The following is a 115,343-nucleotide window of genomic DNA, read 5'->3' as shown; positions in this document are numbered from 1 at the left end:
CTGGGCTGGTCGACCCGCGGCGATGTCGCGGCGGAGATCACCGCGGTGGAAGAAGCCAACGCACCGATCAATGCCAAGCTGGAAGCGGCTGAACTGACCGCCATCGCGGAAGACCCGGAACTGGGTTCCTACGCGGTTTCCGCCGGTTCCGCCGTGTTCAAGACCTGGTGCGCCCAGTGCCACGGCTCCGGTGCGGCTGGCGCCAAGGGCTATCCGAACCTTTTGGACGACGACTGGCTCTGGGGCGGCTCGATGGAGGACATCCACGCAACCATCACCCACGGCATCCGCAACGAGGACAGCGACGAAGCGCGCTATTCCGAGATGCCTGCCTTTGGCCGCGACGAGCTGCTTGAGAAGGAAGAGATCTCTCAGGTGGTCAACTACGTGATGTCGCTGTCGGGTGAGCCGCAGGATGCGTCCAAGGTCGAAGCCGGATCGGTCGTGTTTGCTGACAACTGCGCCTCCTGCCACATGGAAGACGGCACCGGCGACCGCGCGCAGGGCGCGCCGAACCTGGCGGATGCGATCTGGCTGTATGGCGGCGACTACGGCTCGCTGACCGAGACTGTCAGCAACTCGCGCTATGGCGTGATGCCGGCCTGGAACACCCGCCTGACCGAGGCAGAGATCCGCGCGGTCTCCTCCTACGTCCACCAGCTGGGCGGCGGCGAGTAAGCTGGACGCAGGCTTTCAGAAATGCGGAAAGGGCTGCCCATCGGGCGGCCCTTTCCCGTTGTGATGCAACGCCAAGCCAAGAAAAGGAGCGGACGAGGGAGGAAAGCAAGCACGTTTTCAGGAAGGTGCAAAGGCGTCGTTGTTTTGAAAGTCCAGATCGCGGACGAAGCGGACCTTTGCCGCGGGTGCGGCCTAGGCTGATCCGCCCTGTGGCAAGCGAGGGAAGTGGTCTTTGCTAAGTGTACGAACTGCACCAGCGCAGGCCCGAGGAGGGCTAAACAGAAGCCTCGTAATGATGACGATCAAGAGCCTTACTTGAGCCGCAATTATTGTCGCATATTCCTTTGCCTGCTGCGCTTTTTATATGTGAAATTCATGAACAAAATCAGATTGATCTCGGCCGCAGCGATTGCCTTCGCTGCACTTATCTATTTCTCAGGGGATTTTGGTGTGAATGCCGAACTGAGGGCATGCCAGTCTAAGGACAGGCCAGATACCCGGATTGTCGCCATTTGCACTGCGCTGCTGGAGCGCGACGATATCAAAGATGAAGTTCGTGCAAGGGCCTTATTCCGCCGTGCGCTTGCATATGAGCGGGGTGATGATCCAGCTGCCGAACGGGACTATCTGTCAGCACTTGAAATACGTCCCAACTGGGCTGGGCTGCATCTCAATCTCGGTTTGATTTATCAAAAACAGGGAGAGCACAGCAAAGCCCTTCCCTATTTTGACAAGGCATGGGCATTGTATCCAGGCTATGCCCGCCGGACAACTCGTGCCAACACCTATTATGATCTGGGGCGCTATGAGGAGGCATTAGCGGATGCTGATACTGCCCTGACGTTCGATCCAAACAATCTGTGGGCACGGTTGGTTCGCGCGCGCAGCCTTCGGAAAATGGAGAACTATGACGCCGCTGTAGAATCCTATTCTAAGCTGATACTTCTTGACACCGGCAATGCGCGCGCGCGTCGGGAGCGGGCTTGGATTTACTATAAGATGCAAAGGCTAAGTTATCATGCCGAGGTAGATTTAAGGCACGTTTTAGCGCGCGACTCCGACGATTACCGGGCATGGGCGCAGCTTGGATATGTGCTGCTGAGACGTGACCGATATACTGAGGCGGCCGATGCGCTCGAACGCGCCTTGTCGATCAAACCCGGCTATAAATTTGCGCGCCGCGGATTGGATCGCGCAGAAACTGAAGTCGAGGAGCGGCGGCAGAGGAACGCAAGACTAAGCACGCCAGAAGGCCGCACGCTTGCGGGGCCGGCGTTTGGAACGCTTTTGGCTAGAAATTTTGTGAAGGTGGGTGAAACAGCCCGTGCTCTTGCTGAAAATGACGCGGTACTTGCATCGGACCCGGACAATGTATTTGCCCATGCAGGTAAGGCGAGAATTTACTATGACACAGGCAATTATGCGGCTGCTATCGCATCAAACTCTGATTTCTTCGCGGCGGTGGCCACTCAGGAGGATGAAGCGAAGATGTGGGGAGCGATGATTGATCGAATGCATGCTATACGCGGCAATTCACATAACCGTCTCGGCAATGCCGGAGCTGCTTTGGCTGCATGGACAAAAGCCTTGGAAAAAGAGCGGACATTAGATGTCTCCTTGTGGCAGTTGCGCCTGCAATCGGCCGGCTACTACAATGATTGGCCCGATGGAGAGAGCGACAATGCGTTCTTCGACGGATTAGCCGCTTGTGCCATTGACCCTGCCTGTTTGCACTGAGTTCGATACGGGAGCGGCGGTCATCGACATCAGCAAGCTAAACGGCAGATCCGTGGAGGCGGCGGATCTCTGGCTGCAGGAACCTCAGCCCATAGACGTCATTGACTTGCGCTTGCTGGCGCGGGCGGCGTCTGACTTGGCGCTCCACCAGGCGATGCCGCCCCAGAGCACCACATAGAAGATACCTGTGCCCAGCACCAGCTCGCCCGGGAAGGGGCCGATGTCGGCGCGGTCCAGAGCCTGCTGCCAGCTGGTTACGCCCGTGGGGTGCACGGCCAGCTTGCCCGCATAGGCCATCGACTGGATCAGCAGGATCCAGAAGTAGTTGCGCCGGATCCGCCGCCCGATCGCGGTCATCACGCCGACGTGGTACTCAGGCCGCAGGTAGTCGGCGGCCAGCACGTCCTGCCAGTGCTCCTCCAGGTGCAGATCGCCCTCAACCAGCATCGGGGTATAGAAATGAGTCTCCAGCCAGCGGGCGCGGGCACGGAACACGTTGAAATAGCGGTAGCGGCGGGCCTCCAGCATCAGGAAGAAGATGATCAGAACACCCACGAGGATCAGTGGCAGCGGCGAGGCCTCGGGCGAGGAGTAAGAGATCGACAGCGCCACCCCCAGCGTCACCACCGACCAGTTGGTGGTGGTGTCGAGCCGGGTGCGCCAGACCGTGCTGCGGTAGATCTCGCCCCGGTAGAGATGCGCAAGCGCACCGACTTCATCCGCTGACAGCGGTGCGCGGGCCTCCGCTGCCGTCTGTTCGCGCTGTGATGTGTCCATACGACGAGGGTAAGTTTTTTGGCGCGGACGGGCAAATTATTTGCGCCAGTTTGATCCGTATCAAACATCGCAGCTGAAAGCCGGGGTAAAACCGCAGGTGAAAGAGTTTGCTGCTTGGCCAATACCCCTCCTGGGCAGCAAGAAATCCCGCGAGGCCGACGTGCAGGCCAAACGGGCCATGCGCCGGTTTTCCGATCTGTTCGCGCGTTTCCTGGAAAACCGGCGCTTTTTTCTTCTCAAATCTTCTGCGGATTGATGCAGCGGACCTGCCGTGGCCGTCCACGCAGCCATGCGGTGAGTTTGGCCAGCAGGCCCGGCGCGCGCGGCGGTGCCTGATAGGCGCGCGGCAAAGGTTTGGCGGGCGGCAGATCGCGCAGCCGCACGCAGTCCTGGCGGGCAGCAGTCATCATAGAGCGGGCATAGATATCGGTCAGCATGTCACGGCCTCCTGTTTTGGCGTGTGGTCCCGACTCTTGCCTGAATGTGCGATTCCTGCGAGTTAAGAAGAATGTCATTATGTAAGGGTTGATTACATATGGATTGGCTGCACATGCCACCTCTTGCGGCGCTCAGGGCTTTTACTGCCTTTGCTGAGACAGGAAATGTGGTGCAGGCAGGCGCCGCGCTGAATGTCAGCCACGCTGCCATAAGTCAGCAGCTGCGTGCACTGGAGGCGCATCTGGGTGCGCCGCTGTTGGACCGCAGCGGCCGAGCGCTGGCATTGACAGCGGACGGTGCCCATCTGGCCCGGGCGCTGCAACTGGGGTTCGGCGCGATCGAGGCTGCGGTTCAAGAAATTTCCGCTGCCGGCGCGGCGCGGCCGCTGCATGTCACCTGCACGCCGATGTTTGCCGCCCATTGGCTGATGCCGCGGCTTGCGGAATTTCAAGCCAGCCACCCGGAGATCGACCTGGTGCTGGACCCGCGGGGCGAGATTGTGGAGCTGAGGCCGGGCGGAATCGACCTGGCTATCCGCTATGGCGGCGGCGACTGGCCGGGGATGGACTCCCGGATGCTGCTGCAGTCGCCCATGGTGGTGATTGCCGCGGACAGCCTGTTGAGAGGCCGCAAGGTGGCGGCGCCGGAGGATTTGCTGGACCTGCCCTGGCTGGAGGAGCTGGGCACGACGGAGGCCTCGCGCTGGCTGGAATCGCGGGGCGTCACGGACAGCCTGCGCGGTTCCCGGACCCGGTTGCCCGGCAACCTGCTGATGCAGGCGGTGCGCGCAGGGCAGGGGGTCGCGGTCAGTGTCCAGGCGTTCGTCGAAGAGGACCTGCAAGCCGGCCGCCTGTGCGCCTTGTTCACCGAGGGCGAGGACCGGGGGTATCATGTCGTCACCCGCTCAGGCGTGCTCCGCCCGGAAGCCCGCAAGTTCGCTGCATGGCTCAGCCGCCAGGCTGGCGCCTGAAGCTTTTGCGGCTAATGATCCGGCTCATCCGGAACCGTCAACGTCTTTTTCTAAATGCGGAAAGGCCGATAGCTGGGGTGGTGGGAGATCTTGAGTTCCGAGTCTCCTCATCGCTTTTGCCAGCTCACCGCCTGAACCGGGGTAGTATTTGGGGTGAAACGGAGTGAAGCCTGGGGCGGTTTGGTAGCTAACAACGTGCCTCCGGTGCTGCAGCCCCGCTGCCCAAACATCCAAGCGGCTACTTTCCAGCGCTAACATCCCGGCCGATCTCTGACGAGTGCTGGAGGGAGGCGCACTGGTCGCGAGGTCTCCGGAGAGGGGTGCAGGTTTGGGGGCTCTTTCGCTTGCCAGAACTTTTGATGCCCCCTACCGTGCGGAATACCAGAAAGAAAAGTTATTATTATGCTGGAAATCGGTCTGCTTTTTCTCGGGCTATTGGGCTTGGTGGTTGTATTTGGAGTGCCATACTTATTGGTGTCTCACGCGCGGCTAAAGGCGCGGGTAGCAATTTTGGAAGCCCGCCACGCCCGTGAGAAAACTCCCGGGGTAACTAAAGCTGAAGAAGGTGCCGGGATTGCTCAGCCTGTGCCGAACGGTGGAGAAGAAGCAAAGGCAGTAGTAACACCGGACGATGCTTCTAAACCCGCATGGCCAATCCCAGCGGCAACACGTGCCTCGCCTACTGATGAAAAGTCTAGCACGGACACAACAGCCGCCGACACGCCGAATGCAGCACAGGAAGCACCACGCGCCTTCGTTTTCCAAAAAACCACTTTCAAGAACCTGAGCCAGTGGCTGCGAGAGAACTGGGTGCTTGCGGCTGGAGCTGCGTCTCTGGCGTTGGCCGGTATCTTCATGGTTCAGTACGGCGCAGAGCACGGGTTGTTGACCCCTTTCTGGAGGGTGATGGCCGCTTTGGGGTTCGGTACGGCACTAATTGCAGGAGGCGAGGTGATACGCCGCCGCTTCGGCGATGAAGCCGCAGGTAGCGTGCAGTATCTTCCCTCCGCACTTGCGGGAGCGGGCCTGATCGCGCTTTTCTCTGGCATCCTTGCTGCGCGGGCGATGTATGGTTTGCTTGATCCTGGGCCTGCCTTCCTAGCGTTGTGCTTGGTATCAGCCTTGGCACTGGTACTGGGATGGTTTTATGGGCCAATGCTCAGCGCACTTGGAATTATCGGAGCCACTGCAGCGCCTTTCCTGGTTGGCGGTCAATCCGACGCCACATGGGTACTCTACTACTATTTCACCCTGATTGCGGTTGTTGGCTTGGCCGTAGATACGGTCAAACGCTGGGCATGGGTGTCAGTGCTTGCATTGTTTGCAACTTTGTCAGCGAGCCTACTGCTGTTCCTGACAGATGCGGGTGAGCTCCATTTCCTGATTGCAACACTACTGATTGCAGGCGCCTCAATTGTCATTCCGGAGCGTAGTCTGACGCCTCATCATAGCGGTCCTTCCATGCTTGAAATGCGCCGTCTGGTGAATGGGAAGAGGGTTTACCCGGAGTTCACAACCCGTTTGTCCGCCGCAGTTACCTGTGCTGCTACGGCCAGCGCGATACTGGTGGTCCTTGATGCGGCGAAGTCAGAAGAGGTGTATCTTGGCATTTCTGCCCTGATAATCCTTCTGATCGCCACGGTGATTTGGATGCGCCAAGCGCCCGCGCTATTCGACCACGCACTGGTTCCAGGATTGGCCACTCTGGCGGTGCCGGTGATCGAGACAACTTCTTTCGGCCCGCTGTTCCGGGAGTTCCTGGATGGAGCCCAACGCCCACCTGAGACTGCCGCGCCCGCCACCATTTGGATCTTAACTGCAATTGGCGGGTTTGGTTCCGTGCTGGCATTTTTCCGTATGCAGTGGGCTGACGGAACTGGCAAAGAAGGAGACAACACACCGGTTTTTTGGGCTCTGGCAGCGGCTGTATTTGCGCCAATTATGATGCTGGTGCTGGAATTCCTTTGGCAGCCTGCTGCCGTAACCGGCGCGTACCCTTGGGCACTGTCAGCTATTGCGATGGCAACCATGATGACTCTACTGGCTGAGCGAACCGCACGAGGCAGAGACATCGATCAACGTGCTCTGAGAGTAGCTCTGTTTGCGACCGCCGCGCTGACGCTGATCGCTCTGGCATTCTTCTTATTGCTCGCCGAAACCGCCCTGACGCTGGCCTTGGCGGTTATGGTTTTGCTGACAGTACTCATCGACCGGAAGTTCGATCTTCCCGCGCTCGGCTTGTTCACTCAAATTGGTGCGGCGGTCGTCACCTATAGATTGATTATTGATCCAGGGGTTTCGTGGGCAACTGACTTTGAGCTGGTTGAGGAGATCTGGGTAGCCGGTGCACCAATTGCTCAGGTGCTGCTTGCCTACGTTGGCACTCTGATCTTGTTGGCTGGAGCATGGTATGTCTCGCGAAGTGCCAGACCAAAAACGAGGCTGATCCTGGAAAGCACGTTTGCGACGATCGGTGCCGTGTTTCTCAGTGTTATGATCATCCGGATGATTTCGGAACCCGGTGGCAGCGGGCATGCGGAAATCGGGCTTCTGGCAGCTGTCTGGGCTGCCTCCATGTTCAACCAACTGTACCGCATGCAGAGTAGTTCCCGCTTCAGCCATTTTGTTCGGGGCGGTTTGGCAACGGCCTACGGTTTGGCCTTGCTGTTCTTTTTGCTCGGACTGTTTGGGGACGCAAACCCGCTCTTCAATAGCCGCGAACTGATCTCCGGGCCGCCGCTCTTGGATTCGCTTGCGGCAGCATTTTTACCGCTTAGTGGCATCTTCGCAGTGGGGGCCTGGAAAGTGGCGCATTTTGGTCGTCAGGTGAGGACTGCATTTGCTATTTCCTCCAGCTTCCTGGCCGCGTGGTATACAGCCTTGGAAATCAGGCGACTGTGGCGTGGTAACGATCTAACGGTATCGGGCATAACAGACCCCGAGCTATATACTTACACGCTTGCGCTGCTGGTCACCTCGACAGCCATCCTGGCCATTGCGTTCTGGCGCCGTTCAGACACCTTGCGTAAAATCGCTATGGCGGGAGTAGTGCTGACGATAGCTAAGGTGTTCCTGATCGATATGAGCGGACTTTCTGGGCTCATCCGGGTGTTCTCGTTTATGGGGCTGGGGTTGGCCTTGGTCGGGTTGGCATGGATTAACCGCATCATGAAGGCGCAGTGGAACAAGGGGGAACTCGCGGCAGGTGTGAGTGGAAAAGACGATAGCTAGCTGCATATTGAACGCCAAAGTAGGAGGCCCGCTGGATGGCAGGTCTCCAGTGGTGAGCTAGTCAGACCGGTTGGCTTCCAACTCGTACACGATCAACTCGATCTCCACGCCCTTGGACACGGACAGGTTCTCCCATTTGGCCTGAACCTCGCTGCATAGACCGGATAACCGCCCTTCAGCTACCTCAGATGGGGTTAGAAGCTCGCCAGCCAACAAGGGCAGAAAGCGGGGCACTTTAGAGCCTCTGAGGCGCCCAAGCTTCTTGTTTTGCTATGTCAGGAGGCCGATGGCTGGGGTGGTAGGATTCGAACCTACGGTACACGGTACCAAAAACCGCTGCCTTACCACTTGGCTACACCCCATCGGTGAGGCGCTGTCTAAAGTTTGTTGCGGGGGGGTGCAAGAGGGTTTTTGAAAAAAAGTGCAGTTCTTTTTTCCACCTTCGCAGAAATGCAGAAGCGATGCCTTTAGGGGGTACCGGCAGGTGCGGCTGGTTCGGGGTAAAATGAAATATTTTCAGTCGCTTGAGCGATACTTGCGTGCTTTGGGAAGAGGGGCTGCCTGATCGGGCCTAGCCCCGTTTCGGCGGTTTCAGAGTGCTGCGTCCCGTCTATGCAGAGGCCGGTCCTGAAGGGGGCCGGCCTTGGTCAGGCAAAGCACGGATCTCTTGCTGCAGCCAGGGTCAGGAACCCCAGATTGCTTGCTGATGCGCTTCTTCTCCGCTTTCGAAGATATGCGGCTGGACGCCGCGGCTGGCGAGCTCACCCTGCATCTTCAGGCGCATGAAGGCGCTGGTGGTGTAGTGGGCGATCGAAGACGAATACGCCTCCAGAGTCTGACCAACGGAGTTTGCGTAGTCGTCCTGCAGGTCTTCGGCGATGCGGAAGCCGTTCTGGTTCATCACGATGCTGACATCCCGGCCGCTCTTGCCAAAGGCATCTTGCAGCACGCGGTCCAGATCCTCGACATCCTGCCTTTTGCGGACGCTCCAACCTTCGAGGTTGAGGAACATGGTGTGGCGGGCGGCGTCATAGGTGACACGTTCGGAGAGGTTGAGGTTCAGAAGGTCGTTCATCAGTCCCATCGGCTCATCCCGGAAGATGCGCGCGTCCATCAAGGCGACATTTTCGATGATCGGCTTGAACTCCATCTGGTCGAGGATGTCGCGCTGCAGGTCGATGCCGGGGGCGATCTCGATCAGTTCCAGCCCTTTGGGGGTCAGCTGCAGCACACAGCGTTCAGTGACGTAAAGCACCGGCTGCGAACGTTTCGAGGCGTAGGGGCCGGAGAAGGTGATCTGTTCAATCAGGCGCACGAATTTCTTGTTGCGGCCCTCCTGGACGATGCGCAACTGGCCGTCCTCGACCGCGACTGTCAGCCCGCCTGCGGTGAAAGTGCCGGCAAAGACAACCGCACGGGAATTCTGCGAGATATTGATGAAGCCGCCGCAGCCGTTCAGGCGGCCGCCGAAACGGGAGGCGTTGACGCTGCCCTCGGCGTCGCATTCGGCCATGCCGAGGCAGGTGAGGTCGAGCCCGCCGCCGTCGTAGAAATCAAACATCTGGTTCTGATCGATGATGGCGTCGGCATTGGCAGAGGAGCCGAAACTGGAGCCGCCCGCCAGCACGCCGCCGACGGCGCCGGCCTCGGTGGTGAGGGTGATATAGGGGGTGGCTTTTTCCTCGTTGGCCACCGCGGCCACGCCATCGGGCGCACCGACGCCGAGGTTCACGGCGCCGTTGGGCGGCAGCTCAAACGCGGCGCGGCGGGCGATGATCTTGCGCTGGTCCAGCGGCATCTTGGCAATGCCCTCTACCGGCACCCGGATTTCGCCGGAGAGCGCGGGATTGTGCTGCACGCCGTAGTTCATCCGGTGCATCTCCGGGTCGTCAGCGACGCAGACACAGTCCACCAGCAGGCCGGGGATCTTCACATCCTTGGGCTTGATCGAGCCGTCCTCGACGATGCGTTCCACTTGGGCGATCACGATGCCGCCGTTGTTGTGGGCCGCCATCGCCTGGGCCAGGCAGTCCAGCGTCAGCGCCTCGCGCTCCATGCTGATGTTGCCGGAACGGTCGGCGCTGGTGCCGCGGATGAAGGCGACGTCGATCTTGGTCGCCTTGTAGAACAGCCATTCCTCGCCATCGACCTCGTGGTAGCGGACAATGTCCTCCTCGGTCACCTTGTTGACCTTGCCGCCGCCATGGCGTGGGTCGACATAGGTGTGCAGGCCGACCTTGGAGAACAGGCCGGGCTGGCCGGCGGCACAGGCGCGGTAAAGCTGGGAGATCACCCCTTGGGGCAGGTTGTAGCCGCAGATCTTATTCTCCTGCGCAGCCTGGGCGACCTTGGGCATGCGGCCGAAATTGCCGGCGATCACCCGGCGCAAGAGACCATCGTGATGCAGCCGCCCGGTGCCCAGCCCTTTGCTGTCGCCTGCGCCTGCGCACATGATCAGGGTCAGGTCGCGGGGAGCGCCTTCGGCCAGGAAACGTTTTTCCAGCGCCGCGTGCAGCATTTCCGGAATGCAGCTTTGCACAAAGCCGGTGGTGGTCACGACGTCGCCGTCGCGGATCAGCGCCATCGCCTGTTCGGTCGTGGTTGTCTTGTCTTTCATGGCGGCGCTTCCTCCCCAATGCCGGTTGCCCTCCGCGGGGGCTTTGCAGCCGCACGGAAATCTGGTCAGGGATGTTAGGCGGGCGCCGCGGCGCTGCTGTCCTTTGATTGCGTCAGCGGACAGGGGAGTTACGACATTGCGCGGGGCGGTGCGGCGCTGAAGTTTCCGATTGGCGGCAGTGTTTTCCAGATTGGGGCCGCCTGTATACTGCGGCCGGCTGAAACTGGCGGAAAAAGGCTTGCACCCGCTGCTGGCCGCAGGGTTTGCCGAACCCGTAGCTGGGCGCAGTATACAGCGGATTGCCGGCCTTGCGGCAGTGCGGAGCTGCAGCGCCGGTGAGGGCTTTTAAACCGCAGGGCGTGTCAGCGAAGACGTCAGGCTTGTTTGGCGGGAAGTTGGGCTGTGTTCTCTGTCCAGCGGGCGATCTGCTCCAGCAGTTCTTTTTTGCGCACCGGCTTTGACAGGAAACCAGACATTCCGGCGGCGCGGCAGGCCGCTTCGTCCGTGCTCAGCACATTTGCCGTGAGCGCGAGAATGGGGCAGGGCGCGCGCTTGTTCTCCTGCTCCCAGGCGCGCAGGCGCCGGGTGGCTTCCAGCCCGTCCATCACCGGCATTGACATATCCATCAGCACCAAGTCGAAGCCTTGGGCGGCAAATGTGCTGAGCGCCTCCTGGCCATTGCTGCAGATGGTCAGGTTGATGCCAGTAGGTGCCAGCATTTTCTGCAGGACCAGCTGGTTGGTGCGGTTGTCCTCTGCTGCAAGAACCCGCAGGTGGCCGAAACTGTTCCCGGTTAGCTCAGCAGCAGCCGGCTGGCTAGCGGCTGGAAGGAGCGGGCTGTTCAAGGCATCCAGCAAAGTGCGCAGCAGAAGTTTGCCGCGGGCGGGCTTCAAGAGCACGTGCACGGTCTTGCAGCTTTTGAGCACCTGGTAGTCGGCCAGCAATTGACCGCCGGTGCAATACACGATGGGCAGCTCCCGGCAGCCCGGCAGCGCGTGCAGTTCCTGGCAGAAGGCTCTGGCCTGCTCCAGCGGCAGGCTGGTTTCCACCAGTACCAGATCCGGACGGCGCTGCTCTGCCGTCATCGCGGTGATCTGAGCCAGCAGGTCTTGCAGGCTGGAGGGGGCAAGCGTTTCCGCGCCCCAATAGTCAAGCTGGCGCATCCGCACTTCACGGGAGAAGGGCAGATCTGCAACCACCGCCACGCGGGTTCCTACCAGCGGTTGCGTCCGAGGAGCCGCCGGGACTGCGACGGGCAGGGTCAGGCAGACGGTAAAACAAGACCCTTTGCCGACTTCCGAGGCGACATCAATCCGGCCGCCCATTGCCTGTGTCAGCCGCGAGGAAATTGCCAGCCCGAGCCCGGTACCTTCGAACCGCCGCGCGTTGGTGCTTTCGACCTGTTCGAAGGCATGAAAGATCTGGCCCAAGCTGTCCTGAGGGATGCCAACACCGGTATCGCGGACGTCAATGCACAAGGGAATCCTGTGGTTGGAATCGTAGTTGAGGGTGATGCTGATGAATCCGCGCATCGTGAACTTGATGGCGTTACCAACGAGGTTCATCAGGATCTGCCGCACCCGGCCGCTGTCGCCGCGGAACACAGCCGGGGTGCCTTCGGGGATGTCGATGCAGATCTCTACACCTTTGGCCGTGGCGCTGGGAGACATCAGCGCAGCCACGTCATAAATCACGTCGCGCAGGTTGAAGGGCTGCTCCAGCATCTGTGTCTTGCCGGCCTCTAGCTTGGAGAAGTCGAGGATGTCGTTGACAATGCGCAACAGCGCTTCTGAGGAGGTCAGGATAGTGTTGGCGCAGGATTGCTGTTCGGATGTCAGACTGGTCTCGCTGAGCACCTCCGCCATGCCAAGCACGCCGTTGATCGGGGTGCGGATTTCATGGCTCATGGTGGCCAGAAAGCGGGACTTGGTCTCAGTTGCCGCTTCAGCCCTTGCTTTCTCTTGCATCAGCTTGTCGGCGATCCGTTTCTTCTCCTGAAGACTGATTTCAAGAGTGTCGAGTGCGGTGAACATGGCGGCAATCTCGTTGTCGCCGGCCGGTGCCGCAGGCTGTTCGCGGCTGGCGAGCCGCCGCAATTTCTGGGCGGCCAGCTGAACCGCTGCCGAGAAGCTGCGTGCCCTGCGCATGGAAAACATCAAGGCTGCGGCCATAAGCAGAGCGGTTCCGGTCAACCCCAGAACCAGGATGCGGGTCAACGCCTGGTTGGTTTTTGCGACGACCTGTTCCGCATGTTGCGCGGCCATCGACGTTACGATTGCGGCCTGACGGGTTACGTCCTCACTGCTCATGACCAATGCGCTGAGTGTGGGGATTTCCTGTTCGGGTTTGATGCCCAGAAGCACAACAGCCTTTACGCACCAAGCCGACAGGGCCGTGTCCAGCGCCTGGACTTCCGTCCGCAGCGGTGCGGACAGCGGCAGCTTCGTCAGCGCGGCGAGTTCCTTGTTGATTGCCGTCAGGTAGCTCTGAAACTGCCGGGCCACTTCTTCTTGCGGGATCAGCCGGGTCATTGCCAGCACATCCTGAGCATAATCTTCGGCGCCGGTAATGCCCGCTGTGACGCTGCTGATGCGCCGGGTAACTTCCAGCGATGCCTCCAGTGCGGCGTCTTTGCGGGCGGATGCAAAGACGGCCATGCCACCGACCAGAAGCGCCGCGAACAGGGCCGCTCCTGCGATGACCAGTACCGGCAGCACGATGGACCGTTTTATGTTCATGCGTGATGTCCCTCAGCCGTGCGCATCAGTTGGCCGGCAGGATTGGGGTTGGTACATTGGTCCCGGTGTCCGTCAGCGTTGCCAGGAAAGCGATGAGATCCTCGGTGTCACCCTCTTCCAGGAGGAAACCCTCTATGTCTGACGTTCTGGCAATGGCTGTGCTGCCGCCAGCGGCATAATGGCGGATCACTTCTTCCAGGGAAACCAGAGTGCCATCGTGCATAAAGGGCGCCCGCAGCGCGATATTGCGCAGGCCCGGGGTCTTGAAGCGGAAGTTCAGGTCAGGATCCGGCGGAACCAGGCCGCCGCCGCCAAGATCACTGGTCGGCAGGCCGATGTCATACATCTGGTTGTTGGTGAACATCCAGCCGGTGTGGCATGACGCACAATTCGCCTTTCCGGTGAACAGCGCAAAGCCGCGCTTGGCGGCGTCGGATACGGCCGTCTCATCACCTTCCACCCAGCGGTCGAAACTGGCGACGCCGCCGACGATGGTTCTCTGGTACATGGCGAGTGCCGCCAGGACCGTTTCCTTGCGGATACCCTGACCAGGGAACAGGTGGTCGAACCAGATCCTGTAGTCTTCCACGGACGACAGCCGTTGAGTGATGCCGTCGAAGGTTGCATTCATTTTTGCCGGGTTGGTGATCGGTCCGATGGCCTGCTCCTCCAGGCTGCGCGAGCTTCCGTCCCAAAGCAGCGGTGAAATCCAGGCAGCGTTGAGCAGTGTCGGGGCATGGCGCCGCACGGGCGTGTTGGCGGCGCCAATTGGCTTGGGTACCGGCACTTCCCAGCCGAAGGAAGGGTTGTGGCAGCTGGAGCAGCTGATGTTCTGGCCGCCGGACAGGCGCGGGTCAAAGAACAGCATCTTGCCTAGGGTGGCGATCTCGCGGTTATAGGGCGCGTCTTCGGGAAATGGCACCGTTTGCGGGCGCTCGAACGCCTCAAGCCCGGCCGCCTGGGCCAGGCTTTGGAAAGTCCACAAAAGCAGCGGTGCCAGGACGGCAGCTTTCCACCGCATGCAGGACCTCCTCCTCGTTTCCCGTAACCTTGTTAACCGGAAAGCCAGCATCTGAGAAGGCCGTTAAGATATCGTGAGCTGCGCTCTGATTGCTGGGGTTTATGAAGCAGCCGGAGCGGGCTTGCCGGAGACCTTCTTGGGGCCAAGCCGCCGGGTAACAAGCCAGGGGCCAGTTTTTAGCACCATCAGCGCAAACCCTGCGGTCCACAGGCCAGCTGAGAGCGTGATCCCATCCAGGCCCGCGACCAGTTCCTCACTGCCTGTGACCCGTGCCGCAACGGCGCCAAGCAGCAGCATGAACGCAACCGTCAGCGCGGGGCCTGCCACCAGCGGACGGCCACTGTGGCCCATTGTGGCCCGCATCATAACTGCCAGAGTCATGCCGCCTATGGCGCCGATGCTAAGAATATGCGCTGCGACTGCCGGCTCCAGCAGGCCAAAAGGAACGCCGCCTGCGGCGATCAGCCCTGCAGGCACCAGTGCATAGGCCAGGTGCAGCATCAGCAAGAGCGGGTCGGGCAGGGTCGCCAGGCTGCGCCAGCGTGTCAGCCGCACCGCATGCAGCAGGCCGGCTGCCAGCAGCAAGGCACCGGAAAGGACGGCCCAGGGTGCCGCGGTCCAAGCCGCCAGCGCCGCAGCGCCGAAGACCAGTGTAACTGCGTCGAACTGGCTGAAGGTCACTGGCATCTTCGTTGCACCGTGCTTGGCCAGCCAGTTGCGGGTGAAGCTGGGAATGATCCGGCCGCCGATCAGCATGATCAGGAAAATAAGCACCGCAATGCCCAGGCGGCGCGAGACGTCTGCCGCACCTTCGGTCATCGCCTCGATGTGGAAACACGCGTTGGCCACGCCCAGCAGGGTGACCGGCACCAGCACCTTGAGGTTGCGCCAGTTCTCACCGGCGATGATCTCGCGTGCGATCATGGCAACCACCGCCGCCAGGAAGGCGCAATCCAGGACCATCACCCCCAGCGCAGGCAGCTTCAACCAGCCAGCCATCGCCAGCCGCCCCAGCAGCCACAGCCCGGACAGCAGCGCCAGCGGCAACCCGCGCGCAGGCATCCGCCCGGTCCAGTTCGGCACCGCGGTGAACAGGAAACCCGCCACCACCGCCGCGCCATAGCCAAAGATCATTTCGTGAACGTGCCAGTCAGATGGCAGGAACGGGCCGGAATACTCCAGCTCGCCGCGCCAGATCAGCAGCCAGGCGGGGATTGCCAGCAAGGCAAAGATGCAAGCGCCCAGAAAGAACGGCCTGAAGCCAAAGGAAAAAAGAACAGGTCCGGTGTAGTCGGTTCGCGCAGCCATGACGGCCTCCTTGCGTCCGGTCAAAGACAGGCGGGCGGCACTGGTCAGGTGCCGCCCGCCGGTTCAGCGCAAGGGACGCAATCTTTCGCCGAACCCCGTGGATCAACTCCGGCGGGCAGGGAGGAGGGAGGCTCCCCCGTTTCCGGTTTCCCGTTTTTTCCCGCACGGTTGTTTCCTCTGGCTTCACTATGCGATAACGGCGGAGGGACCTCTTTGTCCTTCAGCAAACTTGCGGTGCATTCTTGTCCAAGCTCGACGAAAGCCTCCTGACCGGGCTGCCGCCCTTCAGCCTCCTGGAACGCGGCCAGATCCGCGAGATTCTCGATCAGGCGCTGCCCAAGCGTTATGACGAGGGGGCGGAGATCTTTCACGAGGGCCATGACGCCGAGCGCTTCCACTTGCTGCTGGATGGCTACATCCGGGTGGTGAAGACTACAGAAGGGGGCGAGCAGATTATTGCATTGCATATCTCGCCCGGGCAGCTGTTCGGCATTGCGCCTGCACTGAACCGCGACACCTATCCGGCAACGGCCATTGCAGCTTCGGAATCGCTGGCGCTGTCCTGGCCTGTGCGGTTGTGGGGGGAATTCACAACCAAGTACCCGGGTTTTGCCACCGAGAGCTACAGCACCCTGGGCCAGCGGCTGGGGGAGATGCAGACCCGGATAACCGAACTGGCCACACAAGCGGTGGAACAGCGGGTGGCGGCGGCGCTTTTGCGGATGGTGACCCAGTCGGGCCGCAAGGTAGAGGAAGGGATCGAAATCGCCTTCCCGGTGACCCGCCGCAATATCTCGGAGATGACCGGCACCACGCTGCACACCGTCAGCCGGCTGCTATCGGCCTGGGAAAAGGACGGCATCGTGCATTCCACCCGCAAGCACATTGTGGTCACGGCCCCGCACAGGCTGGTGCTTCTGAGCGGGGCGCAAGGGTAGCACTTTGCGACGCGGCAGCGGCGTGTGCTGCGGTCAGAAGTTATCCCACCCCTGAGCCATCGGCAGATCGTCTTCTGCATAGGCCGTATCGGGCTGCGATGCAGACTGCGCAGGCATTCTTGCCACGGCCGCCGGTTCGGCGCCTTCGCTGCCGTCTTTGAACTTGGAAACCTCCTGGGTGAGGTGGCCCGCGTCATTGGACAGCATCTGGCTTGCGGCAGAGGTCTGTTCGACCATGGCTGCGTTCTGCTGTGTAACCTGATCAAGCTGCGACACACCCTGATTGATCTCTGTCAGCGCGGTTGACTGCTCGGACGCGCCGGTTGCGATATCCTGGATGTGATCTGAGATTGTGGCGACACTCTTGATGATCTGCTGCAGTTCTTCGCCGGACTTGCCAACAAGATCGACACCTGTGGCGACCTGCCGGTTGCTTTCACCGATCAGCTGCTTGATTTCACCCGCGGCGTCCGCAGAGCGCTGGGCCAGCGCGCGCACCTCAGAGGCAACAACCGCAAATCCGCGGCCAGCCTCTCCGGCACGGGCGGCCTCAACGCCGGCGTTCAGAGCCAGAAGATTTGTCTGGAATGCAATGTCGTCGATGACACCAATGATTTTCGAGATTTGCTCAGATGAACTTTCGATCTGCGCCATGGCGTCGATTGCGTTGCTCACGACCTCGCCGCTGCGTTCAGCCGATGTTTTGGCTTCTGAGACGATGCCTTCAACTTTCTGGGCGCCTTCGGCGGAAGCTTTCACTGTTGCCGATAGCTGTTCAATCGCCGCGGCAGTTTCCTCCAGGGTGGCAGCTTGGCTTTCGGTTCGCTGGGAGAGATCCCCGGCAGCTTGCGAGATTTCCTGCGCGGTGCGGCCGACCGCGGAGGATACTTGCTTGACCGTCCTCACAGAAGATCCGAGCTGTTCAAGCGAGTGATTGAATGTCTTTCCAAGGGCGCCGACATCCGGAAGATCGGACACTGCAACCCGGTGGGTCAGATTGCCGCCGCTGAGTTCATGAAGGCCTTCTCCGATTTCATCCAGGGCACGGCGGCGCGCGGTGATGTCAGACGCTACTTTTACAACCCTCACTACCTCGCCGTTTTCCCCTTCGACCGGCGCATAGGTCGCTTGGATCCAGATTGTTTCACCGGACTTTGTTACACGCGGAAACTGGTCCGTGAACACTTTGCCGCTGGCGAGATCCGACCAGAAAGTCTTGTAGTCATTGGATGCGACCAGATCCGGTGCGACAAACATGGAATGGTGTTTTCCCTGGATCTCTTCCAGGGCATATCCCAACGCGCCCAGAAAGTTCTGGTTTGCGGTGATGATCGTGCCGTCCGGGTGGAACTGAATGGTCGCCTGGGTGCGGTCAACCATTCCGGCGATGATTGCAGTGGTATCGTCTTGCGTAGCCGTATCCGGCTTTTTTCTGATAAAAAACACTAGCTTTACTCCAAGGATTGCTGGGTCTCAGTCCTGTGAGTTAATTTTCATATCGCAAAAACAGAATAAAAAAGTTAATGCGCCTCAGCACCGTTCGAGTAATGAGATTGGGGCTGGCGCGGATCCTTCTGGCAGAGAGTCCGCGGCAAGCACCAGAGACTGGCCGAGCGCCTCAATGTGCAGATGCGGTCCGAGGCACTGGAAAGCCTTGCAGCCGGCACCCCGGTCAGGACTGCTTCAAGCCATTGCGGCTCCCCTCAAGTTTTCCCGGAACGCCATCTCCTCCAAGCCGTACTCTTCACACGCATCAATCAACGTGTGGAATGGAGCGATCGGGCAACCGGGACAGAGCATCTTGCGGCGCATGAACTCGCCTGCACAGGCCGGCCAGTGGTGGAACAGTTCTGACAAAGGCAAGTCGGGATCGTCGAAGTCGGGGCGTCGCATGGCGTGTCCTCCTTTTCCTGCATTTTGCGTGCAGCAATGAGGCAAGTCTTTGCGCTTCGACAATATCCGCGGCGGTGCGCGGGTTTAGGCAGAACCCATCCGCAACTGTACTCAGGACCGCGATATGTCAGAGATACTTACCAAGTCGCGGGCCAGGAACGTGTTCTACGGGGGCTCCTTGTTCTTCGTCGTCGTGTTCGTGGCCATGACCGCGCACAGCCACCGCTTCATCGTCAACAAATCCACCGCTGGCATGGAGCTGACCGACGAAGTTCGCCAGGGCAAGCATGTGTGGGAGCGCCACTCCTGCATCAACTGTCACACGCTGCACGGCGAGGGCGCCTATTTTGCCCCCGAAGTGGGCAATGTGATGACCCGCTGGGGTGTGCTGGACGACCCGGAAGGTGCCTATGAAATGCTTGATGGCTGGATGAAATCGCAGCCCTCCGGTGTTGAGGGCCGCCGCCAGATGCCGTTCTTCGACCTGACGGAAGAAGAAACCAAGGCCTTGTCCGAATTCCTGCGCTGGGCGGATCAGACCGACACCCAGAACTGGCCGCCGAACGACGCAGGCTGAGGGGAGAGAAACAATGAAATATCAATCTCAAAAAGTAGCCTATGCCTACTTCATGGTGGCAATGGGCCTGTTTGCCATTCAGGTTCTGGGCGGTCTGCTGGCCGGCTGGATCTATGTCTGGCCCAACACGCTGAGCGAGCTGTTGCCGTTCAACATCGTGCGGATGCTGCACACCAACGCGCTGATCGTCTGGCTGCTGCTGGGCTTCTTCGGCGCAGCCTATTACCTGATCCCCGAGGAATCCGAGCGTGAACTGTTCTCGGTGAAACTCGCCTATATCCAGCTGGCGATTCTGGTGGTCGGTACCCTTGGTGCGGTGGGCTCTTACCTCGTGGGCATCCATGGCGGGCGGGAGTTCCTGGAACAGCCCCTGTGGGTCAAGTTCGGCATCCTGGTCGCGGCGGTGATCTTCCTCGTTAACATCTCCCTCACCGTGCTGGCAGGCCGCAAGACCGCAATCACCAACATTCTGCTGATGGGTCTATGGCTGCTGTCGCTCCTGTGGATCTTTGCCTTCATCAACCCGGACAACCTGTCGCTCGACAAGATGTACTGGTGGTTCGTTGTCCACCTGTGGGTGGAAGCCACCTGGGAACTGGTGATGGCCGCGATCCTCGGCTACCTGATGCTGAAGCTGACCGGCGTTGACCGTGAAGTGGTGGAAAAATGGCTCTATGTCATCGTTGCTTTGGCGCTGTTCTCCGGCATCCTGGGCACCGGCCACCACTTCTTCTGGATCGGCACCCCTGGCTACTGGCAGTGGATCGGCTCGATCTTCTCGACACTGGAAGTGATCCCCTTTTTCGCGATGATGAGCTTTGCCTTCGTCATGGTCTGGAAAGGCCGCAAGAACCACCCGAACAAGGCCGCGCTGCTGTGGTCGCTGGGTGCTTCCACCGTTGCCTTCTTCGGCGCGGGCGTCTGGGGCTTCCTGCACACGCTGCACGGGGTGAACTACTATACCCACGGCACCCAGATCACCGCCGCCCACGGGCACCTTGCCTTCTACGGCGCCTATGTGGCGATGAACCTGGCGATGTTCACCTATGCGATGCCGCAACTGCGCAACCGCGATCCCTATAACCAAGTGTTGAACATGGCCTCCTTCTGGCTGATGACCGGCGGCATGGCCTTCATGACCTTTGTGCTGACCTTTGCCGGTACCATCCAGACCCACCTGCAACGCGTCATCGGCGACTACTACATGGATGTGCAGGACCAGCTCGGCATCTTCTACCTGATGCGTCTCGGCTCTGGCGTGGTGGTGGTCCTGGGGGCGCTGCTGTTCATCTACGCAACCGTCGTGGTCCGCCGCGAAGTCATCAAACCCGGCCCCGCGGCCGTACCGGGAGAGTAAGCCATGAACGCAATGAACATGCCTTCCGTGCCCTTCTACCGTCCCGCAGGCGATGAATGCACCGTCTTCGAGATGGCCCAAGCCAACGGTCTGCCCCTTCTTCTGAAGGGGCCCACCGGCTGCGGCAAGACGCGGTTCGTGGAACATATGGCAGCCCGGCTTGGGCTGCCCCTCCACACCGTTGCCTGCCATGACGACCTGTCGGCTGCCGACCTGATCGGGCGCTACCTGCTGAAGGGCGGGGAAACCGTCTGGGTCGATGGTCCGCTGACCCGCGCGGTGCGCGAGGGCGGCATCTGCTACCTCGATGAGGTGGTCGAAGCCCGCAAGGACGTGGCCGTGGTCTTGCACCCGCTGACCGACGACCGCCGTCGCCTGGTCATCGACCGCACCGGCGAGGAGCTGGCGGCGCCCAAGCCCTTCATGCTGGTGGCCAGCTACAACCCCGGCTACCAGAACATCCTGAAGAAGCTGAAGCCCTCGACCCGGCAGCGCTTCCTGTCAATCGGCTTTGATTTTCCGGAAGCTACTGCCGAGACCGCGGTGGTTGCCTCTGAAAGCGGGCTGGACGAGGGCCGCTCCGCCGCGCTGGTGCGCCTGGCGGGCCATATCCGCAAGCTCTCTGGCATGGACTTGGAGGAAGGTGTCTCTACCCGGCTGCTGATCTATGCTGCTACGCTGATTGCAAAGGGCATGGGCGTGGAGCGCGCGGTGGAGACCGCAATCATCGAACCCCTCAGCGACGAGGCTGATGTGCAGCAGGCGCTGCGCGACCTTGCCGCCAGCGTCTACGGGTGATGCCATGATCCACGCTCTCGACCTTCTGGAACCCGAAGAAACGGTTGGCAACCTGTGGCACGGAATGGCGACACGGATCGGTGCCGCAGAGGATGGGGCCGAGCACACCGTCCGGTTCGAGGACATGCGCGCCAGCGTGGCGGCCTTGTTCCGGGCGCTGGGCGGGGCCGGGGGCGTGGAAATCCAGGTGGCGCCTGCGGTGCTGTCGGACCATCGTCCGGACCGGCTGCGCCGCATCGGCACCCCTCGGGAAATGGTATATACCGCCAGTTTCGACGGCGAGCGCCTGCGCTTGCCGCCGGAAATGTCAGTCTTTCCCAGCCCGGAGTTGAACCGCAAGGCCTACCTGTGGCTGGCCGCAATGGCTGCCTCGATCGAATTGCCGGAACGCAACGAGGACCGCTATCAGGCCGATCAGCTGGAGATCGCTGCCAATGCCCGTGCTGCGGACAAAGTGTTTGCCGCCTGTCCCGGGCTGCGCTCTGCCTATGGCGCGTTCTGTGCCCATACCGCCGAGACCCGCAAACGCAACGGCCTGCCGCGTTCCGAAGCGCGGATCGAGCGCATGGTGCTGGATCAGATCGGCACCGACTGCCGCATTGCCGAGCCCTGCACCTGCACCGCGCCGCGCGGCTACCGGACTTATCAGCCGGTGCCGTTCTGGCTGCGCTTGGCCGTCCCGCAAGCGGGCAGGGGGGCAGCCCCCGCAGCGGACAAAGAAATGAAAACCCCTGGCCTGGCCGTTACTACCCGCAAGACGGCAAAGCGGCAGGACCAGGATCAGACCACCCGCAAGGACAGCTTCATCGTCCACCGGTTCGAGTCTATCCTGTCCTGGGCCGAAAGCCTGAACATCAACCGCATGGTCGATGACGACGACAACGAGAACGCCCAGAAGGCGGCGGAGGACCAGGACAACCTCACCCTCTCGCAGCACATGAAACGCGCGGCCTCGCGGCTGCGGATCTCGCTGGACCTGTCGCCGCAGGATGCCGAGCACGAACGGCTGGCGGGGCAGTTCACCTATCCGGAATGGAACCACCGGCTGGGCAAGCACATGCCTGCCCATACTTGCGTGCTGGAGGCTGAGGGCAACCCCGCAGACAGCTTCCAGCCCGATCCGCGGCTGGTGTCCCGCGTGCGCCGCCAGTTTGCGCCGCTGCACCCGCGCCGGGTGATGCTGCCGCGGCAGCTGGATGGTGACGAGCTGGATCTGGAAGCGGTGGTGAAATCCCATGTCGATCTGGCCTGCGGCCAGCAGGGCAGCGACCGGGTCTGGCAGGCCAGCCGCCCGATGGCCCGCGACCTGAGCGTGGCGGTTCTGATGGACTGCTCCCGCTCTACCGAGGCCACGGTCGGCGACCGCCCGGTGATTGAGACCGCCCGCGAATCTCTGGCAGCCCTGGCCGGCGGTATCGCCACGGCAGGCGATCGGCTGGGCATTTGGGGGTTCTCCTCCCTGCGCCGGGACCGGGTGTTCCTGACCCGCGCCAAAGGTTTTGAGGACCCGATGTCAGAAGCGGTCACCGCCCGCATCGGCGGCTTCAAGCCCGGTCACTATACCCGCCTTGGTGCTGCAATCCGCCATGCCTCTGCCCAGCTGGCAGAAGAAGGTGCTGAACGCCGCCTGCTCTTGGTGCTGACCGATGGTAAGCCAAACGATCTGGATCACTATGAGGGCGTGCATGGCATTGAGGACAGCCGCATGGCGGTGCGCGAGGCGCGCGCCCTGGGCCAGTCAGTGCATGGCGTGGTGATCGACGCCGACGGGCAGGACTGGTTTGCCCGCATCTTCGGGCGCGCAGGCTTCACCCTGCTGCCCGACCCTGACCGGCTGCCGCGCGCGCTGCCGGAAATCTATCAATCCCTGACCATGGAGCACTGAGATGAAGCGTATCCTCGCTCTGGCCCTGCTGGCCCCGTCCAGCGTATTTGCCGCCAGTTTTGAACGGCCGATCCCGCAACCGCAGACCGAAACCGCAGAGTTCTGGTTCCTGATGGGTTCCATCGCGCTGATCGTCAGCTTGGGGTTCGTCCAATACCTGGTGAGCCGACGATGACACCGCGGCCCTCCTGGCGGTTGCTGGCAGCGCTTTACCCGTTCGGGGCGGGGGCGGCGGCCGTCAACATCTTCTTTGCATCGCTGATTGCCAGTTGGATCGGCTGGCAGGTGCTGACCCCGTATGAGTCAGTGGCTTGGGGACTGCTGCTCGGCTTGCCGGCGACTTACATTTTTGCCCGTCACATCGAGCGGCTGAAGCGGCAGGCCGACGGCGGCTAATCCGTCATGGACGCGTAAAGAGGCCCTGCCGAGCAGGGCCTCGCACCATTTAACATCAGGGGAAAAAGCAAGTGGCAAGGCGGCTGGATTAAGGGGGGAGCCGCCTTGCCGCGGGTTCAGCCGGCTGTTGGCAGCAGACCAGCTTCCTCCGCTGCCTTCACCTCAGCCAGATCCGCCTCGCCGTCGGCATTGGCGTCGATGGTTGCAAAGGTTTCCTCTGTCAGGTCGGGAAACGCCGCCTGCAGCTCTTCCAGCGAATAGGTGCCATTGCCGTCGGTATCGGCCTCGGTGATGGATTCCATCGCCGCCAGCGGTGATGCGGCGAGGGCAGCAATCGCGGCAGCGGTCAGTGCGAGATTTTTCATGTGAGACACTCCAATCATGGGTTCGGGTCTTCCTTCGGCCGCGGTGTTCCGCATGCCGTGGCCTAGTGCTAGGCCGGGCCGGTGCTGGCTTCCACGTTCTTGCCGCAGGCAGAGAGTTTCAGGCACCAGGCTGCCGGAAAGGTCTGTTCTGCCCGGCGCATTGCCGCTCTGAATTCCTGCTGGTCCTTTCTCCGCTTATGCTGCTGAGCCCGCCCTGCAGGTTTTCGCCCGTTCAGCCGGGAGTTCTGCAAAAGAAGACGTCATTGCGGCTTTTGCCGAAATCAGCAGAGGCCGGATGCAGAGAGGGCCCGGTGAGTCGCAGAGACAAGGCAAGTTTTACTGCTGCCGCGGAGAACGGGCGCCGCGGGCAGCTTTGCCTGACAGGGGGTAAGACCGGAAGTCAGCTGCCGGACCAGAACCTATTGCGAGGGGACCGCAAATCCGCCGTTCAGGGCGCTGACAGCCAGCTCCGGTGTGCTGTTGCGCGTTGCCATGCGTTCCAGATTGACGATGGTCGACAGCATGATGCGGTCGTGGCTCCAGTCGCTGGGACGTTGCAGCAGCATCGCGGTCGCAAGCACAACCCCGGTCATCGCCAAAGAGACGGCGCCCCAGCCGAGCGAGTTCGGCCCCTGCGGCTGAACGGCCGTCACTGCGATGATACGCCGTTGCAGAGACGCGCCGCGGCGGGTTTCGCGGCGGTCTACCAGGGCCACTGCGGGGCTGCGGCGCATGAACAGCGCCGGGCTGCGTGCGGCATGGGCGCAGGCACGGATCAGGCATTCGCAATAGGAGCGCACATCGAAAGAGGGCCGCGCCATCAGTGCCTGATCGCAGGCAAACTCACGCAGCAGCCGCACCTCGCGCCGCCAAAGGTAGAAGGCGGGGTTCCAGAACAGCAGCGGGCGCAGCATTTCCAGCAGGAACTCGCATTCGATGTCACGCTGGCGGAAGTGCTGCAGCTCATGCGCGATGGTCAAGCGCAGGTCGCACGGGTCATTCAGCAGCTGCGTGGGCAGGACCACATAGCGGCAAAACGGCCCGCGGGTGGAATAGGCCACGCGGATGTCATCGGACACCATCAGTTGCACCCGGCCGATGCGTTTCCAGATAAAGGCACCCGCCAGGTTCTGGCGCAGCCGGAAGACGGAAACCGCAACATGCGCCAGGCAGATCAGTGCTCCGGCGGCAAAGCCGGCGGCAATCATTTGCGCCCAGGCCGGCTGCAGGCTGGTGAGGTCGCGCACCGCATCTTCGCGCAGGCCGAGGGTGGCCTCAAAAGTTCCGGCGCTCATGCTGACATTGCCCTGCAGATACTGGGAAACCAGCATGTCGGAGAAATTCGGCGGATGGGCGATGATGAAACGGGTGAACGCCAGAATCAGCAGCGGCGAAGCCGCGAGCAGCACTGTCATTCCGTTTAAAAGACGCAGCTGCGGCCGGTAGGCGCGCCCCAGCGGACTGCGTGCCAGCGCTTTGCGGGCGGCGAACCACAACAGGGTGCCCGCTAGCAGCAGGATATTCAGATCAATATAGGCATTCAGCAGAACATCAGCGTTCATTATCCCCCAGCCTTTCCTCCAAGAGCGCCCGCATCTCCTCGAGCATCTCGTCGGTCACATCCTCATCATCGACCAGCCGCGCCACCAATGCGGCGGGCGCGCCGTTGAAAAGCTTGCTCGAAAGGTTTTTCAGAGATGTTTTCTGATACTCTGCCTTGGGAACGGCGGGGCGGTAAACCAGGGAGCGGTCCTTGCGCTCGCTGGTGAGAAAGCCCTTCTGTTCCATGATCTTGAGAACCGTGGCCACCGAAGTGTAGGCGCGTTCCTGCATCTTGTTCAGCTCGGCAAGGATATCGCGCACGGTGCCGCCGCCCATGTCCCAGACCACGGTCATGAATTCCAGCTCAACCTCGGTCAGCAGGGAAGTGTCGTGTTTCTTGCGCATCGCCTCGGCAGTCCGGCTCATGTGATCGTTCCAGTCATGCTAGGGGAAGCAGGCTTCCGTGAAAACTATTTTTTTAGAAGATGCGCGGCGGCGGGGCTTTTGTTGTCAAAATGTGCGCTGCCGCGCGAGTCTTCTCAGCAGGTTGCGGGGTGATGGGCCAGTCTTCGGGACGGTGCCTGGCGCATTGGTTCAAGGTTTCGGCTGGGAAGGCCTTGAAGGGCAGGTTTGCCTTCAAGGCCTGTCCCGATTTTGTTTGGGATTGCGGGTCAGACCTTCCAGAAGCAGAAGATGCCCCATGCAATCGACAGCCCCAGCGGCCACCACAGCGGCATCCCCACTAGGCCCAGCCAGGCCAGGAAGATGTAGGAGGTGCCCAATAGGCTGATGAACAGCCGGTCGCCGCGGGTGGTGGTGAGACCCAGCACCCCCTTGCGGGCCGCGCCGCCGGGGTGGCGGATTTCGGCGATGATCAGCACGCCGATGGCACTGAAGATGCCGATGAACAACAGGGCAGTGGGCCAGGTCCAGGCCATCCATGAAAGCATTACACCCTCCCCATCGCGAAACCCTTCGCGATGTAGTTGCGGACAAACCAGATCACGATGGCGCCCGGAATGATTGTCAGAGTTCCCGCAGCCGCCAGAAGACCCAGTTCATAGCCCGCACTGGAGGCGGTCTTGGTCATGGTGGCGGCAATCGGCTTGGCGGCGACGGCGGTCAGGGTTTTCGCCAGCAGCAGCTCCACCCAGGAGAACATGAAGCAGAAGAAGGCTGCCACACCCACGCCCGCCTTGATCGACGGAATGAAGATCGTCGCAAAGAAGCGCGGGAACGAATAGCCGTCGACGAAAGCAGTTTCATCCAGCTCCTTGGGAATGCCGCCCATGAAGCCTTCAAGGATCCACACCGCCAGCGGGATGTTGAACAGGCAGTGCGCCAAGGCAACGGCCAGGTGGGTGTCGAACAGCTCCACTGCGGAATAGAGCTGGAAGAACGGCAGCGCGAACACCGCGGCAGGCGCCATCCGGTTGGTCAGCAGCCAGAAGAACAGCTGCTTGTCGCCCAGGAACCGGTAGCGGCTGAAGGCATAGGCCGCCGGCAGCGCCACCGCGATGGAGATCACCGTGTTGATCGACACGTAGGCGATCGAGTTGATGTAGCCCCAGTACCAGCTGGGATCGGTGAAGATGGTTGCGTAATTGTCCAGCGTGAAAGTCTGCGGGAACAGCGAGAAGCCCGACAGGATTTCATTGGTCGTCTTGAAGCTCATCGCCACCAGCCAATAGATCGGCAGCATCAGGAACAGGATATAGACGATGGGGACGATGGATCGTTTCTGCATCTGGATCCCTCCCTTAGTTCAGATCGTCCTTGGTCATCAGCGTGTAGAACAGCCAGGAGACCAGGAGCGTGATTGCGAAATAGATGAGCGACATGGCCGCAGCGGGGCCGAGGTCGAACTGGCCAAGCGCGATTTTCACTAGGTCGATCGACAAGAGCGTGGTGGAGTTTCCGGGACCGCCGCCTGTCAGCACAAACGGCTCGGTGTAGATGTTGAAGCTGTCCATGAAGCGCAACAGGATAGCGATGGTCAGCACTGTTTTCATCTTGGGTAGCTGGATGAACCGGAACACCGCCCAGTTGGAGGCGCCGTCGATCTTGGCCGCCTGGTAATAGGCGTCGGGGATCGACACCAGGCCGGCATAGCTCAGCAGCACCACCAGCGAGGTCCAGTGCCAGACGTCCATGGTGACGATGGTCACCCAGGCCGCAACCGGATCCTGCGTCATGTCGTAGTTGATACCCAGCACATGGTTCAGGAAATAGCCCAAGAGGCCGATGTCGGGCAGGGTGAAGATGTTCCACATCGCGCCGACCACGTTCCACGGGATCAGCATCGGCAGCGCCATCAGAACCAGGCACACCGGCACCCAGAACCCCTTGCGCGGCATCGACAGAGCAATCGCGATGCCCAGCGGCACCTCGATGATCAGGATCAGGAAAGTGAACAGGAACTGGCGGCCAAGCGCCGCGTGGAAGCGGTCAGAGCGCAGGATCTGCTGGAACCAGTCCAGGCCCTGCCAGAAGAACACGTTGTCGCCAAAGGTCTCCTGCACCGAGTAGTTGACCACCGTCATCATTGGAATGAGCGCGTTGAAGGCGACCAGCGCCAGCACCGGCAGGACAAAGAACCAGGCTTTCTGGTTTTCGGTTTTCATCAGGCTGCTCCTTGTTCGCCGGTGGCATTGGCCGGGGCGGTGGCAAGCCAGCCGTCCACGTAAAGCCGGGTCATGTCCTGGCGGAAGGCCAGGTGCACGGCGCTGCCTTTTTCCGGCGCGGCGCCTTCTGTCACGGCGTTGATGCGGCAGCCGCCAGCCTCGCATTCCACCACCGTGTGGCGGCCGATGTCAGAGACCTTGGTGACGGTGGCGGGCAGGCCGTGGTCCGCCAGCGAGACGAACTCCGGGCGGACGCCGATTTCGGTCTGGCCCTCAGCGGCGCCTTGAATGGGCCCCTCCAGCATGATCTGCTGGCCCGCAAACACGGCCGCACCGTGCTGCAGCTCGCAAGGCAGGATGTTCATCCCGGGCGAGCCGATGAAATGGCCGACAAACGTATGCGCGGGGCGCTCGAACAGCTCCACCGGCGTGCCGATCTGCACCACCTCGCCCAGCTGCATCACCACCACCTGATCGGCGAATGTCAGCGCCTCGGTCTGGTCGTGGGTGACGTAGATCATCGTAGCCTTCACCCGCTGGTGCAGTTCCTTCAGCTTGGAGCGCAGCTTCCACTTCAGGTGCGGGTCGATCACAGTGAGCGGTTCGTCGAACATCACCACGTTGACGTCCTCGCGCACCAGGCCACGGCCCATGGAGATTTTCTGCTTGTTGTCGGGGCTGAGGCCCGCCGCCTTCTGCTCCAGCATGTCGGTCACTTCGAGCATTTCGGCAATCGCCATCACCCGCTGGTGCACCGTGGTCTCGTCCCGGCCGCGGTTGCGCAGCGGAAACGCCAGGTTATCGTAAACCGTCATGGTGTCGTAGATCACCGGGAACTGGAACACCTGGGCGATGTTGCGCTGATCCGGGGGCAGGGCGGTCACGTCGTTGCCGTCGAACAGGATCTGGCCCTCGGACGGCACCAGCAGGCCCGAAATGATGTTCAAGAGGGTGGATTTGCCGCAGCCCGAGGGGCCAAGCAGCGCATAGGCGCCGCCGTCGGTCCAGTCGAGGTCGATTTCCTTCAGCGCGTAATCCGAGTCGGATTTCGGCGTCGAAAGGTAGCTGTGGCGCAGTTTGGAGAGAGTTATTTTAGCCATTGATGCCTCACGCCGCGCGGCTGCCGTCGGGGGCAAAGAAATATGCCTGCGCGGGGTCCATGTAGAAGTCATGCAGCTCACCCACCTGGTAGGGGTGGACGCCGTGGGCCAGCGAGACCCAGCTGCCGGAGCCCATGTCGAAATGGGCAGAGCTTTCAGAGCCGGAGAGTTCGGTCACCTGCACCTGGCCTGACAGCTGCACATCAGCGCCGTTGCGGGGCTGCGGCGACACATGGTGCGGGCGGATCGCGATGGTGTAGGTGCCATCGGCTAGCCCTGCGGCAGCACCTGCCAGCTCCCAGGTGACGCCGGCGCCCAAGCGGGCCATGCTGCCCTGCTTGGTGATCTCGGCGGTGTTGATCGGCGGGTCGGAGAACACCCGCGCCGCATCGACATTGCCGGGGTTGCGGTAGATCTCTGCGGTGGGGCCGAACTGGGTCACCCGGCCGTCGCGCATCAGTGCGGTCTTGCCGCCCAAGAGCAGCGCCTCTTCGGGCTCCGAGGTCGCATAGACCACGACCGCGCCGCGGCCTGCAAACAGTTCTGGCAGCTGGTCGCGCAGCTCCTCGCGCAGTTTGTAGTCGAGGTTGGCCAGCGGCTCATCCAGGAACACCGCGCGGCTTTCCTTGGCAATCGCACGGGCCAGGGCGCAGCGCTGCTGCTGGCCGCCGGACAGCTCATGCGGGCGGCGGTGCAGCATCGGCTTCAGCTGCAGGATCGCCGCGGCTTCCTCGACACGGGCCTCGATTTCCGACTTCGCCATGCCCGCCACCTTCAGCGGCGAGGCGATGTTTTCGAACACCGTCATATGCGGGTAGTTGATGAAGAACTGGTGCACCAGGCTGATGTTACGCTTCTGGGTGCTGAGACGGCTGACATCCTCGCCATCCATCAGCACCTGGCCGCTGGCCATCGGGTCGAGGCCCGCCATCAGTTTAATGAGTGAGGTCTTTCCGGAGCCGGTGGCGCCGAGGAGGACGTTGAAGTGACCGGGCTCCAGCAGCAGGGAAGTTTCCTTGATGTGCTGAATGGCGCCGACGCGCTTGGTCACACCCTTGAGTTCGAGTGCCATCTTGCTTTGACTTTCCGGCAGGCGGCCTGTTTGCGCCCGGGGCAGGGGCGCGCTGGGGTCGTGGGGAAAAAGGCCCCGGATGACGGGAAAGAGTCTCCGGGGCCTGATGCAGCCCGGCCAGATGATGGGGATCGCTGGCCGGACCGGGAGGAGGCCTTAGTTGGTTGCCCAGCGGGCCACCAGCTCGTCATAGTTGACGGTCTGGCCCTGCGGCTTCTCGTTCTCCAGCGGGGCTTTGGCGCCGCCATTGGCGTACCACCACTCCGCGTCTTTCTCTTCGTTCAGGCGCGGGCCGCAGCCGCCATAGACATTCGCCTGCTCGTCTGCACGCTGCATACGGCCCATGGTGATGTCCATTTCCTCGGCCAGCCGGTCCATCGCTTCCTGCGGCGTGAAGGCGCCGGAGTTCACGTCACCGATCTGCTGCCACCAGATCTGGGCCAGCTTCGGGTAATCCGGAACGTTGATGCCGGTCGGCGACCATGCCACGCGGTCAGGCGAGCGGTAGAACTCGACCAGGCCGCCCAGTTTGGGTGCGCGCTCGGTGAAGCTCTCGTGGTTGACGGAAGAGTCGCGGATGAAGGTCAGGCCAACGTGCGATTTCTTCACGTCCACGGTCTTGGACACGACGAACTGGGCATAGAGCCAAGCAGCCTGGGCGCGGTCCAGCGGGGTGGACTTGAGGAAAGTCCAGGAGCCCACGTCCTGATAACCGACCTTTTGGCCTTCTTCCCAGTAGGGGCCGTGCGGGCTGGGCGCCATCCGCCACAGCGGGTTGCCCTCGGCGTCGACGGTGTTGTTGCCTTCGGACTGGGGTTTCACCATGTCGGCGGTGAAGGCTGTGTACCAGAAAATCTGCTGTGCCACGTTGCCTTGGGCCAGTGCCGGCAGCGACTGGTAGAAGTCATAGGACGCTGCGCCCGGAGGCGCGTATTTGCGCAGCCATTCGTCCCACTTGCGGATCGCATAGACCGCTGCCGGACCGTTTGCCGCGCCGCCGCGGGTCACGCTGGCACCTGCCGGGTTGCAGGAGCCTTCTTCCATGCGGATGCCCCATTCGTCGATCGGCACGCCGTTCGGCTCACCCTTGGAGCCGGCACCGGCCATCGACAGCCAGGCATCGGTCATCCGCCAGCCGAGGTCCGGCGCGCGCTTGCCGTAATCCATGTGGCCATAGATCGCGGTGCCGTCGATTTCCTTGACCTGCTCGCTGAAGAACTCGGCGATGTCCTCATATGCGGACCAGTTGACCGGGACACCCAGGTCATAGCCGTATTTTTCCTTGAACGCGGCCTGCAGGTCTTCGCGGTCGAACCAGTCCTTGCGGAACCAGTAGAGGTTCGCGAACTGCTGGTCGGGCAACTGGTACAGGTCGCCGTCCGGGCCAGTGGTGAACTGGGTGCCCATGAAGTCATCCAGGTCGAGGCCGGGGTTGGTCACGTCCTTGAACTCGCCTGCCATCATGTCGGTCAGGTTGTACGCCAGCTGCAGGCGCGAGTGGGTGCCGATCAGGTCGGAGTCATTGACGTAGCCGTCATAGAGGTTCCGCTTGGTCTGCATCTGGGTCTGCACGGCCTGGACGACTTCGCCCTCCCCGAGGATCTGGTGGTTCACCTTGATGCCGGTGATTTCCTCAAACGCTTTGGTCAGCACTTCGGATTCATAGCTATGCGTCGGAATGCCTTCCGACAGCACGTTGATCTCCATGCCTTTGTAAGGTTCAGCGGCCTTGATGAACCACTGCATCTCCGACAGCTGTTCATCCTTGGTCAAAGCCGAAGGCTGGAACTCTTCATCAATCCATTTTTTGGCCGCCATTTCGTCGGCATAGCCAATTGATCCCGCAACCACCGCACAAACGGCTGCTGCGGAAAGAAGATACTTACGCATCTCTTCCTCCCTGAAAGTCTCTTGAGGCCAGTTGCGCGTTGGCTGCACCTGACTGGCATAGAGCTTTCATAGGTTGGATTATGTTGTCAAACTAATTTTTTAGTAATGCATAATATATTGAATATGCTGACTTAAAATAGCCCTTGTTGGGTGTTCACAGGATGCTGCGGCGCGGCATCTGCGGTTGTAACGCAACGGCAATTTCCCCAATGGCGGGATCTGAAAAAACTGTCGCCGCGGCTAAGCTTTGCGTCTAAGGAGGGCGGTATGACGCAAGATACCACATTTGAGATATTCCTGACCGCACCACCCGGGCTGGAACAGGCGCTGCTGGTTGAGGCCAAGGAACTGGGTTTTGCCGCGCCCAAGGCGGTGCCGGGCGGGGTCACGGTGCAGGGAGACTGGAGTGAGGTTTGGCGCGCCAACCTCTCCTTGCGTGGCGCCGCACGGGTGCTGGCAAGGATCGGCGAATTCCGTGCCTTCCACCTGGCCCAGCTCGACAAACGGTCGCGCAAGTTTCCCTGGAGCGAGGTTCTGCGCCCGGATGTGCCGGTGAAGGTGGAGGTTTCCACCAATAAGAAATCCAAGATCTACCACGCCGGCGCCGCCTCCCAGCGGGTGGAGAAGGCGATTGCGGAAACCCTCGGCGCCCCTGTCACCAAGGATGCGGAGCTGACGGTCAAGCTGCGCATTGAGGACAACCTCTGTGTCTTCAGCGTCGATACCTCGGGCGAGGGTCTGCACAAGCGCGGCCACAAATCCGCGGTTGGCAAAGCACCGATGAGGGAAAATCTTGCCGCTCTTTTCTTGCGCGAATGCGGCTTTGGCGGCGCTGAGCCGGTGGTGGACCCGATGTGCGGTTCCGGCACCTTCGTGATCGAGGCCGCCGAGATCGCCAAGGGCCTGCAGCCCGGCCGCAGCCGCAGCTTTGCCTTTGAGCAGCTGGCAACTTTTGACGCGGACGCCTGGGCCGAAATGAAAAAACAAGGCGAGACGCGGGAAACGGAACTGCTGTTCCATGGCTCCGACCGCAATGCGGGCGCCGTGGAGATGGCCGCTGCCAATGCGGAGCGGGCGGGCGTGGCCGATTGCACCCGTTTTGCCCAGGCTGCGGTCAGCGACCTGCAACGCCCGGATGGCCCGCCGGGCCTGGTCATCGTCAACCCGCCCTATGGCGCCCGGATCGGCAACAAGAAACTGCTCTATGCCCTTTACGGCGCGCTGGGGCAGGTGCTGACGGAGCGGTTTTCGGGCTGGCGCGTGGGTATCGTCACCTCGGAAACCAGCCTGGCCAAGGCAACCAATCTGCCGTTCCTTCCGTCCGGCGCACCCGTTGCACATGGCGGCCTGAAAATACGCTTGTTCAAGACAGGTCCGCTGCCCTGATGCGGCCGCCACGGCGGCTCATTTTGTGACGTGTGGTCTCTGTTTCCGGCCCGCTCCCGGCCTGGCTATGCTGCCGGGCGGAACAAAAGGGGAGAACCATGCAGCAGGCCGAAAATTTCCGTGCAGAGAGCCGCGCCCTGGCAGCCATCCTTGAGCACCTGCCAGAAGCAGAGTTCCACCGCGAAACCCAGTTCAAGGGTTGGACCATTGACCATGTGCTGGGGCACCTGCATCTGTTCAACGCAGCGGCAGAGGCCTCGCTGCGGGGCGAGGACGCCTTTGCAGCCTTCATCGCGCCGGTCCTGCGGGACATGCAGGCGGGCCGCTCCATCCTCGAATGCCAGTTTCCCTGGCTGGATGGCCTCAGCGGCCGGGCGCTGTTTGCGGCCTGGCGTGAGGGGGCGGAGCGCTGTGCTGATGCTTTCGCCGCAGCGGAGCCCAAGGCGCGGCTGAAATGGATCGGACCGGACATGAGCGCGCTCAGCTCGGTCACCGCCCGGCAGATGGAGACCTGGGCGCACGGGCAGGAGGTGTTCGACCTCCTGGGGCATGAGCGGCAGGAACAGGATCGCATCCGCAACATCGCGCATCTGGGAGTAGCGACCTATGGCTGGAGCTTCCGCAACCGCGGTCTGGACGTGCCGGAGCCTGCGCCCTTTGTGCAGCTCACCGGGCCGTCGGGGGCGGTTTGGGAATGGAATGCTCCGCAGGATGAGGATTATGTCAAAGGCTCTGCGGTGGAGTTTGCCCAAGTTGTCACTCAGGTGCGGAGTATTTCTGACACAGGATTGGAGGTCTCAGGCACCGCCGCCGAATGCTGGATGCAAATCGCTCAGTGCTTTGCCGGCCCGGCAGAAAATCCGCCGCTGAAGGGAACAAGGTACAGGGCCGGGCAGGCAACGCCACAGGCCGGATGAGGCAGCGACCCCGCAGGCAGGGGGCTTCCATCCGACGCAACCGATAAGTCCGCAGGCTCGGTAGTGCGCCGCTGTGGCCCCCGATCACGCTGTGCTGGAGCAACGGGAAAATTGAGCCTGGCTTAGCTCGCGGTCCAAGCCCTGGTCAGCCCTTCCAGAGTCATGCGCTGCGGATCTGCCACTGTAACGGGCAGCCCCTGGGCATCCAGCGCGGCTGAATAGACCGCCTGAAGCGGCGCATCGGCAAGCAGAGCCACATTCTGACCCAGCCAATAAGGCCGCGAGGCTGCCAGCTCCGCCCCAAGCAGCAGCCCCCAGAGCCTGCCGGATATATCCTCTGCCGGCAGATGCCTCAGCCTGGCCTCTGCCTGGAGCGCTGCCAGCCGTGCCGCCAGCAGTTCCGGCTTGGCGATTCCATCTGCCGCCGCTGCGGTAAGCGCTGCCTTGCCGCAACCGGCATCGGCGTTCAGTGCCATTGGCTGCATCACCGCTGCCGCAATCTGGCCGGTCAGCGCGCCTTGGAAGCTGACGGCCTCCCTGGCGCTGACTTGAACCCAATGGGTGACAGAGCTGCCAGGCAGGCAGACCACCCCGTCCCAATCCGGGTTCAGCTGCAAAAACCCGCGCAGCCGGGCTGCAGCCCCTTGTATGAGACCGCACGGCACGGCCTGGTTCAGTCCCGGCAGGGCATGGACGGTCAGCTCTTCCAGCTCTACCACTGCCAAGCGCACTCCGGCAGGCTCTGCCGGCACGTTCTGCGGCGGCACCAGCCCGCTGCCGCCGAGAACCAAGGGTTGCGCCTCGTTGGATCGGAGCTGCCGCAATCCGGCTGCCAGCGCAGCAGGGCTGGCGTCCTGCAGCCTCTGGACCTGCGCCGGACCTGCGGTTTCACCGGTAACAGTCCAAGCGGTCAGTGTCGTTCCGTCCATATTGGCGGCCAGCCAGCTGGCGCCGCTGCCGGTAGGCTGCGTCATACCCTCATGCCCTCTCTTACTTCTGCGCCGTGCGTTATGGCCATGAAACCAGGATCCGGCAAGTGCGCCGCCTGGCAGAGACGGGCTGCAGGAATGCAAAGGCCCGCAGGATACTTGTGCCTCCAAAGGTTCGCTGCCCCGCGAAATGTTGCTCCGGCGGCTGCGATCAGTCAGCCGCCGTTTTTCCCACTTTTCCGGAAATTGCCGGCCGCACGGCCAATTCTCCATAGGTTGGAAAGTCTATTCATTAAGCTTTGGGGGGCAAAGCTTTTCTAATTGCCAGGCTTTTCGGTGCCGTTTCGAGAAACAAGCGTGCAAGAGCCAGCGCCTTGATTCCGGGAAGTGGCCGCATCTTCGGGAAACAATTGATGAATAATCCCGCAATCGTTTCCCTGTTTTCTAGGGGAGGAGCGTGATTCTGGTCCATTTTTTGGGGAAATGTAAATTTTACACACAATTTTCCAAATATGTCCTAATTAGGGCAGAGTGCAGGTTTGCACCGCCGCCGGTTATTAGACGCGGCCAAATGAAATAGGCGCGGGCGCGTGGGGGCGCGCCCCGTTTCGAACCAGAAAATCAGTAACGGCATTCTGCGGCAATAGGCCTGCGGACTGTCAGTGTGAATTGTGAAAGTCCGCTGTTTCAGGCGGCTGTCCGGCGGTGGGGACTGGCCGGAGTGAGGGGATGTGGAATGAGAGACGCGGCTTCCGGAGGGGCGGCGCTGTCCTTTGCGCGGGTTGAGGTTGAGGCGAGGCGGGTGTCCAAGGCCGTTGCTTTCCTTCGTCCGCTGCAGATGCAACCGGCCAATGTGAACTCTGCTTTGAACAGTTTTGCACCGGCGGGGCAGGCCGTTTGGAGCGCAGAGGGGGGCACAAGCGGCGGTGCCTATTCAACAAGCGGCAAACGGGTCCTTGATCTGCTGCTGGTGCTGGTGAGCCTGCCGGTTACCCTTCCGCTTGTTGCCATGTGTGCAGCGGCGCTGTGGCTTGAGGGCGGGCAGCCGTTTTACACGCAGGCCCGGCTGGGTCGCGGCGGGCGACGATTCCGCATCCTGAAGCTGCGCACTATGGTGTGCGATGCGGACCAGTTGCTGCAGCACTACTTGGCCACGGATCCGGCACTGCGCCGGGAGTGGAATGAGACACAGAAGTTAAAGAATGATCCGCGGATCACCCGCGTCGGCCGTTTCCTGCGCACCACCTCATTGGATGAGGTGCCGCAGCTGTGGAACGTTGCAAAGGGTGACATGAGCCTCGTAGGGCCGCGTCCGATGATGCCGGAACAGCTGCCGCTCTATGGTGATGCGCGTGCGTATTTTGCCTTGCGGCCAGGGATAACCGGCGTCTGGCAGGTGTCCGTCCGCAACGAAGGCAGTTTTGCAACTCGCGCCCGGGCGGATGCGGATTACCGGCGCGGGCTGTCTCTAGGCAGGGACCTGTCGCTGATTTGGCGAACTGCCGCCGTGGTACTGAAGGGGACGGGATATTAACGCTTTTCTGGTATGCTCTGCCTGCGTCCCGCGCGTCGGCATCAGACTGTTCGGCCATTGCAGGGAGCAGGGTTGTGAAGCATTTTGCTGTATCTGGGTCCGTCACCGCGAGCCCGGTGGGTGGTACCCGGATTTTGGAGAAGGATGACGAAGACGGCATGAGCGAGCAAGGGTTCAAACGGTTCCGCCGCCGCCGTGCCCCGGCGGAGGCTGCGCCCGCGGCTTCTGATGCGCCGCGGCAACGCCCCTTGGACGCGCCTGCTTCGTCCGCTTCCGCTCAACTGCCTGCCACGTTGCCGGAGCCTTGGGAGCGGATCCGGCAGGTTCCATTCCAGGACGCAGCGGAACAAAGGGTACGGCTGCCGCTGGTTAGCCGGTTCCGCTCTACGCCTGCTGCCAAATCCTTCGATCTGCTCCGCACGCGGCTTTCGCACACTCTAAGGGCACGCGGCTGGAAGCGGGTTGCGGTGACCTCCCCGGCTTCAGGCTGCGGCAGCACCTTCTCAGCGGTCAACCTCGCGCTCAGCCTGGCCCGGGTTCCCGGCAGCCGCACCGTGCTGATGGATCTGAACTTCCGCCAGCCAGGAATTGCGCGGGCCATGGGAATCCAGGCAACTGCTGATATGGGGGCCTACCTGTCCGGTGCGGTTCAAATGGAAGACCAACTGCTGCGCCCGCTGCCATCGCTGGCCGTCGGGCTGAACAGCGCCAAGGATCAGGATGCCGCCGAGATCCTGCATAGCCGAAGCTGCGGCGCAGCCGTGGATGACTTGATGCTGCGCAGCGGCACTGACACCGCGTTATTCGACCTGCCCCCGGTGCTGGAACATGACGACGCCGCCGCCTTTCTGCCTCAGGTAGACGGGGTGCTGCTGATCTCTGATGGCGCCAGCACAACTGCGGCGCAATTGGCCGCGTGCGAGAAGATGCTTGCCGGCCATACGGAGCTTCTGGGCGTGGTTCTGAACCGCGCGCGCAAGTCTGAAAGCCCGCTGAACTGACCGCTGAAACGCCTTAGTTTCGCCCGGTTGCTATGGTGTAAAACCGGGAATGGCGGCCTTGAGTGCGGCTGGATCGAATTGGAACGGCCGGGATCCCGGCGGCATGAGAGCAGACAGATGGGGCCGATCTACTCACTGGGCGATTTTCTCGACATGGTGCGGCGCAGGCTGTTCACCATCGCCTGCGTGTTTGTATTCGGCTGTTTGGCGTCACTCTGGTTTGCCGCTAGCCAGCAGCATGAATATGAAACGGCGGAAGTGCTACAGATCACCCAGCCGCAGATTGCGGGCGAACTTGCCAAATCCACTGTCGAAGGCTCATCTGCGCGGCGCATGCAGCTGATCGAGCAGCGGCTGATGGCCCGCGGGACATTATTGGAGATTATCGAGAAATTCGGTCTGTATGCGGACCAGGACTCCCTGACCGAACTGCAGAAAGTGGTGCAGTTGCGCACTGCGGTGCAGATCACTGGCGTTGCGGCCGCCCGCGAGGGTTTTGCCGATGATGGCACCATTTCGGTGCTGACCATCACCGCCCGGATGCCCACAGCGGAGCAGGCGCAGCAGGTTGCCAGCGAGTTCGGCCGCCGCACGATTGAGCTCAGCATCTCGACCCGCATTGACCAGGCCCGGGAAACCCTCAGCTTCTTTGTTCAAAAAGAAGCCGCCCTGGCAGATCAGGTCGCCGCACTGGAGGATGAGATCGCCGCCTACCGCAACGCAAACGAAGTGACCCTGCCCGGAACCATCGAATTCCGCAGGGCTGAGATTGCTGCGATGAACGAGGGCCTTCTGGAAATTGCCCGGGAGCGGATCGAGATCCGCCGCGCCGCCGACCGCGCCCAATCGACAGAACGTGCTGCAACTGCCCGCCGCCTTCAGGAAGAGGCTGAACAGCAGCTGGCGACGCTGGACGCGCAAGAAGCGCTGCTGACCCAGCGCAAGGCCGGGCTGGAGGCTTCTTTACAGACCACTCCGGAAGTTGAGCGTCAGCTGGGCGCCTATGACCGTCGGCTGGAGCAGTTGCAGGGCGAGCTGGCACAGATGACCGCCCGCCGTAACGAGGCCGAGGTTGGTTTCCGGCTGGAGACCAGCCATCAGGCAGAGCGTCTGACAGTGATCGAACCGGCGCCGCTGCCGGACTACCCGGTGACCGGCGCCCGCAAGACAAAGGCGCTGATGGGCGCAGCGGCCAGTGCCGTTCTGGCCCTGCTGGCGGCCTTCCTGCAGGAGCTTCGCCACCCGGTTCTGCGGACCGCCGCGCAGATGGAGCGGGAAACCGGCCTAGTGCCCGTGGTTTCCATCCCGGTGATGGACACCCGCCCGCCGCGCCGCAGGCTGTTCCGGCGCAAGTCCTAGACGATATTGGATTTCTGCCCTTGCCGTAAACCTGCAGAGGGCACCGCTTCCGCCCAAGGCTGACCCCATCTTCGGGCAATTATCCAGGTAGGCTTGCAGGCTAGACCTAAGGCATTCCCAGAGCCGCTGCCATCTCAGTGACTTCCGTCCAATGCCAGCTGAGTGCTGCGCCGCCAGCCGCGCTGCTCAGCAGTGCATAACCGGCGTCATGCACAGGATCCCAGACGTGATGCCTGCGCGCCAGCCGCACCAGCACCGGATAGGCTGCCAGCATCGACAGGCCCAGTGCCGCAATTCCGCCTGCCAGCCCGAACCAGGCCACACTGCCTAAGAACAGCGCCGTCTGCAGGCAGGCCCGCGCAGCAGAAAACACAAAGAATCCGCGGCTGTCGCCCGCCGCCAGCGCTGCCTGGTCATAGGTCATGGTGATCACCGCAGGCGCTAGCGCCAGGGCGATCAGCACAATCATCGGCCCGGCCTGTGCATAGCGGTCATCATACAGGATCTGGGCTAGCCAAGGCCCGGCCCAGGCCATAATTAGCAACAAACTGAGAACGCCGCCCGTCAGCCCGCAGCGCAGCTGCCGCTGACGCCGCAGGTTCTCAGGTGCCTCCCGCGCAGGCTTGTCGCGGTAAACAGGGATCATCAGCCGCTGGTTCACTGCATGCCCCAGAAGCATCGGAAAGCTCGCCAGGAAATAGCCGATGTTGTAGATACCCAGCACCTCCAGCGGCACGAACTTGCCCAGGATCGCCCGGTCCCCCTGCGAGGTCAGGAACCAGAAGGCGGTGGACAGGAAGATCCACTTGCCGAAATGAATGAGCTCCCGCGCCGCTGCCTTCTCCCAGCGGAACCGGTTGGCCGCCCCTGGCAGGCCATAATGGCACAGGGCCAGTTTGGCCGCAGCCTGAATGACCCCGCCCAGCACCAGCGCGATCACCGATTGCGTGGCCAGTGCCAGCAGCACCATCGCCGCCAGCCCGATTGCCTGGCCCGCCAGATCCAGCGCCGTGACCCGCCCCGCCAGCAGATGCCGGTGCGCGGTTTCGATCCGGGTCGGGTTGAAGCCGGCGATGGCGAGCCCGGCGCCTGCGATCGGCAGGTAGATCAGCAGTTCCGGCGCGCCATAGAACGCGGCCGCGGGCCAGGCCAGGAGCGCTGTCAGCGCCCACAGGGCAAATCCGCGGATCACCTGAATGGTCCAGGCGGTGTCCAGAAACGCCGGATCGTCGCCGCGCTTGTTCTGGGCAATCGACGGCCCGATGCCCACGTCCGAAAACAGTGACAGACCCACCGTTACCACCGTTACCAGCGCCATCAGGCCAAAGGCCTCGGGAAACAGGATGCGGGTCAGGATCAGGTTCGAGGCCAGCCGCAAGGCCTGGCTGCCGCCATACCCGATCATCAGCCAGGAGGCCGAGCGCAGCACCCGCGCAATCATCCCCTGACCGGCAAAAAGCGAAGCCACCCGCTGCATTCCTGCGAAATCCCCTAAACCCGTATGCTGCAGGCTAGGCGGGCGGGGCAGGGGCGTCAATCTTGCGGGGGCAACGGCAGCCGTGAGATGTTCAAGCGGCTGAAATGCAGCAACAATTTCGGCGCCTGTGCTGCATTCTCCACGCCCTCGGGACAAGCTGCATGCGGCGCTGGGCAAGCCGCCAAACCACCGTTAACCTGCCACGGATACATGCACCAGCCAGGAAGCCGCCGCGTTGAAGATCGCCTATGTCCTGAACACTTACCCGCAGCCCTCGCACAGCTTCATCCGCCGTGAGCTGCAGGCGCTGGAGCAGCAGGACGTGGAGGTATTGCGCCTTGCAATGCGCCCCTCTGATGCCCCTCTGGCCGATCCTGGCGATCAGTCAGAGGCCGCGCGCACCGAATATGTGCTGAAGGCTGGCCCAAGCCGCCTCCTGACGGCGCTGGTGCGGGAGGGACTGGCGGCGCCGCGCCGTTTTTCAAAGGCGCTGGCGCTTGCGCTTCAACTGGCACGCGCCTCGGACAAGGGGGCGCTGCGCCACCTGATCTATCTGGCTGAAGCGGCCCATGTGAAACAGCGCTGCGCGGCGGAAGGCGTGCAGCATATGCACGCGCATTTCGGTACCAACTCGGCGGCGGTGGCGATGCTGGCGCATGTGCTGGGCGGTCCCGCCTACAGTTTCACCGTGCACGGGCCGGAAGAATTCGATGCCCCCCAAGCGCTGTCGCTGAGAGAGAAGATCCGCCGCGCGGCCTTCACCGTTGGGGTCAGCAGTTTCGGAAGGAGCCAGCTGAGCCGCTGGTCGGCGTTTGCAAAGTGGGACAGCCTGAAAGTGGTGCACTGCGGCATCGAACCGGCCCGCTTTGCCAGCCCTTTGCCGTTGCCCGGCGGCACGCTGCGGCTTGCCGCCATCGGACGGTTTGTCGAGCAGAAGGGGCAAATGGTACTGGTCCGGGCCATGGCACAGATAGTGGTGCAGGTCCCGGATGCGCAGCTGGTTCTGATAGGCGACGGGGAAATGCGTCCGGAGCTGGAAACGGCCATTGCCGAACTTGGGCTGCAGCGGAATATCACCCTGACCGGCTGGCTGGCAGAAGACGGTGTGCGGCGGGAACTGGGCCGCGCCCATGCACTGGTGATGCCTTCCTTTGCCGAGGGGCTGCCGATGGTGGTGATGGAGGCAATGGCCGCCGCCCGGCCGGTCATTGCCACCTTTGTTGCGGGCACACCGGAGCTGGTGCAACCGGGCAAAACAGGCTGGCTGATCCCTGCGGGCGATGAAAAGGCGCTGGCAGAGGCGCTTCTGGAGCTGTCGGAAACACCGCAGGAAAGGCGAGCCGAATTGGGCCAGGCCGGCCGCACCAGGGTGCTCGAGCGGCATGACAGCGCCAAGGAAGCCGCCCGCCTGGCCGGACATTTCCGCAAAGCAATCGGGACATAGCAGCGCTTTCCTCCCGCTTGGCGCCTTGCACCGGGCCACGCCCAAGACCTCCAAGGGTGTTCTGGCGTAGCCAGTGCATCCTGCGGGCGCGGGAGTGCTCCGGTCAGCGGCGGGCTGTCAGCAGATCGCTGTCAGCGGCCGCGGGTCCAGCGGGTGCGGGAGGCAAACAGCGGCGTTTTCACCGCCAGCGCAACTGCGGCATAGGCCAGAAACCCGGCCGGATCGCGCAGCAGCAGGCTCAGAACCCTGCTTGTACCAACGCGGGGTGTGTCTTCATTCAGCATCAAATGCGGGTAGGTTTTTGCCACTTCCGCCACACCTGCATTCTGCCGCCGCCGCACTTTCACCAGATTGCGGAACCCCTCCACCATCGGCCAGCTGTAGGTTGCCGCCACCTGCGCGCGCTCCTGCGGGGTGAAGTTCAACCGCGCAAAGATGTCGTCGGCGATGATATCCGGCCAGCCGCCCCAGCGCTGGCGCCCGGCACGGTTCATGGCAAAGATGCCGAACCCCGGCACGCCGCTTGAGAAGAACGGCAGCCGCATCCAGAACCGCGCATAGGCGCGGGTCACCAGGCTGCGGGCCGGGGAAACCCGCGGGCGGCCGCTGGCATAGCCCGGTGCGCCGCTATCCAAGGCCGCTGCGATCTGCGCGATCAGATCCGGTGAGACCTGTACATCGGCATCCAGATAGATCAGGATTTCTCCGCGCGCGAGGGCATCACCGGCATTCAGCGCACCCAGCTTGCCGCCCTCCGGAAGTTCCAGCACCTGAAGCTCCCAGTCCTTTGGCGCAGTGGCCTTGCGGGCCAGCGCTGCGGTCGTATCAGTACATCCATTGGCCAGTACCAGAACCTCCGCTGTCATGCCGGGGGGCAGCGGGGCTGAAGCAAAGACCGACTGCAGACAGGCGCCGATATACATTGCCTCATTGTGGGCCGGGATCAGTACGGAAACCTGCCGTGTCATTTCGCCTGCTCCAGTGCGTCCCAGCGCGGGTTCTGATCGCTCAGGGTGCGCAAGGCGCCCCAGCTGCCCCATTTCCCGGGGGCGCCGACGTCGGCATAAGCGGTGAACAGGCTGCCGCCCAGCGCCTGCCAGCCTGCCAGCAGGTCGCGGTACAGACCGCCCATCTCATCCGTGTAGTTGAAATGGGTGAAAAAGCCGGTCAGCTCCGCGTCGTCTACCATCGGGCCGATACCCACCACATGGCTGCCGCCCTCATACATGATCAGATCCAGCCCGTGTTTTTGCGCGGCACCCGCGTGGTAGGGCAGCACGCGGCCAAGCAGATCCGCCAGCGTGTCGGCGGGATTGCCGGAGATCTGTCCGCCACGCAACTCAGCCCCGGCCCGGACGCTGGCGGCGTCGTATTGATGCCGTCTTGCAAACTGAGCTGCTGCAGTGCCTGTCAGCCCGCGCTCTGCCGCCAGTGCCAGTGCCTGCGCGCGGCTGTCATCGATCCAGGCGCGCACCGTGCCCGAGTGGTCTTCCAGGCCCAGCACGCCGCCGAAATACCCCGTGACTGCATAGGCATCAAAATAGGTAGCAGGTTCCAGCCGCCCGGTCTCTTCAGCCTTCCACAGGGGCGCCGTCAGCACTTGTTCTTCCAGCCCCAGCCAGCCGGTTTGAGACGAAATCACCCTTACCAGCCGTGTGCCGTCTTCGCCGAACACACCGGTCCAGATCTGTGCCACTTCCGCTGCGCGGCCGCCATAGAACTGCATCCACAATCCCTCGCCCCCCCAGCGTGCCCTGGCCTGGCCATCGGCCCAGGCGGCCTGCTGAAACTGCCAGTTCCAGACCTCGTTGGAGTATTCCACATAGGCGCGCAGGCCTGTTTCCAATCCGCTCTCCGCCAGCTGCGCGAAGCGCCGCACATATGTGTCATCTGCCATATGGGGCATGTTGAACCAGGGATCGGCATCCAGCTTATTGGCCAATGCCAGCATCACTTCCGCCGGAACCCCCTTCAGCGCCCAAGTGTAGTCCGACGTCAGCGGCCGGTCTTCCCAGCCGGTCTGCTCCGAGTCATTGGTGGCCATCCAGTCCATGAACCGCAGCGCGGCAAAACCTTCCAGCCGCTCCAGCCACAGGGGATTGAACAGCGCGCCGCTGTCAAACGCTTCCAGATGCTCTTCCCGCACCACGGTGATGTTGCGCACGTACCGGCCGCCGCGGCCCATCCGCTGGATGCGGATCTCCACCGGGCCGGGGCCGGGGGTGTAGTCAAACCGCACCTCGCCTTTGCCATAGCGGACGTTTTCTGCCCTGCCCAGAACCTCAACGATGCCCTCACCTTCGAAGCGCAGGACGTAGCGGCCCGCGAGTGAAACGGCTGTCTCCGGTAGGTCGGTCAGGATCACCGTGCCGATTGAGCTCAGCTCCGGCGGGATCGCGGTGGGCCAGCCCGCCGGATCCAGATAGCCGGCGTCCTTCAGGGTGGCATGATCCACACCGCCCCATTGCCCGGGCAAATGGCCGATCCAGGGGCGGGCGGTTTTAAAATGATCAAGAAACGGCGCCTGGCTGCTCCAGTCGGCAATGCCCGCAAGGTTGATGGCGATGGGCTGGCGGGCGGTGGACGGAGGCGGTGCTGCAGCGGGAGCGGCCTCCAGTACAGAGGCATTCAGCACAGGCACGGGCGGATCCTGCGGCAGCGGCGGCGGATCCGCAGGCAAGGCCGAAGCACGCGCGCGGCCTCCTTGCGCGGCCTCCCAGGCAACGGCTTGCAGGCGGGCGGCCAATTCACTGGGCGGCGCAGGATAGGGCTTCCCCCAGCGATCCGTCAGCCGGTGCGGCAGCCCGGCGGGATCCTTGCCCGTCAGCACCGCATATTGCAGCAGCGCCAGAAAGTAGAAGCCGGTTGCATTGGGGTGAATATCATCGGCAAAGACATCGCGGATACTGGAAAGCCCCGGCACGGTGCCCGCCCTGATCTCATCATCCAGCCGCGCCATCGCCTGGCCTGCAGGCAGCAGTTTCACGGTGCCGCCAGTGGCCGTGTTCACCTCTGCCACCACCGCCTGCCAGCGCGGCAGGTCCTGCTCCAGCCGCATCCGCCAGGGCACTCCGGCCCCCTTGTCAAAGGGCACATCGGTGCCGGAGCCGCTGTCCAGGCTGTGCCAGGTTTCCTGCAAATAGAAGCGCACATCCGGGTTGGCGGCGCGGGCCAGCTCATAAAACTGCGCAACCGCCTGTTCCGTGCCGCTCCATTGCAGATGATTGGCCAGCGGGATCGCCTCCGTCACGATCACCGCATCGGCAGGTGCGCGCAGTCTTTCGCGTGAATCAACGCCTTCGGCGCTGCTGCTGTTCTGCCAATTGTAGCTGAGAGGCGCGCCGTTAATGATCTGCGCTTCGACCCGGGCTTCTGCTTGGGTGTCCAGCAGCTGCTCCAGCATCTGCGGGTTGTCCGGCCCGAACAGCGAATGGCCGATCATCACAACGGAGGTGATCAGCGCCTCCAGCTTCATGCCGGCGCTCCGGCGGCGGCAATGCCGGTGCGGGGCTGGGCGCGCACGGTCTCCCAGACGATCTGCTGCACCCTGGCTGCGGCCGCGGCGCTGTAGGTCTCCGCCGGGCTGCCATCCGCACGGGTCAGCTGATGCGGCAGGCCCATGGGGGGGCGCTGATACAGCACCGCATAGTGGGTCAGGGCCACGACATAAGCGCCCAGATCGTTGATGTGGATCCTGTCCAGTTCCCCTTCAGGCGTGCGGGCAAACAACGCTTCACGTGACACCAGCCCGGGGATTTCCCCGGCCTCCGCTGAACGCGCAACCGCTGCCAGCACCTGACCGCCGGGGATCAGATACACCGGCCGCTGCGGGTTGCGGCTGCTGTCCGTGCCCAGCAGCTGACGTGTCCACAGAGCGTCCAGGTCCCCGTCAATCCGCTGCAGCCAGCCATCCGGATCATCCAGCCGGTGCCAGGTTTCATAGAGATACAGGCGTGTCTGCGGCGAGGCCTGTCGCGCCAGATCAGCCCATTTTCCCAGATGCTTGGCGGCATCGAAATATTTCAGCGCATCGCGCAGCTCGACCATTTCGGTCAGCACAACCGCGCCGTAACCGCCGGACCCGATTGCCTCCTTCGCATCACGGTAGGCAGGCGCTTGATTGGCGGTCTCAAAATCAAGGATCGCCTCGTCCGGCTCCCAATGCGCCCTCAGCGAGGTGCCCGACCCCAGCTGGCTGTTATAGGCGTGCCCGTCAGGCGCCAGCTGCATCAGCATGTGCGGCATGTCCGGCCCGACCAGCGAATGGCCGAGGTGAAACACCTTCAGCGGCCCCTCAGGCGGGGCCAGCGGCGGCGGCACCGGCACGGACCGGCTGCGGGTGGCAAACACCATCAGCCCCAGCGTGGCGGCGGCTGCGCCCGCAGCCAGAAGCCCGCGCCGCCCCATCATCCGCGCCCCCGGATTTCCGCGGTGGTCATGATGAGGCCCGCACCAATGGCAAAGCGCCCGCCCACCGCCTCGCCGCGCTTGAAAGGCGTCCGGTCGGCGGTGAAAAACGCCTGATAGGCGCTTGCGGCCAGATCAAACTCCAGCTCCATCCCGTCAAAGCCGTAAAACGCCTGGCTTATTGTGTACTGCGCCTTATAGGCCGCTTCTTTGGCGGAAAAGATCACCTTGGCCATCTGGCCAGGATTGTCCTGCCGTTTCAGCCAGGCCTGTTCCCGGTCAGAACAGATGGCGGGCAGCAGCTCATTCTTCAGCGGCGTGTCTTCCTCGACGTCGATGCCCAGCCCCTGCACCGCGCCTGACCGTGCCAGCACCGCCATGGCGCAGCTCTTGGTATGGGTGATCGAGCCCACCAGCCCCTCAGGCCAGACCGGCGCCCGGTCGCTGCCGATTTGAACCGGGGCGGAGGGCACGCCCAGCTGCCGCATCGCCTGATGCGCGGCGTCGCGGCCTGCGGCGAACTCCTTGCGCCGTTTTTCAACCGCGTTGGGGGACAGCCCGGCGGCCTCCTCTGCCAGCGGCGCCGGAGGCACACCCAGCGGATCCGCCCCGGCCAGAGCCACATCGGCGGCAAAAAGCGGCCGGACCAGGGCCAGCCGCTCTGCCAGTCTGCTGTTGCCGTCCGTCATCCGGTCCTTGTCCTGCGGTTTGCCCGCATCGCCCGCCGTTTCGACATCATGTCGCTGCGGTCCGGAGCTGCGGCTGCCTCAGGCTGTTGTTCCGTATTTGCCGGGGTCCCTGCAAGCCCTTCGATGTGCGCGGCCAGTCCGGCCAGGGTCGGAAAGCGGAAAATGTCGGTGATCGACAGGGCGCTGGTGCCCAGTTCCTCGCGCAGTTCCCGGTGCGCTTGCACCGCCAGCAGGGAATGGCCGCCAAGGGCAAAGAAGTTGTCCTGCGCACCGATGCCGCTGACCCCCAGAATGCGGCTCCAGACCGTGGCAATCCGGGCTTGCGCCCCTGCGTCCAGCGCCTGTGCCGGGATGGATTCTGCGCGTGCAGGCAGCGGATCCGGCAGTGCCTTGCGGTCGATTTTCTTGTTCGGGGTCAGCGGGAAAGCGTCCAGGGTGATGATATGCGCAGGCACCATGACCTCAGCCAGCCGGGTTGCCAGCGCCTGTTTCAGGGCTTCTCCGGATACAGGTGCAGAAACGGTGACATAGGCAACCAGCTGTTCTGCGCCAGCGTCGCCGCGCGGCACCGCAACGGCGCCTGTAATACCGGGCTGCGCCGTCAGCGCGGCCTCGATCTCCCCCAGCTCAATCCGCTGGCCGCGGATCTTCACCTGATGGTCGGTGCGGCCCAGAAAGACGAGACTGCCCGTTTCGCTCCAGCGCACCAGATCGCCGGTGCGGTAGAGGGGCGTTGCAGCGAACGGTGCCTTTACGAAGCGTTCAGCCGTCAATTCCGGCCGCTGCCAGTAGCCGGCGGTGACTCCCGCGCCGCCGATATACAATTCACCTGGAGTCCCTGCGGGCACAGGCGATTGCTTCCCGTCCAGCACGTAAACCTGTGTATTGGCAATCGGCGTTCCAATCCCTGCTGTCCCTGCAAGGACGGCGCTGATTTTCTCCACCGTCGACCAGATCGTCGTCTCAGTCGGCCCGTACATGTTGTGGATGTTCGCGCGTGTGGCCGCGCGCAGCGCCTGCACCAGATCACCCGGCAGCGCCTCGCCGCCCACCAGCAGATGCTGCAGCTGGCCCAGGCAGGCGCTGGCATCCCCGTCTGCGGCAATCATCCGCGCCATTGATGGCGTGCATTGCATGTGGCTGACGCCATGGCGCACGATCTGTGCCGCCAGCGAGAAATCATCCGCCGCCAGCTCCTGTGGCGCGTTCGACAGGCGAAGCACCTCAGCCAGCGGTTTCAGCCCCTCCAGCACCACATCCGGCGCGATGCCGTAGTCGATCAGGCAGGCGATCTCATCGACGCCGATGCGCTTCAGTTGCTCCACCCGCTGGCAGGCATCCTGGATGGTGCCGAACAACCCGGAGTCCTCGAAATAGCGCTCAAAGGCGAAATCGAGGATGGCTTCCAGTTCCTCCTCCGACAGCATCCCCAGGTCCATCTCGAAGGGATTCTTCACGCCTTCGGGCTTCTTGAAGGCAGGGAAGGCCCAGGCGTATTGCTTGATCAGCCCGGCAGCGGATCGTAGATAATCCTTCATCGGCTCGCGCGCGACGCGGCGTGCTTCCTCGCGGGTGTCGGCCAAATAGCTGTGCAGCATCAGCGTGACCTTGAAATCCGCAGGATCATGGCCGGCCGCGCGCAGGGCGTCATGGTAGATGCGGATCTTGCCCGCCACCTCTTCAATGCTCTGGCCCAGAAGATGGGTCAGCACGTTTGCCCCGATTGACCCCGCCTCGCGCCAGGTTTCCGGGTTGCCCGCTGTCGTCACCCAGACCGGCAATTCCTTGGACACCGGGCGGGGCTGGGTCAGGATGCTGTGCTCCCCGCCGTCCTTGCGGGGAAAGGCCACTTCCTCGCCGCGCCACAGCTTGCGCACGGTTTCGATGGTTTCAAACAGTGCGGGCTTGTTGGCGGGCGGGGTGTTTTCGGGGCGCAGGATGAAGTCATCCGGCTGCCAGCCGGACGCAAAGCCGATGCCCGCACGCCCCGCGGTCAGATTGTCGATCACCGCCCATTCCTCGGCAATCCGCGCGGGGTGGTGCAAGGGCGCGACGCAGGAGCCGGAACGCACACCGATGTTCTGTGTCACCGCAGCAACGGCGGCACCAGTGACGGACGGGTTCGGGTAGGGCCCGCCAAAGGCGTGGAAATGGCGCTCCGGCGTCCAGACCGCATTGAAGCCGTTCCGGTCGGCAAACTTGGCGCCCTCCAGCAGCAGGTGGTATTTCTGTGGCCCCGGCCCGTCGTCATTGCCCCAGTAGAACAGGTTGAAGTCCATCTTGCGGTCGCTGAGGGCCACCGGCCCCTTGGACAGCTCCAGCCGGCTTTCGTCGCTGGACAGCACCAGTTTGAACCCGCGTGAGAGCGTCCAGAACAGCTCAAGCACCGAGATGTCAAAGCTGAGGCTTGTAACCGCCAGCCAGGCATCGCCGGGCTGGTGCGGGATGCGCTGGTCCATACCGGTAAAGAAGTTCGCGACATTGTCGTGGGTGACCATCACCCCTTTGGGCAGGCCAGTGGAGCCGGAGGTGTAGATCAGATAGGCCAGATCGCTGCCGGTGGCTCCGCCATCAGTGCTTTCACCCTGTGTCCCCGCAGGGACGTCTTCTATTTTCAGCACCTGCGCATCCGACGGCGGCAGGCTTGCGGCCAGTGCGCCCTGGGTCACGATCACCTGCGCCCGGCTGTCTGTGATGTAATGCGCGATGCGGTCGGCGGGGTAGGCGGGATCCAGCGGCACATAGGCGCCGCCGGCCTTCATCACCCCAAGCGCGGCAAACACCAGTTCCGGCGCGCGGCGGATGTGGATGCCGACATGCCTCCCCGGTTTTACGCCCTTTTCACGCAAGCGGCCGGCCACTGCATTGGCGCGGATGTTGACCTCAGCGTAGGTGAAGCTCTGGTCCTCGAACACCAGCGCGGTGGCATCCGGGGTCCGGGCGGCCTGCGCCTCGAACGCTGCGTGGATGGTCAGGCCGGTTGGGACGTCCGCAGCGGTCTGGTTCCAGTCCTCCAGCAGCATCTTGCGCTCGGCCTCTGGCAGGATTGGCAGCTCTGCCACGGTTCTGCTGCTGTCCACTGCAATGGCGTTCAAAACCAGGTCCAGCCGCGCGGTGAGCAGATCCGCAGCGTCTGGCGTCAGGGCGGCTGCGTCGCAGTGCAATGCCAGGGCGCCAGCGTTCAGGGAGACCGTGACGGCACAGCCCGCAACTGCCGCATCATCGCCCAGCATCAGGCCGATGGCGGGCTGGGCCTGTGCGGAAATCTCCGGTGCGCGGGCCACCAGATCCTCTGCAAAACCGCCATATTTCCGGGCTGTCTCAATGCCTCGTGCGGTGCGCTCCAGCAGGGCGGCAACACTATCCTGCCGCTGCGCCTGCAATGGCACCCAAGCAGAAATTAGGCCGGGCAGGCCCTCCGCGCCTTCAGCGGAAAGCGCAATATCACCGGTTTCCGCGCCGCTGCTGAGCAGGGCAAAGGCGAGGACGGCTGCGGCGGCTTGCTCTTCGCTCAGACCGACAGGCAGGGCGATGTCCCGGCGGCTGTATTCACTGCTGCAGCGGCCTGAGGCCAGCGGCACCTGTACCGGCTGCATCGCGGCGAGCCGTCGGCGCCAGTGGCTTTCGCCCCCTTGGACCGCAGCAAGACGGGCGGTGAGTGCCCCTGTCTCTGCTGCGGTCAGGGAGGGAACCTTGTCTCCGGCTTTGGTCAGAGTGGATATGTCCAGCGGCTGGCCTGCGGGTGTGGTCAGGCGGGACAGTGTGAGGGCACCGCTGCCGGTTGCGATTTTTATGGTAGACTTGCTGACCTCCAGCACGGTGCCCGGCGCGCCGCTGCCCTCTGCAACTTCCGCAGCACCGGCCAGCACAACGTTTCCGCCAAGGCGCAGCTTGGCGGCGCACAGCGGGTTCCAGTAGCCGCCCGTGTCCAGCGCCCGCACCAGCCGGGCTAGTTCCGTCGCGGGACGGGTGAAATCCAGCATCCCGCCCGCTGCAGGCCGGTCTGACTTCATGAACAGGCGGCGCTGGCTCAGGTCCTGCGGCCGACGGTTCAACTCACCGGTTTCCAGCTGGGAGACGACCTCGCCGAAACTGTCCATCGCCGCGGCGTAGCATTTGGAATTGAGGCTCAAGGCAGTTTCATCCTCAGCCACATCAAACAGCCGCTGGGCCAGGATATCGCCCTCATCCACGCCGCCCTCAATCAGGTGCCAAGTGATGCCGTGCTGCGGCTCGCCATTGATCAGCGCCCAGTTCGGGGTGTTGAGGCCTGCGTAGCGGGGCAGCGGGCCGTCGTGGAAATTAACTGCGCCCTTGGCGGCCTGCGCCAGCACCGCATCCGGGATCACCGTCAGGTTGGCGATCGACAGCAGCCAGTCAAAGCCGCCATTGAGCTCTGCGGGAGTGTTCAGAATGTCCAGCCCCTTGTCCGCGGCCCAGGCGCGAATGTCGGCATCCTGCGATACCACCGGCCGGATCTGGTGGCCGCGGGCCAGCAGCGCGTCGGCGCAGCCGATCAGAAGGGATTCATTGCCAATCAGTGCACAGGTGAATGCGGTCATTTCTGCTCCTTTGCAAGCGGAGAAGGGAGGCGCGTTTCCGAAGTGGGGTGGTGGCGCGGCGCAAACGGCGCGCGCAGGCTGTGCAGGCAGAGATCGCGCAGGAAATGCGGCGGATCGGCCTGCGGCTTGTTCTGGATCAGGCGGCGCAGGCCATAGATCAGGCTGCCGGTGATGCGGGCCAGCGTGGCGGCGGCGGCATAGGCGCGGCCGTGGTTCTTGACGAAGTAATGCAGGCGCGAGTCGAACCAGTAGCGCGGCGTGCGCTGCCAGCCCTTCATGCCGGTCGAGGCGGAGCCGATATGCGCCACTTCGCTGGCGGGCACATAGTGGGTGCGCCAGCCCGCCCGTGCGGCGCGGCGGCAGAGGTCGGTCTCTTCAAAGTAAAGGAAGAAAGTCTCGTCAAAACCGCCAGCGGCCTCAATCGCCTCGCGCCGGATCATCAGGCTGGCGCCGGCAGTCCAGTCGACCTGCACCTCTGCCTGCGGCATCTCCATGGCGACGACCCAGGGTTTCAGCAGCCGGGTGAAGATGCCGGTCCGCACGCTGGCCTCGAATTCGCCCGCGATGGAGGGAAAGCGGAAGGCGGTGCGGTGCGGCGCCCCGTCCGTGCCGCGCACATAAGACCCTGCAAGGCCCGCGCCGGGACGCTCCAGCAGGAAATCGCGAAGGGTGCGGATGGTGTCCCCCTGCACAAAAGCGTCGGAGTTCAGGAGGTAGTAGAACTCTGGTGCGCTGCCGTCCGCGAGGCCGGTGCCGAGGCCGATGTTCATGCCTGCGCCAAAGCCGCCGTTCACCGGCGAGGCGATTACCCGCACCCGGTTGCTGTCCAGCCAGCCGCGTGCCCGGGCAGCCGCCCGGATCTGGTCAAAGGAGCTGTCGCCGGATCCGTTGTCGATGATCAACAGCTCGCCCGGCAGGTCTTCCAGCTCGCACAGCGCCGTTTCAGCGGCCTGCAATGTCATGTCCGGGGTACGGAAATTCAGAAGGATGATGAGGATGCGCTGCTGGGCCATGATGGTTACTCCGCCGCCCGGATGGAGCGGGACGGGCTGGAGGCTGCTGCCCGGTCTGCGGTATCGAGCCGCGTCTTGACGCCGGCTGCCAGCACGCTGACGTTCGGCACCAGCACCATGCTGTCATGGTCGCCCGGCACTTCGTCCACCTCGACGGCGGGCGCCCAGCAGGTCCAGTCGTTGTCGGCGAACACATATTCGCGTTCGCTGCTGACCCAATTGCCGCCCGAGACCTGCCACTTGCGGTCCAAGGGCGGGCGGAACAGGGTGAGCGGGCCATCCCAGGGTTTCAGGCCATAGCTTTCGACTGCCGCACGGAAGGCCAGTTCTATCTTGCGGTTGTTGAATTCGGGCAAAGCGCCGGTTTCCGCCGGTCTGGCGCGGCGTTTTTCAAACTCCCAGGCGATCCGGTTCTTGGCCCATTCACCAAGGTAGCCAACGCCCTTGCCGCGCAGTTCCGCCAGCTTGATCCGCGCCTTGTCCTGCCGGGACAGGGCCGGGCGCACCGGCAGCGGCGTATCCAGCAGGATCAGCGCCGCTGTTTCCTGGCTCAGCTGCTTCAGCTGCTGTGCCATCTCATAGGCGGTGATGCCGCCGCCGGAGAAGCCGCCCAGCAGATAGGGGCCTTCGGGCTGGATCCGGCGGATCTCGTCCAGGCAGCTGCGGGCGGCATCCTCAATCCTGTCATGCGGCGCATCACTGCCTACCAGCCCCTTGGCTTGCAGGCCATAGACCGGGCGGTCCTTGCCCACCAGCAGCGCCAGGTGCCGGAGGTTCAGCACGTTGCCGAACATGCCTGCAACCAGGAAGAAAGGCCGCCGCCCGGTGCCGTCGCCGGGGTGCAGCTGCACCAGGTGGGTGAACTGCGGCTTCTCTTCGGCAGCCTGCGTGCCGCCGCCCGGCTCCTCAGCAACTCCGCCGCCGGTGCGTTCAATGATCCGTTCCGCCAGCGCGGCAACGCTGGGCGCCTCGAACAGAACCGACAGCGGGAATTCCACATCAAAGGCGCGTTTCACCTGCGCAAACAGCCGCACCGCGATCAGGGAGTGGCCGCCGAGGTCAAAGAAACTGTCTTCTATACCGACCTGGCTGACGCCCAGGAGCGAGGCAAACAGCTTTGCCAGCTGCTCTTCCACCGGGTTGCGCGGAGCGACATAGTCGGTGTCGAGCTGCGGCCGGTCAAATGTCTGGGCCTCCGCCTCAGCCGGTGTGCTTTGCTCCGCTTGGGCGATCAGGGCTGGCAAGTCCAGTGAGGAAACCACCACCTGCGGCAAGCCAGCGGTCAGGGCGCGGGCCAGAGCCTCACCGCCTTCCTCTGCCTTGATGCCGTTTGAGATATTCAGCTGCAAGCGGCGCTCCTCGGGCGACAGCGGCTGCGGGCTGCTGGCGGGTTCCAGCCCCAGCTGGGCGGCTGTTGCATCCGCCTCGCCCTGTTCTGCGGCCGCGTCAAAGCCGCCGGCAAGGCGCTGCATCCGGAAACCCTCGATTTCCACAAGCACGGTGCCGTCCGGGCCGGTCAGGGTCACGTCGAAGGCGGCTGAGCCATTGGCATCACTGCTGGCGAGGCGCATGTGGCTGAAGACTTGCTGAGTTAGCGGCGCATAGACCCGGATGGTGCCGTAGGAGACTGGCACCCACAGCGCGGTGCCTTCGTAACCCGGGATCAGCTGCATCGCCCAGCCAGTGGCCAGATCCAGCAGGCCGGGGTGCAGCAGGCAGCCGTCGCCAGCCGCCGCATCCGGCAGCGACAGGGCGGCAATCCCTTCACCGTCCCCCAGCGCTGCGCGGTTCAGCACATGCCAGCGCGGGCCGAAATTCAGATGCGCCTCCTGCGGGGAACGCAGGCGCCTGCGAACAGGCGCCTGCTCCTCCGGGCATCGGGTGAAAATCGTCTTGAGGGGGAGGGGGGCGGGGCGTTCTGCCGCCGCCGTTAAGGCCAGCATTGCCTGACAATTCAAACGGTAACCATTTGTAAACCCCGAGTAAACAAACAGTTCATAACCATTTTCATTAGCTTCTAACTTTACCAGTGCCTCGCGCGGATGGCCTGCTTCTGCAATCAGCGGGCGCAGGAAGTAGAGATCCCGGATCTCGAAAGGATCTTCCACACCAATGGCCGCCAACGCCTCGGCGGCCATTTCGATATAGCCGGTGCCGGGCACCAGCGCGGTGCCATCCTTGGTGCGGTGCTCATCCAGCAGCCAGTCCGCGGTGCTGAAGCCGGGGGTGAAGATGCGGTTGCCCGCGGCATCAAACGCCTGCTGCTGCAGCAACGGCTGCGGGCAGGGCTCGGGCGTGCTGGCGCCGGCGTTTCCATTGCGCCCTGCCATGGCGTCAGCGGCCATGCCGGTATCCGCCCAGACGCCCCAATCCACGGCAATGACCTGCGTGTGACCGCCCGCGCGGTGCTGGGCCCAGGCGTTGAGGTATTCGTTGGCAGCGATGTAATCCACCTGGCCCGCTGGACGGGTCACGGTGGAGGAGGAGGAAAACAGCACCATCAGCTCCAGGCTGCCGTCCGGGAACACAGTATCAAGCGCCCGCAGTCCGCTGACCTTGGGGGCCAGGACCCGGGCGATCTGGTCTTCGTCCTTGGCCAGCAGCGGACCGTCATGGATGACGCCGGCCCCATGGAACACCCCGGTGACGGGGCCAAAGACCGCCTCGGCCTGCTCCCGTGCCGCACGCAGGTCGCCGCTGTTGCAGACGTCGGCAGCGAGCGGCAGCACCGCACCTTTGCCATTCGCCTCCAGCGCCATGACTGCTCGGATGCGCTGGGCGGTGCGGTTGGCCGGGCTGTGGCTGGCCAGATACCGCTCCCAGGTCTCGCGCGGCGGCAGACCGCCGCGGGAGATCAGCGAGACCCTGGCGCCGTAGTTCCGCATCAGGTGGTCCGCAATGGTCAGGCCGATGCCGCCATAGCCGCCGGTGATCAGGTAGTGGCCGCCCTGTTTGAAGGGCGGGGTTTCCGGCTCGGGCAGCGGCTGCGGGCGCCAGCTGAGCTCGAACCGTTTCTCCCCGCGCCAGGCAGCCGAAGTGCTGGCGGGATCGGCCATCAGCTCTTCCAGCAGGCGGGAAGTGATATCGGCCTGCTCGGGATTGCGGCGGGCGAATATGCCTCGCGGCGTCTGCGGCAGTTCGATGTCCACCGCGGCGCAGGTCAGCCCCGGCAGCTCGCGCGGGATCACCCCAAGCGGGCCTGCGATCATGGCCTTTTCCGGGTAGGGCAGCGCCTCATCCCGGACCTGCGCGGCACCGGTGGTAAAGACCGTCAGATGCGCCGGGCCGGGCAGATCGGCATTGCCCAGTTCCTGCGCCAGTGCGGTCAGGGAATGGAATCCCATCTCAAGGTTGCGGTCAAAGAAGGAGGAACCGGGGCGGAAGCTTTCGCCCTCGGTCACCAGCCAGAAATGCGCGATGCGGTCCGGCAGTCGCCCGGCCTCTGCCAGATCCGCAAGCAGGGCGCCATAGGCGGCGCGGCCCTGTTCCGGCGGCAGGATATAGGAGGCGGGTGAAAGCTGCGCATACGTGTCGCCTGCGCGGACACGCACAACGCTGTGGTTTGCAGCCTCCAGCCTTTCGGCAATGCGGGCGGCGTGGCCTGCCTCGTCCTCGAAGATCAGCCAGCTGTGCAGTTCCTGCGCCAGCTCTTGCGCCACATCCAGCGCGCAATCGGCCAGCCGCGGACGCCAGGCCGGGCGGTAGCCCCATTCGCCCAGATCATCGTGACGGGACGGGGCGTCACCCTCGCTCTCAGCGGCTGGTTTCCCCGGCTCGATGAAATAGCGGCTGCGCTGGAATGCATAGCCCGGCAAAGGCAGGCGGTTGCGGCGCGCCTCGCCCCAGATCTGCGGCCAGTCGGCCTCCACCCCGCAGGCCCAGAGCCGACCGATGACGCCGAAAAAATAACTGTCGTCCATCACCTGCTGATCGGGATGGCGCAGCGTGCTGAGCACCTGCCCCTGTTTCACCGCAGGCGACATCTGCGCCAAGGCGCTGAGGGCCTTGCCGGGGCCGACTTCCAGGAACACCCGGTCCGGGGTCTTGGCAAGGGTCTCGATACAATCGGCATAGCGCACGGTATTGCGCAGCTGGCCGACCCAGTAATCAGCGCTGGTGGCCTGTTCCGCGGTCAAGGCAGCCCCGGTGCGGTTCGAAATCACCGGCAGGCCGGGCGCCGACAGGGTCAGATTGCGGATGAAATCGCCATAGTCCTGCAGGATGCCGTCCAGCATCCGCGAGTGGGCGGCGATGTCGATGGGGATGCGCTGGTGTTCGGCCTCGCGGGCGGTCAGCTCTGCCGACAGCCTGTCCAGCGCTTCCTGCGGGCCGGAGACGGCGGTGAGCGAGGGCGCGTTCACGCTGGCGATATCCAGATCATCGCCGATGATGGCCTCAACCTCGGCCAGCGGCAGGGCGATGGACAGCATGCCGCCTGCGGGCACGGTGTCAAACAGCCGCCCGCGCAAGAGGACCAGATCAATGCAGTCCTCAAAGGACATCACACCGGCCAGGCAGGCGGCGGTGTTCTCGCCCATTGAGTGGCCGACCAGCGCGGCGGGCTTCACGCCCCAGCTGATCCACAGCTGCGCCAGCGCGTATTCGACGATCATGATCAGCGGCAGCTGCACCGAGGGCTGCTGCAGCTTGGCGTTGGCCGCATCCTCCTCGCCTGCTTCCGGCAGCCAGATGGCGCGGATATCGTAGTCGAGGCTCTGCTGCAGATGGTCCAGCCCGCGGTCCATCCACTCGGCAAAGACCGGTTCGGTCTCGTATAGATCCCGCGCCATGCCCGCGTATTGCGCGCCGCCGCCGGGGAACATGAACACCACCTCGGGACTGCCGCTGAGGCGGTCGTGGGTAAAGACCTTGCGGGGATCGTTTTCTGAAATCAGGTCAATGGCTTCGGCAGCGGTTTCCGCCACCAGAACCCGCCGCTTGGCAAAGCCGCGGCGGCCCTCCTTGAGGGTAAAGGCCATATCGGCCAGATCAGCCGCGGGATTGGATTTCAAATAGTCCGCAAGGGCCTGGGTGTTGGCGTCCAGCGCCGCCTTGGACTGGCCGGAAACACAAAGGATCTGGAACGGGAAATCGCTTTCTTCCGAGGCCGCGCGTTCCGGGGCCTCTTCCAGAATTAGATGCGCATTGGTGCCGCCCACTCCCAGCGAGTTGATGCCGGCGCGCCGCGGCCCCTTGTGCGGTGTCCACGGGGTGAGGGCGGCGTTCACGCGGAACGGCGAGGTCTCAAAATCAATCGCCGGGTTCGGCGCCTCATACCCAAGCGAAGGCGGAATTTCTTTGTGATGCAGCGCCAGCGCGGTCTTGGTGAGGCTGGCAACGCCCGCCGCGGTGTCCAGATGGCCGATGTTGGTCTTGACCGAGCCGATGCGGCAATAGCCCGTGTCAGTGGTGGTGGCGCGGTAGGCGTCGGTCAGGGCGGAGACTTCGATCGGGTCGCCCAGATAAGTTCCGGTGCCGTGGCATTCCACGTAGTCGATGGTCTCCGCCGGGGTGCCCGCGGCCTCCAGCGCCATTTGCACCGCTGCCGACTGGCCGCCCACCGAGGGGGCCAGATAGCCGGCCTTGTCCGCGCCGTCGTTGTTGATGGCAGAACCCTTGATGACCGCCCAGATGTGATCGCCGTCGGCAATCGCATCCTCCAGCCGCCGGAGCGCCACAGCGCCGGCACCGGAGCCGAAGACCGTGCCTTGCGCCCGGTGGTCGAACGCATGGCAGTGGCCATCCGGACTAAGGATCTCGTTTTCCTTATAAAGGTAGCCGCGGCCCTGCGGCAGCTCGATGGTGACACCGCCCGCCAGCGCCATACCGCACTCGCCTTCGCGCAGGGCCTTGCAGGCGTAATGCACCGCCACCAGTGATGTGGAGCAGGCGGTCTGCACGTTCACCGAAGGGCCATGAAGGTCGAAGACATGGCTCACGCGGGTTGACAGGAAGTCCTTGTCGTTGCCGGTGTGGCGCAGCAGGAACATGCCCACGTCATCGACCAGGCCCGGGTTGGAGCAGATATTGAAGTAGAAATAGCTGCCCATGCCGCAGCCCGCGTAAACACCGATGGGGCCATTGATGCTTTCGGGCGGATGGCCTGCGTTTTCCATCGCCCCCCAGGCCACCTCCAGGAACTTGCGGTGCTGCGGGTCCAGGATCGCGGCTTCCTTGGGGCTGAAGCCGAAGAATTCGGCGTCAAACTCGTCAAATCCCTGCAGCCGGGCCGAGGCGGGCACATAGTTCGGGTCGGCCATGACCGATGCACGCTCGCCGTTTTCCAGCAGCGTTTCGCGGTCCAGCACCTCAATCGATTCAATGCCTGCGCGCAGGTTCTGCCAGAACGCTTCGGCAGATGCGGCGCCCGGCACTGTTACCGACAGCCCGACAATGGCAATGTCACCGGGCCTTGTCTGTTTTGCAGCGCCCCCCGCTGCGGATGTCCCATCCTGCATCGTCAATACCTGACCCCACTAGCCCTTCGCAAACAACCCGGCACGCCGCAGCCAATCCGCTTTGCGAAGATGGCAGGGCCCGCCGGACGGGTTTATTTTCGGGTGCCGGGGTGCTCCCCGGCTGCTGGCCCGGCCTGGCGGCTTGGATCCCCATCTGTTCCGCGGGGCCGGGTGAACTCAAATTTACTTTCGTCAATCCATGCGGCTGTCCTGTGGACGCATTGTGTCAATTTCGGCCGGAAAAACGGAAACATTGCGGCATCACAGGATGCTGCGCCGCTCAGGCCGTCCGGTGTCAGGCATCAGCGCCTGCGTCCCGCCAAATAGCGCGGGCTTCTTTTGGAACAAGCCGGGGTAGAGCAGCCTCTCGGCATAGCCCAGAACGGATCCGGCGCACATCCAGGTGATCGGAATGAGCGTCGCATTCAGCAGCATGTCCACCATGGTGGCCGCCAGGATCAGGGCAATCGGAGCGGCATAGGGCGACACGCTGCCCCGCGGCGCGCGGGCTGCCGCCACAGCCAGCAGCATCAGCGGTGCGGCCAGAAGCCCCATCTCGGCGATGTAACCCAGCCAGCCGAAGGTGCCGAAAACGATGATCCAGCGCCCGTCCGGGATCGACAGGATCTGCCCGGTTTCTTCGTGCCGCACCAGGTTGCGGCCCCAGCCGCCCCAGCCGAACCAGGGCTTCTCCGCGGCACGGGCCAGCATCTGTGCTTCGTTTTCAAAGCGGTAGTTCAGCGAATGCGCCCGCTCGGCGCTGATAGCTCCGGCCTGGGCCACCAGTTCCTCGGTCGGGACCAGCCCGGTGTTGCGCAGCATCGGATAGACCACGGCAATCACAGCCAGCAGCAGGGCCGCACGCAGCTGCCAGCGCAGCGGCGCCAAGGCAACAACCGGCACAAAGGCCAGCGCATAGGCCAGCGAGGCGAGGCTCTTGCACAGCACCAGCACCGCAAACAGGTAACCGGCGGCCAGCAGCAGGCGGATGCGGTCCCCGCCTGCTGCGGTGCGGGCCAGCGCGGTGGCCGCCAGCAGCGCCGACAGCATGAAGAATGCCAGCCACAGCGCATGCGGCAGGAACACGATGGGACGGAAGCCGCCCTGACGTATCATCTGGCTGAAATCATGCTGGAAGAAGCCGTAGATCCAGACGTTGATTTGCGGACTGAAGCGGATTTCGATCAGCGAAGGGACTGTATAGGCTAGGCCGCCAATCATCAGCGCCAGCAGCAGTTCGCGCTGGGCCTCCGGGGTGGACAGATACCGGCGCGCCAGCAGGAAAGGGATCAGCACGATCATCTGGTTGATGACCACAGACCCCAGGTCGCGCCAGCGCAGCCCCGGCAGCTGATCGGTCAGAAAGATGATCGGGTCGGAATTGGCGATCTTGCGGAACAGGATCGGCTCGCCATTGGTCAGCACGGTGGGAATGACCCCGAACACGAACAGCAGCACCAGCGTCCTCACCGCCGGGTGCCGTGGCAGCAGCGGCACCGGTTTGCGCAGCAGAAATACGCACAGCACAAAGGCCATCACCGAGGGGATGGCGAATTTGTCCAAGTCCGGCACCAGCGGCAGGTCGAACTCGGCCAGCGGCGGCAGCAGCAGGTAGCCGGCAATGATGCACCACAGGATGGCCCGCTCCAGCGGCAAGCGCCGGAACAGGATCAGGCTGGCCAGCGGCCAGGCCAGCAGCATCAGATAGGCCAAAGCGTTGGGCAAAGCCCCGTGCTCCCTCAGTTCCCCGGTATTTACATCAAAGTTTACCTGTTGCGGGTCGCGCTGTCGCGCGGATTTGCAACAACGGGTTAACGGGGTGCAGCTTTGCCACGCTGCCAGCGGTTCGGTGCCCGCAAGACTGGCCGGGCGGCGGCGGCGGCGCTATCACGGGGCAAAGCAGACCCGGGGACGCCCATGTTTTTTGAATGCCAAGGCCGCAGGGTTGCGGTGAACACGGCCACGCGGACCGGGCTGGAAGCCGAAATCCGAGCCCGCTTCAAGGCAGGGCAAGGCTTTGCGCTGGCGACAGTGAACCTGGACCACCTGGTCAAGATGGCAGGGTCGGCGGACTTCCTGTCCGCATATCAGGCGCAGGATCTGGTGGTGGCGGACGGGCGCCCCATTGTCTGGCTGTCACATCTTGCCCGCCGCCCGGTGGAGCTGATGCCGGGCTCCGACATGGTGCTGCCGCTGTGCCGCCTGGCGGTTGAGGCCAAGGTGCCGGTGGTGCTGGCGGGCAGCACGGATGAGGCGCTGCAGGATGCCGAAGAGGCGCTGACGGATGCGGTGCCGGGGCTGGAGGTTGCCTGGACTCATGCCCCCTCCGGCTGTTTTGATCCAGAAGGGGAAGAGGCGGATCAGATCCTGCACCGGCTGGATGAAACCGGTCCTTGCCTGTGTTTTCTGGCGCTGGGAGCGCCGAAACAGGAGCAGTTTGCCCAACGCGGCCGCAAGCTGGCGCCCGCAGCTGGTTTTGCCTCTGTCGGGGCCGGTCTGGACTTTCTCGGCGGCCATCAGAAACGCGCCCCGGCCTGGGTCCGCGCGATTGCGATGGAATGGCTGTGGCGGGCGCTGTCCAGTCCGTCGCGGATGGTGCCTCGCTATGCAAAGTGCCTGGCCATTCTGCCGGGGCAGATCCGCACGGCTTGGCGCATTCGGGTGCAATAGGAACTGCTATTTGTACTCCAATATGCCGCGGGCCGAGCCGCGCCAGCGGCGCCAGTAAAACTCCAGCGCGCCTGCGGCCTCGGCGAACTTACCGAGAACCGTGAACAGCGCCTGTTCAAACCTCATGCGGCGTGACAGGCGCAGCACCTGCGCCGGGTAGATGAGCGCAATCATCAGCAACAAGGGATATGCCAGTGCTGCCAGGGCAATACCGGCAGGCAGGGCGGCGCCCCACAGCAGCGCGCGGCGGGTTTCGGCCACCCAGTGCCGCTCCGGCCCGGTGCCATGCAAGGCGGCGCCTTCGGCAAAGGCGTGGCCTGCGCGGCGGCTGCGGTTCCACCATTGGGTGAAGCGCAGCATCTGTGCGTCATGCAGGGTCATCTCAGCCTCCAGCCGCCACACCTGCCAGCCTGCCCGGCGCAGGCGCAGGCACAATTCCGGCTCTTCCCCGGCGATCAGAGCCTCGCGGTAGCCGCCCGCGGTATAGACCGCCGCCACCCGCATCAGTGCGTCGCCGCCGCAGGCTGCGGCCTCTCCTGCAGGCGTGTTCCATTCCGCATCGCAAAGCCGGTTGTAGACGGACGCTTCCGGAAACCGCTCCCGCCGCCGCCCGCAGGCCACTGCTGCCTTGGGGTGTGCTTGCAGGAAATCCGCTGCTTTGGCGATCCAGCCCGGGTCCACCTCGCAGTCGCCGTCCACAAATTGCACAAACTCGACCCCGGTCTGCAGCGCCGCCAAACCGGCATTTCGGGCGCGGGCGGCGGTGAACGGCTGGCTGAGATCCAGATCCACCACCAAGGCGCCCAATTCCCGCGCCGCCGCTGCCGACCCGTCCGTGGAGCCGCTGTCGACATAGACAAGCTGCTGCACCTGGCCTTGCAGCGAACGCAGGCAGCGGATCAGCCGTTCCCCTTCGTTGCGGCCAATGACCACTGCAGCGATGGCGGGGGCGCTCATGCGGCCGCCCCGGCAAGAAACGCCCGGTATCGAGATGACCCGCGCAAGAAACCCTGGTGCTGCAGCCGCGATATCCCGGCGTCCGCGGCCGCGTCGGCGGACCACAGGCTGAGTTCCGGCTGCGCCTGCATTGCGCTGCTGCGCTGGCGGTCCTCGCCGTGTTCTGAGACCGTTTCGGCCTGGATCTGCAAATCCCGGGCCAGACTGTCGCTGGCAAACTTGTAGTGGCGTATCAGACCCTCAATATCGGCCACCCGCACGCCTGCCGAGGCATGCGGATGCACAGCTGCCTGAACGCCCGGCCCATTGAACACCAGCGGGTGCTTGCTGAGGCAGCAGGTCTCGCCAAAGACCTTGCCGCGCACGCCGCCGAACTGCATCTGCGCACCGCCGGGCGGCAAGGCGTTCTGGCGCAGGTAATAGGCAAAGCCCGTGTTGCCGGACATGTAGTCCACCGCCGACACGGTGCTTATGTCAGAAAACCGGAAGCTCTGCACCGCTTCGGAATAAGACAGCGCGCGCGCCGCAGCCAGCGGACCTTCGGGAAACATCTCCAGCATTTCGGCTTGCAGCGCCGTGTACCCATTTTGAGCCAGGTAGCGTGTCAGCCCGCCCAGCCCCACCGCAGCGCTGCCCTCAAAGTCGAACAGTTCATCCATGTCTGCAAACAAGCACCAGCGGTCCCGGCCATAGCGGTCCGCGGCATACGCGCGGAAGGTGTTTTCATATTTCAGCCAGGGCAGGGGGGACTGCAGCACCGCGGTGTCCGGTTCCTGCCGGATGCGGTCAATCGTGCCGTCAGAGGAGCCGTTGTCGAAGAAGACAAACGCCGATACACCCAGCCGCCGGTAGTGGTCAAAAAACACATCCAGGTAATAGGCCCCGTCGCGCACCAGTGCGATCAGCACCACCTGATCAGGCGCGGCAAAGCACCGGGCAGGCCCGTGCAGATGACGCAGCGACGCGCGGAACCTGGCGCGGTGCGCGATACGGCTGGCGCGCCCTGCCAGTTTCTGGGTGAGTGTTTTGCCCACAGCGTCCCCTGATATGCGGTTGCCCGGAATAATGCTGGCAGCTTGCCGGCATATTCCGTCCGCTGCAAGCCCGGCCTGTCAGTAATCCCGCTTGAAAAACAGGCCGACGCCAGTCTCTCCCTCGCTGTCCACCGTGCCCTGAACCGTCAGGCTTTTGGTGACATCCAGATTGATGCTCAGCTCGCTGTCGCCCTGGGTGTTGACGTTGAAATCGGTATAGACGTTCTCCGCCACGTAACCGCCCAGCCCCAGCTGCCCGGTGCCTAGGTTGTCGGTGCCGATATCAACATCTGCCGCGCCGGTGGCTTCGCGCACTTTGCTCTGGGCGCCGCCGCCTCGGCCGCTGAGCGTGAGGGCAGAGCCTGCCAGCCGTGCCAGCGCCAAGGGCGAGATGTCCCCGATATTGTCACCGAACAGCAGCAGCGCCAAAGCCTCTTCGCTAGGTCGCGGCGGATCGGAGGTCACCTTGATCTCCGGCGCATCGACCCGGCCGGAGATTTCAAGCGTTGCGGTGCCCTGCTCCGTGGCAGCGGTGGATTTGAACTCCAGATAGGGCTTCAGATCGCCCAAGAGGGTGATCCGGCCCTCATCCAGTTCCAGCCGCCGTCCGAGGATATCGAAGGTACCGCGGATCAGGCTGATCTGGCCGGAGGGCGAGGGCCGCGCGGTGGTGCCGCGCAGGTGGATCTGGCCGCCCAGTTCTGAGCGCAGCCCGCGGCCGCGGGCAAAGATGCGAGACGGCGCGCTGATCATGATGTCCAGGTCTGTTCTGCCGGAGCCGCCCGCGCTGCTGCTGCCGGTGCCGGTGAGCCCGGCGCGGGCCAGTGTCCGGCGCACGTCGCCCGGTGCACCCACATGGCGGATTGGCGGGATCGGCGCGGAAGACACCGAACCGCCTGCGGTATTCAGATTGATGTTGGTCTCGCCAACGTTGATCTGGCCTGCAATCCGGTTGTTGCCCGCCATGGCTCCGGACATCGCCAGGCTGCCGTTCAGCAGGGATTCATAAGACAGGTGGTCGGTCACCACCACATCGCCGATGGCGATCTGCAGGTTGCCGTTGAACGGCGGCAGCAGCCCGACCGGACCGCTGATCCGCACCGTGCCGCCATCGCGGGGGCGGGCAGAAACCTGCACCTGTGCATTGGAGCGGGCAATGGAGACTGTCGCGTTGATGTCATCCACTCGCTGCGCCGCGGCCGGGATCGCCAGCGAGGCGCCGGGGATGGAGATGGTGCCGCTGACCCCGTCCAGTGCCGGCACGCCGCGTATCGACATGTCGAAGTTCGCAGGCCCTTGCATGAGGTTGGGGGAAATAAAGGGATTGAGGCCTTCCAGCCGCAGGGTGCCCTTGGCGGTAACATCGGCGGTGCCCTTCGCCTCGTTCCAGCTGCCTGAGATGCGGCTGTCGATGCCTGCCGGGCCGCTGGCGGTGCTGTCCACCGTCCAGGTGCCGCCGCGCCGGGTCGCAGTGCCCGCGGCCGCCAGCCGGCCGGGCAGGTCCGGCACCAGCCGCTGCAGCTCTGCCACTACCGCGTCGAACTTCAGATCGGTGCTGCCGTTGCTTTCGGTGAAACGGGCCTCGGTCTCCACGGATATCCCCGCAGGGCCGGCGGCTTGAACAGTCGCCTGCCATTCGCCATTGCGCCGTTCCGCCACACCCTCGGCGCTCAGCTTGCCTGCCAGCTGCGGCACAAAGCGTTCCAGCTCATTCCAGGCGGCAGCAAAGGTGAAATCGGCATCCCCTTCGAGCGTCACCGATCCGTCCAGCTTGGCGCTGGAGGTATGCGGCCCCTTCAGCTCCGCCACGCCGCTGAAGGTGTCGCCGGCGCGGCTGAGGGTGGTGGCCAGCTCCAGCGTGCCTGGCGCCTGCGGCACCAGAACCTCCAGCCGGTTCAGCCTGGCGGTGATATCCAGCTGGCCGGCCTGGTTGTTCAGCGTGCCCTTGGCTGTGGCAGCCAGCGCGCTGCCGGACAGGTCAAACCTGTCTATGGTTATGCCGTCCTCATCCCGTGCCGCCGTCAGAGCGACGGTTGTGGTGCCAGCCAGCAGTTCATCCGCCTGGGCGATGCCCGCAGACAAGTCCTGCGCCTGCACTGAAAGATCGGTGTCAAAACCGCCAGTCAGCGGAATGAAGGATCCCGTGACCACGGCCTGCACCGCGCCGCCCAGAGGGCGGCCTGCCAGCTCGGAAAAACGGCCGAGATCCGCCGCGCCCGCCGCCAGGTCCGCGGTAACATTCAACCCCTCTTCCAGACCGTCAAAGGCCACATCGCCTGCGGCCTGATAATCGCTGCCGCGCAGCTCCATATCCGTGACATGCAGCGCGCCGGGGCCATCGGTGCTCAGGGTGCCTTCAAAGCGGATCTCATTGCCGGTTGCCTTGGCCAGCGCCGGGTCGCGCGGCTGGAACCCGCTGAGGCCGGCCGTCAGCCGGCCCTCCAGCGCAAAGCCGCTGGTCTGATCCAAGGTGCCGCGGCCGACGATCTCAGCCGCATCCACCAGCGCACCCGGGTGGCTCAGTTGATTGAGCACCCCGTCCAGCACCCAGCGGCCTTCGAGTGTTTTCTGCAACAGCAGGTCGGCCTTGGCCAGCGTGGTCTGGCCGTCGCTGGTCGGCAGCGTGACAGCAGCCTGGCCGGCGGGCGGGGTGATCGCGGTCTTCAGGTTGGCGGTGGCCAGCTTGCCGCCGGCATCCAGCGCTGCGGCGCCGGTGATCCGCAGGGCGTTGGTGCGCAGGACCAGCGTATCCAGCGTTACAGCGCCGCTGCCTTCGCGCAGGCCTTTGACGTTCAGGCGCAGGCCGGGGCCGAAGAACGGCCGGTGCACCGGCGGCAGCAGCACGTCGATATTGCCGCCCAGATCGGCGGAAAACCCGATGTCGCGCGGCGTTTCCGGGGCGGCGTCTTCGGGCAGGGGACGGGCTGCCAGCACCACCTGGCCGCCGAGCCGCTCGGTGCCATTGGTGCTGAAGGCGATATCGGCAGCGAAATCCGTGACCGGGCCGCTGCCCTTGGCCGTCAGCTGCAGATCGGGATTGCCCGGCAGGTCCAGCCCGCGAGAAATCAGCCCGCCTGCGGCCTCATCCACCGACAGGTCCAGGGTGATCTGCTGGGTTTCATTGGCATAGGCTGCCTCCAGCCGGATGTGGTCGCCGGGCTTGTCCAGCCGTGCAGCCTCCAGCTTGGTGTCCAGCGCGCCGTCTGCCAGCTTTAGCGCGCCGTCGACCCGCAGAGTGGCTGCGCTGCCCGCCAGATCCTCGCCCAGCTCGATCCGGGCTGCCTTGATCTGGCCCAGCTCGATGGCCACCGGCAGTTCCGGCAGGGCAAAGGGCGTGGTCTCGGCTTCCGGGAGCTCCGGGTCCGGCGGCAGCGCTTCGGGCGCGCGTTCCACCGCGATGCGCTCTGCCGACAGCTCATTGACCGAGAACCGCCCGCGCAACAGGTCCAGCCGGTTCCAGTCCAGAACCGCACCCTCGACGGTCAGCCAGATGCCTTTCTCGTCGGCGACGGTGATCTTCTTGATCTTGGCCTCAGAGGAAAGCGCGCCCTCCAGCCCCGACACGCTGATATAGCGGCTGTCGCCTGACAGGGTGTCCTCCAGGAAATCAACCAGCAGCCCGCCGGCGTCCTCCGTTGTGGTCTCCTGCGCAGCAACCGGCGCCAAGGTCAGGCCCAGTGCGAGCGTATAGCCAAGAACCTGTCTCAAAACGCCTGTCCTATCCCGATATAGAATTGCAGCCCGTCCTCGGACCCGCCGTCCACCGGATAGGCGAGGTCCAGCCGGATCGGGCCGATGCCCGCCACATCATAGCGCACACCGATGCCCGCGCCTGCATGGCGTGCAGAGGAGCCGGAGACGAAACTGTCCGCATCGACAAAGCCCAGGTCGTAGAAACCAACCAGCGAGATCTTGTCTGTGACCTTGCCGCGCACTTCGGCGGACAGGGATGCAAAGCTGCGCCCGCCCGCAGTGCCGCCATTGGCGGGAACGCCCAGCGACTGGTATTCATGCCCGCGCACGGTACCCGCGCCGCCGGAGAAGAACAGCAGGGTAGGAGAGACCTCACTCAGCGAGGGGCCCACCACAGAGCCCAGCTGCAGCCGGCCTGCCAGCACGATCCTGTCGTCAGTGCCCAATCCATAGTAAGCGCGCCCGTCGCCTTTCATCTGCAAACCGGACTTGCTGCCGCCAAAACCGATGAAAGGCGTGGCACTCCCTTGCAGGAAATAGCCCTCGGTGGGGTTCACCCGGCTGTCGCGGGCGTCGTATTCGGCCCGGAACCTTCCCGCCACGTACTTAAAACGGCGCTTGCCGAACACGTCCTCTGCCAGGGTTGAGGACACCCCCAGCGCGGCTTCAGCAAAAAACGTATCCGAGAAGGTCCGCCGCGCACCGATGGCGCCATAGACACGAGTGGCGGTGTAATGCTCTTCGTCCAGCCGCTCCGCCTCCGCCAAGTAGAAGATCAGGTCATCCGGGCCCAGTTTCGCGGGCCGGTCCAGCCGCACCGCGACGCGCCCGTCGATGTCGTTGCTGCTGCCGATGCCGCTGATGCGGGCTTCGATCCGCAGCTTCTCGGCGTTGCCGAACAGGTTGCGGTGCATCCAGCTGCCTGACAGCTCCAGCCCGTCGGATGAGCTGACCTCGGCACCAAATGTCAGGCGGCGGGGCGGCAGGTCCTCAACCTGCGCCACGAAATCGAGGGTGCCGTCCGGGTTCGGCTGTTCCGCTTCGCGCAGGACAACGCTGGAAAACGTGCCGGTGCGCCGCAGCCTTGTGGCAGATTTCGAGATCAGGTCAGGGTGGAATTCTTCTCCCGCCGGGAAGCCTGCAATGCGGCGGATGGCGTCTTCGGTCACGGCGGTGTCACCAGTGATCCGCATCTGCCCGAACCGCAGTTTTGGCCCCGGCGCCAGGCGCAGTTGGGCATCCAGCCGCGCCTGCAGGTGGTTGGCGGTGATGTTCTGCTCCGCCACGTCCGCCTTGGCATGGCCGCTGCGGCGCCAGGCGCGGACGCCTGCAATGGCGGCATCGCGGATCACCGCGGTTCCGGCCGGCTTGCCGGGGGCGAATCCCTCGGGGATCTCCACATCGCTGATTTGCGGGAACGGTACCAACTCGGCCCGGCCAAAGACGAACTGCGGGCCGGGTTTTACGGTGATTTCCACCTTGTTTACGGTTTTCGGAGGGTTCAGCGGCTGGATCTGTGCGGCCTCGCGCCCGTCCAGGCGGATGTTCACAACCGGCGAGAAGTGCCCTGCGTCATAAAGCACCTGCACCAGCGTCCGGTAATCCGACAGCGCGGCTGCCAGCAGTTCCTGCACGTTGGTCTCGCCGCTGGCCGCAACCGAAGCTGACGCGCCGCGCAGCTTTTCCGCAAGGGCCTCGTCCGCCCCGGGGGCTTGCAAGGTTGCTTCGGCCGCATTGCCTGGCAGCGCCGGCAGGGTCAGGAGACTGAAGGCGAGAGCGCGCGCCAGGCAGCGCGGGCGAAAGGGAAAATTCATGTCTGCTCCGGCAGCGGGCGTAAAATTGCCGCCTGACCCCGGCTGAGGCCCAGGCGTTCCAAAGCAAGCCTAGCACGGGAAAATTGAGGGATGGAACCTGCAAAGCGGCGGCAATCCGCCGGTGTCAGGCAACGGCGGATTGCCGCGCATTGGCGGCGGTGTCACGGCAGCAGCTAATCAGCATTGGAAAGCGGAACAGGGTATGTGATAGATTAAACCAGCTCCAGCGGGTATTCCGCCGGAGCTGTCACTGTTTAACAAAGAACAAGAGCAACGTCAGGCGCAGCCACCACTCACAAAGCAGCCAGCCTGACTGGAATGATACCACGCATGATTTTACTGTCTATATAATTGTCAGTTTGATAAAGTTGTGTGGTATCATTTCACCCTTGGCCCTGCCGGGGTGCGGTTTATGAGGATCCGGGAGAGCGGTTTTGGACCGGTTGAGACCAATTTTCGAACTTCGCGACATGCTTCACCAGATGGAGCGTGATTTAGGCCTGGACCGACTGAGCCGGTCAGAGCGGGATGTGCTGCTGGCGGCAAATTCGCTGACAAAGACGCCCGGCGAGGCGGTGCAATCCGAACAGATCCGCAATCACCGGCTGGTCAAGGGGCTGGCCCAGGCCACCTTTCACCGCACACTAAAGTCGCTGCTGGAGCTGGGGCTGATCAAACGGGCCGGCGGCAGCAAGGCCAAACACTATGTGGTGAGTTTCAATCCTGCGGCAAAGTGACGGCGCCGCGCCGATCATACATTCCGCGGATTGCAGGTTTCCCCGCTCCCGTCTAAAGGGGGCGGCATGAGACGAGTTTTTCAGCTGTTTGCTGGCCTTCAAAGTTTTGCGGTGATCACGGCCGCCTATGTTATCTGCCACGGGCTGACCGCCTGGGTGGTGACGCCCGTGCAGGGGGTCTTCCTGCCGGAGATCACGGTTTTTGCCAGTCTGGCCTACCTGCCGCATGGGGTGCGGGTGCTGGCGGTCTGGCTGCTTGGCTGGCGGGCGGTTTTGCCGCTGGCCGCAGGCGCCTTCTTGTCGGAATTGATATTCACCGACGCCGGCGTGCGGCAGGTGATGGAACCGGTGCTGCTGGAGTCCATCGCCGTCGGCGCGGTTGCTGCCTTTGCGGCATTTGAAATTGCCAGGATGTTCGGGTGGAACCTTTACGCGGGCCAGGCGCGGCGGATTGCCTGGACCAGCCTGCTGGCGGTTGGCGCGCTGGCTTCCCTGATCAATTCATCGGGGCAATCGGTGGTGTTTTCCGGCCTGATTTTTCCCGAAGACCAGCTTCCGGTGATGGCGATCTATGCCGCCGGCGACCTGGTCGGTCTTGCCGTCTGCATGCTGGCGCTGACGCTGGTATTCCGCTGGATCCGTCTGACGGGCAAACAGCGCTGCCGGCAGGAATAGCAAAGCCCGCCGGAGGCGGGCTTGCAGTTCGGAGCAGTGGACATGGGGTTTACCCGGCCATCAGCCGCGCCACATCCAGCATCCGGGCGGAAAACCCCCATTCATTGTCATACCAGCCGAACACCCGCACCTGCGCATCCCCGGCCATGCGGGTTTCCGGACCGGCAATCACCAGCGACTCCGGCCGCGCCCGCAAGTCTGAGGACACCAGCGGCATATCCGTCCAGCCCAGCACCTTCGACGCGGCCACACCCTCTCGCAGGGCGGCATCGAACTCTGCCTCGCTCATCGGGGTCTTCAGCTGCGCCACCAGATCAACAGCTGAGACGCTCGCCGTCGGCACCCGCACCGCCGAGCCGCTGACCCGGCCTTTCAGATGCGGCAGCACCTCGTCAATTAGATGCGTTGCGGAAGTGGTGGTCGGCACCATTGACTGCGCACCGCCGCGAGAGCGCGCGAAATCGCCGCGCGGCGCGTCCACCATCGGCTGCGAGTTGGTGTAGCAGTGGATGGTGGTCATATGCGCGGTGTCGATGCCTGCAATGGCATCCAGCAGCTTGACCAGCGGTGTCAGCCCGTTGGTGGTGCAGGAGGCATTGGAGACGATCCGTGCATCGCCCAGGGTCTCCTCGTTTGCTCCCAGCACCACGGTCAGCTCAGCCGCGGGGGAGGGGCCGGAGATCAGCACTTTGGCGGCGCCCGCCTTCAATCCGCGCTCCGCCACATCGGAGGTCCGCGCGATGCCGGTGCATTCCAGCACCAGATCGACACCTGACAGATCCACCTTTGTCAGATCCGGTTCGTGGCTCACCGGAATGGAGCGCCCCATCACCTGCAGCGCGTCATCGCCAAGCTCCACCGGATGGGCAAAAGGGCCAAAGGTGCTGTCGTACTGAAACAGATAGGCGCACATGTCCAAGGGTGCGATATCATTGATCCGCACCACCTCGATGCCGTCTCCGCGCGATGTGGTCAGAATCTGGCGCAGGATGGCGCGGCCGATGCGGCCGAATCCGTTGATAGCAAGTTTCATGCGCAATCTATGGCAGGCGCACTGGCGCCGCTCAATCCGCTGTGCTCGGGAAAATGATCACATTTCCCAAGAGGATGTTTCAGAAAAACGCTGCAAAACCGGGCAAGCGTCAGGCGCATGCCTATTTGCGGCAGGTCACCTGGGCGTAGTAGGTGCCGGTGATGTTGCGCACCATTGTGTCCAGATTGACGCTGCAGCCGGTGGCGGTGCGAATGGCCCTGACCGCCTGGCGCGCGGTCAGCACCGCGGGCGGGCGGAAGGCCAGATGCTCCAGGTTCATCCGGGTGGCGCTGTAGCGGTCCGGGGCGTCCTCCACCGGGGCCACCACCCAGTCGCGGCCCAGCACGGTGACCTGCTTGCCTTCCACGCCCTTGGCCCCTGCAGCCGGGGCCAGCGCGGCACATAGGGCCGCTGCCAATGCAGTCTGTTTCATCATCGAAATGCTCCTGCGGAAATCTCTGGTCTCAGCCTAGCGCAGGGCAGGGGCTTTGCAAGGTGCTGCTTACAGGTGATCCACCGCCTCCGCATGGCGCAGCTCTGCCGCGCACAGCTGCAGCCCGCGCAGCAGCCGCTCGGCATCCGCTTCCGGCTGCTGGCCCCGCGGCGCAGAGCACCCCGCCACGATTGGCGTCTGGCCGGGCCGCGACACAGGCACCGCGTAGCCAGTGATCCCGGACTCGAATTCGCTGTCCGTCAGGCAGTAGCCTTGCTCCCGGGCCTGTGCGACGCGCTCCAGAATGGCAGCGGGATCGGTCAGCGAGGCCTCTGTGTGGCGCGGGAGGTCCGTTTCCGCCAACACCTTGGCGGCCTCTTCCGCCGGCAGCCCGGCCAGCAGCATCCGACCCAGGCTGGTATGCGCCAGCGGAATGTGGGAACCGGCGGTAAAGCCATAGGTGATATGGCCGTGCTCGACAGTCGATTGCGCCAGCAGCAGAACCCGCCCCTGATCCAGCATCGCCAGCGTCACCTCAATCTCCATCTGCTGGGCATGGCGGTTCAGCACCGGCTGCACCCGGCGGCCGAACTGGTTGGCTTGCAGGAACCCGCCCGCCAGTGCCAGGACCCGCGGAGTCAGGGACAGCATCCGCCCGTCCTGGCGCAGATAGCCTGCCTGCACCAGCGTCAGCGCCCCCCTGCGGGCGGTGGCCCGGTCCTGGCCGCTGCGCCGGGCAATCTCGGCCAGTGTCATGCAGGGGGTCTCGGCATCAAACACCGCCAGCACCGCCAGCCCCTTGGCAAAGCTTGACGAAATATTCCTGTCCTGGTCTGCCGCTGTCATCATTTGGCCGTCCCGTTCTGTCCCTGTAGTGCCGCTGCCCGGCCGGGCATTGTGCGGATACTGGCATCAATGTTCGCTTTGCGAACGCTGTCAAGGCGCAAAACCTCCGCAATATCCAGATAGTGCAACGGGTTGCGGCAAAAACGGTTGCCGGGTGGACGGCGAGGCATTTCCGGTGCAATTTCAAACAACTCCGTATGACGAGGCCGCCCATGGCAGAAGATTTCACATCCGGCAAACTGGCCCGCCTGGGGCTGCTGACCCCCGAAGACTGCCGCAAGGCGGCGGAGATCACCTCCCGCGCCCAGTTCGACGGGATCGAAACGGTGCGGGTTCTGTTCCCCGATCAGCACGGGCTGTTGCGCGGCAAGACGGTGATGGCAGAGGCTTTCGCCTCCGTCTTTGACAGCGGCCTCAACGTGCCCGCAACCCTGCTGCTCAAGGATACCTCGCACCGCACCGCCTTTCCGGTTTGGGAGGAGGGCGCGGATCTGGCCGGCCCGATGCAGGGAGCGGGCGACGTGCTGCTGGTGCCGCGCCCGGACACTTGGCGGGCGCTGCCCTGGTCCGGCCATTCCGCCTGGATCTTCTGCACCCCGGTCTATCCGGACGGCCGGCCCATTCCCTTTGCCCCCTGCGGGGTGCTGCAGCGGCAGGTGGAGATGCTGGCCGCGCAGGGCATGGCCGCCACCTTCGGGCTGGAGGTGGAGTTCCACCTCTTCGATCTGGCCGACAAATCCGCCGCCCATACGCAGGCGACCCGCCCCGGTTCCCCGGTGCAAACCCGCAACCTGACGCAAGGGTATCAGTACCTCACCGAAACCCGCTATGGCGAGGTTGAGGGTATCCTGGACCTCTTGCGCCGTAACGCCCAGAAGCTGGGCCTGCAGGTGCGCTCGGTGGAAATCGAAATGGGCCCCAGCCAGGTCGAATTCACCTTTGCCCCCGGCAGCGCCATGGCGCAGGCAGACGCGATGGTGATGTTCCGCACCATGGTCAAGGAGGTCTGCGCCAGCAATGGCCTGCACGCCAGCTTCATGGCCAAGCCGCGGCTGGACAATGCCATGGCCAACGGCTGGCACGTCCACCAGTCGCTGCAGGACCTGGCGACGGGACGCAACCTGTTCATGCCGGAAACTACCGGGATGCTGGCACCGCCCGCCAGCGCCTGGATGGCCGGCCTCTTGAAATACGCGGCTGAGACCTCGCTGTTGATCGCCCCCACAGTGAACAGCTATAAACGCTACCTGCCGTTCCAATTGGCCCCCAGCCGCATCGGCTGGGGCGAGGATAACCGCGGTGCCATGCTGCGGGCGCTGATGCAGCCCCATGACCCCGCCAGCCGGATTGAGAACCGCGCCCCGGACAGCACTGCCAACCCCTATTACGCGCTGGCCGCCCAGATCATCGCAGGCGCTGCCGGCATCCGGGATGGCCTGGAAGCCCCGAAACCCACCCTGTCGCCATACAGCGAAGACGCGGACCGCCTGCCGCGCTCGCTGGGCCAGGCGCTGGAAGGGTTCGCAGGCTCAACCCTGTGCCGCCAGGCGCTGGGCGCGGAGACCGCAGACTACCTGCTGCAGCTCAAGACCTTTGAGTGGGAACGCTACCTGGATACCGTCAGCGAATGGGAGCAGGCGGAGTATTTCAACCTGTTCTGACGCCCCGAAGGGCAGCAAAATCTCAGCCTACGGGTGATTTGCCGTCTTGATCGCCAGCCCCGCCCGTTGATACCGTATACCCGCGTATGCGGGGGCCGTGCCCTTGCCATCCGCGGCGCCATTTCCGGTGGCCAGAGACATTGAAACCCACGCCTCTTCGAAGGAAAACACCCCCATGAAATACACCGAGGAACACGAGTGGCTGCTGCCCGAGGGCGACCTGATCACCGTCGGCATCACCGCCCACGCCGCCGAGCAGCTGGGCGAGGTGGTCTATGTCGAGCTGCCCGAACCGGGCACCGAAGTCTCCAAGGATGACGAGATCGTGGTGATTGAATCGGTCAAGGCCGCCTCCGACATCCTCGCGCCGCTGGACGGTGAGATCGTCGAGGTGAACGAAGCGCTGGCCGACGATCCCGGCAAGGTGAACGAAGACGCCGAGGGTGACGCCTGGTTCTTCAAGATCAAACCGTCGGACCTGTCGCCGATGGACGATTACATGGATGAGGCCGGCTACAAAGATTTTATCGGCTGACCGGGCTGCCCCGCGGCACCGGGCGTGCGCGGGGCAAGCCACTGAAGTTTTGCGTTTTTGGGGCCGGTGGCGCGGAAAACAATGACCCTGGCCCCGGCCGTGCGCATTCTCAACCGGAAGGTTCCGATGGCTTTTCTTCAGCTCCCGATGAAAGGCGCGTGCCTGTGCGGCCAAGTGCAAGTCTGTGTGACCGCACCGCCCCTTCTGACGCTCGCGTGCCACTGCCGCGACTGTCAGAAGCTCTGTGCGAGCGCCTTCTCCTTGACCGCTATGTTTGCGGCAGAGTCTTTTTCTGTCACTGGCAGACTGCTGGCAGGGGGCCTCAGGTCCGGGCGGCGGGAGCATAACTTTTGCCGCGACTGCCTGAATTTTGTGTTTACCCGCATTCAGGGCGCGGAGAGCCGTGTCAATCTGCGTACGGCTCTGTTCGCTGACCTCGCCAGGTTTGAACCCTTTGTCGAACTGATGACAGAGGAGAAGCTGCCGTGGTCAAGTGTGCCTGCCACGCATAGTTATGCCCGGTTCCCGGAAACGGCGGTAGAACTGGAAACCCTGATGGCTGAGTATCTGGATCGCGGCGGCATCTAAGGGCAGCTGCCGTTCAATACCCCCGCTCACGATCCACTTCGTGCAGCAGGTCTTCGCCCGCCTCCAGCCGCTGCAGGTTCTCCACCACGTCTTTCAGCGCATCCCCCAGGTGCCAGCCCGACACATGCGGGGTAAGGGTGACCTTCGGATGCGCCCACAGCGGGCTGTCCGCGGGCAGGGGTTCCTTGCTCACCACATCCAGCACCGCATGGCCGGGCGTGCCCGCGTCCAGCGCCGCCAGCAGGGCCGGTTCATCCACCAGATCGCCGCGGCCTGCGTTGATCAGCACCGCGCCCGGTTTCATCGCTGCCAGCATTTCTGCATTCATCAGCTGCCGGGTGGCGGGGGTGGAGGGCAGGATCGCACAGACATAATCGCATTCGCCCAGCATCTGCGGCAACGCCGCTTCGCCATGGCGGCAGTCCACGCCGTCGATCTCCTTGGGCGAGCGGCTCCAGCCCAGCACCCGGAACCGCAGGTCGCGCATCAGCCGCGCCGTCATGCCGCCGATATGGCCGAGGCCCAGTATGCCCACCGTGGTCTCCTGCGGGCGTTTGGGCGCCAGCGGTTCCCAGCCGCTGCGGGTCTGCGAGGCTGCGTGCGCCCGCATGTTGCGCTGATCACGTAGCACATAGGCCAGGCAGAACTCCGCGATCTCATGCGCAGGTTCCAGCGGTCTCAGCCGGGCGACGCGCACATGCGGAGCCAGGCTGGGGTGCGCCACGATGGTATCCACCCCTGCGCCGAGTTTCTGCACCAGCTTCAGGTTTGGCAAATGCGCGGGCAGATCGCCTTTCAGCGCGGAAACGGCCAGCACCGTGATCTCATCCAGGTTGCCGGGGGCAGAGACGGGCCGGATATCGGCGCCGGGCGCCATCGCCTGCAACTCCTCCACCAGCTGTTCCTCGGTGTACCAGCCGTCGTGGCCGATACTGATCAGCATTGCCATGCGCGTTCCTCCCCGCCGCCGCGTCCCTTTGCGGGACTAAGCCACGGATTGCGCGCAAACGAAAGATGGAAACCGCAGCCTTAGTCCAGCCGCCGCACCAGGATCTGGTTGCCCTCGCCGCGCTTGGTCTCAAACAGTTTCAGCGTGGCAATCAGGTCGCTCAGCTTGCGCTGGCCATAGCTGCGGGTGTCGAAATCAGGAAACGCTGCGGTGATGTACTGGCCGATCTGGCCCAGGGTGAACCATTCGTCCTCCTGTCCGATCGCATCCATCGCCCGCACAACAAGCTTGGTCGGGTCCGCGAGCTCCGATGGCGCGTTGCCGTTGCCCTCTTCCTTCTTGGGCTTGGCCTTCGCCTTTGCAGGCTCTTCCAGCAGGTTCTCCACATAGATGAAGCGCTTGCACGCCTGCACAAAGGCGGCGGGCGTCTTGCGCATTCCCATGCCGAACACATCCACCCCCTGTTCGCGGATACGGCTGGCCAGCCGGGTGAAATCGCTGTCCGAAGAGATCAGCACGAACCCGTCAAAGCGCCCCGAATGCAGGATGTCCATCGCGTCAATCACCAGCGCAATGTCTGAGGCGTTCTTGCCGGTGGTATTGGCAAACTGCTGGTGCGGCACAATCGCCAGCGACGCCAGCTTCTCCTTGTTCCAGCCCTGGGGGCCCCCGCCGGCAAAGTCGCCATAGATGCGCCGGATGCTGGCCTCGCCAAAGGAGGCGATCTCCTCGAACATCGCCTCGGCGTATTTGGCAGAGATATTGTCGGCGTCGATCAGGACGGCCAGGAGCGGCGGTTTGGTTGCTGTTGCCATTCGGGTGCTCTGCCTTTTTGTTTCTGATTGCCGCAGCGGTGCTCAATACCGCCGCAGGGGGCTGCCGGTTTGCCTGTGTTCCGGCAAGTATGAACGGGTGTTGTGGCGATTAAATGGCGGCCTAACGGCCCGCCGGTCAGATGGGTGCTGTCTTGGGGGTGCACAAGCGGTGCACAGGGGGTGTACGGATGTCACCCCCCATTTCCGGGCTCAGGCAAAGGGATCGTCCGGATATCCCACCCGCGCTAGATAGAGGCCGTGGCCCGGGCAGACCGGCCCGCAGGCCGCCCGGTCGCAGGCCTCCAGCGCAGACCTCACATCCTCCGGTTCCCAAGCCCCGGCGCCCACACGTTCCAGGGTGCCGACAAAGCTGCGGACCTGATTGTGCAGGAAGCTGCGGGCGCGTACATGGAAATGGATTTCCGGCCCGGAGAAACCCTGCACGCGTTCCACCCGCAGCTCATCCAGCGTCTTGACCGGGCTCGCCGCCTGGCAGATCGAGGAGCGGAAGGTGGTGAAATCATGGTTTCCAATCAGATGGTTGGCGGCATCCTGCATGGCGTCTGCATCCAGATCGTGGCTGATCTGCCAGACCTGGCCGGCGTCATGGGTGGCTGGTGCGCGGCGGATCAGGATGCGGAACAGATACTGCCGCTCCACGGCTGAGAACCGCGCGTGCCAGTCCCCCTCCACCCGGGCGCAGTCGACGATGGCAACCGGATCGGGTTTCAGGTGGTAATTCAGCGCTTCCGACAGGCGGAACGGGTCCCACTCCTTGGCCATGTCGCAATGCGCAACCTGTCCCAGCCCGTGCACGCCGGTATCTGTGCGCCCGGCCGCAGCGATGGTGTGCTCCCCAGGCTCCAGCCGCGCCAGCGCAGCCTCGATCGCCCCCTGCACCGACGGCAGGTCCTTCTGCCTTTGCCAGCCGGCAAAAGGCTTCCCTTGGTATTCGACTTTCAAAGCAAAACGCGGCATGGCCGGGCAAGTAGCAACAGGGCCGGGCCGGGGCAAGCCCCGTGTGCGCTCTGGTATCCGGGCGGGATGCTGCCTATCTTGTCAGCAGCAAGAACAGAGCAGGATCAGGGCCTTGGTGATAACCTCCCTTGCAGACGGGGTGATGAGCGGGGTGGAGAGCGCCGCCAGCGGCCTTTCCGCGGCGCTGTTCGACCGGCCGATCCGGCTGGGGGTCACCGGGCTGGCGCGTTCCGGCAAGACGGTATTCATCACCTCGCTGGTCGCCAACCTGATGGACCGGGGCCGGATGCTGCAGCTCGGCGCCGCGCGCGAGGGCCGGATCGAGGCCGCCTTCCTGCAGCCCCAGCCCGACGACACCGTGCCGCGGTTCGACTATGAAAACCACCTCGCGGCGCTGACCGGGCCGTCACCCCATTGGCCGGACAGCACAAGGGCGGTTTCCGAGCTGCGTCTCAGCCTGAAGGTGCGGCCCGCCGGCCTCCTGGCAGGCCTGCAGGGGCCGCGCACACTGCATTTGGATATTGTCGACTATCCCGGCGAATGGCTGCTGGATCTGGCTTTGCTGGACAAGACCTACGCCGAGTGGTCTGCAGATGTGCTGTCCCGCATTGCCAGCCGTCCGCAGGCGGACCGCTTCCTGGCAGAGCAATCCAAGGCTGTCCCCGCAGGGACGCATGACGAGCCGCAGGCGCAGGCGCTCGCCGCCGCCTTCACGGAATACCTGACAACCGCCCGCACGGCTGGCTTCTACGACTGCACCCCGGGCCGTTTCCTGCTGCCGGGCGATCTGGAAGGCTCGCCAGTGCTGACCTTCGCCCCGCTGCCACCGGAGGCCAGCGCCCCGCGCGGAAGCCTCTGGCGCGAGATGGAGCGCCGCTACGAGGCCTATAAATCCAAGGTCGTGAAACCGTTCTTCCGCGACCACTTCGCCCGTATCGATCGGCAGGTGGTGCTGGTGGATGCGCTCTCGGCGATCCATTCCGGGCCGCAGGAGGTGGAGGATCTGCGCCATGCGATGACGGATATCCTCAGCGCCTTCAAACCGGGGCGCAATCATTTCCTGACCCGGCTTCTGGGCGGCAAACGGGTGGAGAAAATCCTTTTTGCCGCGACCAAGGCCGACCACCTGCACCATGCCCAGCATCCCCAGATGACCGCTATCATCGAGGCGCTCACGCGCGAGGCGCAGGACCGTGCCCGCTTTGCAGGCGCCGGAACCGCGGCGCTGGCGATGGCCTCCCTGCGCACCACCACGGAAGAAATGCGCCTGCACAATGGCACCGAGCTGCCCTGCGTGCGCGGCACCTTGCTGGAGAGCGGCAAGCAGGCGGCCTTCTACCCCGGCGCTTTGCCGCAGGACCCGGCCCAGCTGCTGACCCCGGCGCGGCAAGGCGCCGAACGCTGGCTGGAGGGCGATTACCAGTCGATGGCTTTTGCGCCCGCACCACTCACCCTGAAACACGGCAGCGGGCCGCCGCATATCCGCCTGGACCGCGCCGCAGACTTCTTGATCGGAGACGCCCTGTGACCCTCTCCCTGCGCCCTGCCACGCCTTTGGATGCCGGAACGGTTGGGGAAATTCTCTACCGGTTTCAGCAGGATACCGCCTGGATGCCCAAGCTTTACTCCTCTGCCGAGGTTATCTTTTTCTGCGGCGTCATGATCGACCGCGGCTGGGTCACAGTGGCAGAGCGGGACGGAGCAATCCTCGGGTTCCTCGCCCGCAAGGAGGAGGAGGTCTGCTCTCTCTACCTTGCTCCGGGCGCCTGCGGGCAGGGCGCCGGCAAGATGCTGCTGGATGCCGCCAAGGCTGCATCCCCGCGGCTCTCCCTGCGCACCTTCACGGCCAACGGCCGTGCGCAGCGGTTCTACCAGCGCGAAGGGTTCACTGAGACCGGGCGGGGCGATGGCCTGAACAACGAGGAAGGCCTGCCCGACATCGCCTATGAATGGCGCACCGCCCCGGAGGCCGCGGCATGAGCAACAAGCCGGTCCTGTTTGATCTGGAGGAAGACGCTGGCGTCCCGTCTGTCACTGAGGCGCCGCCGGTGCCTGATCCCGCACCGCTGGCTGCGCGGCCGAATGCTATGGAGCAGGCGGCCCGCATCGCGGCGCGGCGCCCCTCGCGGCTGGCCCGCTGGTTCTGGGCGCTGCTGGTGGCGGTATTCAGCGCCATGGCCTCCGTCGCGGCCTGGGATTTTGCCGCTGGCCTGATCGCGCGGGTGCCGGTGCTGGGCTGGGCCGTTACCGCTGGTCTGGGGCTGCTCCTGCTGCTGGCGCTGGCGATGGCCTTGCGTGAACTGGCCGCGCTCTCCCGGCTGCGCCGGGTCGATGCCTTGCGCCAGCAGGCAGCGGAGGCCGTGGATCTGACCGCCGCCCGCGCCTTCGCCACCCGGCTGGAGGCTTTCTACAACGGGCGCGAGGATCTCAGCTGGCATCAGGCAAGGCTGGCAGAGCGGCAGGCGGAGGTGATGGACGGCGACGCGCTGCTGCTGCTGGCAGAGGAAGAACTGCTGGTGCCGCTGGACGCCATTGCCTTGCGCGAGGTGGAGGCGGCGGCCCGCCAGGTCGCCACGGTAACGGCACTGGTTCCGATGGCGCTGGCTGACATCCTGACGGCGCTGGTCTCCTCGCTCAGGATGATCCGCCGGGTGGCCGGGATTTATGGCGGCCGGGCGGGGTTCTTCAGCTCCTGGAGGCTGACCCGCGCGGTGCTGGCGCATCTGGCCGCCACCGGCGCAGTGGCCGCAGGCGATGACCTGCTGGAGCCGGTGCTGGGCGGGTCGGTGCTGTCCAAGCTCTCCCGCCGTTTCGGCGAGGGGCTGGTCAACGGTGCCCTGTCCGCCCGCGTTGGCATCGCCGCGATGGAGGTTTGCCGCCCGATGCCGTTCTCCGCGCAGCACAAACCCAGCACCCGCAAGGTGGTGCAGCGGGCGTTGACGGGTTTGTTTTCAAAAGAAAAATAGACGCCGTCAGAACAGTTTCGGGGGCTGGTCCTTGGGCTGGCGCATGGCCACCACGCCGGTGCGGAAACCTTCGCCGATACGGTCCGCCAGGGCGCCCCATTGCAGCGCGGTGCCTTCCGGCAGCTCCGCCCGCAGCACCTGGTGGAACAGGCCCAGCCACAGGGGGAAATGCTCTGCCTTAACGTCGGGGCGGCTTACGTGCACCCGCATCGGATTGCCGCTGTAGCTGCGCTCGCGCAGGATCGCATTGCGCCAGAAGCCCGCGATCTTCTCTTCATGTTCCGGCCAGTCGGTGACATGGGCGGCAAACACCGGCCCCAGCACGTCGTCCGCACGCACCTGCATGTAAAACACGGCAACCACGCGGGAAATCTCCTCCGTGGTGATCTCGAACCGCGCCAGCGGGTTCTGTGTTCCGGTGTCGGTCATTGTCTGCTCCGGCCTGCTTTGGCCTGTAGATAAGTGGAAGCCAAGCCGAGCGGAAGGGCAAAGGCGCATCTGCCGCAATCTGAGCTTGCGGCAGCGCTGGCGCCTGCGGCTGCTGCCGTTATGGTGAGCGGGAGATTTGGCAAAAAGGCATTCATTGATGGCGGAGAGCGCAAAGCGGGTGCTGATTCTGGGCGCCTACGGGTTTATCGGGGCCGAGGTCGTGCGTGCCTTGCGGGCCGCTGGAATTCATGTGACCGGCCTGGGCCGCAGCGCCGCGCAGGCAGCGCGGGTGCTGCCTGGGGTTTCCTTTGTGCAGGGCGACTTGCTGCGGCTGTTGCGGCCTGAGGATTGGGCGCCGCTGCTGCAGGATGCGGACGCCGTGGTCAATTGCGCGGGGGTTCTGCAGGATATGGCGCCGGGCGAGCTGGAGATGGTGCACCACACGGCCATCGCAGCCTTGGGGGCAGCCTGTGTAGAACGGGGTATCGCCGTGGTGCAGATTTCAGCAGCCGGGGCAGGGCCGGATGCCGGGACAGAGTTCATGCGCAGCAAGGGGCGGGGGGATGCAGCCTTGCGGGCCGCTGGCGCACCGCTGCGTATCCTGAAGCCGGGGCTGGTGATCGGGCAAAATGCCTATGGCGGCACCGGTCTGCTGCGGATGCTGGCGGCGGTGCCGCTGGTGCAGCCGGTGGCGCTGGCAGACGCGCCGGTGCAATGCATCGGTATGGCCGATCTTGCCGCAGCGGTTGCTGCGGCGCTGCAGGAAAATCTGCCGCAGGGCACCTATGATCTGGTGGAGGACCAGCCGCATACGCTGGCGGAGGTGCTGGCAGAGACACGGGCGTGGCTGGGGTTTGCCCCGGCGCGCAGGCTGCTGCGCCTGCCGGACTGGCTGCTGCCGCCGGTGGCGCGATATGCCGACGCTTTCGGAAGGCTGGGCTGGCGTTCGCCGCTGCGCACCACCGCAATGGCCGAAATCCAGAGCGGCGTGTGCGGCGATCCCGCACCGTACCGGGCCGCTATGGGGCAGGGGATTGCACCGCTCAAGGCCATCTATCAGCCGCTGCCTTCGGGGCGCGCCCAGCGGCTGGAGGCGCGGCTGGCACTGCTGATGCCGGTCGCCGTCGCGGTGCTGTGCCTGTTCTGGCTGGCCTCGGGTTTGATCGGTCTTTGGCAGCTGGAGGAGGCTGCAACGGTGCTGACGGACTCAGGCTGGGGTAGCCTGCCGGCGAAAGCCAGCGTTGCCTTCTGGTCGCTGGCCGACATCGCCCTGGGACTGGCCATCCTGTGGCGGCCCTGGGCGGCGCGCGCTTGTTTGGGGATGGCAGCGGTCTCGCTGATCTACCTGGCTGCAGCCACCGCTGTCACACCGCACATGTGGGCGGATCCGCTGGGGCCGCTGGTCAAGGTGCTGCCGGGCCTGCTGCTGGCGCTGATCACCCATCAGCTGCTGCAGGAGCGCTGAGGTGGATGCGGACCTGATCCTGCGGTGGCTGCATGTGATTGGCGCCTGCGTGCTGCTGGGAACCGGCGCGGGCATCGCCTTCTTCATGCTGATGGCGCACCGGACACGGGACGCGGCGCTGATTGCCCACACTGCAAGCGTGGTGGTGGTGGCCGACCTCCTGTTCACCGCAACGGCAGTGATTGCCCAGCCTATAACAGGCGGGCTTCTTGCCTGGCGGCTGGGTTGGCCGCTGAGCACCGGCTGGCTGGCGCTGTCGCTGGGGCTTTATGTGCTGACTGGGCTGTTCTGGCTGCCGGTGGTCTGGATCCAGCTGCGGCTGCGCAATCTGGCGCGGGCGGCGGCAGAGACGGGAGGGGCACTGCCCGCCCGTTACCACCGCCTGTTTGCGATCTGGTTTGCCTGCGGCATTCCGGCCTTTGCCGCGGTTCTGGCAATCCTCTGGCTGATGCTGGCCCGCCCGGATCTGGGTGTCTGGCTGGTACGGTGACGCAGGATGGGCGGTTCCGCTCGCTGCCCTCATCAAAATGCGCCGCAACTGCCGCTTTACCCCGCCGCAGCCCCGTCCTATAAGGCGCTTCATGTCCCTATTCGCGGCCATCATTATTCGAATTATATCCCCGGCGCTCTGAAACCATTGAGCCGCCGGGCAAAGGCGCTTGAGCCATCGCGCCGAACCGAATATCCCAATTTCCGACCTTGATCATCCAAAGGACGCCCCCGATGTGCGCCGACACACCCCAGACGCCTGACTATAAAGACACCCTGAATCTGCCGAAAACCGGTTTCCCGATGCGCGCAGGCCTGCCCAAGCGCGAGCCTGCCTGGCTGGAACGCTGGGCCGAGATCGGCGTCTACGACAAACTCCGCGAGAAAGCGGCCGCGGCCAAGGGCGGCGACGCGGAGCGCAAGCCCTTCACCCTGCATGACGGCCCCCCGTACGCCAACGGCCACCTGCATATCGGCCACGCGCTGAACAAGACCATCAAGGACATGATCGTCCGTTCGCACCAGATGATGGGCTTTGACAGCCGTTACGTGCCGGGCTGGGACTGCCATGGCCTGCCGATCGAATGGAAGATCGAGGAGCAGTACCGCAAGAAGGGCAAGAACAAGGATGCGGTGCCGGTTGTCGAATTCCGCCAGGAATGCCGCGCCTTTGCCGACAGCTGGGTCGATATCCAGCGCGAGGAGTTCAAGCGTCTGGGCATCACCGGCAAATGGGATGACCCGTATCTGACCATGAACTACCACGCCGAGGCTGTCATCGCGGACGAGTTCATGAAATTTCTGATGAACGGCACGCTTTATCAGGGCTCGAAGCCGGTGATGTGGTCGCCGGTCGAGAAGACCGCACTGGCGGAGGCGGAGGTCGAGTATCACGATAAGGAAAGCTTCACCATCTGGGTGAAGTTCAAGGTTATTGGTAAGAAAGAAGTTGCATCAACAAACGCTGGCGGTGGAGCGAATGTGACCGTCGCAGGCTACTCTAAAGACGCTACACATCTTTCTGGCGCTCAGGTGGTGATCTGGACCACTACTCCCTGGACCATTCCGTCGAACAAGGCCGTGGTCTATGGTGCGGAGATTGCCTATGGCCTCTATGAGGTCACCGGCACCCCGGATGAATGCTGGGCCGCCGTGGGCGACAAATACATCCTCGCCGACAATCTGGCGGCTGAGGTGTTCAAGCGCGCGCGCCTGAGCGAAGACCAGTATACCCGCGTTGCCGATGTGCCGGTCTCCGATCTGGAAGGCGTTGGCCTGGCCCACCCTCTGCACGGCACCGAAGGCTCCAACGGCGAATGGGACGGCATCCGCGACTTCCGCGCGGCGCCTTTTGTGACCGACACCGAAGGCACCGGCTTTGTCCACTGCGCACCCAGCCACGGTATGGAGGAGTTCGAGCTCTACCGCGACCTTGGAATGCTGGAGCAGATGATCACCTATAACGTGATGGACGACGGCGGTTTCCGCGCCGATCTGCCTTTCTTCGGCGGCACCTACATCCTGAACCGCAAGGGCGGCGAGGGCGATGCCAACAAGAAGATCATCGACAAGCTGGTTGAGGTTGGCGGCCTCTTGGCGCGCGGCAAGATCAAGCACAGCTACCCGCATTCCTGGCGCTCCAAGGCGCCGATCATCTACCGCAACACGCCGCAGTGGTTTGCCTCTGTCGACCGCAAGATGGACGACGGCATGGATGAGATGGGCGATACCATCCGCGAACGTGCCCTGCGCTCGATCGACGAACTGGTGAAGTGGTGGCCGCAAACCGGCCGCAACCGCCTGCATTCGATGATCGAAAGCCGCCCTGACTGGGTGCTGAGCCGCCAGCGCGCCTGGGGCGTGCCGCTCACCTGCTTCACCAAGAAAGGCGCGCTGCCGACCGATGCGGACTTCCTCTTGCGCAATGAAGAGGTGAACAAGCGCATCGTAGCCGAGTTCGACGCGCACGGCGCCGACGTCTGGTACGAGGATGGTTTCAAAGCGCGGGTGCTGGGTAACTCCGTGGACCCGGATGACTACGACCAGGTGTTCGACGTGCTGGACGTGTGGTTCGACAGCGGCTCGACCCATGCCTTTGTGCTGCGCGACCGCGAGGACGGCACCGAGGACGGCATCGCTGATGTCTACATGGAAGGCACCGACCAGCACCGCGGCTGGTTCCACTCCTCGCTGCTGCAGGCCTGCGGCACCAAAGGCCGCGCACCCTACCGCAACGTGGTGACCCACGGCTTCACGCTGGACGAGAAGGGCATGAAGATGTCCAAGTCGCTCGGCAACACCATCGTGCCGGAGGAGGTCGTCAAGCAGTATGGCGCCGATATCCTGCGCCTGTGGGTGGCCCAGACCGATTACACCGCCGACCAGCGGATCGGGCCGGAAATCCTGAAAGGCACCGCCGATAGCTACCGCCGCCTGCGCAACACCATGCGCTTCATGCTGGGCTCCTTGGGTGATTTCAGCGAGGATCAGCGGGTTGACCCGGCAGATATGCCGGAGCTGGAACAGTGGGTGCTGCACCGCCTGGCCGAGCTCGACCACAAGGTCCGCACCGGCTATCAGACCTTTGATTTCCAGGGTGTGTTCTCGGCAGTGTTCAACTTTGCCACCGTGGACCTGTCGGCCTTCTATTTCGACATCCGCAAGGACGCACTTTATTGCGATGGCGACACCCTGAACGCCCGTGCAGCCCGCACCGTGCTGGACATCCTGTTCCACCGCCTGACCACTTGGCTGGCGCCGATCCTGGTCTTCACCATGGAAGAAGTCTGGCTGGAGAAATACCCGGGCGAGGGCAGCTCCGTGCATTTGCAGGACATCCCGGTGACGCCCGCCGACTGGCTGAACGAGCCGCTGGCCGCCAAATGGTCCAAAATCCGCCAGGCCCGCCGGGTGGTGACTGCGGCGCTGGAGGTTCAGCGGACCGACAAGGTAATCGGTGCCTCGCTGGAGGCCTCGCCGGTTGTGCATGTGCGTGACGGTGAAGCGCTGGAGGCGCTGAAGTCGGTGAACTTCGCAGATGTCTGCATCACCTCGGACATCGCGCTGACCAACGATCCGGCCCCGGCGGAAGCCTTCCGGATGCCGGAAGTCGACGGCGTGTCGGTGGTGTTTGAAAAGGCCGACGGCGGAAAATGCCAGCGCTGCTGGAAGATCCTGCCGGATGTCGGCAGCCACGGGCATGAGGGCGTCTGCGGCCGCTGCGACAGCGCACTGGGATAGACCCTGTCTCACCCTTGAATTGCATGCAACGCCCGGCCACAGCGCCGGGCGTTGTCTTTTTACGTTCTTTCTGCGTCATTTTGCACACGCTATCCGAGAAATGCCTTGTGTTCCCTTGCCGCGTTTTCCCCTAGATGTTGACCGGTTTTCCACAATTGGTTAAGAATTCGTTAATTCCATGTAGATTTTTACGTCATTTCAAAAGATGGCATGGGGCAGGGGGCAATTTTCAATGCTGAAGCTGAAAGCGGATGCGCAGCTGGCGGCTGAGCTTGGCAAAGCACGCGGCGCGGCAATCCGGATTGACGGGGTGTCGGCGCCAAAGAATATCAAAATCGGTTTGGTCGCTGCCGGCGCGGGGCCGGTCAAGGCAAAGCCTGCGGCTGGCGGAACGGCAAAAGACGCCAAGGCCGACAGTCCGGTCAGTGCTGTGAAACCTACCTCCGCGAAGCCGGAACCCGCCATGGAACCACAGCAGTTTGCACCATTGCCGGCCGGGAATGAGTCTGCGCTGCCAAAACTGGGCCTCGCCGCTGCGGGGCTGGCGGTTGCATCTGCGATGCTGCTCTACTTCCAGTTCGGCGGCAGTGCGCCAGCAACCGATCAGCCGGTAACGGCTGAGAAAGCCGTGGCAGAGCTTCCTGCAGGGGCCGCGGCAGCAGCGGGTCTGGAAGGCTCTGCTGCCAGCGGCGAGGATGCACTGGTTGCCCGCATCACCGAAGGCACGCTGGCCGCCCTTCGCAGCAAGCAGGCACAGCCCGCCGCGGCAGTTCAGGATGCGCAGGCCGCGCCCGTTGAGGGTTCGGCGCTTTACAAGATGGTGCTGACCGCCGCCGCGCAGGGCCAGTCCGCAGCCTATATCGACCAGCTGGTGAACGGCGCATATGAACGTCAGGAAATCACTGTTCCGGCCAGTCTGATCGGCGCTGACGGGCGGGTGGATACCGCAACGCTGCTGGCGCTGTTCGTCGGCAACTAAGACCCATCGGCTGCGGCGCCAGAAAGGCACTGCCGCGCGGTCAGCAGTACTGCCCGCGGACCTCAATCAACGACAAAACAACAAGCGCCGCCCGCCAATTCAGCGGATCAGGCGCTGCACATTTCCGGGGGGAACCATGAAAACCTTCTTTGCCGCCGCCGCCTTCGGGCTGTCCGGCCTGTTTGCTACCGCCGCCGCTGCAGAAACCTGCGGTGGCATCTATACCGTTCAGTCTGGCGACAGCCTGTCGGTGATTGCCGACAAGCTCTACAAGGATGCGGGCAAGTGGAGCGCCATCCACAACCGCAACATCGACCAGATCGGCCCCAAGCCGGGCGCGATCCGGGTCGGCATGAAGCTCTCGCTGGCCTGCCTTGAGGGGCTGCCGCTGGGCCTGCCTGGCGGCAAGGACATTTCCGCCGCCGCCCCTGCATCGGCAGTGCCGGTCAAGGTCGCGCCGGGCAACGCGGCGGTGCGCCAGAAAATCAACCTGCTGACCGGCGACGACTATGCGCCCTTTACCTCCAAGGCGTCGCACAACGGCGGCCTGATCACCGAGGTGGTGAATGCAGCAATGACACAGGCTGCTCCGGCTGAAGGCTATGCGATCCACTGGGTCAATGACTGGTCCTCGCATTTCGACCCGCTGCTCTCCAACGCGCTGCTGGATCTGGGCTTTCCCTGGTACAAGCCCGATTGCGAGACGATGCCGGACAGCTACCGCTGCCAGAACTTCCACTTCTCCGAGCCGATGTTCGAAACCCTGATGCTGCTGTTTGCGCATAAGGATCGGCCGTTTGCGTTCACCAGCGACAGCGACATCGAAGGCAAGACCCTGTGCCGCCCCGCTGGTTACCTGACCTTCGATCTGGATGAGCGCGGCCGCAACTGGATTGCGGAGAAGAAGATCACCCTGAAGCAGCCGCACAAGGTGAAGGACTGTTTCGACATGGTAGCCGCTGGTGAGGCGGACGCGGTGGCGATCAATGAATTCACCGGCCGCAGCGTAATGAAGGAGGCGGGCATCGCCGATCAATTCACCGTGCTGCCGCAGCCGCTGTCGGTGCTGGGTATCTATGTGGTGGTGCACAAGACCCATCCGCGGGCGGATGAAATGTTGGCGATGATCAACAAGGGCCTGCGGTCGATCCAGGAGAACGGCAGCTACCAGACCATCGTCGAGGATCACATGGCCCGGATCTGGGCCGGGTTCTGAGGGAGGATGCCTGTATGAGACGGTTTCTCTCACACCTCTTCCAACTGGCCGCCCTGTTCACAATGGCGCCGGCTGCAGCCTGGGCGATTTGCGACGTGGAGTATGTGGCGCAGCCCGGGGACTCGCTGTTTACAATTGCGGAGGCCCACTATGGCGACCGCAACCGCTGGACCATGGTCTACTACGCCAACCAGAAGCTGCTTGCCGGGGCGACCGTGCTGCCGGGACGCAAGCTGTTCATCCCCTGCATCACCGGCGCCACCGCGCCGGATGCCACGCCGCTGCGCCAGGAAAAGGCAGAGCTGACGCTGCTCACGGGCAGCGGCTATGGCCCCTTCACCGACCGCAGCTTGCCCGGGCAGGGGATGGTGACGGAGCTGATCAACGCCGCGCTGGAACTGGCCCCCGCGCCGGTCAGCTACTCCGTCAGCTGGGAGGACGACTGGTCCAAACACCTGTTCCCGATGCTGAACAAGAAAGAGTTCGACATGGGATTTCCCTGGCTCAAGCCTGATTGCGCGGCTGAACCGGGCAACGAGCGCTGTGTCAATTTCCACTTCTCCGAGCCGGTCATGACAATGCCGATCATGCTGTTTGTGCGGGCCGGCGGCGGGTTTGAATACACCGCAGACACTGATGTCGAAGGCAAGACCCTGTGCCGTCCTGCCGGCTATTTCACCCACGACCTGAACCGTTCAGACCGGCGCTGGCTGGCCGAGGGGAAGATCGAACTGGTTCAGCCCAAAACCCCGGCTGACTGCTTTCGCATGGTGGCGGACGGCCAGGTGGATGCGGCAGCGGTGAACCTGTTCCTGGGCGCCAACACGATCGTTGCGGAAAATCTGCGCGACACCGTGGTGCCGCTGGAGAAACCGCTGTCAGAGGAAGGCCTGCATGTCGTGATTTCCAAGCGCCACTGGCGCGGCACCACCCATCTTTACCGGATCAATGCGGGCCTGCAGAAGCTGCGGGAGAGCGGCCGGTTCGAGGAGATCATGTCGCGCCATCTGGAATTGTTCTGGGCCCAGCTGCAGTAAGGTAAGCGGAAGAGAGCGGTCAGGCCGTTAGCGACCTGGCCTCTTCATAACCGTGAAAGGCGGCCTTGGCTTCACCTGCGGTGATCCGGTCTGCAGGCCAGGCGCGCTGCATCAGCAGATGCTCCGCCAGCACCGCGTTTTCGTGAAGCAAGTCATCGGCGGATACAGGTGTTTGCGGACCGGGAGTATCCCAGACAGGGTTGTCGTCTTCCGGATGCAGCGCATCCGGCAGCTGCTCCTCTTGCCCGCGCGGCGTGTTGTCGGCGGATTCGCTTTTGTCCGGATCGTCGGATCGGACAACGGGGCGGGCGGTTAGAAACCCGCGGTTCGGTTTGATAGGATCTATACGTCCCGAAACTGGTATAAACATCAGAGGGTCCTTCGCAGAGGCATTGAACCGATCTTAAAACGGTTTTTACCACAATAGGCTTAACTGCAGGTTAACACATTCCGCCGGTGGAGTTTGTTGCTATTCCATCGGGCCGGTTCCGGCCGTGCTCAGCCGATGATCCGCTGCACCTTGGCATAGTTCGCTTCTGCAGCCAGCGCGCTCACCGGCTTGGGGCCGGCCTGGCAACCATTCATCAGATCCTGATAAAACGCATCCATGTCGATGCCCTTTACCGGACGCGGTTCCAGCGCTTCTGCCCGGGCAGCTTCGCGGGCGGGGCCGATGTATTGAGTGGTAAGGGCATCAGCGTGCTCGCCGGCCTGAAGGGCTTCGCGGGCCGGCGCCATGCCGTTGGTCAGAGTTGCGTCAGCTGCGGTGCCGGCGGCCGGAGCCTGGATCTTCTTCATCGAGGTATAGAAACCGGCGGTGCTGGAGACTGGTGCAAACATTTTACTGACCTTTAGCTCTGTTCTTGATGCTCACTTTATTAGAATTTGATACAACCCGGCGGGAAACCTTTAGCACTGGTTAACAAGACGTTAACATGCCGCGGCCTGCTTGGCGGGCGGGGCTTGCAGTTCGGGTGGCGGCACAGGAGAATGCAGCCGCCTGCAGGCCGGAGGAGAGACATGATTTCAGCAAGCCTTGAGACGCCCGTTGGACCGCTCAGCGTGTCAGAGCGGGACGGCGCCATCGTGCGGCTGGACTGGACGGCTGAGGCCAGCGGCCAGTCCGCGCTGCTTTCACGGGCGCTGAAGCAGCTGCAGGCCTATTTTGCGGGGGAGCTGACGGTGTTCGACTTGCCGCTGCAGGTGGCGGGTTCGGGCTTTCAACGCGCTGTCTGCGACGCCATGCTGGCGATCCCCTTTGGCGAAACACGTACATATGGTGATATCGCCAGGGATCTGAGCGCCCCGCCGCAGCCGGTCGGCAATGCCTGCGGCGGCAATCCGATCCCGGTGATCATTCCCTGCCACCGGGTGCTGGGTGCTTCCGGGCTTGGCGGGTTTTCCGGCAAGGGCGGCGTGGAGACCAAGGTGGCGCTGCTGAAACTTGAAGGTGCCGCCAGCCTTTTGATCTGACATGGCTGGCTGCATCCGGGGCCAGCGTTTTCAGAGCGGCAGAACTCATGGCTGCCGGAATACCCGCACTGCCCGAGGCTGTCAGTCCGTGGAAGAGCTGCGGTGTTTTTCCGGCACGATCTGCTGGGCGATGCCGACAAACAGCAGGTAGACCGACGTGACCACCAGCCCCCAATGAGCCCAGCTGGCCGGGTGGAAGTCGACCCAAGCGGCCCAGCCGGCAAAGAAGGTCCAGGCCAGCGCCATCGGCAGCGAAACCTTGCGCCAGCGCACCGTGCGCACGGGATGGATGAACTTCAGCGGCAGGAACATCGCCACGGACAGCAGTGTCACCAGCACCAGGCTGGTCCAATGGCTCGGCTCCAGCGCAAAGATCACCAGCACCGGCATGTTCCACACGCCGGGATAGCCGGAAAAGGAATTGTCCTTGGTCTTCATCCGCGTGTCGGCGTAGTACATCGCACTCCCGAAGGTGATCACGATGATGGCGAACCAGCCGGTCCAGCCTGCCATCAGCCCGGACTGGAAGAGGGCAAAGGCAGGGATGAAGACATAGGTCAGGTAGTCGATGATCAGGTCCAGCAGCACCCCGTCGAATTCCGGCGAGTAGCGCTTGACGTGATAGTGTCGCGCCAATGGGCCGTCGATGCCATCGACGGCAAAGGCCACTACCAGCCAAAGGAACATCAGGCTCCATTTGCCTTCGGCCGCGGCCAGCATAGCCAGCATGGCAAAGACTGCCCCTGTGGCGGTCAGCAGATGAACGGAGAGGGCGCGGATCTGAGGTGTCATCCGACCGTGATGGCGAATTTACCCCGGAGCCGCAACCATTCAGTGCAAATTTGGGCGGAAATCCGTACCTGCCGGCAGCAGAATACGGGCCATGCGGCGGCCATATGGCACCGGGTCGGTGATGGCGGGGGCGGAGAAGGGGGAGTTTGCGGGACGGTCACGTTCCCAAGGCTGTACGCCGGGCGGCGGGGCAGGGGCCGCAGGGGCACCATCTGAAAACGAAATGGCATAGCCGGCACTGGTCATGGCAGAATCCTTTCTGGATCGGTTTCTGCCATCTGGCCTGCGCCGGCTTAACAGAGGCTTGCTGCCAGCTTCGCAAAATAGCGCGTATTTTATTAAACCGGGCTGCCTGCCCGTCACCCGCAGCAGCCGTCACCCGCCTGCACCGGTGGGCAAGGGACCGTCCCGTAAGAGCAGAAAATACAGCAATCGCCGGGCTTTGGCCGCAACAGGGTATTGCAGGCGGGGCACTCGTGAAACCACTGGCAGGCGTCCTGCGGCATCTCCTCTGCCGCCTCATGCCCGCAGGCGGGGCAGGTCAGGATGCTGGTTAGTTCCACTTGCAGGGTTTGTTTGCCGGACATGGGCAGGTCCTCCTGCTGACAGCAAAGGCCAGGCCAAGGGCCTCGGTCAAGTCACGCTTTCGGGTGAGCCTTGTTGTAGACCTCCAGCAGATGGGTGGTGTCCACTGCCGTATAGGCCTGAGTGGTCGACAGCGAGGCATGGCCCAAGAGCTCCTGAATGGCGCGCAGGTCGCCGCCCGCCTCCAGCAGATGGGTGGCAAAGCTGTGGCGCAGCGCGTGCGGGGTAGCGGTGGCAGGCAGGCCCAGCTGGGCGCGGGTCCTGGCCATCACCCCCTGGATCTGGCGCGGGTTCAGCGCACCGCCGCGCACACCGCGGAATAGGGGTTTGTCAGCCTCCTGCGGATGCGGGGACAGCGACAGGTAGCGCTCCACCGCATCGCGGGCGGCGGGCAGCACCGGCACGACCCGCTCCTTGCGGCCCTTGCCCAGAATGCGCAGGACCGGCGGCAGCGGCGCATCCGCACCCGTCAGCCCAAGCGCCTCGGAAATCCGCAGCCCGCAACCGTAAAGAAGCGTCACCACTGCAACATCCCGCGCCGCGACCCAGTCCTGCTGCGACTGCAGCTCAACGGTTTCGAGAACGGCCTTGGCCGCTTCTGGCGCCAGTGGGCGCGGCAGCTTTTTCTGGAACTTGGGAGAGCGTGCCAGCAGCACCGCGGCCGGCTCAAACCCTTCGCGCTCCGCCAGCCAGCGGTAGAAATTCTTGACCGCCGACAGCTTGCGTGCCAGCGACCGCGCCCCGGTGCCGGAGTTGCGTTCCGACGCCATCCAGGCCCGCATGTCCGATGTCGTGATCCGCACCAGCGCGCCCAGCCCCTGCGGCCCGCCGCTGTGCTGTGTCATGAAGGCCAGAAAAGCAGTCACATCGCCGCGGTAGGCGGTCAGCGTGTTGTCCGAAGCATCCTCCAGCCCGCCCAGCCGTGCCAGCCAAAGCTGCAGGGCGTCGCGGCAGGCAGGGGAGATCATAGTCATGACAGCCAGTAGCGCATCGAGCGTTCAAAGACGCCGCCGAAGAAGGTCAGGAGGTCCGTGCCTTGCATCGGCGAAAACTGATGCGGGTCTTCTGATCCCATTACCAGCATACCAGGCAGGCGGCCCTCGCCCAGATCCAGCATCAGGCAGGCCTCGGAGCGGATCCATTCTGCCTTCTGGCCATAGACGCGCGGGCTGCCACCCTGGGTCTGGCGCAGGGTCACCGGGCGTTCGCTGCCGGGCTGCCCGGCATAGCTTTCGGCGAAACCGGGGCCAGCGAGCTTCAGCGCGCCGGACTTGCGCTCCACCTCGGCGCCGCCGGGCTGGGCGGTTTCCAGCACCAGCGCCAGCGCATGCACACGCAGAATCTCCGGCATGTCCTGCTCCAGACAGGCAAGAAAGGCGGTGAAGTCGCGCGGCTCCAGCAGCCGCAGCACGGCGCGGTGAATGAGGTTGGTGCCTGCCAGATTGTCATAGGCAGCGGCAATCACCGAACGGTGGGTATCCTCCAGCCGGTCCAGCCGTGCTGCCATCCGCTCCATCGCGATGCCGCGCAGGTCGACAACGTTGGAGCCCATCGCCCGCTCATTGGCGGCAACCAGGGCATTCATCAGGTGCTGATCTTCCAGCACCGCATCAGGTTTGGCGAGAATCGCCTCGCGCAGCTGGTCTTCCAGGCTGACTGTATTGCTTGAACTGCTCATGTGAACTCTTACGGCTCCGGACCTCTGACGGGTTTGGAAACGTGTATAGCATGGGATTTGCACGATGACGCGGAAAAATGCGGGGCGGACGGAAATTGCTGAACGCAGTGGTGCTGCCAGCCGTCGCGCAGCGGATTTTGCCAGTGCAAGACCGAAAACAAAAAAGGCGCCCGGATTAGGACGCCTTTTTCTCTCTTTCCGTCAGAGGAGCGGATCAGAGGATCTTGATCTCAGCCGCCTTGATGTCGGCCAGGAAGGCATCCAGGCCCTTGTCGGTCAGCGGGTGGTTCACCATCGCCTTGATCACCGCGGGCGGCGCGGTGATCACGTCAGCGCCGATGCGGGCCGAATCCAGCACGTGGTTCACGGAGCGGATCGAGGCCGCCAGGATCTGGGTTTCGAAACCGTAGTTGTCATAGATGGTGCGGATGTCCTCGATCAGCTCCATGCCGTCCAGGTTGATATCGTCCAGACGCCCGATGAAGGGGGAGATGAAAGTCGCGCCGGCCTTGGCCGCCAGCAGCGCCTGGTTGGCAGAGAAGCACAGGGTCACGTTCACCATGTGGCCGTCGTCGCTCAGGGTCTTACAGGCCTTCAGGCCGTCCCAGGTCAGCGGCACTTTCACTGCGATGTTCTCGGCAATCTCCACCAGCTTGCGGCCTTCGGCGATCATGGTCTCGGCATCGGTTGCGGTGACCTCAGCAGAGACCGGCCCGTCGACCAGATCGCAGATCTCCTTGGTGACCTCGATGATGTCGCGGCCGGATTTCTTGATCAGCGACGGGTTTGTGGTGACACCGTCCACCATGCCCAGATCGTTCAGCTCGGCAATGGCGTCGATCTCGGCGGTATCTACGAAGAATTTCATGGGGCAGTCCTTTGGATGGGTTGGCCTCGGTCGCTTCTGCCTTTACCTCATGGGATTACGGGCGGCAACATAGGCAGCAGCATGAGCGGGCAGGAGTTCTTTCAGGCAGGCGAACGGGTTGGGGTTCTGACCACGCAACCCCTTGACCGTCTTCTGGATTACCGCGCGCCGGAAGGCGGCTGTTTCCTCGGCGCCTATGTCGAGGTGCCGCTGGGCCCGCGCAAGGTGCTGGGCGTGGTCTGGGGGCCGGGTGCGGGTAACTTCGATTCGGCCAAACTGCGCGCGGTGATACGGGTGCTGGACGTGGCGCCGATGCGGACAGAGATGCGCCAGTTCCTCGGCAAGGCCGCCGATTACACCCTGACACCCATGCCCGCGATGCTGCGGCTGGCGACCCGTGCGCCGGGGCTTTCAGATCCGCCCTCGATGCGCAAGATCCTGCGCCGTGGCGACGGTGTGCCGGACCGGATGACAGATGCCCGCACCCGCGTGCTCGAGGTGCTGGAGGAGTTCGGCGGCCTCGCCTTCACGCCAAAGGAACTTGCCGATATGGCCGATGTCACGCCGTCGGTGGTGAAGGGGCTGGTCAAGCAGGGCGCCCTGCGCGAGGAGGAAGCCCCCCGCGACACTCCTTATCCGCATCTGGACCCGGAATTGCCCTCCAAGCAGCTGACCGAGGACCAGGCCAAGGCTGCCGCCGCGCTGGCCGAAGGCGTCCACAGCGGGCGATATGGCACCACACTCCTGAAAGGCGTCACCGGCTCCGGCAAGACCGAGGTCTATCTGGAGGCCGTCGCCGCCGCCCTGCGCGCCGGGCGGCAGGCGCTGGTGCTCTTGCCGGAGATCGCGCTGACGGCGGAGTTCCTCACCCGCGTTGAGGCCCGGTTCGGGGCCAGGCCCGCCGAGTGGCACTCCGGCGCGACCATGACCGAACGCCGCCGGGTCTGGAAGATGGTCGGGCAGGGGGCGGCACAGCTGGTGATCGGCGCCCGCTCGTCGCTGTTCCTGCCGTTCCGCGATCTGGGTCTGATCATCGTCGATGAGGAGCACGACACCTCCTACAAACAGGAGGACGGGGTTCTGTACAACGCCCGCGATATGGCGGTGCTGCGGGCCGCCATGTGTACGGCGCAGGTGGTTCTGGCCTCGGCCACGCCGTCGCTGGAGACCTGGGCCAATGCCGAGGCCGGGAAATACAACCGGCTGAACCTCACCTCCCGCTTCGGCGCCTCGGTGCTGCCGGACATGCGCGCAGTGGATATGCGGTCAGAGGACCTGCTGCCCTCCACCTGGATCTCGCCGACCTTGAAACAAGCGATGACCCTCAGGATGGAGCGCGGCGAGCAATCGCTCCTCTTCCTGAACCGCCGCGGCTTTGCCCCGGTCACCATCTGCCGCGCCTGCGGTGCGCAGGTGGCCTGTGACCATTGCGACGCGCGGATGGTGGAGCACCGCTTCATGAAACGGCTGATGTGCCACCAGTGCGGCGAGACCAAGCCGGTGCCGGAGGCCTGCCCCTCCTGCGAGGTGGAGGGCAAGATGGCCCCCGTCGGCCCCGGAATCGAGCGGCTGGCAGAGGAAGCCACGGGCCTGTTCCCGGAGGCACGCATCGCGGTGCTCAGCTCCGACCTGTTCGGCTCCGCCCGCGCGCTGAAGCAGCGGATCGAAGAGATTGCCGCGGGCGAGGCGGACATCATTCTTGGCACCCAGCTGGTCGCCAAGGGCCACAACTTCCCGCTGCTGACGCTTGTTGGGGTGATTGACGCTGACCTTGGCCTGCAAGGCTCCGACCTGCGCGCGGCAGAACGGACCTTCCAGTTGATGCGCCAGGTGGCGGGGCGGGCAGGCCGCGCCGAACGCCCGGGCGAGGCCCTGATGCAGACCTTCCAGCCCGAGCACCCGGTGATCCGCGCCATTCTGTCGGGGGATGAGGAAAGCTTCTGGAAAGCCGAAGCTGCCGAACGCCAGGCTGCCGGGGTGCCGCCCTATGGCCGCATGGCCGGGATCATCCTGTCGGGTCCGGACCTGGCAGCGGTTTTCGACCTCGGCAACGCCATGGCCCGCAACGACGGCCCGCTGCGCCAGATCGGCGCCCAGCTGTTCGGCCCGGCGCCTGCGCCCATTGCCCGCGTCCGCGGCCGCCACCGCGTGCGTCTGCTGGTCAAGGCGCCGAAAGGCGTGCCTTTGCAGGAGGCGCTGGCCCGCTGGACCGCGCCGCTGCGCCTGAAGGGCGATCTGCGCCTCAGCATCGACATCGACCCGCAGAGCTTTTTCTGAGACCGGGCCGGGGCGCTGCCCCCGGCCTGCGGCCTCCCCCGGGATATTTTCGGCCAAAAGAAGAGCGGATCCCTTGTTCTTCTGGCCTCAAGTATCCCGGAGCGCGAGGCAGAGCCTCGCATGAAAGGCCTCTGCGCGCTGATGCGGAGCTAGATGTGCAAGGCCTCTTTCCCCCTCGCCAGACCGGCGGAACAGGCGTAAACCCTTGCTCATGTTCAAACCGATGCCCCTTTCCGAGGCCCAGAGCCTCCCGTTCTGGCGCCGTCCCGTGACGCTTTTGTTCCTGATGGCGCTGGCGATGCCGATTGCTTTCAACACCTGGAGCGCACTGCTCAACAACTTCGTGATCGAGGCCGCCAATTTCGACGGTGCCGACATCGGTCTGTTGCATACCGTGCGGGAAATCCCGGGCTTTCTGGCCGTTGGCGTGATCGCCGTGATCCTGTTCATGCGTGAGCAGGTGCTGGGGCTGATTTCACTGGTGATGCTGGGGGTGGCCACCGCCGTCACTGCCTGGTTCCCCTCGCTTGGGGGGCTCCTGATGGTGACCCTGCTCAGTTCCATCGGTTTCCACTACTACGAGACGGTGAACCAGTCGCTGCAGCTGCAATGGCTGCCCAAGGACCGCGCGCCGCAGACGCTGGGCTGGCTGGTCGCTGCCGGGTCGGCAGCCACGCTGGTGGTCTACGGGCTGATCGTGCTGACCTGGGAAAGCCTGGGCCTCAGCTACAACACCGTGTTCCTGGCCGCAGGCGGGCTGACCGCTGCCATCGCCCTGTTTGCGCTCTTTGCCTATCCGCAGTTCGACGCGCCGCACCCGCAGACCAAGAAGCTGATCCTGCGCAAGCGCTATTGGCTGTATTATGCGCTGCAGTTCATGGCGGGTGCCCGGCGGCAGATCTTCGTGGTCTTTGCCGGTTTCATGATGGTCGAGAAATTCGGCTTTGAAGTGCATGAGCTGACCGGGCTCTACCTGGTCAACCTGGTGATCAACATGACCGTGGCACCGCTGCTGGGCCGCGCCGTGGCCGCCTTTGGCGAACGCCGTACGCTGATCTTTGAATACGCAGGCCTGGCCATCGTGTTTGCGGCCTATGGCGGCATCTACTGGTTCGGCTGGGGCGTGGTCATCGCGGCAGTGCTCTATGTAGTGGACCATGTGCTGTTTGCCTTGGCGCTGGCGCTCAAGACCTACTTCCAGAAGATCGCCGACCCGGGCGACATCGCTCCCACGGCGGCGGTGGCCTTCACCATCAACCACATCGCCGCGGTGTTCCTGCCAGTGCTGCTGGGCCTGCTCTGGGTTTATGAACCGGGCCTGGTCTTTGCCCTGGCAGCCGCGATGGCGCTGGTGTCGCTGTCTCTGTCGCTGCTGATCCCGCGCCACCCGGAACCGGGCAACGAGACCATCTTCAGCAAATACGCACGGCCTGCGCCCGCGGAATGACCCGTCCGCCCCGGCAAGGGGCGGAGCGCCCGCGCATGAGTTAAGCGCAGGCGGTGCCTAGCCTCGGGACAGGCGGGCGCTTGACGCGAGGCGCGCGGAAGCCTAGGCGCATGGCAACAGTTTCAGGAGCAACGCCATGCCCACATTCACCGCCCTCACCACGCTCACCGCAAAAGCCCAGGCCGAAGCGCTGGGCGAAGCCATGGAGCGGCTGAACCCTGAACCTACCGGCATCGGCGTCTTTGAGATGGAGGATGGCTCCGGCCTGTGGGAGGTTGGCGGTTATTTCACCGAAGCCCCCGACGAGGCGGGCCTGGCACTGCTGGCCGCGGTGCATGAGGCCAAGCCCTTTGTGGTCTCGGAAGTGCCGGAAACCGACTGGGTCGCCCATGTGCGCCGCGAGCTGGCCCCGGTCGAGGCAGGCCGCTTTTTCGTCTACGGCTCCCACGACGCGGACAAGTTGCCGGCGGGCAAGATCCCGCTGCTGATCGAGGCTGCGATGGCCTTTGGCACCGGCCACCACGGCACCACGCTGGGCTGCCTCAAGGCGCTGGACCATCTGCTGGACGAGGGCTTCCGCGGCGAAAAAGTGGCTGACATCGGCTGCGGCACCGCGGTGCTGGCGATGGCCGCTGCGCGGGTCTGGGACGGCGCCATCCTGGCCAGCGACATTGATGAGGTGGCGGTTGAGGTGGCCGAAGCCAACCTCAAGGCCAATGGCATGGAAGGTCAGGTCATCTGCCTGGAGGCTGCGGGTTTTGACAACCCGGAATTGCAGGCGCAGGCGCCCTATGACCTGATCTTCGCCAATATCCTGAAGGGCCCGCTGGTTGCCCTGGCGCCGGACCTGACAGCGAATCTGCGCCCGGGCGGCTATGCGATTCTCTCCGGAATCCTGAACGAGCAGGCCGATGACGTGGTCAGCGTTTATGCACAGAACGGCACCAATCTGGCGCGCCGGGACGAAATTGGTGAATGGACAACGTTACTTCTCCGTAAAACGGACTGATTGAACTAAGTTTGCGGCAAATTTGAGATGCTTGCCCCATTTTCGCCGCATTTTTAGCCAATCATGGGCCATCCGCTGGTGGGGGCCAGTTCGGAGACTAGTGATGGTCGAACATCGTGATCAGTTTCATTCGCGGTTGAAGCAAATCAACCGCAAGCATGCGGCCTTGTCCGAGGGGTTTTCCGCGAAGATGCGGCCGGACGGGCTGCTGGTGATTCAGCCGCGCCGGGTGCAGTCCCGGATTTCGGCCCGCACGGTGGTGTTCTTCACCGCCGCCTTTCTGCTGTTCAAGGGGTTCCTGATCGCAGCACTTGGTTCGGCCAGCTATGATGACCGGGTTGTGAAACTGGCAGGGGGCAGTGCGGTCGAACGCGCCGGCGCGTTCCTCATGCAGGCAGAACCCGCTTCCCTATACATCGCTCAGAAGATCGGGCCGGTTCTGCGCTAAGCGCTGCTCCGCTCTGAAGACGAATATCAAAGGCCGCTGGCAGGGCAGCGGCCTTATTTTATGTTCTCCCCGGCCCGCTGGGGCTGCAGGACAACAAAAAACGCCGCGGCCTGTTCAGGTCCGCGGCGTTTCCCTGTGCGCCCCAAGGGAGGAGGAGGGCGAAATCAGGGGTGTCTTAGAAGACGGTTTTGCCGGTGGCCACGCCATCGATGTCGCCGCGGCACATGCCGATGTCGGCCAGCTCGCGGTCGGACAGGCCGTTCAGCGCGTTGCGGGTCACGCGGGCGTCATTCCAGGCGGCGAATGCGCCGGTTGCGGCGGCGACCAGAGCGCCGAAACGGCCAAACAGGCCGGTGGAACCATAGGTGGTGCGGGTGGTATCAAATGCGGCCATATCCGTGTCCTCTGATTAGCTGTTAGCATCCGTCGCGTTATTGCGATGGCGGGCATCTAGTGGCGGAATATCTGCGCAGCAAGACCTGAAAATGCATGTGTCATATGCGCTGTGCGCATAGCTTTCCGCCTTGTAAATAAGGGGTTTCCCTTGCGGTGCTGAACAAGTGCGAAAATGTCGTTTCCGCCATTATGAACGGTCGTTTCCAGGCCGCACTTGTGCTCTCAGCGAGAACAATCCGATGTGAAAGCGATTGGACATGTTCGCCTTTTGTGCTAATCGTACGTTAAAATAATTTCCGGCAAACGGGCCGGCATGCGGGCAGGGGCAGGCACATCATGCGGATTTTGGGAATTGATCCGGGGTTGCGGAACCTTGGATGGGGGGTAATCGAATCGCGCGGCACCCGCCTCAGCCACGTTGCCAACGGCGTTTGCACCTCTGACGGCGATGACCTGGGGGAGCGGCTCTTGTCCCTGCACAATCAGGTCACTGAGATCATCGAAGCCTTCTCTCCGGATCAGGCGGCAATCGAACAGACCTTTGTGAACAAGGATGGCGCCGGCACGCTGAAGCTGGGCCAGGCGCGCGGTGTGGCGCTGCTGACGCTGGCCAAGGCCGGGCTTGTGGTGGGCGAATACGCTCCGAACCGGGTCAAGAAAACCGTGGTGGGCGTCGGCCACGCCGAGAAGGAGCAGGTAATGCATATGGTGAAACTGCAGCTGCCGGGGTGTTTGCCCAAGAACGCCGATGCCGCAGATGCGCTGGCGATTGCGATCTGCCACGCCTATTACGGCGGCACGCAGCAGCGCCAGCTGAGGGAGAAACGCGCATGATCGGCAAGCTGACGGGACGTCTCGACTACCGGGCGCAGGATCATGTGCTGATCGACGTGCGCGGTGTCGGCTATATCGTCTATTGCTCCGACCGCACTATGGCGGCTTTGCCGGGCGTGGGCGAAGCCATTGCGCTCTACACTGACATGGTGGTTCGTGAGGATCTGATGCAGCTTTACGGCTTCACCTCGCTGGTGGAGAAGGAATGGCACCGGCTGCTGACCTCGGTGCAGGGGGTTGGCGCCAAGGTCTCGCTCGCGATCCTCGGTGCCTTGGGGCCGGACGGAGTGAGCCGGGCAATTGCACTTGGCGACTGGGCCACGGTCAAGGCAGCCAAGGGCGTTGGGCCCAAGACCGCGCAGCGCATCGTGCTCGACCTCAAGGACAAGGCGCCTGGCGTGATGGCGATGGGCGGGACCGTTGCCGATGCGATGGACGGCCCGGGGCTGGAGCTGGTCGAGGACGCGGGGGGCGCGCCCGCGGCCAAACCGTCCCGCAAGGCACCGCCAAAGAAACCCTCAGGGGCAGCCGCTGCCTCAGCTGGTGCGCTGTCGGCGCTTGGCAATCTGGGCTATGGGCCGTCGGATGCAGCTGCCGCAGTGGCAGAGGCGGCAGCGACCTATCCGGATGCGGATGAGGCCGAGCTGATCCGTGCCGCGCTGCGGCTGCTTGCGCCAAAGGGGTAATGGGCATGCCATTTGAAGTTTCGTGTTCCGCCCGGCTGTTAGGCCGGGCAGCGACCGTCCCGCCCCCCACTGGGCGGGCGCTTCGCTTCCACCCCGCCGGGACGGGCGCTGCCCTGACCGCTGCTCCACAGATTGCGGATACATAGTTATGATTGACGCCGATCCCGCCCTGCGCCCCGAGCCGCTGCCGGAAGACAACGACCGCGCCCTGCGCCCGCAGGGCTTGGGCGAGTTCATCGGCCAGGCCGAAGCCCGCGCCAACCTGCGCGTCTTCATCGAAAGCGCCCGCCGCCGGGGCGAGGCAATGGACCACACGCTGTTCCATGGGCCCCCGGGCCTCGGCAAGACCACGCTGGCGCAGATTGTGGCGCGCGAGCTGGGGGTGAACTTCCGCATGACATCCGGCCCGGTGCTGGCCAAGGCGGGTGACCTGGCAGCAATCCTCACCAATCTTGAGTCGCGCGATGTGCTGTTTATCGACGAAATCCACCGTCTGAATCCGGCGGTGGAGGAGGTGCTTTATCCCGCGATGGAGGATTTCGAACTGGACTTGGTGATCGGCGAAGGCCCGGCAGCACGGACCGTGCGGATCGAGCTGCAGCCCTTTACACTGGTCGGCGCCACCACCCGGATGGGTCTCTTGACCACGCCGCTGCGCGACCGGTTCGGCATCCCGACCAGGCTGCAGTTCTACACCATTGATGAGCTGTTTGAGATCGTCAGCCGCAACGCCCGCAAGCTGGGCGCCCCAGCCGATGATGCCGGCGCCCGCGAGATCGCGCGGCGCGCAAGGGGCACCCCTAGGATCGCCGGGCGGCTCCTGCGCCGCGTGGTGGACTTCGCGGTTGTCGAGGGCGATGGCACCATCACCCGGGAACTGGCTGACGGCGCCCTGACCCGGCTGGGGGTGGATCAGCTTGGGCTGGACGGCGCTGACCGGCGCTATTTGAAGCTGATTGCCGAAAACTACGGCGGCGGCCCGGTGGGGATCGAGACGATCTCGGCTGCCCTCAGCGAAAGCCGCGACGCGCTGGAGGAGGTGATAGAACCCTACCTTCTGCAGCAAGGGCTGATCCAGCGCACCCCGCGCGGACGGATGCTGGCGCAAAAGGCCTGGACCCACCTCGGCATGGCGCCGCCGCGCAGCCAGAGCGACCTGTTCGGGTAGGACTGGCCTTTGCTGTTGCAAGAGGGGCTTCCGCCTGCTGCAGAGGCATCAAGGATGCCGCCGCAGCCATTGGGCCGGGCGCCGCGCTGCCGCGCGGCGCCGTTGCGTCAAGCCGGTGCCGCGCCGCGCCAGCGGCGCCAGGCCCAAGGCTGCTTCCGGCGGCCTGGCATAGCCAGGAGACCGGGCAGGCGCGGGAGCCCCCCTTGCCGCCGCGCGGTGCAGACGGCATAGACGGGGCAGGATCAAGGAGACGCCCATGACCGCCCAGCTGCCAGACCTGACGCCGGAACAGATCGAAGCCCTGTTCACCCGCCACGACGGCGCCTACGCCTTTGCCCGCTGGGGCCGGCCGGTGGCGCCGATTGTGTTCGGGGTGCAGGACGAGACCCTGAAAACCGTCAAAGGCGCGCTGGAGGCGGTTATGACGCTGGCGGGCCATCAGATGGCCGAGACCGATCCGGAGCTGGGCTCCAACCTGATGTTCTTTTTCTTCCGCGACTGGGATGAACTTCTGGAAGTGCCGGACCTCGACCGCCTGATCCCGGGCCTGCAGCCGCTGATCGCACGGCTGAAAGAAGCAGACGCCAGCCAGTACCGTGCCTTCCGCTTTGACGATCAGGGCGGCATCAAGGCAGCCTTTGTGTTCCTGCGGATGCAAGGAGCAATGGCGCAGATGCCGGCCGAGACGCTGGCGCTCACCCAGGCGGTGCAAGTGGCGCTGATGTGGGGCGATGCGGCCTTTGCCGAGGCGTCGCCGCTGGCGGTGCTGCCAGAGACCGGCGCCACCATCCTGCGGCCCGAAATCGCGGGGGTGATTGCTGCCGCTTACGACAGGATGATGCCGGTGGCGGCAGAGGATAAATCCCACGCCTTGCGCCTGTTTGCCCGCCTGCAGGCCCCGGCAGAGCCGCCGCAGTCCTGATGCGCGCCTTTGTCGGCCTGCTGCTGCCGGACGCAGCCCTGGACGCGCTGGAACGCGTGCAGGAAGGGCTGACCGTGGGCCGGCAGGTCCCGGCAGAGAGCATGCATCTGACTCTGGCCTTCCTCGATAACCAGCCGGAGGACGCGCTTCAAACCTTGCATCAGCTGATGGCAGAGATCAGCGTGCCGCCCCTGCAGCTGACGTTCCGCGGGCTGGACACCTTTGGAGGCAAGCTGCCGCGGGTTCTGGCGGCTCAGGTTCAGAAAACGCGGGAACTGACCCGCCTGCGCGACCACGTCCGCAGCGCCTGCCGCACCGCCGGGATCGAGCTGTCCCGCGAACGCTTCCGCCCCCATGTGACGCTGGCACGCTTTTCCCGTCACTTGGAGGTGAGCCAGGTGAAAAAGATCGCACGCTACCTGTCCGCAGCATCGGAGTTCCGGTTGGAATGCGAAGCAGACAGTTTCGTGCTGTTCCAGTCGACGCTGGCGCCAGAGGGCGCGCGGTATGACATTCTGGCGGAGTATCCGCTGGAGGGCTGAGCCGCTTGCAGCGGATTGGTGCCGCCCATAGGGTGCGCAAGCAAATGCAGGAGCGCAGGCAATGAACCACCAATTCCCCGTCCGGGTCTATTACGAGGACACCGACATGGGCGGGATTGTCTATCACGCCAACTACCTGCGCTTCATCGAGCGCGCCCGCAGCGACTGGGTGCGGGGCATTGGGGTGGATCAGAACGCCATGCGCGAGGCCGGTCTGATTTATGTGGTGCGCCGGATCGAGGCGGACTACCTGGCACCTGCCAAGTTCGACGAGGAACTGCTGGTCACCACCTCTATGCACAATGTAACACCTGCCCGGATGGTCCTGAATCAGGAAGTCACCCGCGGCGGCCAGCCGCTGTTCCGTGCCCAGATCACCATTGTCTGCATCACAACGGGCGGCAAACCGGCCCGGCTTCCGGCAGAGATTCGCGCATTGCGGTAACATTTGGCCCCCGTGCGCCTGTTTTAATGGCCTTTGCCATTGATCTGCGCTAGCGTCTTGCCAAATAAGGCCGGATAAACGGCTGGGAAAAACCGTAGAGCAGGCGAATGGAAGCAGAAACTCTGGCGCTGGCGCAGGAGATTGATTTCTCCATGTGGGGCCTTTTCGCGCGGGCCACCGTAACCGTGAAACTGGTGATGCTGATGCTGGTGGGGGCCTCGATCTGGTCCTGGGGCATCATTATCCAGAAAACCATCAACTACCGTCTTGCCCGCCGGGAAGCGGATGCTTTTGACCGGGCGTTCTGGTCCGGCAACCCGCTGGATGAGCTGTTTGAGCGGCTGGGGTCCGAACCCTCGGGCCAGGCGGCGCGGATTTTCTCGGCCGGGATGAGCGAGTGGCGCCGCAGCCACCGCAGCGACGGCGGGCTGATCCCCGGCGCGCAGGCACGTATCGACCGCTCGATGGATGTCGCCATCGCCAAGGAGACCGAAGGCCTGCAGGGCGGGCTGTCGGTGCTGGCAACCGTGGGTTCCACCGCGCCCTTCGTGGGTCTCTTCGGCACCGTCTGGGGCATCATGACCGCCTTTATCGAAATTGCCGAGCAGCAGAACACCAACCTCGCCGTTGTGGCGCCGGGCATTGCCGAGGCGCTGATGGCGACCGGCCTGGGCCTCTTGGCGGCGATCCCGGCGGTGGTCTTCTACAACAAGCTGAGCGCGGACAGCGACCGCATCATCGGCGGCTATGAGGCCTTTGCCGATGAGTTCGCCACCATCCTCAGCCGCCAGCTGGACTCCTGAGGCCATGGGCGCCGCAGTCCAGCAGCCTTCGGGAGGCGGCGACCGCCGCCGGGGCCGCCGCCGCCGCCGCGGCCGGCCGATGTCCGAAATCAACGTGACGCCATTTGTGGACGTCATGCTGGTGCTTCTGATCATCTTCATGGTGGCGGCGCCGCTGATGACCGTGGGGGTGCCGGTGGAACTGCCCAAGACCGCCGCTGGCGCATTGCCCGGCGACGAGGAGGAACCGCTGACCGTCACCATGACCGCCGAGGGCGGCGTGGAGATCCAGACCACGCCGGTGGCGCGCGAGGAACTGGTGGCCAAACTGCGGGCGATTGCGGCAGAGCGGTCCTCGGACCGGGTGTTTCTGCGCGCCGACGGGCGGATAGCCTATTCGGACGTGATGCAGGTGATGGGCGCGCTGAATGCGGGCGGTTTTTCCAACGTGGGGCTGGTGACTGACACCGGCGGCCCGGCGCTGGACGGGCAGCGGGCTGAAGGCACAGGGCAGTAGGCAGGGACGCGGACGGTGCAGACCGGAACCAAAATCTCGCTGGCAGGCCATGGGCTGTTGATGACCTGGGTTGTCTTCGGCGCCTGGTTCCCGTCCGAACCCTTGCCGTCCAATGTGCAGCAGGTGGCGCTGATTTCCTCGGAACAATTCGAGAAGCTGAGCCAGCAGCGCCAGGCGCCGCAGGTGTCGCCAGAGCCTGCGCCGCTGGCGGAGCCTGCCGAAGTGCAGCCTGCGCCGGAACCTGCGCCCCGGCCGGATCCGGAACCGGAAATCACGCAGCCTGAACCGATTGCCCCGGCAGAGCCGGATCCGCAGGTGGCAGAGCTGCCCGATCAACCGCCTGAACCGGAGGTGCCGATCGAGCTGCCGTCTGCCGCGGAGGAGCCGGATGTGGCCTCGCTGGTGCCGCAAGTGAGGCCTGAAACCGCGCCGCGCCCGGTGGACCGGGTGGCGCCAGAGCCTGTTGCGCCGCCGGAGCCGGACACCAGGATCGACGACATCGTCCAGCCGGAAGTTGCGCCTGACGAAGGTGCTGAGACACCGCAGGACGTGCAGGACGCCACTGCGCGCGAGGCGGCCAGCGACCGGATCGTGACCGAGGAGAACGAGGGGGAGGACGTGGCAGCCTCTGCCGCGCCTGCGGTTTCCAAACGGCCCAGGACCCGGCCCGCACGGCCCCAGCCGGAACCGGAACCGCAGGTGACGGAAGCGGCGCAGCCTGCTGAACCTGCTGAGACGCCGCAGGCGGATACTGCGGATGCAGTTGCGGATGCGCTGGCTGAGGCGCTTGCAGGCGGTGCCGATGTGGAGGCGCCGGAACCTTCCGGCCCGCCGCTGACGCTGGGAGAAAAGGACGCGCTGCGGGTTGAGGTGTCGCGCTGCTGGAACGTTGGCTCGCTGTCTACGGATGCGCTGAAGACAACCGTGGTCGTGGGTGTTTCACTGTCGCAGGACGGTAAGCCCGACACCGGCTCGATTCGGATGCTGTCCAGCACCGGCGGATCGTCGGCGGCGGCAAAGCAGGCCTATGAGGCGGCCCGGCGGGCAATTATCCGCTGCGGGTCCGCAGGCTTTCAGCTTCCCCCTGAAAAATATTCGCAATGGCGCGATATTGAGATGACATTCAATCCTGAAAGGATGCGGATCAAATGAGGAAAATACTGGCAGCTCTTCTGATCGGTGCCGCGGCGGCGGCAGGCGCGGGCGCGGCCATGGCTCAGGACGGCCCGCTCCGCATCGAGATCGACCAGGGCGTGATCGAACCCTTGCCTTATGCGGTGCCGGATTTCGTGCCGGAAACCCCGGCAGCGTCAGAGTACGCCGCCCAGATTGCGCGGGTTATCGCAGCCGACTTGAGCGGCACCGGCCTGTTCCGGGAAGTGCCGGCCAGCGCCCATATCTCCAAGGTGGCAAGCTTTGACAGCGCGGTGAAATACGCCGACTGGAAGGCAGTGAACGCGCAGGCGCTGATCACCGGCGCGGTCAGCGTCAACGGCAACCAGCTGACGGTGCGCTTCCGCGGCCATGACGTCTTTGCCGAGAAGGAGCTGGGCACCGGCCTGCAGTTCAACGGCACCACCGACGGCTGGCGCCGGATGGCACACAAGGTGGCAGATGCGGTCTACAGCCGGATCACCGGTGAAAGCGGCTATTTCGACAGCCGTGTGGTCTATGTCTCCGAAAGCGGCCCCAAGAACGACCGCCGCAAGCGGCTGGCGGTGATGGATTACGACGGCGCCAACGTGCAATACCTGACCAACAGCGCCTCCATCGTGCTGGCGCCGCGGTTCTCGCCCACCGGCGACCGGGTGCTCTACACTAGCTATGAAAGCGGCTTCCCGCAGATCCATGTGCTGGACGTGGGCCAGGTGCAGCGCAAAGTGCTGTCCAGCGGCGACGGAACTATGAGCTTTGCGCCGCGGTTCGCACCCGACGGGCGCACCATTGTCTATTCGCAGACCCAGGGGGGCAATACTGATCTGTTCTCGATGGATATCAGCACCGGCGCCAAGTCCCGGCTGACCTCGGCACCCTCGATCGAGACAGCACCGTCGTTCTCTCCGGATGGCAGCCAGATCGTGTTCGAAAGCGACCGCTCCGGCAGCCAGCAGCTCTATGTGATGCCGGCAGGCGGCGGTGAGGCGCGGCGGATCAGCTTTGGTGAGGGCCGCTACGGCACACCCGTATGGTCGCCGCGCGGCGACATGATCGCCTTTACCAAGCAGAACAAGGGCCGCTTCCATATCGGTGTGATGCGTACAGACGGCGGCGAGGAGCGGCTGCTGACGGCATCTTTCCTGGACGAGGGGCCGACTTGGGCGCCCAATGGCCGGGTGATCATGTTCACCCGCGAAAGCCAGGGCAGCGCCGGGCGGGCGCTGCTTTATTCGGTGGACATCACCGGTCGCAATCTGAAACCTGTGAAGACACCGGACGGGGCCTCGGATCCAGCCTGGTCGCCATTGCAGAATTGAGTGAAATGAATTGGCGGGATACCCGCATGGAACCTGATCCGGGCATGTGTTAATTTCCGGTCAAGAAACGCAAAAAGGGATAGGCAGAGAACATGAGCGGTTTGAAATTGGCAATTGCGGCTGTTGCCGTTCTGGGCTTGGCAGCCTGCAGCAACAACCGGTGGGATGACATGGCAAACGGCAGCGGCGCCGGTGCAGGCGCCGGCTTGGGGGCAGGGTCTCTGGATCCGGCAAGCCCGGCCTATTTCCAGCAGACCGTTGGCGACCGGGTGTTGTTCCTGGTGGACCAGTCGACGCTGACGCCGGAGGCACAGGGCATCCTGCAGGGCCAGGCGCGCTGGCTGAGCCAGAACGCTGATTATGTTGTCACCATCGAGGGCCACGCAGACGAGCAGGGCACCCGCGAGTACAACCTTGCCCTGGGCGCCCGCCGCGCCAATGCCGCGCGGGAATACCTGATTTCCCAAGGGGTTGCGGGCCACCGACTCAAGGTTGTCAGCTATGGCAAGGAGCGCCCGCTGGAAATCTGTTCGAACGAGGCCTGCTATTCCAAGAACCGCCGCGCGGTCACCGTGCTGGCCGGCGGGCTGACGGGATAAGCCCATGAAGTGCCTGCGCACCTTACTTTTCGCCTCCGTGATGCTGCTGCCGGTGCCGCTGGCGGCGCAGGACAGCCAGACGCTGGCCGACATCCGCCAGGAACTGACGGTTCTGCATGTGGAAATCCAGCGCCTGAAGCGGGAGATGTCGACAACCGGGGCGCCCTCGGCGGACGTTTCCGGTGATACGGTTCTGGATCGGGTCGCTGCGATCGAGAGCGAATTGCAGCGGCTGACCTTGCAGACTGAGCAGATGAATCACCGGATCGACCGTATCGTCACCGACGGCACCAACCGGATCGGTGACCTGGAATTCCGCCTGGTTGAGCTGGAGGGCGGCGATCTAGGCGCGCTGAAGGAAACCACGACGCTGGGCGGTGGCGAACTGCCTGCATCCGGCGGTGCGGCAGTGCCTGCCATCGGCGCAGACAGCACTGGTGGCGAAACTGGCGGCGGTGAGCTGGCGATTGGCGAACAGGCGGACTTCGATGCTGCGGAAAAGCTGCTGGCGGACGGCGCGTATCAGGACGCGGCAGAGAAATTCGCGGCCTTCAACCAGTCTTACCCTGGCAGCCCGCTGGCACCCGCTGCCGAATTCAGCCGGGGCAAGGCGCTGGACGGGCTGGGCGACACCCGCGAAGCAGCGCGCGCCTATCTGGCGGCCTTCACCGGCAACTCTGCCGGACCAGTGGCACCCAAGGCCCTGTTCGAGCTCGGCGCGGCCCTGGGCCGGCTGGGGCAGACCGATCAGGCTTGCGTGACGCTGTCCGAGGTCGGGGTGCGCTTTCCGGGGGGCTCGCAAGCGGTTGAGGCCGCGGCAGAAATGGCCAAGCTGGGCTGTTCTTGACAGGGCTGCGGCGCGATATCCTGGGGCTGCTGCGCGGCCAGTTCCAGTCCAGACTGACCGGCAAGCTTGGCATCGCCGTGTCCGGCGGCAGCGATTCGATGGCGCTGATGCACTTGATGAAGGAGGCTTTTGAAGGGGAGCCGGTCGAGTTTCAGGCAGCAACCGTGGACCATGGATTGCGACCGGAATCGACATCTGAGGCCAACTGGGTAGGCGAGGCCGCTGCCGAATTGGGGATCGCTCATGAGGTGATCCGCTGGGAAGAAGGCCCGGGACAGGGCAACCTGCAAAAACAGGCCCGCGAAGCGCGCTATGATCTGCTGTGTGCCTGGGCAAGGCGCAACGGTATCTCCACTCTCTGCGTGGCGCATACAGCGGACGATCAGGCCGAAACCCTGCTGATGCGCATGGCCCGGGCTTCAGGAGTTTCGGGGCTTTCCGGCATGCCGCCGCGCCGGGTGCACAAGGGCGTTACCTTGGTGCGGCCGCTGCTGGAAGTGACCCGCAGCGAATTGCGCCAGTTCCTGCAGGAACGCGGCATCGAATGGTGCGAGGACCCCAGTAACAGCGATTTGCGCTATGAACGGGTGCGGGCACGCCGCGCCCTGGCGGAACTGGCGCCGCTGGGCCTGACACCGACGGTGCTGTCCCGGGTTGCCGAAAACATGAACAAGGCGCGCGAGGCACTGGACTGGTACGTGTTCCTGGCCGCCCGCGACATGGCCCACGTGCAGGCCGGCGCGGTGGTCCTGTGCCAGCGGAAATTCCGCACTTTGCCCAGCGAGACCGGCTACCGGCTGCTGGTCAAGGCTATCCAATGGGTGGCGGGAACTCCCTATCCGCCGCGCCGGGTGCCGATGGAAATCGCTGTTCTGGCCGCCCGTGGCGGCGGCGCGGCGACCGTGTCAGGCTGCCATCTGCTGACAACATCCAAACAGATCTGGATCTGCCGCGAGGCCAAGGCGGTTGCAGGCGTAACCTCGCTTCCTGGCCAGGTCTGGGACGACCGGTGGAAGGTTTTCGGAGGCGATGCAAAGGGTTGCGAAGTGCGCCCCTTGGGGCGCAACGGGCTGTTTGAATGCCTGTCCTGGCGGGCAACCGGCGTGCCGGGCACCGTGCTGGAGTCTTCGCCGGCGGTGTGGCGCGGCGCCGAACTGGCGGCCGCGCCGGTGGCCGGACTGGGCAATGGATGGACAGCGGAACCGGTGGCAAATGAAGAAGAGTTCTTTGCATCCCTTTTATCGCATTGAACCTGCCCGAATGATCCTTATTTTAAGCACAACGCAGGCGGCCTGACAGGTGCGCCTAATTGATAGGGAGAACTTTCCTTGGGCAACGCTCGCAATATCGCCTTTTGGGTTGTTCTGTTTCTGCTGATTCTGGCGCTGTTCAATCTGTTCAGCGGTTCCGGCAGCACGATGCAGAGCCGTGAACGCACTTTCTCGGACTTCGTCAGTTCGGTGGAGACCGGCAAGGTCAGCACCGTCACCCTGGACGGGGAACAGGTCCGCTACACCACGACGGACGGGCAGAACTACGTCACCATCAAGCCGGGCGATGCCGAAGTCACGTCGCTGCTGATCGAAAAGAACATCCCGGTGCGCGCTGAAAAGCAGCAGCAGTCCGGCTTCCAGTCCTTCCTGATCACGCTCCTGCCATTCCTGCTGCTGATCGGCGTCTGGATTTACTTCATGAACCGGATGCAGGGCGGCGGCAAAGGCGGCGCCATGGGATTCGGCAAATCCAAAGCCAAGATGCTGACCGAGAAGCATGGCCGCGTCACCTTTGACGACGTGGCGGGCATCGACGAGGCCAAGGAAGAGCTGGAAGAGATCGTTGAATTCCTGCGTAACCCGCAGAAGTTCTCGCGCCTCGGCGGCAAGATCCCCAAGGGCGCGCTGCTGGTTGGCCCTCCGGGCACCGGTAAAACCCTGCTGGCCCGTGCCATTGCAGGCGAGGCCGGTGTGCCGTTCTTCACCATCTCCGGCTCCGACTTCGTCGAGATGTTCGTCGGCGTCGGCGCCTCCCGCGTGCGCGACATGTTCGAGCAGGCCAAGAAGAACGCGCCCTGCATCGTCTTTATCGACGAGATCGACGCCGTGGGCCGGCACCGTGGTGCCGGTTATGGCGGCGGCAATGACGAGCGTGAGCAGACCCTGAACCAGCTGCTGGTGGAAATGGACGGTTTTGAGGCCAACGAAGGCGTCATCATCCTGGCCGCCACCAACCGAAAGGACGTGCTGGACCCGGCACTGCTGCGCCCCGGCCGCTTTGACCGCAACGTGACCGTCGGCAACCCCGACATCAAAGGCCGCGAGAAGATCCTGGCCGTGCACGCCCGCAAGACCCCGCTGGGCCCGGATGTGGACCTGCGCATCATCGCCCGCGGCACGCCTGGGTTCTCCGGTGCCGATCTGGCGAACCTGGTGAACGAGGCCGCGCTGATGGCCGCGCGTGTCGGGCGCCGTTTTGTCACCATGGAAGATTTCGAATCCGCCAAGGACAAGGTGATGATGGGGGCTGAGCGCCGCTCGATGGTGCTGACCCAGGACCAGAAAGAAAAGACCGCCTACCACGAGGCCGGCCACGCCGTTGTCGGCCTGGCGCTGCCGCTGTGCGATCCGGTCTACAAGGCTACAATCATTCCGCGCGGCGGCGCGCTGGGGATGGTTGTGTCGCTGCCCGAAATGGACCGGCTGAACTACCACCGCGATGAGTGCCAGCAGAAACTGGCGATGACCATGGCGGGCAAGGCGGCGGAAGTCATCAAATACGGCGAGGACCACGTCTCCAACGGTCCGGCCGGCGATATCCAGCAGGCCAGCCAGCTGGCGCGCGCCATGGTGCTGCGCTGGGGCATGTCGGACAAGGTCGGCAACATCGACTATGCCGAAGCCCACGAAGGCTACTCCGGCAACACCGCGGGTTTCTCGGTCTCGGCCCATACCAAGGAGCTGATCGAGGAAGAGGTCAAACGCTTCATCCAGCAGGGCTATGAGCAGGCGCTGGAGATCCTCAAGGACAAGAACGAGGAATGGGAGCGTCTGGCGCAGGGCCTTCTGGAATACGAAACCCTGACCGGCGACGAGATCAAGCGGGTGATGAACGGCGAGCCGCCGCAGGCCGGCGACGATGAGGGCGACAGCGAGGATCAGGGCAACGCCTCGGTCACCGCGATCCCCAAGGCGAAGCCCAAGAAGACCCCGCCAGAGGGCGGCATGGAGCCTGAGCCCTCCGCCTGATGACCCAAGGCTTTGACCCCCGGATGCCGCTGGCCTCCGGGGGTTTTTCATTTCCGGTGCTGAACTGCGGGACCACAAAAAACCATCGCGGCACCACTGGTGCCGGCCCGCGCCGTCTGTATGCTCGCCGCAACGTCAAAGGGTTATGCGAGGGAGAGCGGGCATGCCGGTGCTGCGGAAAACGGAATTCACAGGACAGATTACCTGGCTGGGCCATGTGCCTGCAGGCAGCGGACTGCAGGCGGTGCCCGCAGACCATCTGGACCTGGGCTTTGGCGGCATTGCCGGCGGGCGCCATGAAGGCGAAAACCGCGCCTCCTGCGTGCGGGTCAGGAACCTGTACCCGGAAGGCACCGAAATCCGAAACGTGCGCCAGCTGACCATCCTGTCGGAAGAGGAACTGGCACTGATCGCGGGGGACATGGGGATGGACAGCGTGAGCCCTGCGCATCTGGGCGCAACCATCGTGCTGCGCGGCATTCCGGACTTCACCTTCGTGCCGCCGTCCTCGCGCCTGCAGGGGCCGGATGGGGTGACGCTGACAGTGGACATGGAAAACCGCCCCTGCGTGCTGCCGGGCCGCGAGATCGAAAAGGATCACGCGGGCTTTGGCGCGCGGTTCAAGCCGGCGGCGCAGAATCGCCGGGGAATCACCGCCTGGGTCGAACATCCCGGCCGGCTGCAGCTGGGCAGCGAACTTACGCTCTTTGTTCCGGATCAGCGCGCCTGGGCGCCCTAGGCGGCCAGTTTCGGGGAATTCCGTTTCCTTTAAGGAACCTTGGCAGGGCCTGCGAAAGACGCCACGCCGCATCAAGGCGTGATAATGTCGGAAATCACGCGCGTATTGTGCCGCATTTTGGCTAAGTCTAACGCCAAACCGGCATTCCCGTGCCGGCGATTGTATGCAAACTCAGCAGGAACCTTGCCATGAGCTACAAGAGTGAC

The 115,343-nt window shown here is 63.9% G+C and carries 99 protein-coding genes and 1 tRNA gene (1 of these 100 running past the window's edge); 53 read left to right on the top strand and 47 right to left on the bottom strand.

All coding sequences use genetic code 11. From position 1 onward, the window contains the following. Positions 1-678, top strand: the 3' portion of a protein-coding gene (ccoP, locus tag RA26_RS10535) for a cytochrome-c oxidase, cbb3-type subunit III (RefSeq protein ID WP_039183612.1). Its footprint begins 192 nt before the window's first position; only the last 678 of its 870 coding nucleotides appear in the window; the start codon falls outside the window, past its left edge; the stop codon is at positions 676-678. A gap of 315 nt (positions 679-993) precedes the next feature. Further along, positions 994-2,415, top strand: a complete 1,422-nt coding sequence (locus tag RA26_RS10530; protein ID WP_152612583.1) for a tetratricopeptide repeat protein — start codon at positions 994-996, stop codon at positions 2,413-2,415. Between the two features lie 84 nt (positions 2,416-2,499). Here RA26_RS10530 and RA26_RS10525 read toward each other — a convergent pair whose 3' ends face one another. Next, complete coding sequence (locus tag RA26_RS10525; RefSeq protein WP_039183610.1) at positions 2,500-3,192, bottom strand: DUF2270 domain-containing protein; 693 nt, start codon at positions 3,190-3,192, stop codon at positions 2,500-2,502. Positions 3,193-3,232: 40 nt separating this feature from the next. Between RA26_RS10525 and RA26_RS10520 the strand changes: the two genes are divergently transcribed. After that, complete coding sequence (locus tag RA26_RS10520) at positions 3,233-3,448, top strand: hypothetical protein (protein ID WP_039183609.1); 216 nt, start codon at positions 3,233-3,235, stop codon at positions 3,446-3,448. Here RA26_RS10520 and RA26_RS10515 read toward each other — a convergent pair. After that, positions 3,429-3,629 carry a hypothetical protein gene (locus RA26_RS10515; RefSeq protein WP_039183608.1) on the bottom strand — a complete coding sequence of 67 codons (201 nt, stop codon included), beginning with the start codon at positions 3,627-3,629 and terminating at the stop codon, positions 3,429-3,431. The genes RA26_RS10520 and RA26_RS10515 overlap by 20 nt on opposite strands. A 98-nt stretch (positions 3,630-3,727) precedes the next feature. Between RA26_RS10515 and RA26_RS10510 the strand changes: the two genes are divergently transcribed. Continuing rightward, on the top strand, positions 3,728-4,600 hold the full coding sequence (locus RA26_RS10510) for a LysR family transcriptional regulator (RefSeq protein ID WP_039183607.1): 873 nt from the start codon (positions 3,728-3,730) through the stop codon (positions 4,598-4,600). A 402-nt stretch (positions 4,601-5,002) separates the two neighbouring features. Continuing rightward, positions 5,003-7,831, top strand: a complete 2,829-nt coding sequence (locus RA26_RS10505; RefSeq protein ID WP_039183606.1) for a DUF2339 domain-containing protein — start codon at positions 5,003-5,005, stop codon at positions 7,829-7,831. Between the two features lie 287 nt (positions 7,832-8,118). Here the strand turns inward: RA26_RS10505 and RA26_RS10500 are convergent. The 5 genes from RA26_RS10500 to RA26_RS10475 form a co-directional block, all read right to left on the bottom strand. Next, positions 8,119-8,193, bottom strand: a tRNA-Gln gene (locus RA26_RS10500). A gap of 320 nt (positions 8,194-8,513) precedes the next feature. Beyond that, positions 8,514-10,448 carry an acyl CoA:acetate/3-ketoacid CoA transferase gene (locus tag RA26_RS10495; RefSeq protein ID WP_039183604.1) on the bottom strand — a complete coding sequence of 645 codons (1,935 nt, stop codon included), beginning with the start codon at positions 10,446-10,448 and terminating at the stop codon, positions 8,514-8,516. Between the two features lie 374 nt (positions 10,449-10,822). Continuing rightward, a complete protein-coding gene (locus RA26_RS10485; RefSeq protein WP_039183599.1) occupies positions 10,823-13,186 on the bottom strand; it encodes a response regulator in 2,364 nt (787 codons plus the stop codon). A 25-nt stretch (positions 13,187-13,211) separates the two neighbouring features. Further along, positions 13,212-14,207, bottom strand: a complete 996-nt coding sequence (locus tag RA26_RS10480; RefSeq protein ID WP_082015804.1) for a cytochrome-c peroxidase — start codon at positions 14,205-14,207, stop codon at positions 13,212-13,214. Positions 14,208-14,306: 99 nt separating this feature from the next. Next, positions 14,307-15,515, bottom strand: a complete 1,209-nt coding sequence (locus RA26_RS10475; protein WP_039183598.1) for an NnrS family protein — start codon at positions 15,513-15,515, stop codon at positions 14,307-14,309. 242 nt (positions 15,516-15,757) lie between these two features. Here RA26_RS10475 and RA26_RS10470 point away from each other — a divergent pair, with 242 nt between their 5' ends. Continuing rightward, positions 15,758-16,453 carry a Crp/Fnr family transcriptional regulator gene (locus RA26_RS10470; RefSeq protein ID WP_039183596.1) on the top strand — a complete coding sequence of 232 codons (696 nt, stop codon included), beginning with the start codon at positions 15,758-15,760 and terminating at the stop codon, positions 16,451-16,453. 33 nt (positions 16,454-16,486) lie between these two features. Here the strand turns inward: RA26_RS10470 and RA26_RS10465 are convergent, their stop codons facing one another. Both RA26_RS10465 and RA26_RS10460 read right to left on the bottom strand, forming a co-directional pair. After that, positions 16,487-17,899: a methyl-accepting chemotaxis protein gene (locus RA26_RS10465; RefSeq protein ID WP_446720174.1), complete on the bottom strand. Its 1,413-nt coding sequence runs from the start codon at positions 17,897-17,899 to the stop codon at positions 16,487-16,489. A 237-nt stretch (positions 17,900-18,136) separates the two neighbouring features. Beyond that, complete coding sequence (locus tag RA26_RS10460; protein WP_039183593.1) at positions 18,137-18,346, bottom strand: hypothetical protein; 210 nt, start codon at positions 18,344-18,346, stop codon at positions 18,137-18,139. A gap of 124 nt (positions 18,347-18,470) precedes the next feature. Between RA26_RS10460 and RA26_RS10455 the strand changes: the two genes are divergently transcribed. The 6 genes from RA26_RS10455 to RA26_RS10435 are packed head-to-tail and all read left to right on the top strand — an operon-like array spanning position 18,471 to position 23,359. Then, positions 18,471-18,923, top strand: a complete 453-nt coding sequence (locus tag RA26_RS10455) for a c-type cytochrome (protein WP_039183591.1) — start codon at positions 18,471-18,473, stop codon at positions 18,921-18,923. Between the two features lie 13 nt (positions 18,924-18,936). Then, positions 18,937-20,280 (top strand): cbb3-type cytochrome c oxidase subunit I, encoded by a 1,344-nt coding sequence (locus RA26_RS10450; protein ID WP_039183588.1) that lies wholly within the window; start codon positions 18,937-18,939, stop codon positions 20,278-20,280. Between the two features lie 3 nt (positions 20,281-20,283). Further along, positions 20,284-21,078, top strand: coding sequence for a CbbQ/NirQ/NorQ/GpvN family protein (locus RA26_RS10445; RefSeq protein ID WP_039183586.1), 795 nt, complete (start codon positions 20,284-20,286; stop codon positions 21,076-21,078). A 4-nt stretch (positions 21,079-21,082) separates the two neighbouring features. Then, a complete protein-coding gene (locus RA26_RS10440) occupies positions 21,083-22,963 on the top strand; it encodes a nitric oxide reductase activation protein NorD (RefSeq protein WP_039183584.1) in 1,881 nt (626 codons plus the stop codon). A gap of 1 nt (position 22,964) precedes the next feature. Continuing rightward, positions 22,965-23,138 (top strand): hypothetical protein, encoded by a 174-nt coding sequence (locus tag RA26_RS22955; RefSeq protein ID WP_193747605.1) that lies wholly within the window; start codon positions 22,965-22,967, stop codon positions 23,136-23,138. Further along, entirely contained in the window at positions 23,135-23,359 is a 225-nt protein-coding gene (locus tag RA26_RS10435; protein WP_039183582.1) for a hypothetical protein, read from the top strand. The genes RA26_RS22955 and RA26_RS10435 overlap by 4 nt, the downstream gene beginning before the upstream one ends. 116 nt (positions 23,360-23,475) lie before the next feature. On the opposite strand, the gene RA26_RS10430 is transcribed toward RA26_RS10435, so the two are convergent. The 9 genes from RA26_RS10430 to RA26_RS10390 all read right to left on the bottom strand — a co-directional run bounded on the left by RA26_RS10430 (position 23,476) and on the right by RA26_RS10390 (position 31,952). Continuing rightward, positions 23,476-23,724, bottom strand: coding sequence for a calcium-binding protein (locus tag RA26_RS10430; protein ID WP_039183580.1), 249 nt, complete (start codon positions 23,722-23,724; stop codon positions 23,476-23,478). 419 nt (positions 23,725-24,143) lie between these two features. Then, positions 24,144-25,286 (bottom strand): M56 family metallopeptidase, encoded by a 1,143-nt coding sequence (locus RA26_RS10425; protein ID WP_039183577.1) that lies wholly within the window; start codon positions 25,284-25,286, stop codon positions 24,144-24,146. Then, complete coding sequence (locus RA26_RS10420) at positions 25,276-25,692, bottom strand: BlaI/MecI/CopY family transcriptional regulator (protein ID WP_019298165.1); 417 nt, start codon at positions 25,690-25,692, stop codon at positions 25,276-25,278. Before RA26_RS10420 ends, RA26_RS10425 begins: the two co-directional genes overlap by 11 nt. Positions 25,693-25,937: 245 nt before the next feature. Then, entirely contained in the window at positions 25,938-26,216 is a 279-nt protein-coding gene (locus RA26_RS10415) for a DUF2160 domain-containing protein (protein WP_039150888.1), read from the bottom strand. Next, entirely contained in the window at positions 26,216-27,013 is a 798-nt protein-coding gene (locus RA26_RS10410) for a carbohydrate ABC transporter permease (RefSeq protein WP_039183575.1), read from the bottom strand. The genes RA26_RS10415 and RA26_RS10410 overlap by 1 nt, the downstream gene beginning before the upstream one ends. 13 nt (positions 27,014-27,026) lie before the next feature. Next, positions 27,027-27,890 carry a carbohydrate ABC transporter permease gene (locus RA26_RS10405; RefSeq protein WP_039183574.1) on the bottom strand — a complete coding sequence of 288 codons (864 nt, stop codon included), beginning with the start codon at positions 27,888-27,890 and terminating at the stop codon, positions 27,027-27,029. Then, a complete protein-coding gene (locus RA26_RS10400; protein ID WP_039183572.1) occupies positions 27,890-28,990 on the bottom strand; it encodes an ABC transporter ATP-binding protein in 1,101 nt (366 codons plus the stop codon). The genes RA26_RS10405 and RA26_RS10400 overlap by 1 nt, the downstream gene beginning before the upstream one ends. A gap of 7 nt (positions 28,991-28,997) precedes the next feature. After that, positions 28,998-30,062 (bottom strand): ABC transporter ATP-binding protein, encoded by a 1,065-nt coding sequence (locus RA26_RS10395; RefSeq protein WP_039183570.1) that lies wholly within the window; start codon positions 30,060-30,062, stop codon positions 28,998-29,000. A 156-nt stretch (positions 30,063-30,218) separates the two neighbouring features. Continuing rightward, the gene (locus tag RA26_RS10390) at positions 30,219-31,952 is read right to left on the bottom strand and encodes an ABC transporter substrate-binding protein (RefSeq protein WP_039183568.1); all 1,734 of its coding nucleotides are present in this window, start codon (positions 31,950-31,952) and stop codon (positions 30,219-30,221) included. 267 nt (positions 31,953-32,219) lie between these two features. On the opposite strand from RA26_RS10390, the gene RA26_RS10385 reads away from it, so the two are divergent. Together RA26_RS10385 and RA26_RS10380 are read left to right on the top strand one after the other, a co-directional pair. Continuing rightward, positions 32,220-33,338 carry a THUMP domain-containing class I SAM-dependent RNA methyltransferase gene (locus RA26_RS10385; protein WP_039183566.1) on the top strand — a complete coding sequence of 373 codons (1,119 nt, stop codon included), beginning with the start codon at positions 32,220-32,222 and terminating at the stop codon, positions 33,336-33,338. A gap of 98 nt (positions 33,339-33,436) precedes the next feature. Continuing rightward, on the top strand, positions 33,437-34,255 hold the full coding sequence (locus tag RA26_RS10380) for a TIGR03084 family metal-binding protein (protein ID WP_039183564.1): 819 nt from the start codon (positions 33,437-33,439) through the stop codon (positions 34,253-34,255). A 122-nt stretch (positions 34,256-34,377) separates the two neighbouring features. On the opposite strand, the gene RA26_RS10375 is transcribed toward RA26_RS10380, so the two are convergent. Next, entirely contained in the window at positions 34,378-35,229 is an 852-nt protein-coding gene (locus RA26_RS10375; protein WP_039183562.1) for a 2-dehydro-3-deoxygalactonokinase, read from the bottom strand. A 691-nt stretch (positions 35,230-35,920) separates the two neighbouring features. Here RA26_RS10375 and RA26_RS10370 point away from each other — a divergent pair. The 3 genes from RA26_RS10370 to RA26_RS10360 all read left to right on the top strand — a co-directional run bounded on the left by RA26_RS10370 (position 35,921) and on the right by RA26_RS10360 (position 39,078). Next, positions 35,921-36,718, top strand: a complete 798-nt coding sequence (locus RA26_RS10370; protein ID WP_039183561.1) for a sugar transferase — start codon at positions 35,921-35,923, stop codon at positions 36,716-36,718. 116 nt (positions 36,719-36,834) lie between these two features. After that, on the top strand, positions 36,835-37,719 hold the full coding sequence (locus RA26_RS10365) for a CpsD/CapB family tyrosine-protein kinase (RefSeq protein ID WP_039183956.1): 885 nt from the start codon (positions 36,835-36,837) through the stop codon (positions 37,717-37,719). Positions 37,720-37,836: 117 nt separating this feature from the next. Further along, on the top strand, positions 37,837-39,078 hold the full coding sequence (locus tag RA26_RS10360) for a chain-length determining protein (RefSeq protein WP_039183559.1): 1,242 nt from the start codon (positions 37,837-37,839) through the stop codon (positions 39,076-39,078). Between the two features lie 106 nt (positions 39,079-39,184). On the opposite strand, the gene RA26_RS10355 is transcribed toward RA26_RS10360, so the two are convergent. Continuing rightward, positions 39,185-40,555: an oligosaccharide flippase family protein gene (locus tag RA26_RS10355; protein WP_039183557.1), complete on the bottom strand. Its 1,371-nt coding sequence runs from the start codon at positions 40,553-40,555 to the stop codon at positions 39,185-39,187. A gap of 235 nt (positions 40,556-40,790) precedes the next feature. On the opposite strand from RA26_RS10355, the gene RA26_RS10350 reads away from it, so the two are divergent. Next, the gene (locus tag RA26_RS10350; protein WP_039183556.1) at positions 40,791-41,999 is read left to right on the top strand and encodes a glycosyltransferase; all 1,209 of its coding nucleotides are present in this window, start codon (positions 40,791-40,793) and stop codon (positions 41,997-41,999) included. A 131-nt stretch (positions 42,000-42,130) separates the two neighbouring features. Here the strand turns inward: RA26_RS10350 and RA26_RS10345 are convergent, their stop codons facing one another. The 8 genes from RA26_RS10345 to RA26_RS10310 form a co-directional block, all read right to left on the bottom strand. Then, entirely contained in the window at positions 42,131-42,967 is an 837-nt protein-coding gene (locus tag RA26_RS10345; RefSeq protein WP_039183555.1) for a glycosyltransferase family 2 protein, read from the bottom strand. Next, on the bottom strand, positions 42,964-45,474 hold the full coding sequence (locus tag RA26_RS10340) for a hypothetical protein (protein WP_039183554.1): 2,511 nt from the start codon (positions 45,472-45,474) through the stop codon (positions 42,964-42,966). Before RA26_RS10340 ends, RA26_RS10345 begins: the two co-directional genes overlap by 4 nt. Then, a complete protein-coding gene (locus RA26_RS10335) occupies positions 45,471-46,409 on the bottom strand; it encodes a hypothetical protein (RefSeq protein WP_039183553.1) in 939 nt (312 codons plus the stop codon). The genes RA26_RS10340 and RA26_RS10335 overlap by 4 nt, the downstream gene beginning before the upstream one ends. Then, positions 46,406-47,095 (bottom strand): 4'-phosphopantetheinyl transferase family protein, encoded by a 690-nt coding sequence (locus RA26_RS10330; protein ID WP_039183552.1) that lies wholly within the window; start codon positions 47,093-47,095, stop codon positions 46,406-46,408. Before RA26_RS10330 ends, RA26_RS10335 begins: the two co-directional genes overlap by 4 nt. Continuing rightward, positions 47,092-51,657 carry a MupA/Atu3671 family FMN-dependent luciferase-like monooxygenase gene (locus tag RA26_RS10325; RefSeq protein ID WP_039183551.1) on the bottom strand — a complete coding sequence of 1,522 codons (4,566 nt, stop codon included), beginning with the start codon at positions 51,655-51,657 and terminating at the stop codon, positions 47,092-47,094. Before RA26_RS10325 ends, RA26_RS10330 begins: the two co-directional genes overlap by 4 nt. After that, the gene (locus tag RA26_RS10320) at positions 51,654-52,670 is read right to left on the bottom strand and encodes a glycosyltransferase family 2 protein (protein ID WP_039183550.1); all 1,017 of its coding nucleotides are present in this window, start codon (positions 52,668-52,670) and stop codon (positions 51,654-51,656) included. Before RA26_RS10320 ends, RA26_RS10325 begins: the two co-directional genes overlap by 4 nt. Before the next feature lie 5 nt (positions 52,671-52,675). Then, complete coding sequence (locus tag RA26_RS10315) at positions 52,676-59,128, bottom strand: type I polyketide synthase (RefSeq protein ID WP_039183549.1); 6,453 nt, start codon at positions 59,126-59,128, stop codon at positions 52,676-52,678. Between the two features lie 261 nt (positions 59,129-59,389). Next, the gene (locus RA26_RS10310) at positions 59,390-60,853 is read right to left on the bottom strand and encodes a membrane protein (protein WP_039183548.1); all 1,464 of its coding nucleotides are present in this window, start codon (positions 60,851-60,853) and stop codon (positions 59,390-59,392) included. Between the two features lie 192 nt (positions 60,854-61,045). Between RA26_RS10310 and RA26_RS10305 the strand changes: the two genes are divergently transcribed. Beyond that, a complete protein-coding gene (locus RA26_RS10305; RefSeq protein ID WP_039183547.1) occupies positions 61,046-61,798 on the top strand; it encodes a WecB/TagA/CpsF family glycosyltransferase in 753 nt (250 codons plus the stop codon). Positions 61,799-61,804: 6 nt separating this feature from the next. Here RA26_RS10305 and RA26_RS10300 read toward each other — a convergent pair whose 3' ends face one another. The 4 genes from RA26_RS10300 to RA26_RS10285 form a co-directional block, all read right to left on the bottom strand. Further along, positions 61,805-62,755: a glycosyltransferase family 2 protein gene (locus RA26_RS10300; protein ID WP_039183545.1), complete on the bottom strand. Its 951-nt coding sequence runs from the start codon at positions 62,753-62,755 to the stop codon at positions 61,805-61,807. Beyond that, positions 62,752-63,789, bottom strand: coding sequence for a glycosyltransferase family 2 protein (locus RA26_RS10295; RefSeq protein ID WP_241482628.1), 1,038 nt, complete (start codon positions 63,787-63,789; stop codon positions 62,752-62,754). The genes RA26_RS10300 and RA26_RS10295 overlap by 4 nt, the downstream gene beginning before the upstream one ends. A 78-nt stretch (positions 63,790-63,867) precedes the next feature. Beyond that, positions 63,868-67,497: a translocation/assembly module TamB domain-containing protein gene (locus RA26_RS10290; protein ID WP_039183542.1), complete on the bottom strand. Its 3,630-nt coding sequence runs from the start codon at positions 67,495-67,497 to the stop codon at positions 63,868-63,870. After that, positions 67,494-69,296 carry an autotransporter assembly complex protein TamA gene (locus RA26_RS10285; protein WP_039183540.1) on the bottom strand — a complete coding sequence of 601 codons (1,803 nt, stop codon included), beginning with the start codon at positions 69,294-69,296 and terminating at the stop codon, positions 67,494-67,496. Before RA26_RS10285 ends, RA26_RS10290 begins: the two co-directional genes overlap by 4 nt. A 470-nt stretch (positions 69,297-69,766) precedes the next feature. On the opposite strand from RA26_RS10285, the gene RA26_RS10280 reads away from it, so the two are divergent. Beyond that, positions 69,767-70,033: a hypothetical protein gene (locus RA26_RS10280; RefSeq protein WP_082015803.1), complete on the top strand. Its 267-nt coding sequence runs from the start codon at positions 69,767-69,769 to the stop codon at positions 70,031-70,033. A gap of 66 nt (positions 70,034-70,099) precedes the next feature. Beyond that, positions 70,100-70,708 carry a hypothetical protein gene (locus tag RA26_RS10275; RefSeq protein WP_039183536.1) on the top strand — a complete coding sequence of 203 codons (609 nt, stop codon included), beginning with the start codon at positions 70,100-70,102 and terminating at the stop codon, positions 70,706-70,708. A 49-nt stretch (positions 70,709-70,757) separates the two neighbouring features. Here RA26_RS10275 and RA26_RS10270 read toward each other — a convergent pair whose 3' ends face one another. The 3 genes from RA26_RS10270 to RA26_RS10260 all read right to left on the bottom strand — a co-directional run bounded on the left by RA26_RS10270 (position 70,758) and on the right by RA26_RS10260 (position 73,023). Further along, positions 70,758-71,741, bottom strand: a complete 984-nt coding sequence (locus RA26_RS10270; protein ID WP_039183534.1) for a type I glyceraldehyde-3-phosphate dehydrogenase — start codon at positions 71,739-71,741, stop codon at positions 70,758-70,760. Between the two features lie 121 nt (positions 71,742-71,862). Continuing rightward, positions 71,863-72,177 (bottom strand): hypothetical protein, encoded by a 315-nt coding sequence (locus tag RA26_RS10265; RefSeq protein ID WP_039183532.1) that lies wholly within the window; start codon positions 72,175-72,177, stop codon positions 71,863-71,865. Positions 72,178-72,243: 66 nt separating this feature from the next. Continuing rightward, entirely contained in the window at positions 72,244-73,023 is a 780-nt protein-coding gene (locus RA26_RS10260) for an IclR family transcriptional regulator domain-containing protein (protein ID WP_241482627.1), read from the bottom strand. A gap of 209 nt (positions 73,024-73,232) precedes the next feature. On the opposite strand from RA26_RS10260, the gene RA26_RS10255 reads away from it, so the two are divergent. The 3 genes from RA26_RS10255 to RA26_RS10245 all read left to right on the top strand — a co-directional run bounded on the left by RA26_RS10255 (position 73,233) and on the right by RA26_RS10245 (position 75,804). After that, entirely contained in the window at positions 73,233-74,681 is a 1,449-nt protein-coding gene (locus RA26_RS10255; RefSeq protein ID WP_039183530.1) for a glutamine synthetase family protein, read from the top strand. A gap of 175 nt (positions 74,682-74,856) precedes the next feature. After that, on the top strand, positions 74,857-75,216 hold the full coding sequence (gene gcvH, locus RA26_RS10250) for a glycine cleavage system protein GcvH (protein WP_039183528.1): 360 nt from the start codon (positions 74,857-74,859) through the stop codon (positions 75,214-75,216). 81 nt (positions 75,217-75,297) lie between these two features. After that, on the top strand, positions 75,298-75,804 hold the full coding sequence (locus tag RA26_RS10245; protein WP_241482626.1) for a GFA family protein: 507 nt from the start codon (positions 75,298-75,300) through the stop codon (positions 75,802-75,804). A 13-nt stretch (positions 75,805-75,817) separates the two neighbouring features. On the opposite strand, the gene RA26_RS10240 is transcribed toward RA26_RS10245, so the two are convergent. From RA26_RS10240 to truA, 3 genes are all read right to left on the bottom strand, one after another. After that, the gene (locus tag RA26_RS10240; protein WP_052272376.1) at positions 75,818-76,753 is read right to left on the bottom strand and encodes an NAD(P)-dependent oxidoreductase; all 936 of its coding nucleotides are present in this window, start codon (positions 76,751-76,753) and stop codon (positions 75,818-75,820) included. Between the two features lie 80 nt (positions 76,754-76,833). Continuing rightward, positions 76,834-77,568, bottom strand: a complete 735-nt coding sequence (locus tag RA26_RS10235; RefSeq protein WP_039183526.1) for an NYN domain-containing protein — start codon at positions 77,566-77,568, stop codon at positions 76,834-76,836. Positions 77,569-77,778: 210 nt separating this feature from the next. Continuing rightward, positions 77,779-78,546, bottom strand: a complete 768-nt coding sequence (gene truA, locus RA26_RS10230) for a tRNA pseudouridine(38-40) synthase TruA (RefSeq protein WP_039183524.1) — start codon at positions 78,544-78,546, stop codon at positions 77,779-77,781. 112 nt (positions 78,547-78,658) lie between these two features. Between truA and RA26_RS10225 the strand changes: the two genes are divergently transcribed. From RA26_RS10225 to RA26_RS10215, 3 genes are read left to right on the top strand one after another with little or no spacing between them, the layout of a single operon-like run. Continuing rightward, positions 78,659-80,074 (top strand): YcjX family protein, encoded by a 1,416-nt coding sequence (locus RA26_RS10225; protein ID WP_039183522.1) that lies wholly within the window; start codon positions 78,659-78,661, stop codon positions 80,072-80,074. Further along, positions 80,071-80,526, top strand: coding sequence for a GNAT family N-acetyltransferase (locus RA26_RS10220; RefSeq protein WP_039183520.1), 456 nt, complete (start codon positions 80,071-80,073; stop codon positions 80,524-80,526). Before RA26_RS10225 ends, RA26_RS10220 begins: the two co-directional genes overlap by 4 nt. Next, entirely contained in the window at positions 80,523-81,512 is a 990-nt protein-coding gene (locus RA26_RS10215) for a YcjF family protein (protein ID WP_039183950.1), read from the top strand. The genes RA26_RS10220 and RA26_RS10215 overlap by 4 nt, the downstream gene beginning before the upstream one ends. A gap of 6 nt (positions 81,513-81,518) precedes the next feature. Here RA26_RS10215 and RA26_RS10210 read toward each other — a convergent pair whose 3' ends face one another. After that, positions 81,519-81,941 (bottom strand): group III truncated hemoglobin, encoded by a 423-nt coding sequence (locus RA26_RS10210; RefSeq protein ID WP_039183518.1) that lies wholly within the window; start codon positions 81,939-81,941, stop codon positions 81,519-81,521. A 157-nt stretch (positions 81,942-82,098) separates the two neighbouring features. Between RA26_RS10210 and RA26_RS10205 the strand changes: the two genes are divergently transcribed. The 6 genes from RA26_RS10205 to RA26_RS10180 all read left to right on the top strand — a co-directional run bounded on the left by RA26_RS10205 (position 82,099) and on the right by RA26_RS10180 (position 90,367). Beyond that, positions 82,099-83,406 carry an SDR family oxidoreductase gene (locus tag RA26_RS10205; protein WP_039183516.1) on the top strand — a complete coding sequence of 436 codons (1,308 nt, stop codon included), beginning with the start codon at positions 82,099-82,101 and terminating at the stop codon, positions 83,404-83,406. 1 nt (position 83,407) lies between these two features. Beyond that, the gene (locus RA26_RS10200) at positions 83,408-83,896 is read left to right on the top strand and encodes a DUF2269 family protein (protein ID WP_039183514.1); all 489 of its coding nucleotides are present in this window, start codon (positions 83,408-83,410) and stop codon (positions 83,894-83,896) included. Positions 83,897-84,129: 233 nt separating this feature from the next. Further along, complete coding sequence (ileS, locus tag RA26_RS10195) at positions 84,130-87,135, top strand: isoleucine--tRNA ligase (protein WP_039183512.1); 3,006 nt, start codon at positions 84,130-84,132, stop codon at positions 87,133-87,135. Positions 87,136-87,367: 232 nt separating this feature from the next. Next, complete coding sequence (locus tag RA26_RS10190; RefSeq protein ID WP_039183510.1) at positions 87,368-88,114, top strand: hypothetical protein; 747 nt, start codon at positions 87,368-87,370, stop codon at positions 88,112-88,114. Positions 88,115-88,250: 136 nt separating this feature from the next. After that, positions 88,251-89,330 (top strand): transporter substrate-binding domain-containing protein, encoded by a 1,080-nt coding sequence (locus tag RA26_RS10185; protein ID WP_039183508.1) that lies wholly within the window; start codon positions 88,251-88,253, stop codon positions 89,328-89,330. Positions 89,331-89,344: 14 nt separating this feature from the next. Next, a complete protein-coding gene (locus tag RA26_RS10180; protein ID WP_039183506.1) occupies positions 89,345-90,367 on the top strand; it encodes a transporter substrate-binding domain-containing protein in 1,023 nt (340 codons plus the stop codon). A 19-nt stretch (positions 90,368-90,386) separates the two neighbouring features. Here RA26_RS10180 and RA26_RS10175 read toward each other — a convergent pair whose 3' ends face one another. Together RA26_RS10175 and RA26_RS10170 are read right to left on the bottom strand one after the other, a co-directional pair. Beyond that, the gene (locus RA26_RS10175) at positions 90,387-90,737 is read right to left on the bottom strand and encodes a hypothetical protein (RefSeq protein WP_039183504.1); all 351 of its coding nucleotides are present in this window, start codon (positions 90,735-90,737) and stop codon (positions 90,387-90,389) included. A 128-nt stretch (positions 90,738-90,865) separates the two neighbouring features. Beyond that, the gene (locus tag RA26_RS10170) at positions 90,866-91,207 is read right to left on the bottom strand and encodes a hypothetical protein (RefSeq protein WP_039183502.1); all 342 of its coding nucleotides are present in this window, start codon (positions 91,205-91,207) and stop codon (positions 90,866-90,868) included. 180 nt (positions 91,208-91,387) lie between these two features. On the opposite strand from RA26_RS10170, the gene RA26_RS10165 reads away from it, so the two are divergent. Next, positions 91,388-91,840 (top strand): methylated-DNA--[protein]-cysteine S-methyltransferase, encoded by a 453-nt coding sequence (locus RA26_RS10165; RefSeq protein WP_039183499.1) that lies wholly within the window; start codon positions 91,388-91,390, stop codon positions 91,838-91,840. A gap of 81 nt (positions 91,841-91,921) precedes the next feature. Here RA26_RS10165 and RA26_RS10160 read toward each other — a convergent pair whose 3' ends face one another. From RA26_RS10160 to fsa, 5 genes are all read right to left on the bottom strand, one after another. Then, positions 91,922-92,632, bottom strand: a complete 711-nt coding sequence (locus RA26_RS10160) for a CDP-alcohol phosphatidyltransferase family protein (protein ID WP_039183497.1) — start codon at positions 92,630-92,632, stop codon at positions 91,922-91,924. Between the two features lie 359 nt (positions 92,633-92,991). Next, a complete protein-coding gene (locus RA26_RS23165; RefSeq protein ID WP_082015801.1) occupies positions 92,992-93,219 on the bottom strand; it encodes a GDCCVxC domain-containing (seleno)protein in 228 nt (75 codons plus the stop codon). A 51-nt stretch (positions 93,220-93,270) separates the two neighbouring features. Then, positions 93,271-94,191, bottom strand: a complete 921-nt coding sequence (locus RA26_RS10150) for a tyrosine recombinase XerC (protein WP_039183494.1) — start codon at positions 94,189-94,191, stop codon at positions 93,271-93,273. Further along, positions 94,188-94,895: a DUF484 family protein gene (locus RA26_RS10145; protein ID WP_039183492.1), complete on the bottom strand. Its 708-nt coding sequence runs from the start codon at positions 94,893-94,895 to the stop codon at positions 94,188-94,190. The genes RA26_RS10150 and RA26_RS10145 overlap by 4 nt, the downstream gene beginning before the upstream one ends. A 214-nt stretch (positions 94,896-95,109) precedes the next feature. Continuing rightward, on the bottom strand, positions 95,110-95,763 hold the full coding sequence (gene fsa / locus RA26_RS10140) for a fructose-6-phosphate aldolase (protein WP_039183490.1): 654 nt from the start codon (positions 95,761-95,763) through the stop codon (positions 95,110-95,112). An 81-nt stretch (positions 95,764-95,844) separates the two neighbouring features. Between fsa and RA26_RS10135 the strand changes: the two genes are divergently transcribed. From RA26_RS10135 to RA26_RS10120, 4 genes are all read left to right on the top strand, one after another. After that, positions 95,845-98,040: a primosomal protein N' gene (locus RA26_RS10135; protein WP_039183487.1), complete on the top strand. Its 2,196-nt coding sequence runs from the start codon at positions 95,845-95,847 to the stop codon at positions 98,038-98,040. Positions 98,041-98,251: 211 nt separating this feature from the next. Beyond that, entirely contained in the window at positions 98,252-99,487 is a 1,236-nt protein-coding gene (locus RA26_RS10130) for an MFS transporter (protein ID WP_039183485.1), read from the top strand. A 136-nt stretch (positions 99,488-99,623) separates the two neighbouring features. Then, positions 99,624-100,496 (top strand): 50S ribosomal protein L11 methyltransferase, encoded by an 873-nt coding sequence (locus RA26_RS10125; protein ID WP_039183484.1) that lies wholly within the window; start codon positions 99,624-99,626, stop codon positions 100,494-100,496. A gap of 103 nt (positions 100,497-100,599) precedes the next feature. Beyond that, on the top strand, positions 100,600-100,944 hold the full coding sequence (locus RA26_RS10120) for a hypothetical protein (protein ID WP_039183482.1): 345 nt from the start codon (positions 100,600-100,602) through the stop codon (positions 100,942-100,944). Positions 100,945-101,119: 175 nt separating this feature from the next. Here the strand turns inward: RA26_RS10120 and RA26_RS10115 are convergent, their stop codons facing one another. Then, positions 101,120-101,338 carry a DUF1127 domain-containing protein gene (locus RA26_RS10115; protein ID WP_039183481.1) on the bottom strand — a complete coding sequence of 73 codons (219 nt, stop codon included), beginning with the start codon at positions 101,336-101,338 and terminating at the stop codon, positions 101,120-101,122. Between the two features lie 338 nt (positions 101,339-101,676). Here RA26_RS10115 and ruvC point away from each other — a divergent pair, with 338 nt between their 5' ends. The 15 genes from ruvC (at position 101,677) to RA26_RS10040 (ending at position 115,137) form a co-directional block, all read left to right on the top strand. Beyond that, the gene (ruvC, locus tag RA26_RS10110) at positions 101,677-102,174 is read left to right on the top strand and encodes a crossover junction endodeoxyribonuclease RuvC (protein ID WP_039183479.1); all 498 of its coding nucleotides are present in this window, start codon (positions 101,677-101,679) and stop codon (positions 102,172-102,174) included. After that, positions 102,171-102,860, top strand: a complete 690-nt coding sequence (gene ruvA, locus RA26_RS10105; protein ID WP_039183477.1) for a Holliday junction branch migration protein RuvA — start codon at positions 102,171-102,173, stop codon at positions 102,858-102,860. Before ruvC ends, ruvA begins: the two co-directional genes overlap by 4 nt. Before the next feature lie 148 nt (positions 102,861-103,008). Next, complete coding sequence (ruvB, locus tag RA26_RS10100; protein ID WP_039183476.1) at positions 103,009-104,028, top strand: Holliday junction branch migration DNA helicase RuvB; 1,020 nt, start codon at positions 103,009-103,011, stop codon at positions 104,026-104,028. Between the two features lie 256 nt (positions 104,029-104,284). Beyond that, positions 104,285-104,950 carry a hypothetical protein gene (locus RA26_RS10095; protein ID WP_039183473.1) on the top strand — a complete coding sequence of 222 codons (666 nt, stop codon included), beginning with the start codon at positions 104,285-104,287 and terminating at the stop codon, positions 104,948-104,950. After that, on the top strand, positions 104,950-105,492 hold the full coding sequence (thpR, locus tag RA26_RS10090) for an RNA 2',3'-cyclic phosphodiesterase (protein WP_052272375.1): 543 nt from the start codon (positions 104,950-104,952) through the stop codon (positions 105,490-105,492). Before RA26_RS10095 ends, thpR begins: the two co-directional genes overlap by 1 nt. 61 nt (positions 105,493-105,553) lie before the next feature. Then, positions 105,554-105,937 carry a tol-pal system-associated acyl-CoA thioesterase gene (gene ybgC, locus RA26_RS10085; RefSeq protein WP_039183469.1) on the top strand — a complete coding sequence of 128 codons (384 nt, stop codon included), beginning with the start codon at positions 105,554-105,556 and terminating at the stop codon, positions 105,935-105,937. 107 nt (positions 105,938-106,044) lie between these two features. Continuing rightward, on the top strand, positions 106,045-106,740 hold the full coding sequence (gene tolQ / locus RA26_RS10080) for a protein TolQ (protein ID WP_039183467.1): 696 nt from the start codon (positions 106,045-106,047) through the stop codon (positions 106,738-106,740). 4 nt (positions 106,741-106,744) lie between these two features. Then, positions 106,745-107,236, top strand: coding sequence for a protein TolR (gene tolR / locus RA26_RS10075; RefSeq protein ID WP_039183465.1), 492 nt, complete (start codon positions 106,745-106,747; stop codon positions 107,234-107,236). Between the two features lie 15 nt (positions 107,237-107,251). Continuing rightward, positions 107,252-108,388 (top strand): hypothetical protein, encoded by a 1,137-nt coding sequence (locus RA26_RS10070; protein ID WP_039183464.1) that lies wholly within the window; start codon positions 107,252-107,254, stop codon positions 108,386-108,388. Then, positions 108,385-109,710, top strand: a complete 1,326-nt coding sequence (gene tolB, locus RA26_RS10065) for a Tol-Pal system beta propeller repeat protein TolB (protein ID WP_039183462.1) — start codon at positions 108,385-108,387, stop codon at positions 109,708-109,710. Before RA26_RS10070 ends, tolB begins: the two co-directional genes overlap by 4 nt. A 92-nt stretch (positions 109,711-109,802) precedes the next feature. Further along, on the top strand, positions 109,803-110,309 hold the full coding sequence (gene pal / locus RA26_RS10060; RefSeq protein WP_039183461.1) for a peptidoglycan-associated lipoprotein Pal: 507 nt from the start codon (positions 109,803-109,805) through the stop codon (positions 110,307-110,309). A gap of 4 nt (positions 110,310-110,313) precedes the next feature. Further along, positions 110,314-111,156, top strand: coding sequence for a tol-pal system protein YbgF (gene ybgF / locus RA26_RS10055; RefSeq protein WP_039183460.1), 843 nt, complete (start codon positions 110,314-110,316; stop codon positions 111,154-111,156). Beyond that, the gene (gene tilS, locus RA26_RS10050; protein WP_082015800.1) at positions 111,153-112,406 is read left to right on the top strand and encodes a tRNA lysidine(34) synthetase TilS; all 1,254 of its coding nucleotides are present in this window, start codon (positions 111,153-111,155) and stop codon (positions 112,404-112,406) included. The genes ybgF and tilS overlap by 4 nt, the downstream gene beginning before the upstream one ends. Before the next feature lie 78 nt (positions 112,407-112,484). Further along, a complete protein-coding gene (ftsH, locus tag RA26_RS10045; RefSeq protein WP_039183459.1) occupies positions 112,485-114,398 on the top strand; it encodes an ATP-dependent zinc metalloprotease FtsH in 1,914 nt (637 codons plus the stop codon). A gap of 163 nt (positions 114,399-114,561) precedes the next feature. Next, positions 114,562-115,137, top strand: a complete 576-nt coding sequence (locus RA26_RS10040) for an MOSC domain-containing protein (protein ID WP_039183458.1) — start codon at positions 114,562-114,564, stop codon at positions 115,135-115,137. Positions 115,138-115,343 lie beyond the last annotated feature (206 nt).

It is taken from the genome of Leisingera sp. ANG-M7 (genome assembly GCF_000813965.1).
Lineage (GTDB): Bacteria > Pseudomonadota > Alphaproteobacteria > Rhodobacterales > Rhodobacteraceae > Leisingera.
Note: the sequence above shows the minus strand (reverse complement) of the source record. Positions and strands in the feature narration are given on the sequence as shown.

Bases quoted from the DNA above. Each gene is read 5' to 3' on its own strand.
- RA26_RS10525 (WP_039183610.1), bottom strand. From the start codon at position 3,192: ATGGACACATCACAGCGCGAACAGACGGCAGCGGAGGCCCGCGCACCG.
- RA26_RS10515 (WP_039183608.1), bottom strand. From the start codon at position 3,629: ATGCTGACCGATATCTATGCCCGCTCTATGATGACTGCTGCCCGCCAG.
- RA26_RS10510 (WP_039183607.1), top strand. From the start codon at position 3,728: ATGGATTGGCTGCACATGCCACCTCTTGCGGCGCTCAGGGCTTTTACT.
- RA26_RS10505 (WP_039183606.1), top strand. From the start codon at position 5,003: ATGCTGGAAATCGGTCTGCTTTTTCTCGGGCTATTGGGCTTGGTGGTT.
- RA26_RS10495 (WP_039183604.1), bottom strand. From the start codon at position 10,448: ATGAAAGACAAGACAACCACGACCGAACAGGCGATGGCGCTGATCCGC.
- RA26_RS10485 (WP_039183599.1), bottom strand. From the start codon at position 13,186: ATGAACATAAAACGGTCCATCGTGCTGCCGGTACTGGTCATCGCAGGA.
- RA26_RS10480 (WP_082015804.1), bottom strand. From the start codon at position 14,207: ATGCGGTGGAAAGCTGCCGTCCTGGCACCGCTGCTTTTGTGGACTTTC.
- RA26_RS10475 (WP_039183598.1), bottom strand. From the start codon at position 15,515: ATGGCTGCGCGAACCGACTACACCGGACCTGTTCTTTTTTCCTTTGGC.
- RA26_RS10460 (WP_039183593.1), bottom strand. From the start codon at position 18,346: ATGCGACGCCCCGACTTCGACGATCCCGACTTGCCTTTGTCAGAACTG.
- RA26_RS10455 (WP_039183591.1), top strand. From the start codon at position 18,471: ATGTCAGAGATACTTACCAAGTCGCGGGCCAGGAACGTGTTCTACGGG.
- RA26_RS10450 (WP_039183588.1), top strand. From the start codon at position 18,937: ATGAAATATCAATCTCAAAAAGTAGCCTATGCCTACTTCATGGTGGCA.
- RA26_RS10445 (WP_039183586.1), top strand. From the start codon at position 20,284: ATGAACGCAATGAACATGCCTTCCGTGCCCTTCTACCGTCCCGCAGGC.
- RA26_RS10440 (WP_039183584.1), top strand. From the start codon at position 21,083: ATGATCCACGCTCTCGACCTTCTGGAACCCGAAGAAACGGTTGGCAAC.
- RA26_RS22955 (WP_193747605.1), top strand. From the start codon at position 22,965: ATGAAGCGTATCCTCGCTCTGGCCCTGCTGGCCCCGTCCAGCGTATTT.
- RA26_RS10435 (WP_039183582.1), top strand. From the start codon at position 23,135: ATGACACCGCGGCCCTCCTGGCGGTTGCTGGCAGCGCTTTACCCGTTC.
- RA26_RS10430 (WP_039183580.1), bottom strand. From the start codon at position 23,724: ATGAAAAATCTCGCACTGACCGCTGCCGCGATTGCTGCCCTCGCCGCA.
- RA26_RS10425 (WP_039183577.1), bottom strand. From the start codon at position 25,286: ATGAACGCTGATGTTCTGCTGAATGCCTATATTGATCTGAATATCCTG.
- RA26_RS10420 (WP_019298165.1), bottom strand. From the start codon at position 25,692: ATGAGCCGGACTGCCGAGGCGATGCGCAAGAAACACGACACTTCCCTG.
- RA26_RS10415 (WP_039150888.1), bottom strand. From the start codon at position 26,216: ATGCTTTCATGGATGGCCTGGACCTGGCCCACTGCCCTGTTGTTCATC.
- RA26_RS10410 (WP_039183575.1), bottom strand. From the start codon at position 27,013: ATGCAGAAACGATCCATCGTCCCCATCGTCTATATCCTGTTCCTGATG.
- RA26_RS10405 (WP_039183574.1), bottom strand. From the start codon at position 27,890: ATGAAAACCGAAAACCAGAAAGCCTGGTTCTTTGTCCTGCCGGTGCTG.
- RA26_RS10400 (WP_039183572.1), bottom strand. From the start codon at position 28,990: ATGGCTAAAATAACTCTCTCCAAACTGCGCCACAGCTACCTTTCGACG.
- RA26_RS10395 (WP_039183570.1), bottom strand. From the start codon at position 30,062: ATGGCACTCGAACTCAAGGGTGTGACCAAGCGCGTCGGCGCCATTCAG.
- RA26_RS10390 (WP_039183568.1), bottom strand. From the start codon at position 31,952: ATGCGTAAGTATCTTCTTTCCGCAGCAGCCGTTTGTGCGGTGGTTGCG.
- RA26_RS10385 (WP_039183566.1), top strand. From the start codon at position 32,220: ATGACGCAAGATACCACATTTGAGATATTCCTGACCGCACCACCCGGG.
- RA26_RS10380 (WP_039183564.1), top strand. From the start codon at position 33,437: ATGCAGCAGGCCGAAAATTTCCGTGCAGAGAGCCGCGCCCTGGCAGCC.
- RA26_RS10375 (WP_039183562.1), bottom strand. From the start codon at position 35,229: ATGACGCAGCCTACCGGCAGCGGCGCCAGCTGGCTGGCCGCCAATATG.
- RA26_RS10370 (WP_039183561.1), top strand. From the start codon at position 35,921: ATGAGAGACGCGGCTTCCGGAGGGGCGGCGCTGTCCTTTGCGCGGGTT.
- RA26_RS10360 (WP_039183559.1), top strand. From the start codon at position 37,837: ATGGGGCCGATCTACTCACTGGGCGATTTTCTCGACATGGTGCGGCGC.
- RA26_RS10355 (WP_039183557.1), bottom strand. From the start codon at position 40,555: ATGCAGCGGGTGGCTTCGCTTTTTGCCGGTCAGGGGATGATTGCGCGG.
- RA26_RS10345 (WP_039183555.1), bottom strand. From the start codon at position 42,967: ATGACACGGCAGGTTTCCGTACTGATCCCGGCCCACAATGAGGCAATG.
- RA26_RS10340 (WP_039183554.1), bottom strand. From the start codon at position 45,474: ATGAAGCTGGAGGCGCTGATCACCTCCGTTGTGATGATCGGCCATTCG.
- RA26_RS10335 (WP_039183553.1), bottom strand. From the start codon at position 46,409: ATGATGGGGCGGCGCGGGCTTCTGGCTGCGGGCGCAGCCGCCGCCACG.
- RA26_RS10330 (WP_039183552.1), bottom strand. From the start codon at position 47,095: ATGACGGACGGCAACAGCAGACTGGCAGAGCGGCTGGCCCTGGTCCGG.
- RA26_RS10325 (WP_039183551.1), bottom strand. From the start codon at position 51,657: ATGACCGCATTCACCTGTGCACTGATTGGCAATGAATCCCTTCTGATC.
- RA26_RS10320 (WP_039183550.1), bottom strand. From the start codon at position 52,670: ATGGCCCAGCAGCGCATCCTCATCATCCTTCTGAATTTCCGTACCCCG.
- RA26_RS10315 (WP_039183549.1), bottom strand. From the start codon at position 59,128: ATGCAGGATGGGACATCCGCAGCGGGGGGCGCTGCAAAACAGACAAGG.
- RA26_RS10305 (WP_039183547.1), top strand. From the start codon at position 61,046: ATGTTTTTTGAATGCCAAGGCCGCAGGGTTGCGGTGAACACGGCCACG.
- RA26_RS10300 (WP_039183545.1), bottom strand. From the start codon at position 62,755: ATGAGCGCCCCCGCCATCGCTGCAGTGGTCATTGGCCGCAACGAAGGG.
- RA26_RS10285 (WP_039183540.1), bottom strand. From the start codon at position 69,296: ATGAATTTTCCCTTTCGCCCGCGCTGCCTGGCGCGCGCTCTCGCCTTC.
- RA26_RS10280 (WP_082015803.1), top strand. From the start codon at position 69,767: ATGCTTCACCAGATGGAGCGTGATTTAGGCCTGGACCGACTGAGCCGG.
- RA26_RS10275 (WP_039183536.1), top strand. From the start codon at position 70,100: ATGAGACGAGTTTTTCAGCTGTTTGCTGGCCTTCAAAGTTTTGCGGTG.
- RA26_RS10270 (WP_039183534.1), bottom strand. From the start codon at position 71,741: ATGAAACTTGCTATCAACGGATTCGGCCGCATCGGCCGCGCCATCCTG.
- RA26_RS10265 (WP_039183532.1), bottom strand. From the start codon at position 72,177: ATGATGAAACAGACTGCATTGGCAGCGGCCCTATGTGCCGCGCTGGCC.
- RA26_RS10260 (WP_241482627.1), bottom strand. From the start codon at position 73,023: ATGATGACAGCGGCAGACCAGGACAGGAATATTTCGTCAAGCTTTGCC.
- RA26_RS10255 (WP_039183530.1), top strand. From the start codon at position 73,233: ATGGCAGAAGATTTCACATCCGGCAAACTGGCCCGCCTGGGGCTGCTG.
- gcvH (WP_039183528.1), top strand. From the start codon at position 74,857: ATGAAATACACCGAGGAACACGAGTGGCTGCTGCCCGAGGGCGACCTG.
- RA26_RS10245 (WP_241482626.1), top strand. From the start codon at position 75,298: ATGACCCTGGCCCCGGCCGTGCGCATTCTCAACCGGAAGGTTCCGATG.
- RA26_RS10240 (WP_052272376.1), bottom strand. From the start codon at position 76,753: ATGGCAATGCTGATCAGTATCGGCCACGACGGCTGGTACACCGAGGAA.
- RA26_RS10235 (WP_039183526.1), bottom strand. From the start codon at position 77,568: ATGGCAACAGCAACCAAACCGCCGCTCCTGGCCGTCCTGATCGACGCC.
- truA (WP_039183524.1), bottom strand. From the start codon at position 78,546: ATGCCGCGTTTTGCTTTGAAAGTCGAATACCAAGGGAAGCCTTTTGCC.
- RA26_RS10215 (WP_039183950.1), top strand. From the start codon at position 80,523: ATGAGCAACAAGCCGGTCCTGTTTGATCTGGAGGAAGACGCTGGCGTC.
- RA26_RS10210 (WP_039183518.1), bottom strand. From the start codon at position 81,941: ATGACCGACACCGGAACACAGAACCCGCTGGCGCGGTTCGAGATCACC.
- RA26_RS10205 (WP_039183516.1), top strand. From the start codon at position 82,099: ATGGCGGAGAGCGCAAAGCGGGTGCTGATTCTGGGCGCCTACGGGTTT.
- ileS (WP_039183512.1), top strand. From the start codon at position 84,130: ATGTGCGCCGACACACCCCAGACGCCTGACTATAAAGACACCCTGAAT.
- RA26_RS10190 (WP_039183510.1), top strand. From the start codon at position 87,368: ATGCTGAAGCTGAAAGCGGATGCGCAGCTGGCGGCTGAGCTTGGCAAA.
- RA26_RS10185 (WP_039183508.1), top strand. From the start codon at position 88,251: ATGAAAACCTTCTTTGCCGCCGCCGCCTTCGGGCTGTCCGGCCTGTTT.
- RA26_RS10180 (WP_039183506.1), top strand. From the start codon at position 89,345: ATGAGACGGTTTCTCTCACACCTCTTCCAACTGGCCGCCCTGTTCACA.
- RA26_RS10175 (WP_039183504.1), bottom strand. From the start codon at position 90,737: ATGTTTATACCAGTTTCGGGACGTATAGATCCTATCAAACCGAACCGC.
- RA26_RS10170 (WP_039183502.1), bottom strand. From the start codon at position 91,207: ATGTTTGCACCAGTCTCCAGCACCGCCGGTTTCTATACCTCGATGAAG.
- RA26_RS10165 (WP_039183499.1), top strand. From the start codon at position 91,388: ATGATTTCAGCAAGCCTTGAGACGCCCGTTGGACCGCTCAGCGTGTCA.
- RA26_RS10160 (WP_039183497.1), bottom strand. From the start codon at position 92,632: ATGACACCTCAGATCCGCGCCCTCTCCGTTCATCTGCTGACCGCCACA.
- RA26_RS23165 (WP_082015801.1), bottom strand. From the start codon at position 93,219: ATGTCCGGCAAACAAACCCTGCAAGTGGAACTAACCAGCATCCTGACC.
- RA26_RS10150 (WP_039183494.1), bottom strand. From the start codon at position 94,191: ATGACTATGATCTCCCCTGCCTGCCGCGACGCCCTGCAGCTTTGGCTG.
- RA26_RS10145 (WP_039183492.1), bottom strand. From the start codon at position 94,895: ATGAGCAGTTCAAGCAATACAGTCAGCCTGGAAGACCAGCTGCGCGAG.
- fsa (WP_039183490.1), bottom strand. From the start codon at position 95,763: ATGAAATTCTTCGTAGATACCGCCGAGATCGACGCCATTGCCGAGCTG.
- RA26_RS10135 (WP_039183487.1), top strand. From the start codon at position 95,845: ATGAGCGGGCAGGAGTTCTTTCAGGCAGGCGAACGGGTTGGGGTTCTG.
- RA26_RS10130 (WP_039183485.1), top strand. From the start codon at position 98,252: ATGTTCAAACCGATGCCCCTTTCCGAGGCCCAGAGCCTCCCGTTCTGG.
- RA26_RS10125 (WP_039183484.1), top strand. From the start codon at position 99,624: ATGCCCACATTCACCGCCCTCACCACGCTCACCGCAAAAGCCCAGGCC.
- RA26_RS10120 (WP_039183482.1), top strand. From the start codon at position 100,600: ATGGTCGAACATCGTGATCAGTTTCATTCGCGGTTGAAGCAAATCAAC.
- RA26_RS10115 (WP_039183481.1), bottom strand. From the start codon at position 101,338: ATGGCCGCATTTGATACCACCCGCACCACCTATGGTTCCACCGGCCTG.
- ruvC (WP_039183479.1), top strand. From the start codon at position 101,677: ATGCGGATTTTGGGAATTGATCCGGGGTTGCGGAACCTTGGATGGGGG.
- ruvA (WP_039183477.1), top strand. From the start codon at position 102,171: ATGATCGGCAAGCTGACGGGACGTCTCGACTACCGGGCGCAGGATCAT.
- ruvB (WP_039183476.1), top strand. From the start codon at position 103,009: ATGATTGACGCCGATCCCGCCCTGCGCCCCGAGCCGCTGCCGGAAGAC.
- RA26_RS10095 (WP_039183473.1), top strand. From the start codon at position 104,285: ATGACCGCCCAGCTGCCAGACCTGACGCCGGAACAGATCGAAGCCCTG.
- thpR (WP_052272375.1), top strand. From the start codon at position 104,950: ATGCGCGCCTTTGTCGGCCTGCTGCTGCCGGACGCAGCCCTGGACGCG.
- ybgC (WP_039183469.1), top strand. From the start codon at position 105,554: ATGAACCACCAATTCCCCGTCCGGGTCTATTACGAGGACACCGACATG.
- tolQ (WP_039183467.1), top strand. From the start codon at position 106,045: ATGGAAGCAGAAACTCTGGCGCTGGCGCAGGAGATTGATTTCTCCATG.
- tolR (WP_039183465.1), top strand. From the start codon at position 106,745: ATGGGCGCCGCAGTCCAGCAGCCTTCGGGAGGCGGCGACCGCCGCCGG.
- tolB (WP_039183462.1), top strand. From the start codon at position 108,385: ATGAGGAAAATACTGGCAGCTCTTCTGATCGGTGCCGCGGCGGCGGCA.
- pal (WP_039183461.1), top strand. From the start codon at position 109,803: ATGAGCGGTTTGAAATTGGCAATTGCGGCTGTTGCCGTTCTGGGCTTG.
- ybgF (WP_039183460.1), top strand. From the start codon at position 110,314: ATGAAGTGCCTGCGCACCTTACTTTTCGCCTCCGTGATGCTGCTGCCG.
- RA26_RS10040 (WP_039183458.1), top strand. From the start codon at position 114,562: ATGCCGGTGCTGCGGAAAACGGAATTCACAGGACAGATTACCTGGCTG.